The 101371-nt window shown below is 63.6% G+C and carries 79 protein-coding genes, 1 tRNA gene, 5 pseudogenes and 1 riboswitch (1 of these 86 running past the window's edge); of the genes and pseudogenes, 56 read left to right on the top strand and 29 right to left on the bottom strand.

The window, feature by feature from the left end:
• The 6 genes from NFJ07_RS13400 to NFJ07_RS13425 form a co-directional block, all read left to right on the top strand.
• Window positions 1-1219: the 3' portion of a dihydrolipoyl dehydrogenase family protein gene (locus NFJ07_RS13400; RefSeq protein WP_269995016.1), read on the top strand. 242 nt of this gene lie to the left of the window's left edge; only the last 1219 of its 1461 coding nucleotides appear in the window; its start codon lies off the left edge, out of view; its stop codon occupies window positions 1217-1219.
• A 6-nt stretch (window positions 1220-1225) separates the two neighbouring features.
• Window positions 1226-2860 carry a serine hydrolase gene (locus NFJ07_RS13405; protein ID WP_269995017.1) on the top strand — a complete coding sequence of 545 codons (1635 nt, stop codon included), beginning with the start codon at window positions 1226-1228 and terminating at the stop codon, window positions 2858-2860.
• 84 nt (window positions 2861-2944) lie between these two features.
• Entirely contained in the window at window positions 2945-3673 is a 729-nt protein-coding gene (locus tag NFJ07_RS13410; protein WP_269995018.1) for an ABC transporter ATP-binding protein, read from the top strand.
• Window positions 3670-5706 carry a YhgE/Pip domain-containing protein gene (locus NFJ07_RS13415; RefSeq protein WP_269995020.1) on the top strand — a complete coding sequence of 679 codons (2037 nt, stop codon included), beginning with the start codon at window positions 3670-3672 and terminating at the stop codon, window positions 5704-5706. The genes NFJ07_RS13410 and NFJ07_RS13415 overlap by 4 nt, the downstream gene beginning before the upstream one ends.
• Window positions 5703-6365 (top strand): TetR/AcrR family transcriptional regulator, encoded by a 663-nt coding sequence (locus NFJ07_RS13420; protein WP_269995021.1) that lies wholly within the window; start codon window positions 5703-5705, stop codon window positions 6363-6365. Before NFJ07_RS13415 ends, NFJ07_RS13420 begins: the two co-directional genes overlap by 4 nt.
• A gap of 71 nt (window positions 6366-6436) precedes the next feature.
• Window positions 6437-7030, top strand: a complete 594-nt coding sequence (locus tag NFJ07_RS13425; RefSeq protein WP_269995038.1) for a hypothetical protein — start codon at window positions 6437-6439, stop codon at window positions 7028-7030.
• On the opposite strand, the gene NFJ07_RS13430 is transcribed toward NFJ07_RS13425, so the two are convergent.
• On the bottom strand, window positions 7003-7959 hold the full coding sequence (locus tag NFJ07_RS13430; RefSeq protein ID WP_269995039.1) for an EamA family transporter: 957 nt from the start codon (window positions 7957-7959) through the stop codon (window positions 7003-7005). The two genes, NFJ07_RS13425 and NFJ07_RS13430, sit on opposite strands and share 28 nt — an antisense overlap.
• A gap of 72 nt (window positions 7960-8031) precedes the next feature.
• Here NFJ07_RS13430 and NFJ07_RS13435 point away from each other — a divergent pair, with 72 nt between their 5' ends.
• Complete coding sequence (locus NFJ07_RS13435; protein ID WP_269995040.1) at window positions 8032-8997, top strand: LysR family transcriptional regulator; 966 nt, start codon at window positions 8032-8034, stop codon at window positions 8995-8997.
• 119 nt (window positions 8998-9116) lie between these two features.
• Here NFJ07_RS13435 and NFJ07_RS13440 read toward each other — a convergent pair whose 3' ends face one another.
• On the bottom strand, window positions 9117-9644 hold the full coding sequence (locus NFJ07_RS13440; RefSeq protein ID WP_269995041.1) for a SixA phosphatase family protein: 528 nt from the start codon (window positions 9642-9644) through the stop codon (window positions 9117-9119).
• A gap of 202 nt (window positions 9645-9846) precedes the next feature.
• Between NFJ07_RS13440 and NFJ07_RS13445 the strand changes: the two genes are divergently transcribed.
• Window positions 9847-10845, top strand: a complete 999-nt coding sequence (locus NFJ07_RS13445) for an IS481 family transposase (RefSeq protein WP_269995043.1) — start codon at window positions 9847-9849, stop codon at window positions 10843-10845.
• 16 nt (window positions 10846-10861) lie between these two features.
• On the opposite strand, the gene NFJ07_RS13450 is transcribed toward NFJ07_RS13445, so the two are convergent.
• Together NFJ07_RS13450 and NFJ07_RS13455 are read right to left on the bottom strand one after the other, a co-directional pair.
• Window positions 10862-11731, bottom strand: coding sequence for a winged helix-turn-helix domain-containing protein (locus NFJ07_RS13450; protein ID WP_269995045.1), 870 nt, complete (start codon window positions 11729-11731; stop codon window positions 10862-10864).
• A 682-nt stretch (window positions 11732-12413) separates the two neighbouring features.
• Window positions 12414-13307, bottom strand: coding sequence for a hypothetical protein (locus NFJ07_RS13455; protein WP_269995047.1), 894 nt, complete (start codon window positions 13305-13307; stop codon window positions 12414-12416).
• Window positions 13308-13708: 401 nt separating this feature from the next.
• On the opposite strand from NFJ07_RS13455, the gene NFJ07_RS13460 reads away from it, so the two are divergent.
• From NFJ07_RS13460 to NFJ07_RS13520, 13 genes are all read left to right on the top strand, one after another.
• Complete coding sequence (locus NFJ07_RS13460; protein WP_078106594.1) at window positions 13709-14449, top strand: response regulator transcription factor; 741 nt, start codon at window positions 13709-13711, stop codon at window positions 14447-14449.
• Window positions 14450-14461: 12 nt separating this feature from the next.
• On the top strand, window positions 14462-15940 hold the full coding sequence (locus NFJ07_RS13465) for a sensor histidine kinase (protein ID WP_269995050.1): 1479 nt from the start codon (window positions 14462-14464) through the stop codon (window positions 15938-15940).
• 162 nt (window positions 15941-16102) lie between these two features.
• A riboswitch (cyclic di-AMP (ydaO/yuaA leader) is annotated at window positions 16103-16276 on the top strand.
• Window positions 16277-16278: 2 nt separating this feature from the next.
• Entirely contained in the window at window positions 16279-17016 is a 738-nt protein-coding gene (locus NFJ07_RS13470) for a hypothetical protein (RefSeq protein WP_269995052.1), read from the top strand.
• A gap of 159 nt (window positions 17017-17175) precedes the next feature.
• Entirely contained in the window at window positions 17176-18543 is a 1368-nt protein-coding gene (locus tag NFJ07_RS13475; RefSeq protein WP_269995054.1) for a glycosyltransferase, read from the top strand.
• Window positions 18540-20639, top strand: a complete 2100-nt coding sequence (locus tag NFJ07_RS13480; protein ID WP_269995055.1) for a glycosyltransferase family 39 protein — start codon at window positions 18540-18542, stop codon at window positions 20637-20639. The genes NFJ07_RS13475 and NFJ07_RS13480 overlap by 4 nt, the downstream gene beginning before the upstream one ends.
• A gap of 6 nt (window positions 20640-20645) precedes the next feature.
• On the top strand, window positions 20646-22724 hold the full coding sequence (locus NFJ07_RS13485; RefSeq protein ID WP_269995056.1) for an ArnT family glycosyltransferase: 2079 nt from the start codon (window positions 20646-20648) through the stop codon (window positions 22722-22724).
• Window positions 22725-22967: 243 nt separating this feature from the next.
• The gene (locus tag NFJ07_RS13490) at window positions 22968-24500 is read left to right on the top strand and encodes a sodium:solute symporter family protein (protein ID WP_269995057.1); all 1533 of its coding nucleotides are present in this window, start codon (window positions 22968-22970) and stop codon (window positions 24498-24500) included.
• On the top strand, window positions 24497-25762 hold the full coding sequence (locus NFJ07_RS13495; protein ID WP_269995059.1) for an AGE family epimerase/isomerase: 1266 nt from the start codon (window positions 24497-24499) through the stop codon (window positions 25760-25762). Before NFJ07_RS13490 ends, NFJ07_RS13495 begins: the two co-directional genes overlap by 4 nt.
• Window positions 25759-26508, top strand: a complete 750-nt coding sequence (locus NFJ07_RS13500; RefSeq protein WP_269995061.1) for a 6-phosphogluconolactonase — start codon at window positions 25759-25761, stop codon at window positions 26506-26508. The genes NFJ07_RS13495 and NFJ07_RS13500 overlap by 4 nt, the downstream gene beginning before the upstream one ends.
• Window positions 26505-27269, top strand: a complete 765-nt coding sequence (locus NFJ07_RS13505; protein ID WP_269995062.1) for a sugar isomerase domain-containing protein — start codon at window positions 26505-26507, stop codon at window positions 27267-27269. The genes NFJ07_RS13500 and NFJ07_RS13505 overlap by 4 nt, the downstream gene beginning before the upstream one ends.
• Window positions 27266-28429: an N-acetylglucosamine-6-phosphate deacetylase gene (locus NFJ07_RS13510; protein ID WP_269995065.1), complete on the top strand. Its 1164-nt coding sequence runs from the start codon at window positions 27266-27268 to the stop codon at window positions 28427-28429. The genes NFJ07_RS13505 and NFJ07_RS13510 overlap by 4 nt, the downstream gene beginning before the upstream one ends.
• The gene (locus tag NFJ07_RS13515) at window positions 28426-29703 is read left to right on the top strand and encodes a neutral/alkaline non-lysosomal ceramidase N-terminal domain-containing protein (protein WP_269995067.1); all 1278 of its coding nucleotides are present in this window, start codon (window positions 28426-28428) and stop codon (window positions 29701-29703) included. The genes NFJ07_RS13510 and NFJ07_RS13515 overlap by 4 nt, the downstream gene beginning before the upstream one ends.
• Window positions 29700-30767: a LacI family DNA-binding transcriptional regulator gene (locus NFJ07_RS13520; protein WP_269995069.1), complete on the top strand. Its 1068-nt coding sequence runs from the start codon at window positions 29700-29702 to the stop codon at window positions 30765-30767. Before NFJ07_RS13515 ends, NFJ07_RS13520 begins: the two co-directional genes overlap by 4 nt.
• Here the strand turns inward: NFJ07_RS13520 and NFJ07_RS13525 are convergent.
• The 3 genes from NFJ07_RS13525 to NFJ07_RS13535 all read right to left on the bottom strand — a co-directional run bounded on the left by NFJ07_RS13525 (window position 30702) and on the right by NFJ07_RS13535 (window position 33403).
• The gene (locus NFJ07_RS13525; RefSeq protein WP_269995071.1) at window positions 30702-31379 is read right to left on the bottom strand and encodes an HAD-IA family hydrolase; all 678 of its coding nucleotides are present in this window, start codon (window positions 31377-31379) and stop codon (window positions 30702-30704) included. The genes NFJ07_RS13520 and NFJ07_RS13525 overlap by 66 nt on opposite strands.
• A gap of 54 nt (window positions 31380-31433) precedes the next feature.
• A complete protein-coding gene (locus tag NFJ07_RS13530; RefSeq protein ID WP_236815036.1) occupies window positions 31434-31811 on the bottom strand; it encodes a VOC family protein in 378 nt (125 codons plus the stop codon).
• A 122-nt stretch (window positions 31812-31933) separates the two neighbouring features.
• The gene (locus NFJ07_RS13535; protein ID WP_269995075.1) at window positions 31934-33403 is read right to left on the bottom strand and encodes an MFS transporter; all 1470 of its coding nucleotides are present in this window, start codon (window positions 33401-33403) and stop codon (window positions 31934-31936) included.
• A gap of 102 nt (window positions 33404-33505) precedes the next feature.
• Here NFJ07_RS13535 and NFJ07_RS13540 point away from each other — a divergent pair, with 102 nt between their 5' ends.
• Complete coding sequence (locus tag NFJ07_RS13540; RefSeq protein WP_269995077.1) at window positions 33506-34213, top strand: TetR/AcrR family transcriptional regulator; 708 nt, start codon at window positions 33506-33508, stop codon at window positions 34211-34213.
• A gap of 97 nt (window positions 34214-34310) precedes the next feature.
• Here the strand turns inward: NFJ07_RS13540 and upp are convergent, their stop codons facing one another.
• Entirely contained in the window at window positions 34311-34946 is a 636-nt protein-coding gene (upp, locus tag NFJ07_RS13545) for a uracil phosphoribosyltransferase (protein ID WP_059388604.1), read from the bottom strand.
• A gap of 23 nt (window positions 34947-34969) precedes the next feature.
• Here upp and tadA point away from each other — a divergent pair, with 23 nt between their 5' ends.
• The 3 genes from tadA to NFJ07_RS13560 all read left to right on the top strand — a co-directional run bounded on the left by tadA (window position 34970) and on the right by NFJ07_RS13560 (window position 36223).
• Window positions 34970-35479 carry a tRNA adenosine(34) deaminase TadA gene (gene tadA / locus NFJ07_RS13550; RefSeq protein WP_241709670.1) on the top strand — a complete coding sequence of 170 codons (510 nt, stop codon included), beginning with the start codon at window positions 34970-34972 and terminating at the stop codon, window positions 35477-35479.
• Between the two features lie 82 nt (window positions 35480-35561).
• The gene (locus NFJ07_RS13555) at window positions 35562-35948 is read left to right on the top strand and encodes a VOC family protein (RefSeq protein ID WP_269995078.1); all 387 of its coding nucleotides are present in this window, start codon (window positions 35562-35564) and stop codon (window positions 35946-35948) included.
• A complete protein-coding gene (locus tag NFJ07_RS13560; protein ID WP_269995079.1) occupies window positions 35945-36223 on the top strand; it encodes an acylphosphatase in 279 nt (92 codons plus the stop codon). The genes NFJ07_RS13555 and NFJ07_RS13560 overlap by 4 nt, the downstream gene beginning before the upstream one ends.
• 45 nt (window positions 36224-36268) lie before the next feature.
• Here the strand turns inward: NFJ07_RS13560 and NFJ07_RS13565 are convergent, their stop codons facing one another.
• Genes NFJ07_RS13565 through NFJ07_RS13575 form a run of 3 tightly spaced genes read right to left on the bottom strand, consistent with a single transcriptional unit; the run spans window position 36269 to window position 38983 of the window.
• Complete coding sequence (locus NFJ07_RS13565) at window positions 36269-37480, bottom strand: DNA glycosylase AlkZ-like family protein (protein WP_269995080.1); 1212 nt, start codon at window positions 37478-37480, stop codon at window positions 36269-36271.
• Window positions 37481-37529: 49 nt separating this feature from the next.
• On the bottom strand, window positions 37530-37925 hold the full coding sequence (locus NFJ07_RS13570; protein ID WP_269995081.1) for a 6-pyruvoyl trahydropterin synthase family protein: 396 nt from the start codon (window positions 37923-37925) through the stop codon (window positions 37530-37532).
• Window positions 37926-37927: 2 nt separating this feature from the next.
• The gene (locus NFJ07_RS13575; RefSeq protein WP_269995082.1) at window positions 37928-38983 is read right to left on the bottom strand and encodes a zinc-dependent alcohol dehydrogenase; all 1056 of its coding nucleotides are present in this window, start codon (window positions 38981-38983) and stop codon (window positions 37928-37930) included.
• A 129-nt stretch (window positions 38984-39112) separates the two neighbouring features.
• Between NFJ07_RS13575 and NFJ07_RS13580 the strand changes: the two genes are divergently transcribed.
• Window positions 39113-39202, top strand: a tRNA-Ser gene (locus NFJ07_RS13580).
• Between the two features lie 61 nt (window positions 39203-39263).
• On the opposite strand, the gene NFJ07_RS13585 is transcribed toward NFJ07_RS13580, so the two are convergent.
• From NFJ07_RS13585 to NFJ07_RS13595, 3 genes and pseudogenes are all read right to left on the bottom strand, one after another.
• Window positions 39264-39968, bottom strand: coding sequence for a tyrosine-type recombinase/integrase (locus NFJ07_RS13585; protein WP_269995149.1), 705 nt, complete (start codon window positions 39966-39968; stop codon window positions 39264-39266).
• 300 nt (window positions 39969-40268) lie between these two features.
• Window positions 40269-40397: pseudogene (locus tag NFJ07_RS13590) on the bottom strand (Arm DNA-binding domain-containing protein); the annotation flags it as partial.
• Window positions 40375-40959, bottom strand: coding sequence for a helix-turn-helix domain-containing protein (locus tag NFJ07_RS13595; protein ID WP_269995083.1), 585 nt, complete (start codon window positions 40957-40959; stop codon window positions 40375-40377). The gene NFJ07_RS13595 and the pseudogene NFJ07_RS13590, both read right to left, overlap by 23 nt.
• 47 nt (window positions 40960-41006) lie before the next feature.
• On the opposite strand from NFJ07_RS13595, the gene NFJ07_RS13600 reads away from it, so the two are divergent.
• From NFJ07_RS13600 to NFJ07_RS13610, 3 genes are all read left to right on the top strand, one after another.
• Entirely contained in the window at window positions 41007-41210 is a 204-nt protein-coding gene (locus NFJ07_RS13600; RefSeq protein ID WP_269995084.1) for a helix-turn-helix transcriptional regulator, read from the top strand.
• 1794 nt (window positions 41211-43004) lie between these two features.
• Window positions 43005-43220, top strand: a complete 216-nt coding sequence (locus NFJ07_RS13605; RefSeq protein ID WP_269995085.1) for a helix-turn-helix domain-containing protein — start codon at window positions 43005-43007, stop codon at window positions 43218-43220.
• A gap of 720 nt (window positions 43221-43940) precedes the next feature.
• Window positions 43941-44165 (top strand): hypothetical protein, encoded by a 225-nt coding sequence (locus tag NFJ07_RS13610; RefSeq protein ID WP_269995086.1) that lies wholly within the window; start codon window positions 43941-43943, stop codon window positions 44163-44165.
• Between the two features lie 147 nt (window positions 44166-44312).
• Here NFJ07_RS13610 and NFJ07_RS13615 read toward each other — a convergent pair whose 3' ends face one another.
• Window positions 44313-44972, bottom strand: coding sequence for a response regulator transcription factor (locus NFJ07_RS13615; protein ID WP_269995087.1), 660 nt, complete (start codon window positions 44970-44972; stop codon window positions 44313-44315).
• Window positions 44969-46144, bottom strand: coding sequence for a sensor histidine kinase (locus tag NFJ07_RS13620; protein ID WP_269995088.1), 1176 nt, complete (start codon window positions 46142-46144; stop codon window positions 44969-44971). Before NFJ07_RS13620 ends, NFJ07_RS13615 begins: the two co-directional genes overlap by 4 nt.
• A 236-nt stretch (window positions 46145-46380) precedes the next feature.
• On the opposite strand from NFJ07_RS13620, the gene NFJ07_RS13625 reads away from it, so the two are divergent.
• Window positions 46381-48585, top strand: a complete 2205-nt coding sequence (locus NFJ07_RS13625; protein ID WP_269995090.1) for an MMPL family transporter — start codon at window positions 46381-46383, stop codon at window positions 48583-48585.
• Window positions 48586-48756: 171 nt separating this feature from the next.
• Complete coding sequence (locus tag NFJ07_RS13630; protein ID WP_269995092.1) at window positions 48757-49776, top strand: diacylglycerol/lipid kinase family protein; 1020 nt, start codon at window positions 48757-48759, stop codon at window positions 49774-49776.
• 127 nt (window positions 49777-49903) lie between these two features.
• Here the strand turns inward: NFJ07_RS13630 and NFJ07_RS13635 are convergent, their stop codons facing one another.
• Entirely contained in the window at window positions 49904-50989 is a 1086-nt protein-coding gene (locus NFJ07_RS13635) for a LacI family DNA-binding transcriptional regulator (protein WP_269995094.1), read from the bottom strand.
• A 303-nt stretch (window positions 50990-51292) separates the two neighbouring features.
• Between NFJ07_RS13635 and NFJ07_RS13640 the strand changes: the two genes are divergently transcribed.
• From NFJ07_RS13640 to NFJ07_RS13665, 6 genes are all read left to right on the top strand, one after another.
• Complete coding sequence (locus NFJ07_RS13640; RefSeq protein WP_269995096.1) at window positions 51293-52255, top strand: carbohydrate ABC transporter permease; 963 nt, start codon at window positions 51293-51295, stop codon at window positions 52253-52255.
• A complete protein-coding gene (locus NFJ07_RS13645) occupies window positions 52252-53070 on the top strand; it encodes a carbohydrate ABC transporter permease (protein WP_269995098.1) in 819 nt (272 codons plus the stop codon). The genes NFJ07_RS13640 and NFJ07_RS13645 overlap by 4 nt, the downstream gene beginning before the upstream one ends.
• A gap of 83 nt (window positions 53071-53153) precedes the next feature.
• Window positions 53154-54419 (top strand): ABC transporter substrate-binding protein, encoded by a 1266-nt coding sequence (locus tag NFJ07_RS13650; RefSeq protein WP_269995099.1) that lies wholly within the window; start codon window positions 53154-53156, stop codon window positions 54417-54419.
• 96 nt (window positions 54420-54515) lie between these two features.
• Window positions 54516-56888 carry an alpha-L-rhamnosidase-related protein gene (locus tag NFJ07_RS13655; RefSeq protein WP_269995100.1) on the top strand — a complete coding sequence of 791 codons (2373 nt, stop codon included), beginning with the start codon at window positions 54516-54518 and terminating at the stop codon, window positions 56886-56888.
• A 37-nt stretch (window positions 56889-56925) separates the two neighbouring features.
• Window positions 56926-59229, top strand: a complete 2304-nt coding sequence (locus tag NFJ07_RS13660) for a glycoside hydrolase family 3 N-terminal domain-containing protein (protein ID WP_269995102.1) — start codon at window positions 56926-56928, stop codon at window positions 59227-59229.
• A gap of 32 nt (window positions 59230-59261) precedes the next feature.
• On the top strand, window positions 59262-60254 hold the full coding sequence (locus tag NFJ07_RS13665; protein WP_269995103.1) for an acetylxylan esterase: 993 nt from the start codon (window positions 59262-59264) through the stop codon (window positions 60252-60254).
• A gap of 565 nt (window positions 60255-60819) precedes the next feature.
• Here NFJ07_RS13665 and NFJ07_RS13670 read toward each other — a convergent pair.
• Window positions 60820-61131 carry a LacI family DNA-binding transcriptional regulator gene (locus NFJ07_RS13670; protein ID WP_269995152.1) on the bottom strand — a complete coding sequence of 104 codons (312 nt, stop codon included), beginning with the start codon at window positions 61129-61131 and terminating at the stop codon, window positions 60820-60822.
• A gap of 60 nt (window positions 61132-61191) precedes the next feature.
• On the opposite strand from NFJ07_RS13670, the gene NFJ07_RS13675 reads away from it, so the two are divergent.
• Complete coding sequence (locus NFJ07_RS13675) at window positions 61192-61704, top strand: TetR/AcrR family transcriptional regulator (RefSeq protein WP_269995154.1); 513 nt, start codon at window positions 61192-61194, stop codon at window positions 61702-61704.
• Window positions 61705-61728: 24 nt separating this feature from the next.
• Here the strand turns inward: NFJ07_RS13675 and NFJ07_RS13680 are convergent, their stop codons facing one another.
• From NFJ07_RS13680 to NFJ07_RS13710, 7 genes are read right to left on the bottom strand one after another with little or no spacing between them, the layout of a single operon-like run.
• Window positions 61729-63813, bottom strand: a complete 2085-nt coding sequence (locus tag NFJ07_RS13680; protein ID WP_269995104.1) for a hypothetical protein — start codon at window positions 63811-63813, stop codon at window positions 61729-61731.
• Window positions 63806-64924: a family 43 glycosylhydrolase gene (locus tag NFJ07_RS13685; protein WP_269995106.1), complete on the bottom strand. Its 1119-nt coding sequence runs from the start codon at window positions 64922-64924 to the stop codon at window positions 63806-63808. Before NFJ07_RS13685 ends, NFJ07_RS13680 begins: the two co-directional genes overlap by 8 nt.
• Window positions 64921-65352, bottom strand: a complete 432-nt coding sequence (locus NFJ07_RS13690; RefSeq protein ID WP_269995108.1) for an RbsD/FucU family protein — start codon at window positions 65350-65352, stop codon at window positions 64921-64923. Before NFJ07_RS13690 ends, NFJ07_RS13685 begins: the two co-directional genes overlap by 4 nt.
• Window positions 65346-66257 (bottom strand): ribokinase, encoded by a 912-nt coding sequence (locus NFJ07_RS13695; RefSeq protein ID WP_269995110.1) that lies wholly within the window; start codon window positions 66255-66257, stop codon window positions 65346-65348. Before NFJ07_RS13695 ends, NFJ07_RS13690 begins: the two co-directional genes overlap by 7 nt.
• Window positions 66258-66282: 25 nt before the next feature.
• Window positions 66283-68778, bottom strand: a complete 2496-nt coding sequence (locus tag NFJ07_RS13700; RefSeq protein ID WP_269995111.1) for a glycoside hydrolase family 78 protein — start codon at window positions 68776-68778, stop codon at window positions 66283-66285.
• A 60-nt stretch (window positions 68779-68838) separates the two neighbouring features.
• A complete protein-coding gene (locus tag NFJ07_RS13705; protein WP_269995113.1) occupies window positions 68839-69864 on the bottom strand; it encodes a hydroxyacid dehydrogenase in 1026 nt (341 codons plus the stop codon).
• Between the two features lie 50 nt (window positions 69865-69914).
• On the bottom strand, window positions 69915-71276 hold the full coding sequence (locus NFJ07_RS13710; RefSeq protein ID WP_269995116.1) for an MFS transporter: 1362 nt from the start codon (window positions 71274-71276) through the stop codon (window positions 69915-69917).
• A gap of 379 nt (window positions 71277-71655) precedes the next feature.
• On the opposite strand from NFJ07_RS13710, the gene NFJ07_RS13715 reads away from it, so the two are divergent.
• The 10 genes and pseudogenes from NFJ07_RS13715 (at window position 71656) to NFJ07_RS13755 (ending at window position 85559) form a co-directional block, all read left to right on the top strand.
• Complete coding sequence (locus NFJ07_RS13715) at window positions 71656-73182, top strand: ABC transporter substrate-binding protein (RefSeq protein WP_269995118.1); 1527 nt, start codon at window positions 71656-71658, stop codon at window positions 73180-73182.
• A 74-nt stretch (window positions 73183-73256) separates the two neighbouring features.
• Window positions 73257-74198 (top strand): ABC transporter permease, encoded by a 942-nt coding sequence (locus NFJ07_RS13720; RefSeq protein WP_269995120.1) that lies wholly within the window; start codon window positions 73257-73259, stop codon window positions 74196-74198.
• The gene (locus NFJ07_RS13725) at window positions 74195-76006 is read left to right on the top strand and encodes a dipeptide/oligopeptide/nickel ABC transporter permease/ATP-binding protein (RefSeq protein WP_269995121.1); all 1812 of its coding nucleotides are present in this window, start codon (window positions 74195-74197) and stop codon (window positions 76004-76006) included. The genes NFJ07_RS13720 and NFJ07_RS13725 overlap by 4 nt, the downstream gene beginning before the upstream one ends.
• Window positions 76003-76839: an ATP-binding cassette domain-containing protein gene (locus tag NFJ07_RS13730; RefSeq protein ID WP_269995123.1), complete on the top strand. Its 837-nt coding sequence runs from the start codon at window positions 76003-76005 to the stop codon at window positions 76837-76839. Before NFJ07_RS13725 ends, NFJ07_RS13730 begins: the two co-directional genes overlap by 4 nt.
• Before the next feature lie 109 nt (window positions 76840-76948).
• Window positions 76949-77110 (top strand): annotated as a pseudogene (locus tag NFJ07_RS26040) (LacI family DNA-binding transcriptional regulator); the annotation flags it as partial.
• 63 nt (window positions 77111-77173) lie between these two features.
• Complete coding sequence (locus NFJ07_RS13735) at window positions 77174-77950, top strand: substrate-binding domain-containing protein (protein ID WP_269995125.1); 777 nt, start codon at window positions 77174-77176, stop codon at window positions 77948-77950.
• A 289-nt stretch (window positions 77951-78239) separates the two neighbouring features.
• Window positions 78240-80738 carry a glycoside hydrolase family 2 TIM barrel-domain containing protein gene (locus tag NFJ07_RS13740; RefSeq protein WP_269995127.1) on the top strand — a complete coding sequence of 833 codons (2499 nt, stop codon included), beginning with the start codon at window positions 78240-78242 and terminating at the stop codon, window positions 80736-80738.
• The gene (locus NFJ07_RS13745; RefSeq protein ID WP_269995129.1) at window positions 80735-82897 is read left to right on the top strand and encodes a hypothetical protein; all 2163 of its coding nucleotides are present in this window, start codon (window positions 80735-80737) and stop codon (window positions 82895-82897) included. Before NFJ07_RS13740 ends, NFJ07_RS13745 begins: the two co-directional genes overlap by 4 nt.
• A 43-nt stretch (window positions 82898-82940) precedes the next feature.
• Entirely contained in the window at window positions 82941-83486 is a 546-nt protein-coding gene (locus NFJ07_RS13750; RefSeq protein WP_269995131.1) for a LacI family DNA-binding transcriptional regulator, read from the top strand.
• Window positions 83487-84606: 1120 nt separating this feature from the next.
• A pseudogene (locus tag NFJ07_RS13755) lies at window positions 84607-85559 on the top strand (IS1595 family transposase).
• Window positions 85560-86190: 631 nt separating this feature from the next.
• Here NFJ07_RS13755 and NFJ07_RS13760 read toward each other — a convergent pair.
• Both NFJ07_RS13760 and NFJ07_RS13765 read right to left on the bottom strand, forming a co-directional pair.
• Entirely contained in the window at window positions 86191-86442 is a 252-nt protein-coding gene (locus NFJ07_RS13760; protein ID WP_442865353.1) for a hypothetical protein, read from the bottom strand.
• Between the two features lie 118 nt (window positions 86443-86560).
• On the bottom strand, window positions 86561-88045 hold the full coding sequence (locus tag NFJ07_RS13765; protein ID WP_269995133.1) for an MFS transporter: 1485 nt from the start codon (window positions 88043-88045) through the stop codon (window positions 86561-86563).
• A gap of 161 nt (window positions 88046-88206) precedes the next feature.
• On the opposite strand from NFJ07_RS13765, the gene NFJ07_RS13770 reads away from it, so the two are divergent.
• The 8 genes and pseudogenes from NFJ07_RS13770 (at window position 88207) to NFJ07_RS13805 (ending at window position 99577) form a co-directional block, all read left to right on the top strand.
• Window positions 88207-88950: a TetR/AcrR family transcriptional regulator gene (locus tag NFJ07_RS13770; protein WP_269995135.1), complete on the top strand. Its 744-nt coding sequence runs from the start codon at window positions 88207-88209 to the stop codon at window positions 88948-88950.
• Between the two features lie 36 nt (window positions 88951-88986).
• Window positions 88987-90237, top strand: coding sequence for an NAD(P)/FAD-dependent oxidoreductase (locus NFJ07_RS13775; RefSeq protein ID WP_269995137.1), 1251 nt, complete (start codon window positions 88987-88989; stop codon window positions 90235-90237).
• Between the two features lie 68 nt (window positions 90238-90305).
• Entirely contained in the window at window positions 90306-91538 is a 1233-nt protein-coding gene (locus NFJ07_RS13780; RefSeq protein WP_269995138.1) for a cytochrome P450, read from the top strand.
• A gap of 35 nt (window positions 91539-91573) precedes the next feature.
• The gene (locus tag NFJ07_RS13785; RefSeq protein ID WP_269995140.1) at window positions 91574-91768 is read left to right on the top strand and encodes a ferredoxin; all 195 of its coding nucleotides are present in this window, start codon (window positions 91574-91576) and stop codon (window positions 91766-91768) included.
• Between the two features lie 552 nt (window positions 91769-92320).
• Window positions 92321-95881 carry a MobF family relaxase gene (gene mobF, locus NFJ07_RS13790; protein WP_269995155.1) on the top strand — a complete coding sequence of 1187 codons (3561 nt, stop codon included), beginning with the start codon at window positions 92321-92323 and terminating at the stop codon, window positions 95879-95881.
• Between the two features lie 102 nt (window positions 95882-95983).
• Window positions 95984-97276, top strand: a pseudogene (locus NFJ07_RS13795) (IS256 family transposase).
• 214 nt (window positions 97277-97490) lie between these two features.
• A pseudogene (locus NFJ07_RS13800) lies at window positions 97491-97763 on the top strand (transposase); the annotation flags it as partial.
• Window positions 97764-98047: 284 nt separating this feature from the next.
• Window positions 98048-99577 (top strand): competence protein CoiA family protein, encoded by a 1530-nt coding sequence (locus tag NFJ07_RS13805; RefSeq protein WP_269995142.1) that lies wholly within the window; start codon window positions 98048-98050, stop codon window positions 99575-99577.
• Window positions 99578-99582: 5 nt separating this feature from the next.
• Here the strand turns inward: NFJ07_RS13805 and NFJ07_RS13810 are convergent, their stop codons facing one another.
• Together NFJ07_RS13810 and NFJ07_RS13815 are read right to left on the bottom strand one after the other, a co-directional pair.
• Window positions 99583-100716, bottom strand: coding sequence for a hypothetical protein (locus tag NFJ07_RS13810; protein WP_269995144.1), 1134 nt, complete (start codon window positions 100714-100716; stop codon window positions 99583-99585).
• On the bottom strand, window positions 100709-101371 hold a 663-nt coding region (locus tag NFJ07_RS13815; protein ID WP_269995146.1), incomplete at its 5' end, for a hypothetical protein. The genes NFJ07_RS13810 and NFJ07_RS13815, both read right to left, overlap by 8 nt.

Genomic DNA, 101371 nt, shown 5'->3' on the forward strand with positions numbered 1-101371 from the left:
GGATGCCGCGCCCGTCCTGAAGTATCGCGACTACTTCACCAACAAATGGCAGGACGACGGCGCGGTGAAGTGGCTCGTGGACACGGGCATCGAACTCATCAGGGGCAGAGCACGCATCACGGGCCCCCGCGAAGTCCAAGTGGATGGCAAGGACGGCAACAGCTACTCGCTCAAGGCCCATCACGCCGTCGTTGTGGCAACCGGATCCACACCACTCATCCCGAAAATCGACGGCTTGCGCAACGTCCCCTACTGGACAACCCGCGGCGCCACCTCTGCGCGGCACATCCCCGAACGGTTCACGGTGCTGGGCGGCGGAGTTGCCGGCGTCGAACTTGCCCAGGCTTTCGCCCGCCTGGGCTCGTCGGTTTCGCTGGTTGCGCGCGGCCGGCTGCTCAGCACGTTCCCCGAGGAAGCCGCCAAGCTAGTTGCGGCGGGGCTCCGGGCGGACGGCGTCGATCTCCACCTTGGGACAGACACCACGCGCGTCGAACACAACACGGACGATGCCTTCAGCGTCACCCTTGGCGACGGGACAGTCTTGAACTCTGACGAGTTGCTGGTGGCGACAGGTCGGCGGCCGGCCCTTGATAATTTGGGACTCGAGAACGTAGGGCTCGACGCCGAAGAGGGCAAGCCTTTGCGCCTCACCACGGACTCAAGCGGCTTGGTTGAGGGCGCCGCCAGCGACGGCACCAGCGGGCTGTGGCTCTACGCGGCCGGCGATGCAGCGGGAGCCGCCCTCCTCACGCACCAGGGCAAGTACGAGGCGCGGGCAACCGGCGATGCCATCGTTGCCCGCGCCAAGGGAACCCTCCACGGCGCCCCGAAGCCCTGGAGCGCCCTCGCAAAAACGGCCGACGAATATGCGATCCCCAGCGTGGTCTTCACGGATCCGGAAGTGGCATCCGTGGGCCCTAGCCTCAAGCAGGCGCTGCAAAAGGGCATCAACGCAAGCTCGGTGGAACTCCCCATCAACGTGTCTGGTTCCCAGCTGCACTCGGAAAATTACGAAGGCTGGGCACAACTGGTGGTGGACGAGGACCGGAAGGTGGTGGTGGGCGCGACGTTCGCCGGGCCTGGAGTAGCCGAGCTTTTGCATGGCGCGACCATCGCGATCGTGGGCGAAGTTCCCTTGGATCGGCTGTGGCATGCTGTGCCGTCGTTCCCGACCATCAGCGAGGTGTGGCTGCGCCTATTGGAGAAGTACGGATTGTGAGCATTCATGGATATTTCTCCGGATAGACGTGCGCTGCTAAAGACAATTGGGCTCGGAGCGGCCAGCGTAGCCAGCATTTCGGTACTTTCGGCTTGCACTGCCGAATCCGCAAAGCCCGCGTCGCAGGCGTCGGCCGCACTGCTCCCGGCCCCGCCGGGGCAGATCGAACCGCTGCTGGACCGGGCTAGGGTCAACAATGCTTTGAGCAAGCTCGACGGTCTGATCCAAGACGCCATGGATAAAACCGGGTTGCCGGGGATGGCGGTGGCCGTGGTGTACCGGGACGAGGTGGTGTACTCCAAGGGCTTCGGCGTCAGGGAGATCGGGAAGCCGGAGCGGATCGGTCCTGACACGGTGTTCAAGCTTGCTTCGGTATCCAAGCCCCTGGCGTCAACCGTGGTGGCCGGCATAGTGGGGAGGCAACTCCTCAAATGGACCGATCCCGTCATTGAATATGACAAGGGCTTTGCCCTCAAGGATGACTACGTCACGCGAAATGCCAGCTTTGCCGACCTCATGTCACACCAGAGCGGGCTGAAAACAGGGTCGGGTGATCTGCTGGAAGACCTCGGATTCGACCGCGCGTACATCCTCAGCCACCTCAATCAGGAGCCGCTTGATACCTTCCGGTCCAGCTACAACTACAGCAATTTCGGCTACACGGCAGGCGGCGAGGCAGCCGCCAAAGCGATGAAAATGTCCTGGGAGGATTTGGCCGACGAAATCCTGTTCCGGCCGCTGGGCATGTCAGCAAGCAGCTACCGCAACTCGGACTACGACAAAGCGTCGGACAAGGCAATCATTCACGTCCCGCTCGGGAACAAGCAATGGGCAGCGAAGTACCACCGCGACGCCGATTCCGAGGCTCCGGCTGGGGGTGCGAGTTCCTCTGTGCGGGATCTGGCGCAATGGCTCCGGCTGCAACTCGGCAACGGCAGTTATGGCGGCAAGCCCGTCATCGATCCAACCGCGCTCCAAACGACCCACGTTCCGCATGCGGTTTCCGGACCTGCGCCGGCTCCGGCCGTCCGTTCCCGCTTCTATGGGCTGGGCTGGAACGTCTCCTATGACGATCAGGCCCGTGTCCAGCTGGGACACTCCGGTGCGTTCAATCTTGGCACCGCCACCGCTGTTGCCATGCTCCCCGGCGAGCAGCTGGCCATTGTGGCCCTGACCAACGGGCGCCCGCAGGGCATTCCTGAAGCAATCACCGCAGGTTTCCTGGACGCAGCGCAGCACGGCGTACCCACAGTCGATTGGCTGGCATTCACCGCTGGCGTCTTCAAGCAGATCGATGCCTCCGAGAAACCAAAGGTCGACTACACCAAAGTTCCCACCAACCCTGCTCCGGCCAGGGCAAACGTTACGTACACGGGCACATATGCCAACCCCTACTACGGCCCGCTCGTGGTCCTCGACCAGGACGGAAAACTCGCGCTCAAGATGGGACCAGCCGGCAGCCCCACCACCTTCCCACTCACCCACTTTGACGGCGACACTTTCAGCTTTGAATCCATCGGAGAGAACGGCAACGGTCTGGCGGGGGCAATTTTTGCAGCTAGCAGCGGCGGTCCGTCGCCAAGCGTCACCCTAGACTTCTACGACAGCACCGGACTGGGGACATTCACGCGGGCCGAATAGTCGCGAAGTTTGAGCTCTATTTGAACTGACTAGTCAGTTCAGTTACGATTGGAGCAGATAACAAGTTCTGCGAAAGGTCCAATTGTGCTGTCTGCACAGCAACTCCAGATCGACGGCCGCCGGGACGATCTCCTGCCTCCCACTTCCCTCGAAGCGAGGCGCGGCGAGCTCCTCTTGGTCAGCGGCGACGGTCAGGACCAGCGCACGGCATTGGCACTTGCGCTGAGCGGCCGGATGAAACCCAGCAAAGGCCTCCTGACCTGGGACAACTCCGCGAAGACCAAGAATATCCGGGCCGCGAGCGCCCTGATTGACGCTCCCGGCGTCAACGAGCCCGAGCAGCACTTGAGCGTCCGCGACCTCGTTACCGAAGACCTCTCCCTCATCCCCCGCCGCTACCGTGGCGCCCTCCTGAGCAAGCCGTGGCTCAAGGTCAACCGCTTCGAGGACATCGCCGGGCTGTGGATTGAGCAGCTCCCCGCGGACCGCCGCCTCGAGCTCCTGATGGCCCTGTCCCTCGCGGATCCCGCCCTCGATCTCCTGGTGCTCGATTCCCCGGACCGGCACGGCGCGAACCCTGCGGACTGGCTCCCGCGGCTTGAGCGGTTGGCGTACGACGCCGGGCGGCCGCTCGCCGTCGTCGCAGTCGTCTCTGCCCTCCCGGACAGCTGGGACGGACCGGCCGCGGTGATTGGCAACTCGGTCAGCCACACCGCGGCGGCACCCGAGCCCGCGGCACCGGCCGAACCCCTCGAAACCGCGCAAGAAGATCCCGAAGAAGTACCCGAAACCCTGCAAAGGACCGCAAAGTGACTGTTCTGCGGCTGGCCCGCTCCGAACTCAAGCGCATGACCGGCGGGCTCCTGCCTAAGCTGACCATCCTCGCTCTGACCATGGTGCCCCTGCTCTACGGAGCCGTGTATCTGTACGCGAACTGGGATCCTTACGGCAACCTCAACCAGATCGACGCTGCCCTGGTCGTCGAGGACGCGGGAGCCCAGCCGGCCAACGGCCCCGAACTGCAGGCGGGCCAGAAGGTTGCCGACAGCCTCGTGGAGAGCCACGTCTTCAACTGGCAGCGGGTGACCACCACGGCAGAAGCCGACGCCGGCGTGGAATCCGGCAAGTACGCCTTCGCCCTGAAGATTCCGAAGGACTTTTCCAGCAACCTGGTCTCGCCCGGCAGCTTCGACGCCGCCAACCAGGCGATGCTCAACGTCACCACCAACGACGCGAACAACTACCTCCTGAGCACCATCGTGGACAAACTCACCACCGCAGTGCACTCCACCGTGGCCAAGGAAGTTGGCGAGGAAACCGCCAACCAACTCCTCACGGGCTTCGGCACCATCCACGCCTCCATCGTCAAAGCGTCCGACGGCGCCTCCCAGCTCGCCGACGGCGTCGGCAAGCTCAGTGACGGGGCGGCCACCCTCCACGACGGCACCAGCAAGCTCAGCAGCGGCGCGTCCGAGCTCCTGGCGGGCCAAAACAAGTTGCGCGACGGCGCGAATCAGTTGAACGACGGCGCCGGGCAGCTCAGCGCGGGGCTCACCGAACTGAAGAACAAGACCGCGTCCCTCCCGGCCGACTCCCAGAAGCTCGCCGACGGCGCCGCCCAAGTAGCCGCCGGAAACGCGCAGCTGAACGCGAAAGTCCAGGACGTCGTCGGGCAGCTTTCAGCGTTCGACGCCGGAGCGAGGGATCGCGTGGTGGCCTCCAACGCGAGGCTCGTGTCAGCCGGGGTCATCACCCAGGACCAGGCGAACAAAATCCTGGCCGACTTCGACACCGCCGCCGCATCCGCCCCGGTGACCGATGCCAAAGCCAAGATCTCGGCTGATGCAGCGCAGATCCAGCAGCTTTCAGACGGGTCGGCCGCGGTCAGTGCGGGCGCCGCCAAGCTTGCGGGTGCCACGCCAGCGCTGACGGGCGCCATCGGCCAGGCCTCGGCAGGCGCGGACCAGCTCAGCTCGGGCGCTTCCACCCTGGCCGCTGGCGAACAGTCTGCCGTCAACGGCACGGCGGCTCTCGCGGACGGTGCGGCAAAGCTCGACGACGGCGCGGCGCAGCTTGCCAGCGGTGCCGCGACGGCCGCGGACGGATCCCGCACCTTGGCGAGCGAGTTGGCGAAGGGCGCAGGCAAGGTCCCGAACCCGAACGACGCCCAAAAGAGCGAGGTGTCCAAGGTGATCGCGGATCCTGTGGCGGTCAACAATGTTTCCCAGGCCAAGGCAGGGTCTTACGGCGCGGGCCTCGCCCCGTTCTTCCTGACCCTGTCCCTCTGGATCGGCGTGTTCATGCTTGTCCAGGCGATGCGGCCCATCACGCAGCGGGCCTTGGCCTCGAACGCTCCGTCGTGGAAAATCGCCGTCGGCGGCTGGCTCCCGTTCTTCGTGGTGTCCGTGCTGCAGGCAAGCATCCTCACACTCGTGGTGGACCTGGGGCTGGGCCTCAACGCGGCGCACCCGGTGTGGATGTGGTTGTTCATGCTGGCTGCTGTCATGGCGTTTACGGCACTCATCCAGGGCATCGTGGCATTGCTGGGGACTCCTGGAAAGTTCGTGGTGCTGATCCTGCTGGTCCTGCAGTTGGTGTCTTCCGGCGGAACGTTCCCGTGGCAGACCACACCCATGCCGCTGCACGTGGTGCACGAGATCATGCCGATGGGCTACGTGGTGACCGGCATGCGGCACCTGATCTACGGCGGCGACTTGTCCATGATCTGGCCGATTGTCCTGGGCCTGCTTGGCTACACTGTGCTGGGAGCCGCGCTTTCCACGCTGGCCGTCCGTAAGCACAAGTTCTGGACCCTCAAGACCCTGAAGCCGGAGATCGCGGTATGAGCATGCAAGAGCCGGACGTCCCAGGGCTTCCGGAGACGGGCAGCCCGGGTCCCGGGCTCCCGGAAAAGAAGCTCCGCCCCGCTCGCACCAACGCGACCAAGCAGCGCCTCTTCGACGCTTCCATGGAGCTGATCGGCGAGCGCGGCGCAGCAGGGGTCACGGTGGACGAGATCGCGGCCGCAGCCGGGGTGTCCAAGGGAACGGTCTATTACAACTTCGGCAGCAAGTCCGATCTGATCGCCCAGTTGCTGCGCCACGGCGTCGACATCATGCTCGGCCGGCTCCAGACCATCGAGGGCTTGCACGCCGATCCGCTCGAGGCCATGGAAGCAATGCTCGGCAAAGCCATGGACTTCATGGACGACTACCCGTCCTTCGCGCGGCTCTGGATCAGCGAGAACTGGCGGACGCCCAGCGAGTGGGGCAAGCTCTTCGTCGAACTCCGCAGCGAGCTGCTGGGTGTGATTGGTGCGGCCATCGAAAAGGTCGCCGCCACGTACACCGTGGATACCGGCATTGCCCGGGGCAGTCTCGAGGCCGCAATGTTCGGAGCGATCTTCGTGGTGGGCCTTGACCGGCAGACGTACAACCCCGAGCGCACCCGCGAGCAGAGCATAGCGGCCATCATGACCATCATGCGCGGCTACGTACTGCGGTAACGGTATGGCAACTGCTGCATATTCAGTCGTGGCTTGCCAGCCAGTCAGGGATGATTAATCCCATGCGTCACATGGGGAACAGTGGAAAGCTTGCGATCATCTCTGCTGTGGTGTCCGCTGGTTTGCTGGTGCTGCTCGCCATCACTCTTGAGGAAACCGTGATGTACACCTTCCTCGGGGTCTTGGCGCTCGGCTACCTGGCGTGCGTCGCCGAAGTTTTCGCCCGTCGCAGGTACTTCATGCTGGTTCTTGGAACCATCTCCTCGATCCTTTTCATCGCGTTCGGAATCGCGTTCCTGCGCATGTGGGGCCTCGCCTTCAACCAGGACGAAAATGCCCTGGGCAGCGCCGTGAGCACCAAGGACTCGGACATCTACTTCTACCTAGCCGCACTTACCGGCTGCAGCTCCCTGCTGGTCTTGTTTGTGGGAGCGGTCTGGCCATCCCGCAGGAACCGTGCGACGGCGGCATCCCGCCCCACTGGCCGGCCAGCGGCGCGGCCTGCTTCGCGCCCTTCCTCGATACCTGCCAGGCCCGCCCAGCGGCAGGCGGCCCGTCCGGCGTCGGGGGCCGTGAAGCGCCCGGCGCCCCGTACGCCCGCAACGCCACCCAAGCGCCCGACGTCGGGATCGCCGGCTCAGCGCAAGCCGGCACCCAAGCGCTGACGTACTTCGGGCGCCCCCAGATCCCCAGGCTTAGCGCGCCGCTGCAGCACGGCGGTCGCCACGCCGCCCAGCAGGAGGAGGCCGCCGGCCAGTTCCGCCGTCGTCGGGACCTCTGAGATGAGCAGCCACGCCGCGGTCATTCCCACCACCGGGACCAACAAAGTGAACGGCACCACGGCCGAGCTCGGGTAGAGGCTGAGCAATCGGTTCCAGATGCCATAGCCCACCAGTGAGGCGAACACTGCGGTGTACAGGGCGCTCAGGATGGTCGCTGGCTGAAGGTTGGTGAGCGTCCCGACGACGGCGGCCGGGCCGTCCACGATCAGCGACAAGCCCGCGAGCGGCAGCGGGACCACGGCCCCGGACCACACAACCAGCCCCAGGCCCGAAGCAGCCTTGGCCTTGCGGGCGATGATGTTTCCCGCAGCCCAGGACAACGCCGCGGCGAGCACGATCATGAGCGGCACCACAGGGGCCACCAGGCTTCGACCCACCGCCACCAGGGCGAGTCCGGCGACACCCAGGACAACGCCCGTCAGTTGGCGCTTGCTCGGCCGCTCCCCCAGGAACCGGGCCGCCAACAGCACCGTCAGGAGCACTTGCGCCTGCAGCACCAGGGAGGCGAGCCCGGCCGGCATGCCGAGGGCCATGCCCAGGTAGAGGAGGCCAAACTGCCCGGCGCTCATGAACAGCCCGACGCCGATGATCGCCTTCCAGCTGACGTCCGGTTTGCGGACGAAGAAGATGCAGGGGAACACCACCAGCGCGAAGCGGATGGCCACGAACAGCAGCGGCGGCACGTCGGCCGCGCCACCGCTCCCGTGACTGCCATTCCCGCTTGCGGGGTGTAGGCCAAAGTCGATCGCGACGAAATTCAGGCCCCAAAGGACAGCGACAAGGACGGCGAGTGCTGAGTGTCGGATATTCACGATTCAACTCTGACAGCCAAGCGGATGAAGCACCAGCGTTGAATTCTGCATCAAATCATGTACGTTTGCTTCATGATTGAGATTGCGGCGCTACGGGCCCTCGTAGCAGTGGAACAGCAAGGCTCGGTGGTGGCTGCCTCAGAGGCTATGGGCTTCAGCCCCTCGGCAGTTTCCCAACAGATCAAGAAGCTCGAGAAGCAGAGTGGCGTGACGGTCTTGGAGCGCCATGGCCGCGGCGTTCTGCTGACGGACCGGGGCATGGCGTTGGCTGAGTACGGACGCCGCATCCTGGGCGAGTTGGAGGAGCTGCAGGCCACCCTGCTTGCCGACCCCGCGAAGCCAAGCGGCGTGCTGCGGCTCGTGGCATTTTCCACGGCCTGCCGCGGGCTGGTGGGGCCGATGCTGGGGAAACTGGGTACGGCTCAAGCTGTTGCCGTCGGATCTTCGGCCGCGGCGGGCTCCGGACATGGTGGATCCAGCTCCGGGCTTGAAATCCGCGTGGTGGCCGAGGACCCACGCGAGGCCGTCCAGAGGGTCGCAACCGGTGAAGCCGATCTCGGCGTCGTGCACAACTGGCACTCAGTGCCCTTGGTCATTCCCGAGAACATGGTCCACGAGAATCTCTGCCTGGACACCGCCGACGTCTTGCTGAACTCAGCGCACCCGCTGGCCGGCCGGACCGCCGTCGAGCCTTCCGACCTGGTGGACGAAAGCTGGATCAGCACGCCGGCCGGTGCCATCTGCAATGAGGCGTTGCTGGCGATCCTCGCAGGCCTGGGGCGGGTGCCGGACATCCGCGTCTACGACCCCGACTTTTCCACCCATATCGCCATGGTCCAGCAGGGTGTTGCGGTGGCGCTGGTGCCGCGGCTCGGCAGGCCCGAGCTCCCCGCCGGAGTGGTGGCGGTGCCCGTGGTCAACCCGATGCAGCAACGCCAAGTGGGAATCGTGTACCGGAAGACCATGACGGCAAGCCCCAGCATCCGCCACGTGGTGCGCTTGCTGCAGGATGTGGCCGCCGGCCTTGAGGTTGGCTAACTCGGACCATCCCCGCGCGAGCTGGCAGCAGATGCCCTCTGCCGCCTCGAAAGGGGCATTAGCTGCCAGTTCGCGCCGAGCGCGGGTTTACTTTGGGTGGGGCTTTACTTTGGGCGAGGCTATTTTGGGCGAGGCACTGCGAAGTGGGTCAGGCGAGCGTCCTGCCCATCGAGTTCAGCCCACGGTTTCTCCAGTTCCATCACGGTCATGGCACTGGTGGGGTAACGCGTTGCGGCATCCATGTAGGCGTCATGGTCCGAGTCGCGGGAAGCCAGGTGCATCGCGAGGTCCTGCACACCGGGCATGTGGGAGAAGATCATGAGAGTGGTGACGGTTTCCGGCACATGGTTGATGACGGTCAACATGCGCTGCGCGGAGGCGGCGTACAGACCGTCCTCGAGTTTCGGCGTCGGCGCCTTGTCCCCCAGCTCGCTGCACACCCAAGTGCAGGTCTGGCGGGTCCGCAGCGCGGACGAACACAGGATAAAGTCCGGAATCACGTGGTGCTTGAGGAGCCATTTCCCGGCAAGGGGCGCTTCCCGGTGGCCACGCTCGGCAAGGGGTCGTTCATGATCCGGCACCCCGAGGGGCCAATCCGACTTCGCATGCCGCATGATCACCAGCCGCTTAATGTGATGCTCACTCATCCCCCCACCCTACTATCCCAACTAGCTCGCATTTGTTGTCGTTTTGACGCCCGTAAACGACAACAAATGCGAGCTAGTTGTACTGCCCAGGGAGATTGGTTGAGGCCGTGTGAGGACACGGCTTGAAATTTCCGGGATGACGAAGGCCTCCCGGTGTGGAGTGGAGCTGTCTAAGAAACCGCTGCACACCTAGGAGGCCTTCGTGTCCCACGCTAACGCAATGTTGACCCCAAAAGCCCGTTTGAAGCTCGCCCAGCTGGTCGTCGATCAGCACTGGACGATCACTGAAGCAGCGAAGCTGTTCATGGTTTCCTGGCCCACCGCTAAGCGTTGGGTCACCCGGTACCTTGAGCACGGTCGCGACGGGATGGGCGACAGGTCATCCCGGCCCCATCACAGCCCCACCAAGACGCCCCAAAAGCTCGTCAGACGGATCGTTGCCATGCGGTGGCGTAAACGGCTGGGCCCGGTGCAGATCGCCGGGCAGCTGGGCATTCCGGCCTCGACCGTGCACGCCGTTCTGGTTCGCTGCCGGATCAGCAGGCTCCGTTACATCGACCGGGTCACGGGTGAACCGATCCGCCGGTACGAGCACACAGCCCCCGGTGAGATGCTGCACGTCGATGTCACCAAGTTCGGGAACATCCCCGAGGGCGGCGGCCACCGCTATCTTGGCCGGGTCGAAGGCGGGAAGAACTCCAGGGCTTCGGCCGCTCGCAGCGGTTACACCCGCTCCAGCAAACACCCCAGGAATGGCACGGCCTACGTGCACACAGTCCTGGATGACTACTCCCGCGTGGCGTATGCCGAAATCCACCAGGACGAGAAGGCCATCACCGCCATCGCCGTCCTCGAACGTGCGGTGGCATGGTTCGCCGCGCAAGGCATCACCACCAAGCGAGTGCTCTCGGACAACGGATCCGCTTACGTCTCCAATGCGTGGAAAGCGGCCTGCGCTGAGCTGGGCATCACCGCGAAACGCACACGGCCCTACAGGCCCCAGACCAACGGCAAGATTGAACGGTTCCACCGAACCCTCAACGATGGCTGGGCCTACGCGAAGTTCTACGGGACCGAAACGACCCGCCGAGAGGCCCTGCCCGGCTGGATTCACTACTACAATCACCACAGGCCCCACACCGCAACCGGGAACAAACCACCCGTCAGCCGGCTAACCAACCTCCCTGGGCAGTACAGCTAGTTGGGCCAGCGGGAGACTAGATCGAGTATTCCGGAGCGGCCCAGACGATGACCTCGGGGTGCTCGTAAAAGCGGTAGCCCTGGCCGCGTACGGTGCGGACCGTGTTCGCGAGGCGTCCGAGCTTGGAACGGAGGCGCCGGATGTGGACGTCGATGGTGCGCTCGTTGGGGACCTCTTCGGCGTTGCGCCACAGACCCTCGAGGAGCTCATCGCGGCCCACGGTCCGGGTGCCGTTCTCGACGAGGTAGTTGAGGAGCTCGAATTCCTTGAACGTGAGGTTCAGGGATTCGCCGTCGAGGTGCACCTCACGGCGGGCGAGGTCGATCAAGACACCGGACGGGCGCGCTTCCTGTGCCGGCTGCGGGCGGAGCGCCTCGGAGCGCTGGCGGCTGCCAACGGTGGGGTCACCGAAAGTCGAGCGGACGACGTCGAGCGCGGAACCGGGCGCCCCGGCTGGAGCTACCGCGACGGCGGCATAGCTCTCGGCGCCGGAAACGAGGGACTGCGCGTAAGCACGGATTTCCTGGGCAAGCTTGGCGATGGACGTTCCGGCCGCTGCAGCGGTGTCTTCGTCGATGCCCATGTAGAGTACGAAGCCGCGGGCCACATTGTCGTTGGCAACGGGGCGGATGGAGCGGTCTGCTGGAGCCAGGACGGGCGTGGGTGCAGTCATCGGCGAGGCCTCGTTGGCGGGAACGGCGCGGAGCTGGCCGTAGGAGTTGGGGTTGTAGCCCTGGGGAACGTAACCGGGGGCCTGGCCGCCACCCTGTGGTGCGGGCTGCGCGTAGGCCGGGCGGTTGCCGAAGCCGGGACGCAAGCCGGCGTTCGACGCGGCCTTATTGGCGTTACGGACGGAGATGTGGACGTATCCGGATGCAACTGACATGGATTGCTTACCTCAAAGTGAATAGCCGTCATCGCGGCTTCGAATGCTGGTCTGGTCCCCGCAATGAGATGGGGAGGGGCGCCCGACGCTGGGCAGGGGGCGAATGCCTGAAACTTCTTGGGGTCTTAAGTTAGGCATGCATTCGACAACAGCTCATCGAAAAACCAGCGGGTGTGCTGGGCTCGATCGCTGCGGCTGCAGATGCTGTTGAGTTCTTGTTCACATTTGAAGTGTGCAACGTAACAAAGGGAACTTGCAAGTAACAAAGCACCGAACCGTCCACATTTTGAGACGAATCGGACTATTGTGCCGCACATCACAATTCTCACATGTCCAAATGTGACCCATTCTCGTTCGTCACACTGGCCGCTTTGAGCGCAATATTCGAATAAAATTTGATGGAATGACCATTCTTTGAATCTTAAGTCACGTCACGCGCTTGCCTTTGAATCTCGAGATATGAAACAACCCTTGTCCAATCCTGGATCTGCGTCTCGTGAAAATTCTTTGGCAAATCGTCTGCTACAACCCCACCGGAAGGCTGGTGAGGCGCGGTTTGCAGGTTGACGGGACCCGCCGTCGTGACCTTCTTTGCCTTCGGAAAGCGCTTGCGACACGGTCAGAGCGTCGTTCTGAGGAAGCGCGGCAAAGAGGGTCACGACGGAAGCAAGAGGCACCCGCCCTAGTTGGTGGTGCCGGTTCCTTGGGTACTTGATGTAGTGGCAGTGACGATCTGGATGGACTGTGCCGTGTACTTGTCGGATTCCTTGAGCGCAGTGACCCTCACGCTGGATCCGGATTTCACATCGGCGAGGGTCAAGGTGGTGCCGCTGGTCGTGCTCCCCCGTTGCCGCATGCCCTCCGCCACCACAACGTCCGATCCGAGGGCGTAGGTACGGGTGAATCCGTCTTCGCTCTTGACCGTCATGGAGCTAGCCGAGACGTCGGTGACCGTACCCAGCTGGCCCGCCATGGTGACGTAGCTGCCGTTCTGGAGGACCACATATTCCGAGTGGATCGCAGCATTCAGGCCGCCCATGCCCACCCCGAGCCCGCCCGGACCTGCGTTCGTCCCACCGGGGCCACCGAATCCGCCCTGGCCGTTCTGCCCGGCACCCGGCCCCTGCGCGTTGGTGGTATCAGCCGCCGCGGACCCGTTTCCGGCGGCATATGCACCGGCTCCCGCCGCCGCAGCGACCACGACCGCGACGCCGCCAACAATGAGCCCCTTCTTCAGGCTCCAATTCTTGAAAAACGAAGGTCGGGGCTGTCCGGGGGTGTATTGCTGCGGAGCACCCCACCCGGCGGTGGGTTGGCCTGGCTGCTGGGTTTGCTGGGGCGCACCCCAACCAGCGGCTTGGCCCTGCTGGACCGGCGGGGGCGCACCCCAACCAGCGGCAGGCTGGCCGGGCTGGGTGACCTGGCTCTGCTGGGGCGCACCCCAACCAGCGGCTTGATCCACGGGAGGCTCCCCGGCAATCGGCTGCGCGGACTCGTCCAAGGGCCGGATCACCGGCTGGGGCTGCTCGCTTTCAGGTGTGGATCCGGGGAGGGAGGGGTTGTTGTGCGGTTCCATGGTTTTCTCCATTGAAGTCAAGACTGTTGCGGTTGTTGTCCTTGTCCCAAACAGCGTCGGTCGCTTTGCTGTGTGCGGGCTGTGTCGAACTGGAGGGCTGCCTGTGACCTTCCGCGGTGTTGTGTTGGATTCTGCTGGATCATTCGCCGCGAGCGAGCACCGTGCCCCGCGATCACGCGGATCGTCCGGCTGGCTTGAGGAATGATCCAGCAGAATGTGACGGCACACGCTCGCCCGAACCGCATGAACCGCCCGCTCGAAACCAGCCTTGCCCGCCCCGCAAAAGCCTCCTCAGCGCGTTGGGCGTACCGTGCCTTTGGACAGGTGGCTAGGCTGGGACTCACAGGGTGCTCACAGCATTGGCAAAGCACTGGCAAACCGGCAGATTGGAGAGTTGTCTCATGGCATCCTCGCACTCCATGACCAACAACCTTCCGCAGCTCAGCCACCCGGATGGTTCTCCAATCCGTGCCCTTGTGGTGGACGACGAACCCAGCCTCGCCGAGCTCATGAGCATGGGCCTACGCATGGCGGGTTGGTCGGTGGCGGTGGCCGGCGATGGTCCCGCTGCGGTAAAGCTCGCCAAGGACTTCCGTCCGGATGTCCTGGTGCTGGATGTGATGCTTCCAGGGTTCGACGGCGTTGAGCTGCTGGGCAGGATCCGCGCCTTTGCGCCTGAGGTGCCCGCGCTCTTCCTCACCGCTAAGGACGATGTGCAGGACCGCATCGTCGGGTTGGCCGCCGGCGGCGACGATTATGTCACCAAGCCATTCAGCATGGAGGAAGTCCTGCTGCGCCTGCACCGCCTGGTCCAGCGCTCGGGGGTGGCCGCGATGGACACGGCCGAGCTGGTTGTGGGTGACTTGACGCTGAACGTGGACACCCGAGAAGTTACCCGCGGCGGCGAAGACATCCCGCTCACGGCAACCCAGTTCGAGCTCCTGCGCTACCTCATGGAAAATCCCAAGCGCGTGGTCAGCAAGGCCCAGATCCTGGACCGCGTGTGGGACTACGATTTCGGCGGGCAAGCCAACATCGTGGAGCTTTACATCTCATACCTGCGCAAGAAGATCGAGGCCAACCACCCGCCCATGATCCACACGGTGCGCGGAGCCGGTTACGTCATCAAGCCTGCCGAATAGCCGGGGCGCCGAATGTCCGCACTCTCGGGTATCCCCCGCCAGACCGACCATAGCTGGTTCAATCCTTCAACCTGGCACTTGCGCACGCGCTTGATCCTTCTCTCCATGGCACTCCTCGTGGCTATCTGCGGTGCCGTCGGGGTGGTCAGCTACGCCTCCATGGACGTGTTCCTCACGAAGCAGCTGGACCAGCAATTGATGCAGGCCTCCCATGGCCGCCCGCCGCAAGGCAACCCGGGCGGCCGTCCGGACCCCCTGGATCCCCGGGGGCAGAGCATCGGCACGCTGAATGCGCGCATTCTCGATGGGCAAGTGAGCGCTGACGCAGGATTCCTGTCCTCCGACGCCACCCGTACGCCATTTTCGCCAAGTGACGCCGGAATACTGTTGGCACTACCCTATGATGGCCGTCCGGTTGATCGCACCCTGTCCAATGGCGGCTACCGGCTGGTGGCCGCCCAAACTCCCTACGGCGATGTTGTCATCACGGGGCTGCCGCTCGCCTCGAAAGAGGACACCGAGGCCTCGCTCGTGTGGACCATGGTGCTGGTGTCCTTGGGCGGACTGGTCCTGATTGGGCTGGCCGGTACCGTGCTGATCCGCCGCACCATGCGCCCCTTGGAGCAGCTCTCCGACGTCGCCACGAAGGTATCGAAACTTCCGCTCGACGCCGGTGAGGTGGCACTCGCGGTGCGCGTTCCGGCGTCGGCCGCCCACCCGAGCACGGAAGTGGGAAGCGTCGGCCATGCTTTGAACCTGATGCTGGACAACGTCTCCAGCGCCCTCGAGGCGCGCCAGCAAAGCGAAACAAAGGTGCGCCAGTTCGTGGCCGACGCGTCACACGAACTACGCACTCCGCTGACCGCCATCCGCGGCTACACCGAGCTCTTGCGCATGACGGAGACGTTCACCGAGGACGGACGCAAGTCACTGGGCCGGGTGCAGAGCCAGTCCGAACGCATGACCACCCTCGTGGAGGACCTCCTTCTGCTGGCCCGGCTGGACGAAGGAAAGGCCCCCGAGTTCACCGATGTGGACCTCACGCAGTTGGTGATCGAGACCGTCAGCGACGAGAAAGTCATGGCGCCCGAGCACATCTGGCAGCTCAAACTCCCGGATGATCCCCTCACGATCCGCGGCGACACCACCCAACTCCACCAGGTTTTAGCGAATCTGCTCTCCAATGCCCGCAAACACACGGAGGCGGGAACCACCGTGGTCACGGGCGTCATGCGCTCCGCCGACGGCAGCGCCGTGGTTACCGTGACTGACAACGGGCCAGGCATCCCGCCTGAGTTCCAGGGCAGGATCTTCTCGCGCTTTGCCCGTGCCGACGCCGCCCGCTCCGGTTCCGAGGGCACGTCCGGGCTCGGCTTGTCGATTGTGGAATCCATTGTTCAGGCGCATGGCGGTACCGTCGAAGTGGCGTCGCGGCCCGGCCGGACGGAGTTCGCGGTGCGGCTTCCGGCGCTCAGGAGCGCCACGGCCTGAAGGCCGACAGAAGGGTGCGACTCCGGTGCGCAGCGAGCGCAAGTCGACGCACCGGCGTCGTGATCTCCGTTACCTAAATGTGACTTAAGCTCGATCCTCCTGTAGCGTCGAATGGGTGCGCCGGATCTTTCCGGCCACCTCCGGGTAGGCGCCGAGCTCTGCCACTCCCCGGTGCCCAACAGTCCAGGCAGAGACGGGGGACCCAGGTCTCCGGGCAAGCGCTCATGTTGAGCGAGCCCTAGGGGTGAAGCCGCACCGCCACGATTCCCTGTGGCCACGGCCGGATGACCTCATCCGAATCCGACAGCTAACTCCGCAGGCGTCGAGAGGCAATCACCATGTCTGGTTCCAAGAATCAGTCGCGCCCTGTTGCGCGCCACCGCGGCGAACCTGCCCGGAGAAACAAGTCACGTTCCACGTTGAGGCGAGCTGCCTCGAACTTCGGCACCGGCCAGCGCATGGCAGTTGTTGCCGGCGTCGTTGCCGTGTTCCTTGGCGCAGGTGCCGCCACCCAGGCCGCCGGACAAGCCCTCAACGCCCAGGACATGAGCCGCACATCCGAATCCCGCGCGGCGGATCACTCAGCCACGCCATCGGCCACCGCGACGCCGTCGGCGAGCGCAAGCGCGAGCCCCAAGCCGAGCGCCACGGCGACGCCGAGCCAGGCACCCGCCCCGGCTCCGGCCGCCGTCGCGCCCCAGGCCGCCGCACCGGCCGCGCCCGCGGCACCCCCTGCTCCAGCAGCCCCGGCCGCACCCGTCGCCCTCGATGATCCCTCCGGCGCCCAGGCCTACGCCGCAAGCATCCTTCCCTCCTACGGTTGGGGTCAGGGCGAAATGTCAGCCCTGGTCACCTTGTGGAACAAGGAATCGGATTGGCGCACCACTGCCACCAACGCCTCCAGTGGCGCTTACGGCATTGGGCAGTCGCTGCCGGGCGACAAGATGGCATCAGAAGGTGCCGACTGGCAGACCAACTACCAGACGCAGATCCGCTGGGGCCTGAACTACATCAAGCAACGCTACGGATCACCGTCCGCGGCGTGGTCCTTCCACTTGGCTCACAACTGGTACTAACCCAAGAGACACGCACAAAGTACGTCGAGGTCCGTCCCTTCAGGGGGCGGGCCTCTGCCACTTGGCCAGGCAGGTGATTGGCCACGCCGGCTACACATCCACAGCCACGTCACAGGTTCCGCCTAAAGCCCTCATAATCGGCAAGGCCACTCTGGATACATGACGCTCATCGAATCCACCGGAACCTTGAAGGACCCCGCGGTGGTGCCGCCGGGCCTTCCCATCCAACCCACCACCCCCATCCCACGCAGCACGGTGCGGCGCGCCCCCGTGGACACCCACACCAGCATCCCCGTCCTCGATGTCACGATCCCCGTCTTCAATGAGGAACGCGATCTCGAAGAGTGCCTGCGCAGGCTTCACGGCCACTTGCGCGAATCCTTCCCGCACGGCTTCCGCATCACCGTGGCCGACAACGCGAGCACGGACAGCACCTTGAAAATCGCCGAACGTGTGGCCAGGGAACTGCCTGAACTCGCAGTTGTCCATCTCGAGGAGAAGGGACGCGGCAACGCCCTGCGCACGGTGTGGCTCGCTTCGCCGTCCCCGGTTCTGGCTTACATGGACGTGGATCTGTCCACGGATCTCGCCGCACTGGCACCCCTTTTAGCGCCGCTGATCTCCGGCCATTCAGACCTCGCCATTGGCACGCGGCTGACGCGCAACTCGCGGGTTGTCCGCGGGCCCAAGCGCGAGTTCATTTCGCGTAGCTACAACCTGATGCTGCACTCGTTCATGGGCGCCCGCTTCAGCGATGCCCAGTGCGGCTTCAAAGCGATCCGGGCAGATGTCGCGCAGCAGATCCTCCCCCACACCATGGACAACTCGTGGTTCTTCGACACTGAACTCCTGGTGGTCGCCGAACGCTGCGGCCTCCGGGTCCACGAAGTTCCCGTTGACTGGATCGACGATCCCAATTCCAGCGTCGACGTGGTGCGCACCGCCCTGGCCGACATCCGGGGCATGGTCCGGCTCACCCGGGATCTCGTCTCGGGCCGCATCCCCATCCCGGAACTGCGCGCAGCACTTGCACGCGGGCCGCTTCCGGCGTCGTCGCGTACTGCCGAGCAGAGCCCGCGCAGCAGCCTTTTCGGGCAGCTGGTCCGGTTCGCCGCGATCGGCGCTGCTTCCACCCTCGCCTATGTGCTCATCTTCCTGTTCTGCCGCGGCTTCCTGGATCCCCAGTTGGCCAACTTCCTGGCTCTGCTCGTCACGGCCATCGCAAACACCGGTGCCAACCGGCGCTTCACCTTCGGCATCCAGGGCGGCAATCCCGTTCGGCACCACTTCGAGGGTTTGATCGTCTTCGGGATCGGCCTCGCACTCACTTCGGGGGCACTCGCCTTGGTGCACAGTACGACGACGACGGACCGCTGGGGCGAGCTCCTCACCGTGGTCGCAGCGAACCTCGCCGCCACCGCAGTCCGCTTCCTCTTGTTCCGCCTCTGGGTCTTCCGGCAGCCTGCAGCGCAGGCGACTGCACCCACCACCCAAGCCAAAACGCGCACAGAAACGGCAGCATCATGACCTCCACGATTACTCCCGCAAGCACGGGTCCCGCCGCCGGAAGTACTGACGCCGTCGGGACTGGCATTCCTGGTTCTGCCGACGCACCGCAGGGCCGCCACCCGGCCGGCCCGTCAACCCCCGGCGCCACGCCCCGCTGGACCCGATACACTTTTGGCCGGCAGCCCCGCTGGGTCCGGCCGTCCGCCGCCGGACTTCTCGTTGCCACCGCCTTCCTGTATCTCTGGAACCTCGCGGCCACCGGCTACGGAAACTCCTTCTACGCCGCGGCCATCCAGGCCGGCACCAAGGACTGGGCGGCGTTTCTGTTCGGTTCTCTCGACGCCGGCAATGCCATCACCGTGGACAAGCCCCCGGCCTCTCTGTGGATCCCCGCTTTGGTGGGCCGGATCTTCGGCTTCTCGCCCCTGAGCATGCTGGTTCCCGAGGCGCTGATGGGCGTGGCCGCCGTCGGTTTCCTCTATTTGACGGTCAAGCGGGTGTCCGGACCAGGCGCGGGCTTGTTGGCCGGTGGCGCTTTGGCACTGACGCCGGTGGCGGCGCTCATGTTCCGCTTCAACAATCCCGACGCCATGCTGACCCTCTGCTTGGTCCTCGCGGCGTACTTCACTACCCGCGCCATCGAACGCGCAGGGTGGAAGTGGCTCGCCGCAGCCGGAGCCATAGTGGGCCTCGCGTTCCTGAGCAAAATGCTGCAGGGGTTCCTGATTGTTCCGGGACTGGGACTCGCGTACCTCTGGGCCGCCCCCACCCCGTTGCGGCGGCGGCTGCTGCACCTGCTCGGCGCATTGGCCGGTATCGCGGTAGTGGCTGGCAGTTATGTCGCCCTCTTCCAGCTGACTCCAGCTTCGGCACGGCCTTACATGGCAGGTTCGCAAACCAACAGCTTCCTTGAACTGACCTTCGGCTACAACGGGCTGTCCCGCATCACCGGCTCGGGCGAAGGCACGCCCGGCGGAGGCGGCGCGGCTGGCGCACCAACTGGAGGCAATCTCGGCGGCCTCGGCCTCGGCGCCTTCGGCGGAGGTGGCGGCGGCAACACCGGTTTCGGTGGAGCAGCCGGGATCACCCGCATGTTTGGCACGAGCTTCGGCGCTGAGGTCTCCTGGCTTCTCCCTGCTGCACTGATTTTGCTGGCAGCTGGCCTGTGGTTCACCCGCCGGGAAGCACGAGCCTCCCGTACCCGTGCCGCGCTCATCCTGTGGGGTGGCTGGCTTCTGGTCACGGCGGGCGTCTTCAGCTTCATGAGCGGCATCGTCCACCCCTACTACGCGGTAGCTCTCGCACCGGCAATCGCTGCGCTGGTGGGCATCGGCAGCGTTGAGTTGTGGCGTGGCCGCGGGTATTGGCCGGCCAGGATCATCCTGGCCGTAGTAGTGCTCGGTAGTTCAGCGTGGTCCGCGGTTCTCCTGGGCCGCGACGCCTCATGGCTCCCCTGGTTGCGCATCGTGATCGTCGTCCTGGGTGTGGTGGCGGCCGCAGCAATCCTGCTTCGCCTCGACTCATGGCGTCCCGCAGGCCAAAATGCCGCAGGCCGGTTCCGGAACGCGGCGGCCGCGGCCGTCGTCGTCGTTTCCCTCCTGGCCGGCGGCCTCGGAACCACAGCGTGGACGCTCGCGACGGCGGCAACCGCGCACTCCGGTTCCATCCCAACGTCGGGACCCACCAGTTCCGCCATGGGCGGCTTCGGAAACCGCGCTGGAGGGTTCGGCGCAGCCGGTGGCGCGGGTCAGGCGGGAGGGCCCGGTTCCGAGGGAACCGCCGACGCCGGACTGACCGCGCTGCTGTCGTCCACCACCACGAAGTGGTCGGCGATCGTCTCCGGTGCCACCCAGGCCGCAAGCCTTGAGCTCGCCACGAACACCGACGTGATCGCACTCGGTGGCTGGAACGGCGGCGATCCGTACCCCACGCTGGCACAGTTCCAGGACATGGTGGCCAAGGGACAAATCGGCTACTACATCGAAGGTGGCGGCATGGGTGGCGGCGGTGGATTCGGAGGCCAAGGCGGCAACTCCGAGGTAGCCTCTTGGGTGCAGGCCAACTTCCAAGCCCAGACGGTGGGCAGCTCCACCGTCTACAAGCTGACAAAGTAGATTCCGATGACCACTTCCTATTCCACAGATACAGGCTCCAAGCCGGGGCAGCAGGTTCCGCCATCGCGTTCGGCAGAGCCGCCGGAAGCGGCCGCGACCCAAGGAGGGGGCGGCCGCGCCCGGCCCGGCCTGACCCGAAAAACCCACCGCAACCATGGGCCCCACGCCCTGCGGCACCGCGTGGAGCTCGGCATCGTGCTCCTCGTAACGGCGGTCCTGTACCTCTGGAACCTCGGCGCTTCCGGCTGGGCCAACCCGTTCTACTCCGCCGCGGCCCAGGCCGGTTCGCAGAATTGGGCCGCGTGGTTCTTCGGATCGTCCGACGCCGCCAACTCGATCACGGTGGACAAGCCGCCCGCGTCGCTCTGGATCATGGACCTCTCGGTGCGGATCTTCGGGCTGAGCTCCTGGAGCATCCTGGTTCCCGAGGCGCTCATGGGCGTTGCCACGGCTTGGCTGCTGTATCTGGCGGTCCGGCGGGCTGCGGCCCCCGCCACCGGCGATCCACGGCTCGCCCACCGGGCAGGGCTGCTGGCCGCCGTCGTCATGGCCATCACCCCGGTAGCCACCCTCATTTTCCGGTTCAACAACCCGGACGCCTTGCTGGTGCTGCTCATGACGGCAGCCGGCTACGCCACGCTGCGGTCCATCCAGGACAACAAGCTGCGTTGGCTCCTGCTGGCAGGAGTGTTCCTGGGCTTCGGCTTCCTGACCAAGCAACTCCAGGTCCTGCTGGTGGTTCCTGGATTTGCCGTGGCGTACGTGGTTGCCGCGCAAGGTGGAGTGGGGCGTCGCCTGCTTCGGCTGCTAGGCGCGGGGGCAGCCATGGTGGTCTCGGCCGGCTGGTGGCTCGCCGTCGTCGAACTCATTCCGGCGAACATGAGGCCATACATCGGCGGCTCCCAGAATAATTCCATCCTGGAACTGACCCTCGGTTACAACGGCCTGGGCAGGCTCAGTGGCCAGGAGACCGGCAGCGTCGGGGGCGGCAATGGCTGGGGAGTTCCCGGGCTGTTCCGGATGTTCAACAGCGAGTTCGGCGGCCAGATTGCGTGGTTGCTCCCCTCGGTGCTGGTCCTCGGGGGCGGGCTGCTGTGGCTGGGCCGCCGTGCATCGCGCACGGATTCCGTGCGCGCCTCGGTGATCGTGTGGGGCTCGTGGGTGCTTGTCACCGGGCTGGTGTTCAGCTTCATGGCGGGCATCATCCATCCCTACTACGCGGTAGCGCTGGCCCCGGGCATCGCCGGTCTCGCTGGCCTGGGCGGGGTGCTTTTGTGGCAGCACCGCGCGCAGCTCGTCGCGGCCGTCATGCTCGCCGTAGCAGTGGCCGCAGCGGGATTCACGGCCTTCAACCTCCTGGGCAGCACCACGGCCTATGGTCCGTTGCTGCGCTGGGCGGTGCTGTTCGGCGCCCTCGCAGCCGCAGCCGGGTTGGTGCTTTCGGGACGCTTCACCTCCCGCATTCTTCAGCGCACGACGGCGGCGCTCGCCCTCGCGGCTTCCCTCGCCGGCCCCCTGGCGTACTCCATCTCCACCGCCTCCGTGACGCACAGTGGTGCAATCCCCAGTGCCGGTCCAACGACTGCATTCGGTGGCTTCGGCGGCCGGGGCGGCTTCGGACAAAATGGTTTCGGGCAAAACGCCGGCCAGAACACACCGCCGCAAGCCCTCCAGCAGCCCGGCACGCAGGGCGGCGGTTTTGGCGGGAACCGACAAGGTGGCGGTATGGGCGGCTTGCTCGGCGCCACCACGCCGTCGTCGGAAATGGTTGCCGCGCTGGAATCCGGCGCCTCGAACTACACTTGGGCGGCCGCCGTCGTGGGTTCCAACAACGCCGCCGGCTACCAGCTGGCCACCGAACTGCCCGTCATGGCGGTGGGTGGCTTCAACGGCACGGACCCGTCCCCCACGCTCGAACAGTTCCAGCAGCTCGTGGCACAAGGCAAGATTCACTACTTCATCGCAGGCGGGACCATGCAGGCGGATAGTGGATCGGCCGCTCCGGCCCAGATCGCGCAATGGGTGGCTGCGAACTTCCAGGCACAGACCATCGGCGGGACCACGGTGTACGCACTCGCTAAGTGAGTGGGGCTGGCTGAAGCGTCCGGACGGGCTGTGGCAGTGACGGCGGAGTAATCCGCGATCTGCCACAGCCCGTCTTGCTGTCTCCCTGGTCGGCTTTGTTGACGTAGACGTCCTCGGCGCGGCCGGCTGAGGAGACCCCGGAAGAAAAGTTTCAAAAAGACTCTTGTTTTGCAAACGTTTGCAGAGAAAAGTGGACGCCACTGCAGATCCCGTTTCCAAGCTTCATCGCATCAAGGAGGATGTATGTATTTCGCTGACTGGCTCGTTCTAGGGGCCTATTTCGTCGTCATGATAGGGATCGGCTGGTGGGCCAAGAGTCGAGTGAAAAACGCCGCGGACTTCTTCACAGCCGGTGGGAAGATGCCGTGGTGGTTGGCGGGGATTTCCCACCACATGTCCGGCTATTCGGCTGCTGTCTTCGTGGCCTACGCCGCCATCGCCTACACCACCGGTTTCGCACTGTATGTCTGGTGGGCCCTCTCGATCACCATCGCCTGCCTCGTGGGCTCTATCTTCTTCGCCCCTCGCTGGCCGCGCCTGAGGCAGCGTTTGGGAATCATCTCCCCACTCGAATACCTGGCCACGCGCTACAACCTGCCCGCACAGCAAGTACTGGCTTGGTCCGGTGCCGCATTGAAAGTCTTCGATGTAGCGGCCAAGTGGGCGGCCAGCGCGATACTCCTGAACGTGTTCGCCGGGGTTCCGATTGCAGTTGGCATCCTGATCGTCGGCGGGGTCACGCTCATCTATTCGACCGTTGGCGGCTTGTGGGCAGATGCATTGACGGATATGGGCCAATTCATCATCCAGTCCGTAGCGGGCATTGCGATGCTCATCGTCGCCATGGCCAAGCTTGGGGGCGTCTCCTCAATCGCGGGGATCTGGTCCCGGCTGCCGGCCTCCCACTCGCAGCCATTTGCCGGCGATTACACCATCGGATTCTTCCTTGCATACTGCCTGATCAGCACGATTTCCTACAACGGAGGAACCTGGAATCTGGCTCAACGCTTCATTGCCGCCCCCTCCGGCACAGCGGCCCGCAAATCAGTCCTGCTTTCAGGCGCGCTCTATCTCGTGTGGCCACTGGTCCTCTTCTTCCCGATGTGGGCCGCACCGCTGATCTTGCCCAACCTGGCACACCCCGATCAGGCTTACGCACTCCTGACCCAGCATCTGCTGCCGGCCGGCCTGGTTGGCTTGGTCGTCGCCGGAATGTTCTCGCACACCATGGCCATGACCTCTTCGGACGCCAACGCGATTTCCGCCGTCGTCATCCGGGACATCATCCCCGCGTTGCGCGGTTCCCGGCAGCCCCTGACTTCGCGTGCGGAACTACTGGGTGGCCGGATTTCCACGTTCCTGTTTATCGGATTGTCGATGGTCATTGCCCTGAGCGCAGATTCATTCGGCGGCGTCTTGGGCCTGATAATCCTCTGGTTCGGGGCCTTGGTGGGGCCGATTGCCGTCCCCATGCTGCTGGGGATGTTGCGACCATTCCGGCGCTGCGGCCCCTCGGCGGCCTTGTTCTCCTGGGCCACCGGTTTGCTCGTATTCGCGCTCGCCAAGTATGCCTTCGCCGCGCCTATCGCGAGCCTGGGCACGGCCAGCGCGCAGACCATCAACGTGGCCGCACCGGTGCTGGCCTCCGCTATCGTCTATTGCGTCTTCGGTTGGTTGCGCCCTTGGCACAATGAGGCTTCCGACGCTTTGGTCGATTCCCTTGACCGTGACCTCGAGCCAGCTACATCGCTTCCAGTTGAAAGCACCGTGGCATGAGCGCAACCGCGTCAGAAATACGGGATCAGCTGCTCAAAAGCGTCCTCCCTTGGTGGCTCGAGAACGGAGTCGACAGGAAAAGCGGCGGGGTCTTCACCTGCTTTTCCAACTCAGGGCGTTTGCTTTCGAACGAAAAATATACGTGGTCCCAAGGCCGCTGGGCCTGGCTCTGCTCAAGGATTGCGCTGGACAGCGAGGCCGGAATCATCGGGGAGAATCCCCAATTGTGGGCGAATCTGTCGATTGAAACCGCCAGGTTCATCCAAGCACGCGCCATCCTGGACGGCAGTGTGACGGCATACCGCACATCGGCTGAGGGGCAGGCGCTACCGAGTGGGCCGCAAGGGGAGATCGCCGTCAGTGTACTGGCTGATCTCTTTGCGGCCCTGGGCCTGGCGGGTGCAGCCCGGCTTCCCCAAGCCGCAGGCTGGGAACGTACCGAATGGCTGCAATCAGCCCATGCACTTCTCGCCCACGCCGAAGAAAGGATCGAGGCACGGAGCGCTCCCTCCGAGCCATACCCCGTCCGGGCCGGATTCAAGGACGCGGCCGGGCTGATGCTGCTGCTGAACGTGGGCGCACAGCTGCATTTGGCCAGCGGCTCTGTTGAAAGCGCCGAAACAGCTGGGGCCGCACTGTCCCAGCTACTCGGCGACGGAACCTCTGAAAGCATGTGGAAGGCCGACTCCTGGTGGGAATACCGGCCGGACAGCTCCAATGACCTGGACACGCTCTTGGCCCGCCACCGAACCCCCGGTCACCTGCTCGAGATGCTCTGGATGGTCATGGAGGCCGTCGAGGTGATGCCTGACCTGGCACCTCGTATTCCGGACTGGCTACCGGACCTTGCCGTCCGTGCCCTGGAAGTCGGCTGGGACGACCAGCACGGCGGCATCTTGCGGTATGTCGATGGCGATGGCGGCGAACCGCGGGGCAGGCTCCTCGGCAACGACACCTACGAAGCCTTGGTAACCCAAACGTGGGACACCAAGCTGTGGTGGGTCCAGGTTGAGGCCCTCTACGCGACCAAGCTGCTCGCCGAACGTTTCGAGCGTCCCGACCTCCTGGACTGGCATGAGCGAATTTGGTCCTACACCCTCGACACATTTCCGGACCCCTCCGGCCAGGAATGGCTGCAAATACGCGACCGCGAAGGGAAGCCCCTCGACAAGGTGGTGGCCCTGCCGGTCAAGGACCCCTTCCACATAGCCCGATCACTCCTCCTGACCACTGAACTAGAAACCCGAAGGACACACACGTGACAGCACTGACCACTTACAGCCCCGCCGTTTCCACACACCCGGACCGGGCCGCACTGGGGAAACACGCCGGCGCGCATGCAGCGGAAACGCTCCGCAGGGCGCTCCGGAACAAGCAGGAGGTCCGGCTAATGCTCGCAGCTGCCCCCAGCCAGGAGGCAACGCTTCAAGCGCTCGTCCAGGAACCCGGCATCGATTGGAGCCGCATAACGTGTTTCCACATGGACGACTACCTCGCGCTCGAGGCGGACGCACCCCAAGGATTCGGAAACTGGCTTCAAAGCAAGTTCTTCAGCCACCTTCCGCCCACCACCTTTCACCGCATCAACCCGGAGAACCCCGCCGAAGAGGAGGCACAGCGCTACGGCACGCTGATGGGCCAGGATCCCTTTGACCTCGTCCTGCTCGGATTGGGCGTCAACGGCCATCTTGCCTTCAACGATCCCCCGGCCGACCTCGCTGACCCGCTGCCCGCCCGCGTCATCACCCTTGATCAGGTAAGTCGCCAGCAGCAGAAGGACGAAGGGCACTTCGCGAGTTTCGACGACGTTCCGCAGCGTGCGATCACCGTCTCCATCCCGCGGTTGCTGCACGCGTCCGAAATCATCGCTTCCGTGCCCGGCCGCGCCAAAAGGATGGCCGTCCACAACACGCTGAGCCAGCCGATCAGTGGAGACCACCCCGGCACTGCACTGCGCACGCACCCCAACGTCACTATCTACCTCGACGCCGAATCCGATCCCCGATGAACACCAGTGAGCAACTCTCGGGCGACTACCTTGGAAAAATCACCGAGCTCCTCGGGCGGATCCGCTTGGAAGAAGCCGAAAACATCAGCGTCGCCGCTGGCATTCTCGCGGCCCAGGTAGCCAAGGACGAACTGGTACACATCTACGGCCCAGGCGGTCATTCGAACCTGGCAAGCCAGGAAGTGTTCTTCCGGGCAGGTGGGCTGATGCACGTCTCCGCCATTTTGGACGAAGGCACCCTGCTCTCCAGCGGCGCCCTCCGTTCAATGGCCATGGAACGGACTCCGGGTTACGGCCGGATCGTCATCGAGGACGCCGGCCTCGGACCAGGGGACGTCCTCATCCTGGTCAACGCGTACGGCATCAACAGTGCCCTCATCGACGCGGCCCTGACGGCACGCGAACTATCGGTCAAGACCATCGGTGTTTCCTCGCGGGAGCACGCCGAGGAAACAGCCCGTGACCACCCCGCACGGCATCCGCAAAAACTGAACCTGCACGACGTCGTCGACCACCACATCGACACAAAGGTTCCGGTCGGAGACGCCGTCATGACGGTTCCCGGGTCGGTCGAGAAAACGGCCGCCGTGTCGACGTTCGCCAACGCCTTCACCCTGAACTGGCTCATGATGTCCACCATCAGCAAGCTGAACGAAATCGGCATTGAGCCGCCATTGTGGAGATCAGGAAATGCTCCCGGCGGGGACGCAGCCAACCAGCAATTCATTTCGCGTTTCAAAGGACGGGTACACAAGCTGTGACACACCCCAAAACGATTGTGGGCAAAGATCCCCACCGGGGGGTCAACATAGAAATCGCCTACGACACGACCATCCTGTCGGTGCGGGAGATCGACGATGGCCAGGAGCTGCCCGTCATCGCACCGGGGTTTATCGATGGCCAGGTCAACGGTTACCGCGGACTGGACGTCAACGCCGCTGACGTCTCGCCGCAAACTGTCATCAACATGACCGTAGAGCTGGCGAAGCTGGGCGTCACCACGTGGGTGCCAACCATCGTGACAGCGTCGGAAGAGGCAATCACCGGCGCGCTCGAACAGATCAACCGGGCCTGCGAAATTGATCCAACCACCCGGGCGGCCATCCCCTGCGTCCATATCGAGGGCCCCTTCATCTCGGACCAGGACGGTCCCCGGGGCGTCCACGACGGCGACTTCGTGCGCCCCTTGGACGTCCAGGAGGTACGGCGTTGGCTTCGTGCAAGCGGAATGGTCGGCATCGTCACCGTCTCTCCGCATACGCCCGACGCGCCGGCCCAGATCGCCCAAATCCGGGAACTCGGCGTCGAAGTGGCCATCGGACACACGCATGCGAGTCCCGAACAAATCACGGCTGCCATCACCGCGGGAGCCCGCCTGGCCACCCATCTGGGCAACGGCATCGCCACTACCCTGCCCAGGCACCCCAATGCCCTGTGGACTCAACTGGCCGACGACCGTCTCACTGCGGGACTCATAGCGGACGGCCACCACTTACCAAGCGATACGCTGAAAGTCATGATCAGGGCAAAGACCCCCGAACGCGCCTACCTGGTCTCGGACAGCACTGCGCTGGCCGGTAGCGAACCTGGCCGCCACCTTACTGCCGTGGGCGGCCTGGTGGACCTTGCCCCCGGCGGGAGGCTCTCCCACGTGGGCACGGACCTGCTCGCAGGGGCCGCGGCCACCCTGCCGGACGGTTTCCGCAACGTGATCCAAAACGTCGGCCTCGATCTACCGGAAGCCCTCAAAATGGTGACGTCCACTCCCGCCCGGGTGATCCCGGGCACCCGTCCGGGGCTCGGCCACCTTCGGGTCGGCTCTCCAGCAGATTTTGTCCTGATCACCGGGGAAGGACCCGAAGCAGGGACCATTACCACGGTTATCCAGTCCGGTCGAAGAGTCTCGGACGGATCGGAATGAGTACCAGCCATGCCGGGCAGGGCGTCATGCGGGTGGGCGCCGCCGTCGTCGAAATCTCGCCGCCCGCAGGTACGCCGATGGCCGGATTCGCAGCAAGGACCGAACCGAGCACCGGCGTCCACGACCCCCTGACCGTTCGGGCGTTGGCTGTCGATGACACGTGCTGGATCACCGTGGATGTGTGCGGCCTTCATGAAGACACCTGCACCCGCATCGCACACGGTTTGCCACTTATGCCGGAACGCGTCGCAATCACCGCCACCCATACGCACGCAGGTCCGTGCGTCATGCCGGGCCGGCTCGGAGGACATGACCCTCTGCTCTTGGAGGAGATCGTCTCGGCTTGCCGCGAGGCCACGGAGGCCGCCGTGGCCTCCCAGCGGCCTGCGACCCTGCAATACGGCCAATCGCGCGGAGTGGACGTTGCCAGGAACCGGCGCCACCCCGAACGTGAGGTGGATCCGCCCGTCCAAGTTGCCACGTTCAGCGACGCACGCGGACAAGTGCTTGCCTGGATCGTTCTCTATCCCTGCCACCCGGTGGTCCTGGGTCCGGAAAACCGACTCATCAGCGGCGATTATCCTGCGTTCACCAGGAGCGTCCTGGAGGAACATTCCCCGGGCTCGGTGGCCCTTTTCCTGCCCGGGACCGCCGGGGACATCAACTCGGGCCATCCCGCCGACGCGTCGTACACTCTTTCCGGCTCCGCCGGCAGGACGATGGAGCAGGCGCGCAAGATCGGAGAACATGTGGCCGCATCCGTATTGGGGACCCCCCTCCTGCCTATCTCGGATTCCGGGATGACTTCCGCCGCTCGGAGGACCATCAGCGTCGCAATGAATTCGCGCGATGCGGTTTCGCCCGCGGAGTTGAGCCGGCAGTGGGAGGCCGAAGCGGTTTCAGCCGATCCGGGCCGGCGATCCCTTCTCAACGCGTGGAAGCAATGGGCCATGGACCGCAGCCCCGGAGAGGAAATGTCCTGGCGAGCACCGGTGAGTGCCTTCAACTGGCAGGGCCTGACCCTCGTAGGATTGCCCGGAGAACCATTCCTGGCGACAACGGAAGCCATCACCTCCGAGGTCGAGGGGCCCGTCCTTGTCACTGGCTACACCAACGGGTGCCCCGGATACTTTCCGACCGCCGATGAATATGGTTTCGGAGGATACGAGGTGGAGGACGCGCACCGCTACTACGGCATGCCGGCCCCCTTTGCGCCGGGCAGTGCCGAAACCCTGGTCCAGGCCGCATTGGAACTCATGGGTGAGCTCCAATGACAGGCCGTCCAACCATCACGCAGTTGGCGGCCGAACTCGGCATCGCCCCCTCAACCGTGTCCAGGGCCTTTACCCGGCCAAACCTCCTCAAACCGGAGACGGTGGCACTGGTTCAAAAAGCTGCGGAAGCTGCCGGCTATGTCCCGAACCATCACGCACGCGCCCTCTCAACAGGACGCGCCGGCGCGATCGGACTCATCGTGCCGGACATCGCCAACCCGTTTTTCCCTCCGCTGGTCCGCGCGGCTCAAAACTACGCGAGCGACCTCGGACTCTCCGTATTTTTAGCGGACACGGATGAAGACCCCAATCGGGAAGACCGTCTCATCTCACGGATGGCGCCCCAGGTTGAAGGGTTGATCGTCGTTTCATCCCGGCTCGCTTCGGCCCGCATCCGGCAAATCGCCGATTCCCAGCGCGTGGCCTTCATCAACCGCGATGTTCCGGAGACCTACCGGGTGCTGCTGGACACCTCTGCGGCAATCCGCTCTGCGCTGACGCACTTGTCGGAGCTCGGCCATCGTCGCATCGCCTACGTCGGCGGTCCACCGCAATCATGGGCAAACAAGCAGCGTCACTCGGCTGTGGACAACTTCTCGAAGGCCCACGCCCTCGAGGTCACGCACTTCAGTGCGGATCCGGGCACCTACGAAGCCGCGAAGGCGCTCGGTGATTCGGTGGCAGCATCCGGGGTCACCGCAGTCATCGCTTTTGACGACGTCATCGCGCACGGCCTCATGGGCGGATTCGCTGCCGCGGGCGTGGACGTACCGAAGGACTTGAGCGTCATCGGATGCGACGACACGCTCGCGACCACAACGTTTCCTGCCCTTTCCACGATCGCGGTCAATGTCGGTGCCGCAGCCCGGCGCGCCGTCGCCGCCCTATCTGAGAACCCAGGCTCAACCAGCCTGACCGGAGCGAGGATCATCTTCGAGGGAACCCTCGTCCTCAGGGGAACAACAGGAGCGGTCCGGCCTACATCCAGCCCGCTAACGCTAGAACCGGAGCTCGATCACCCGGCGACCCGACGCGTCCAGACTGGCCGCGGCAGTGACAGCTGAGTAATCCGCGATCTGCCACAGCCCATCCGCCGCCTCGCCGCCGACGTCGCCCACCACCACGGTCCGCATGCCGGCCGCACGGGCGGCAGCGATGCCCGCCGGGGCATCTTCGAAGACGACGACGTCGGCCGGCTCGGCACCCAGCAGCGCGGCTGCCCTGAGGTAGCCTTCAGGGTCGGGCTTGCCGCGGGTCACGGCCTCGGAGGTAACAGTGGTCGCAGGCATCTCGAGTCCGGCCGCCTGCATGCGCACCCCGGCGAGGATCCCATCAGCCGAGGTGACCATGGCGACGGCGTCGGCAGGCAATGACCGCAGCAGGTCCGCGGCTCCGGGCAACGCCACGATCCCGTCCGTCCGGGTCCGCTCCATCTCGCCGAGTTCCTCCGCGAGCGCGTCGATGTCAGCTCCAGCCGGGGCGAAGCGGCGCACCGTGTCCTTGGCCTGGACCCCGTGTGAAGTCCGCAGGATCTCGTCGATATCCAGTCCATACCGGCCGGCGAATTCGCTCCACACTTCCTCCACGATCGCGGTGGAATCCACCAAGGTGCCGTCCATATCGAAGAGGACAGCCCGGACGGTCAGGGTTTTCACGGCTTCAGCAGGCAGGTTCATGCATCCATCCTGCCGTTGAAGCTGGTCCGCGGCCCAACTTTTACAGTGTGAGTCCTAGCCGTTGGGCCTGTTGGGTATGTACTGGACGGCCCATTTGTTGCCGTCCGGATCGGCGAAGTACACAAAGTGGCCCCAATCCTGGACGTCGATGTCGCTGACTTCGACGCCGTTGGCCTTGAGCTGGCTGTGGGCCTCCTGGATGTCGCCCACCACCATCTGCAGGCTGGGGGCGGTGCCGGGAGGCGCGTCGTTCAGGCCCTCGCCGATGCAGATGGAGCAGGCCGAGCCAGGCGGCGTCAGTTGGACGAAGCGGATGCCGTCCATGGGCCGCTCGTCGTAGTCGGCGTTGAAGCCCACTTTGTTGACGTAGAAATCCTTGGCGCGGTCCACATCGGACACAGGGACAAACACAAGTTCAAGTTTCCAGTCCATGCGCCAAAGGCTATCGGCGGAGCCGGAAAACCGGTAGGGGGGCAGCACAACGCGGGGTCACTTACGGCCCATGTTGCTGCTCGAATTGGGCCGTAAGTGACCCCGCGTTGACGAGGCCGTGGCTAGACCGCTTGAAGGGAAGGCTCGACGGCGGTGCTCACCTGGGTGCCTACTTCTGCTTCGGTTTCGGCCTGGCTTGCGGCGAGTTGAGCCGCCAGGCTGCGTGCACGGGCTCGGGACGGAAGGAGCCACGCCACCAAAGTGGCAAGGACAAGCACGGACGCACCAACGTAGATGGCGGGAATGGCCGCGTCCACATAGCCCGTGGGAGTGAGTTTGCCCCCGGCTCCGGTGAAGACCGCCGTCAGGACCGCTACGCCCAGGGCTACTCCGATCTCCCGGAGCGTGGAGTTGGTGCCGCTCGCCTTCGCATGGTCCTCGGCGCGCATGTTGGCGAGCACCGACGTCGACATCGGGGCGAAAACCAGGCCCATGCCGATTCCCGCCGCAATGAAGCCTGGCACCAGCGTTTCGTAGGGGACGCTCGCGGAAAGGACTCCGGCCAGCCAGAACATGCCCGCTGTGAGCAATGCGAGGCCTGTAATCATCAGGGTCCTGGTGCCAAGCCGCGGTGCCAGCAGGCCGGCCAGCGGCGCCACGAACATGGGGGCCAACGTCCAAGGCATTGTCATGGCGCCGGCCGCGAGGGGCCCGTGGCCCTGCACCACCTGCAGGAACTGGATGAGGATGAAGACGGACCCGAAGATCCCGAAGCTGAAGGTCAAGCCGATCAGGTTGGCCACGGTGAAGCTGCGGTCGCGGAAGAGCCGGAGCGGAAGCAGCGGCGCGGCGACGCGGGATTCCCACAGAACGAAGGCCACCAGCAGTACGCCACCACCGATCAAGGCGCCGAGCACTTCGGCACTGGACCAGCCGGCGTCGTTCCCTCGGACAATGCCGAAGACGAGCGCCAGGAGGCCCACCCCGGAGAGAAGAAGGCCTACGACGTCGGCGCGGACGCGTGCGCCGAAGCTATTCGGCAGCGCGAAGAGCGCCAGCGGAATCGACAGGATTCCGCTGGGCACGTTGAGCCAGAAGATCGCTTCCCAGCTCCAGCCTTCCACGACTGCGCCGCCGATCAGCGGCCCCAGGGCAACACCCAGGCCGGAGACTCCGCCCCAGATGCCGATCGCGAGCGGGCGCAGCTTATCGCTGACCGAGCCCACCAGCAGCGTGAGCGACAGCGGCATGAGGGCCGCAGAACCAACGCCCTGGACTGCGCGGGCGGCTATGAGCTGCAACGGATCCGTGCTGACGGCTGCCGCTGCGGAAGCGAGGGTGAAGATGGCAAGGCCCGCGATGAACACATGGCGGCGGCCGAAGCGGTCCCCCAGGCCGACGGCCAGCAGCATGAACGCCGCGAAGCTCAGGGAGTAGGCGTTGACGATCCACTGCAGTTCCTCGACGCTCGCGCCGAGGGCCTTGTGCATCACGGGCAGTGCGTTGGTGACCACCAGGTTGTCCAAGGTGGCCATGAAGACAGGTAGGGAGGCCGCCACAATGGCCAGCCAGACGGGAATGGTGCGTTTCATGATGACTCCACGAGGTCGCTGAAGGTGTCGCTTTACCAGGATGTTGTAATCGAATGATTACTTAAAACCCAAAGTTAGTTATCGACTGATAACATGTCAAGTGTGGCGAAGAAAACAGTGGGCACAGGCGCCCCGGAAACAGGCTCAACCAGCCAGGCAACTGCCGAACGCATACCTGCCGCGCAACGGCGCGAACTGATCCTGGAAGCTGCCACGGGCGTCTTCGCCGAGCGTGGCTACGCTGGTTCCACCACAGACCAGGTGGCCAAGGCAGCGGGCATCAGCCAGCCATACGTGGTGCGGATGTTCGGCACCAAGGAAACCCTGTTCCTTGAAGCCCTGGACCGAGCCCAAGGCAAGTTGCTGCGGGCGTTCCGCGAAGTCATCGCGGCCTACGACGCCGGAGAGCTCACCGAAGAACTGCAGCACCTTGATCCTGCCGTCGGGAACGGCCGACCGGAACAGCTCAAACAGCTCATGGCCATCGCCTACGCGGATCTGGTGGAGGACCGCGGGATCCTCATGATGCTGATGCAGGCTTTCGTGGCAGGTCATGAACCCGCCATCGGGGCACGGGCCAGGGAGGGATTCCTGGATATTTACCGCCTGGTGCGGGATGAAGCCGGCCTGTCCCCCGAAACCTCCCGCGACTTCCTTGCCCAGGGCATGCTCATGAACACCCTGATCGGCATTCGCCTGCCGGAAGTCTACGAACAGGACGAGACGGCCGAGGAGTTGCTTGAGTGCACCCTGCGGTCCAAGCTGCCGATGGTGCTCAAGGCAAGCAAGGCGCAGCGCCGGGCGGGTTAGGCTGGGCTGCGCCGCAGGGCTGTGTGCCGCTGAGACCGTGGGCTGCGTTCCGGAACGCAGCGCCCTGCCCGCACCCACGAATTCGTGGGCGGGCTCGCTAGCCAGCTACGCCGTAGAGCCGGTCTCCGGCGTCGCCCAGGCCCGGAACGATGTAGGCCTTTTCGTTGAGCCTCTCGTCGATCGAGGCGAGGACGATCTTGACGTTGGCCTCGGAAAGCTCTTCTTCCAGCTTGGCCAGGCCCTCCGGGGCCGCGAGCAGGCAGATGCACGTGACGTCCGAAGCACCGCGCTTGAACAGGAACTTGATGGCTTCGCGCAGGGTGCCGCCGGTCGCGAGCATGGGGTCCAGCACGAAGATCTGGCGGCCGGTGAGGTCCTCGGGGAGGCGCTCGGCGTAGGTGATGATGTCCAGGGTCTCTTCGTCGCGGGCCATGCCCAGGAAGCCCACTTCGGCGGTGGGGACCAGCTTGGTCATGCCCTCGAGCATGCCAAGGCCCGCTCGCAGGATGGGGACCACCAGCGGCGTCGGCTTGGTGAAGGCAGTGCCGATCGCCTTGGTGACAGGGGTTTCGATCTCTACCGCTTCAGTCCTGACCTCGCGGGTGGCCTCGTAGGCCAGCAGGGTGACGAGTTCTTCGGTGAGTTGCCGGAAGACCGGTGAAGGAGTGTTCTTATCCCGCAGAACGGTGAGCTTGTGAGCGACCAGCGGGTGGTCCACGACGAGTGTGCGCATGACTCCAAAACTATCATTGAGGCATGAGCACCAACGAGCCTTATCACGCGGAGCACGCGGCCTGGATGGGTCTGGCCCTGGACGAGGCCCGGCGGGCGCTGGATACGGAGGATGTGCCGATCGGCGCTGTCGTTTTAGGGCCCGACGGCGGTGTGCTGGGTGCTGGGCGGAACGAACGGGAAGCGCATGGCGATCCAACGGCCCACGCCGAGATCGTCGCCATTCGTGAGGCGGCCGCCGCCCTGCAGCGCCATGCCCTTGAGCTCGGTGAGGGCGGAGACGGCTGGCGGCTCGAGGACTGCACCCTCGTGGTGACGCTGGAGCCGTGTGCGATGTGCGCCGGGGCCATTGTGCTGGCCCGGATTCCGCGGGTGGTCTTCGGCGCGTGGGATGAGAAGGCCGGTGCCGCCGGATCCGTGTTCGATATCTTGCGGGAACGCCGGCTCAACCACTGGGTGGAGGTCTACGCGGGCGTGCGCGAAGAGGAATGTTCAGCGTTGCTGCGGGATTTCTTCGCAACTCACCGGAAATAGCAGCTGCCCTCCTGATCGCCCTTGAAATTTGCGGGGTATTGGACGTCAGATGGTCTCAGGCAGCACACCTGAGGAGGACCTCATGACCGTCTCTTTCAACCACACCATCGTCTATGCAACGGACAAACGCCGTTCCGCGGAGTTCCTCGCCAGGGTATTTGGACTGCCGGAGCCACAACCTGTGTGGTCCTTCATGACCGTGTCCTTTGACCATGGAGTAGCCCTCGATTTCGCCGCGGCGGACCGGCCCATCTCGCCCCAGCACTATGCCTTCCTGGTCAGTGAGGACGACTTCGACGGGATCTTCGCCCGGATCCAGGCCGAGGAAATCCCCTATTGGGCGGACCCTGCACGGTCCCGCCCCCAGCAGATCAACCACAACGACGGCGGACGCGGCGTTTACTTCGCGGATCCGGACGGGCATTTCCTCGAGGCGATCACGCGGCCGTATGGATCAGGTGCCGCATGAGTTCCCAAGTACGCGTCATTGCGATGGTGACCGGCCGTGTCCAAGGCGTCGGTTTCCGCTATTCCACAATGCACCAAGCCCGATCGTTGGGACTGACCGGAGAAGCGGCCAACCAGATGGACGGCTCGGTGCAGGTGATCGCTGAAGGTGATCGCGAAGCCGTCGACTCCCTGCTGGAATGGCTGCAATCCCGGGATGCCCCCGGCCGCGTAAAACACGTGGATGCCACGTTCACGCAAGCCACCGGCGAGTTCTCCGGATTCTGGGTGGACTGAAGCCGCCCAGACTGAGCCCGGGCTTAGGCGTTCGCGGCGTTCGCCTTATGAATTGGCGCCGTCCAGGGCGTCGATGCGTTTCTGCCGCGATGCCGGCGAGTCCAGGCTGAACGAGCGGAAATCCCCGAGGTCCTCGCGGATCCAGCTCTCCACCTCACTGATCCGCTGGGTGACGGCCGCTGTCGGGTTGTCGAAGGTCCAGGCCGCGATCCGTTCCTTGCCCGGATCGTACTGCCACAGCCCGATGATCCGTCCCCGGTCCAGGATCGGGTGGTCGGACAGGTCCGCCTGCAGCGCCAGCGTGGTGTCGAGAACCTTCCGGCCCCGATCACCTTCAGCCAGCATGTCCGCCGAGTTCCTGCGCAACAGCACCAACGAGTCCGTCCCGGCCAAAAGCTGGATCTGTTCCTCCTGCGGTGCCTTGAACGCGGAAAGGTGCTCGACGTCGTCGGGCAGCATCCAGAGCGGCTCGCTTGCCACCGTGGCCACTTCGACGGCCCCGACGGCGGCCAGCGCCGCCTTGCTCTGCGCGACGGTGAAACCCGTTAGCCATTGGCTCTGCTTGAACGTCGCTCCGCCGGTCCAGCGCAGGTACCGTTCGATCAAGAGCGCGCGGGCGGCGTCGTCGTCGAGGGAGCTGGGCGGCAGCGCCCACGAGGTGTAGGCGTAGCGCTGCTGGTCGAGGCGGCCGTTGACGGGCACGCGGCGGATGCGGCCATCGGCTTGGAGGAGGCCCAAGGCCGTGGGGAGGGTGGTGGACGCACCCTTCTTCTTGCCTTCTTCGCCGAGGCTGCGGACCGATTCGCCGAGCTCGTCCCTGAGCTGCTTCGGATCCATGGGGTCGCTGGATTCCATAAGGGTGTGCAGCACTTGCTCTTCGAGCAGGGTGATCTCACCGCGTTCGACGCCGAGCCGGGCCAGGACCTTGAAGGGCGCCGCCGCAGCGTCCCGGCCAACTTGGAGGCCCCAGGCAAAGTCGTTCCGGCCGAGGACGTAGGTGCATCCGCGGGCTGTGGGGAGCTCGTGGATTCTCAGCTCGGCGACGTCCCGATCGACCTGTCCGCGCCTGATCCCGGCCCGGGCGAAGAGCGTCAGGTACGGGTTGGCGCCGCCCACGGAACGGGCCCAGCCGGCGCGGTCCAGAACTTCTTCGGAGGTCTTGCCGGCGAGCGAGCCGTCCAGGCCCTGCCGATGCCACGCCCAGGCGCGGAGGAGTTCCGGGGTGAGCGTTTGGGTGGAAAGCACAGCGGACGTCATGGCCCCATTCTGCACCGTTTGCCCGCCATCCGGGGCGGTCCCGCGCGAGCTATCGTTCGAAATCCAACGAGAAGCCCGCCCAGGCGTCGGGATGTTCCCGGAGGAGGACGTCGACGCCGGCGAGCGCACCGCCGTCGACGTTCTCGCGGACTTTCGCCGAGACCGCCTCAGCGATGAAGCGGGCCAGCACCTCCGTCGTCGTGAGCTGTCCGGCGAAGTCCGCGTGCTCGTCGAGGTTCGTGTAGTTGAGGCCGGCCAGCACCTCGTCCAGGATGGTTCCTGCCGCGCCGATGTCCAGGACGATCGCGTCGTCGTTCAGTTCTGCCCGGCGGAACGTCACCTCGGCCACGAAAGTGGCTCCGTGGAGTCCCTGGGCCGGGCCGAACGACTCCCGCGGAAGGCTGTGGGCGACCATGAAGTGCCGGCGGACGGTGAGGCTGAACATCGTTAGGCCTCGTTTCCTTCCCGCTGCGGGGGCCCGGGGTAGGCAATGACGTGGCAAAGATCATCCAGCTCGCCGTTTTCCAGGCCATCGAAGACCCCTGGGAGCTCCACGAACTGGGACTCTCCCGTGAGGAACGCGTCGAACACCGGATCCCGCAGCAAGGACACGGCGAGCTGCAGCCGCTCACTTGAGGTCCGGCGGTGCCGGCGCGAACGTGCCACGACTCCAACCTGGCTGGAGCGGATGGAGAGGCGTCGGGCATGAAAGTCCTCCCCCAGCGGCACGGAAACAGCCCGGTTCCCGTACCAGGAGAGCTCGATGATCTCACCCTCGTCACCCACGAGCTGCAGGCTACGGGCCAGTCCTTCATCCGTGGCCGAGCAGTGGAAGACGATGTCGCAGTCCTGCTGCGCGTCGTCCGGAAGCACGAACTCCACGCCCAGGGATTCCACGAACCCGTGCTTCCCCGGATCCGTCTCCACCAGTTGCAAGCGTTCCAGCGGGAAGCCGCGCAGGAGCGCCGCGGTCATACCGCCCACGAGTCCGGCGCCGACGACGGCGATCCTGTCACCGAGGCGGGGGCCGGCTTCCCACAGGGCGTTGAGGGCGATCTCCGCGATGCCGGTGAGCACAGCGCGGCGGGCCGGCACGCCGTCGGGAATTCGCGTGAGTGAGGTGAGCGGCACGACGTAGCGGTCCTGATGCGGGTGGAGGCAGAAGACGTTCTGGCCGATCCAGTCTTCGGGGCCTTCTTCAACGATGCCAACCGACAGATAGCCGAACTTGACCGGCGCGGGAAAATCCCCGGTTTGATGGGGTGTGCGCATCTTCTTCGCAATCCGCGGAGGGACGTGGGCTTCGTGGACCACGAGCTCTGTTCCCCTGCTGATTCCGGAGTACAAGGCGCGGATCAAGGCTTCGCCTTGGGCTGGAGCGGGAAGTTCCTCGCTCCGTAATTCACCTTGGCAGGGGCCTACGGTCCAGTAGGCCAGGGCGGTTTGTGTGTGCGTGTGTGCCTGCCGGGGTGCGGGCTGCGGGGCATGCTGCGGGCGAGTCATCGTGCTTGCGAATCTAGCCCTGCGGCTGGGTTTGGGGAAGGGATACACCTCAGGAGGGCTGCCGTCTTCGGTGGGCCCGGCGGGGCCGTTTTGGGGAACAGGCCTCCACTCCGGTACCCTATTTCAGTTGGTGACGTGTCCGAGCGGCCGAAGGTGCAACACTCGAAATGTTGTTTGGTGTAAAAGCCAACGTGGGTTCAAATCCCACCGTCACCGCCACTTGAAAGGCCCCTGATTCCCTTTGTTTACAAGGGATCGGGGGCCTTTTGCTTTGCCGCAATCAGGGTTTTGGGCACATTTTGGGCACATTTGCCTGAGACACTGCAAGGTCCAGGGCGTCCGAGACGCTGTCCAGGTCCCCGTCAAACAGGTCCGCATAGATGTCTAGGGTCATGGCTGCCGAGCTGTGACCCAGCATTCTCTGAACCGCTTTGACGTTCGCGCCGGCTGATACAGCAAAGCTCGCGGCGGAATGCCTGAGATCGTGAGGCGTGATTCGTGGCACTCCTGCTCTCTTCACGGCCCCCGCGAACCAGCTCATGTTGTCGTCGTGCACGCGTGCGAGGCGGAGGTGATGGCCATTCTCGCCGGGAAACACGAGATCATTTCTGTCCTTGTTCTCACACTGCTGTGCCAGCGGCTCAGCGAGGAATCGCGGGAACGGCACGGTTCGTTTCTTGTGGTTCTTTGGCGTACCTACTTCGATCACCGAACCGACCTGAACCGCGTTTTCCTCAATCACGAATCGCCGCCGCAACATGTCCAAATGCTTGACTCGCAGTCCAGTCGCCTCTCCCCACCGCAACCCGCAGTAGGCAAGCACGAGAACCAGTGTCGGATATTTACTGGCTGCGGCGAGTGCATGCACTTGCTCGTGACTCAGGTAGACGTGCGGCTTCTTGATCTTGCGCGGCAAGGTTACGCCCCGTGCTGGATTACTCAATGTTCGACGGTCGCTCACGGCGTCATCCAGAATGGCCGCCAAGACTCCGTAAGCGCGGATTACAAGCGTTGCCCCCTTCGGTTTCCGCGGCGGGACCGCGCTCTGATCCCCCTTCGTCAAAGCTGAGATCCATTGCTGCACATCTGTCTTTCGGATATCAGAGACTGCCGCACCGCCCCACACCGGCAGCACATGATTACACCAAGCCGACTCCACGGGGCGCAATGAAGATGGCTTCAAATGGGTCTGCCGCGACAACCACGCTTCCCCAAGCGGACCGATCAGGGCCTTTGCGGCTGCCGCATCTATGAACTCCCCGCGGGCCTTGGATACCTCAACGCTGGCGAGGAATAGCTCGGCGTCCCTCTTTGTCCTGAATCCACGTTTCTTGGTCTGTACCCGGTCAGGTTTCCGGTAGCGAACCTGATACCGGCGCCCGGCCCGCGTCTCATAGGGTTCGATTGTTGCCATCGCCGGATTGTTCTTTCGCTGCGCTCTGATCAACCAGAGACTTGATAATTGCGCTGAGCTCGTCCACTCGTAAATTGAGGTCTTCGAATGTCACGGGACCAGCTTTCGTATTCCCTGCCGGGATGAAGTCGGGGCGTAGCCCCCGTACGTAGTCATCACTGCCCAAGTCGCCTTCGATCGGTGTTATGCCATCCGCCCATTCCCAAACCCGTACCAGGTCAGCCGGGTCAGCTCCGGTGACGGCCACCGGCTCGTCGAGCGAGTTGGGAAACAACAGTGCATTTGGGTTCACGCCGAGGACTACCGCCAGGGCCACGAGATCATCAACATCAACCCGCCTAACGCCGGCCTCGATCTTCTGTATTCCGCTCGCGGAAATTTCGTGCCCGACGCCCCTAAGCCTTTGCTGAAGCTCCCGCAGGGTGACATTCCCCCGCAAACGCTTCAGGTTCCGAGCGACGGTCTTGCCGGTTGGGCCAATGTCATGTCCTCGCAGCCGCTCTCCGCTATGTACCATATAAGAAACGATACACGCTATATAGATAACAAGCGTAATTAGCAACTTTGCATCTAATATGACGAGGCGTTCACGGAAGGGAATGAGGCTTCATGGAATCGGAACTGCTGACCCCGGCAGAGCTGGCAGCCAAGCTTCACAAGACGGCGCCCGCATTGGCGCAATGGCGCTACCGAGGGATGGGCCCTAAATTCGTGAAATTAGGCAGCGGCGTCCGCTATCGCGCCAGCGATGTAGAGGCATGGCTTGACGCACAGACACGCTCTCAGACGGGCCAGATGCTGCCGAGCGTCTAACGAGCCGGAATTCCTGGAGTGCTCTGCGAAAGCCGGACCCTCAGACTGAGATCACTCGGATCCGAGGCGAGGGAGCCCACGTGAACCTTGGCCACGCCAACTGGAGGTCACGAAGAGCCGGGAAGCCCAAGAGTGTGCAAAGGAGAAGGAAGCGTGACGCACTGGGGCCACGCCACCGATGGATGGTCGCCACGCTGGCAACCTACTCGGATCGCGAAGGCGACCGAGAATCGTACGAGTGGCTGACCGCGATCTGGCAACGAGTATCTTGTCTTCGGTCGTTCCCAGTGGACCACCGCAAACGACCCTACGCTTTGACACCCGCTGGCCCCGATCGTCCGCCGTCTCCCTTTGACTCGCGGGAGCCGGCGCCCCTCGGTCGCCTTGCGCCTTTTGCCCGGATCCGCCCTGTGACGAAAGCCGCGCGACCTATCTTGTCTACCGCGTGCCCCCAGGAATGGCGTCACGCGGAACGAAACCTTCCACGAGTTCACGGCGAACCTGCCCAGATACCTTGGCTTGGACGTCAAAGAACCGGCGATCGTCTACGACGAACTCCTCCAATCGCTGACAGCCATCCAACGAGAGCGGGAGACACCCGCTAAGAGAGAACAACGCCCCGCCCGCGACGACCGCCCCGCCTTCTGCGCCTGTTCCCGTTCCGCAGGATGGAGAGACAGTCCGTTCCCGTTCCAAGCTGCCGGAGAAACGTCTCGATAGAACGCGAAGCCCTGATGTCGTTCGTGAGCCCACGACACTGTTTCCCGGCCCGGAACCGCGCAGCATAAATACCTGAATACCTGAATTCGTGGCCGAACGGCCCCGCTAGCACAAGCGGGGCCGTTCAATGATCGGTGTCAATCGAAGCGCCGCGTTGTAACACTCTGTCTGTCAAAGGAGCTCATCAGGATCCTCAGCGTTGGGGGTTGCAGCTTGAGGATGCCGGTGGGCCTCGTCTTCTTCCTGCGTAGTGGTCAAGACACCGCCATTTCAGCTCTGTGCGCTCGAAGCCGCTGAATAGTGTCAGCATCGTTACGGAGACGATTCGGGATACCTGGAATCCGATCCGAAAAGGTCAGGCTGCTCGACCGGCGGAGGACCGGGAACACACGGCGTGTTCCACAGCCAGGCGCCTTGCAGCTCGTTTATCCAGTCAAGTTCAACGATCTTGAAGTGCAGAAGGAAGGATTATGATTTGCCGCCTTTCATCAGTATTCGGTGGATGTCAAAAATGCCTAGATTCCGGGGGACACGGCCCAATCGGGCGCTGTGCGTGCTCATCATTTTTCGTTACTCTGCGTTGTTTCCGGCGGGTAAACGGTGGGCGGATCGCCGCGGCCACGGGCCGACCGAAAGCCACATCAGACTCGGCGGTCAGGGATCCCCAGACTCAACAGACGGCTCGGCACGGCCGGTCTTCTTGGCGATCGCGAGGCCGAGACGCCAATGACCTGTATCAAGACCCGGTCGGCCTGTTCGGGTTTCCGGTGTGCGAACTCGGGTTGAGCACCCCGAGGCCCTGAACCAGCCACCTGACAGCCGAAATTTCAACCGCGTTCCGGGCATCGTCGTCGACCATTCGCCGACATCTCAATTTCCTGCGTCGGGCCGATCGGGGATCAGTGCTCATTCGGAGGTTTCGGGCACCCCCCGACCAAGTGCTAGGTCGCGTCGATGACCTGGCGGCGAGCTTCCGCCCCACCGTCATGCCGCCCGGTTCTTCCGCTCCCATGAACTAGGAACACGGCTGGCGCTTCCGCCAGCGATCAAACCGCGGACACGACGGAGATTCGGATGACCATGACGTCAGAACGCAGCAGCACGGTCGAAGCTGCCGAAGAACAATGGCTGACCCCGAAAGACAGCTGCACCCAGTTGCAGATTCCTGCGCAGAAGTTCTACCAGTGGCGGGACAAGCACGTCGGCCCCCGCGCCTACCGAATCGGGCGACATCTGCGGATCAGCCGAAGCGACTTCAACTCGTGGTTGTCCTCGCGGCTGAAACCTTAGATGTCATCCAGACCGCCGCTTCCTCTCTAGACTTAGGGCAAAATCCGCCGCCAGAAAGTCCCAAGTGGTCGATGGTGGGGCACCGCTAGGTACCGGCGCCGCAGTAGAACGGCGCCGACATCGGCGGACGATGGCTGAAAATCGGCCACAAATGATCTCATCGTGCCCGCGACGGCACATTCGGGGCTGTAAATCCTGACATTCCTGGGGTTTGCTACCAATAGGTGGCCCTTCCAATCCCGTCTTCTGCCCTTCTCCCTCTCGCTCTTTGGCAAGACCCACCAAAAGCGGAAGCAACGGTGCCGACATCAACCCCCAGGAATGGGCACGACTCGAACGTTCGAAGAAACTGCTGAGTCGAGAGACTCAGGGCCTTCTCCTCGACGTCGGCCGCTTCGTCGCCAAAATCCATCGAACGGATGCGGGTCATGCAGGGCTGCACCCGAATGCCCATGAATGACCAGAAGAATCTTCGCTGTTTGTCATTCTGATGCTCGATCATCGCTGGGCGGGTCCTCCGCGCAACCAGGGCGCTTTGCGCCGGTCCCAATCCAAAACTTCCATCGGCGCTCCTGCGTCGCTTATTTCCTCGCGAACTTTTGGACTGCTCCCGGTTCCCCAAGTTGCACTCCGCCCCTCATGCCCAGCAGCGGTCCCCCTATCAGAACGACGCGGAAACGTAACGGCCACGGCTGGAGCCGCCACTGAAGCAGAAGGATCATGGAAACGCTCACCGTCAAGACCCCCGCCGGTGTCCTCAGTTTCATCGGCCAAACCCTGGGTCTCCGGTCGCAGGAAAGCCTTGTGGATGCGGCCGTCGAAGCCTTTCCGGCGGAGGGCCTCGGCCGCGCCGAGTCCGGCGGCGGAGGAACCAAGATGGCGACGGAGCTGACGCAGCTCACCCGCCGGCTCAATCATGCGGATAAGGGGGTCGGATCGCTGTGACATAGTCATCCTGGAGACGATGGGAGTCCCTCCGCTGCTGCGGCCGGAAAGGTACCCTCTTATCCTCCAATCAATGGGATCTGCCTGCGTCGTCCAGCCGGACTGGCCCATTTACTGCCGCAATGGATCGGCCAGAGAGCAGTTGGGTCAGGAGCCAAGACCCGCACGGTATGCGTAGGCGACCAGCTGGGCGCGGTCTCTGGCCCCCACCTTCGCCATGGCCCGGTTGGCGTGGGTCTTGACGGTATAGGGCGAGATAAACATGGTTTCGGCGATCTGTTGATTGCTCAGCCCTGTGGCAATAGCGATGACGACGTCGTGCTCTTTGGGCGTGAGGGTGGAGAACAGGTCCGCCAGTGCCGGGTCGACGTCGGCCTGCCGCTCTTCGGCGACCCGGTCGATCAGCGCTGCGGCGGCAGTGGCAGAGAGAGCGCCGCCTCCGGCCGCGACCTCCTCGATGCCGGCCGCGAGTTCGGCAGGTCCTACCCCCTTGCTGAGGAAGCCGTTAGCTCCGGCCCGCAGCGCGGCAAAGACGGTTTCGTCGTGATCGAAGGTTGTCAGGATGATGATGCGGACACGTTCGGCCGGGATGGTTTGCCGGATCCGGCGGGTCGCCTCCACGCCGTCGACACCGGGCATGCGGATGTCCATCAAGACCACGTCCGCGGCCAGACCCCTGAGAAGCCGGACGGCCTCTAGTCCATCCCCGGCCTCGCCCACCACGGTGATGTTGGCCTGGGTCTCCAAAATCGCACGCAGGCCAACCCGGATCATTTCCTGGTCATCGACGATCAGTACACGGATCATTGAATCATCCCTCCGTCGGTCCGCAAAATGGCCGCGACGCGGAACCTGCGGCCATCATCGTCGACCTCTACACGGCCGCCGGCCGAGCGCGCGCGCTCACGGATGCCTATCAGACCATATCCGCCGCCTTCACCGCTGCTTTTCCTGATCCCCGCATAATCGTTGGCCGCCACAATGCTCAGGTGACCGTCGGCGCAGCCGATCGCCAGTTCCACCTGTCCCCGGCCGTGCCGCTGCGCGTTTGTCAGCGCCTCCTGCACGATCCGGAAGGCAGCCAGGCCCACGGTGGGATCCAGCCCGTCGGTGTCTCCGTCGATGACGAAATTCACGGAAACCCCTGCTGCTCGGAATGTTTCGATAAGTGCCGGGATCTGCGCAATATCAGGAGTCGGGCGGACCGGATCGTCGTCATCGACACCGCGGCGCAGCACGGCGAGGATCAGCTGCGTCTCGTGCAGCACCCTGCGCACACTGGCACGGGCAGATTCCAGCGCCGTGCGGGCAGCCGAGTCTCCGGCGGGAAGGCTTACTTCCGCGACGCCAAGATTCATCCCGAGCACGGCGACCTCATGGCCCACGACGTCATGGAGGTCACGGGCAATACGTACCCGCTCCTGCGTGATTCCGCGTTCAACTGCAAGGTCAGCTGCGGCTTCGGCGTCGAGCGCGCGTTGTTTCATGGATTCAAGGTAATCCTGTTGCGCGCGCACAGCGTTTCCGACGGCCGCACCTACGGCGCAGCATGCCGAAGCCACCAGGGCCACAGATGCCTGGAAATTCCAATGCTCCCGTATCACGAGCGAGAAGTAGACAGGGACACCGGCCATCAGCAGCGCGAGAATGGCGCGGGCACCGCGAACGGTCACCGAGAACAACGTAAAGACGACGACCGACCACATCGCCACGAACTCGGTCGCGAGGAGCGCTGCCGCAACCGAGCCGAACGTAACGACGAGCAATCCGAGCACGCGCTGGAATCGGCCCAGGATGAGGCCTGCCGCCACCAGAAACACTCCGGTGTAACCGAGCAGCGGTTCACCGGAGAGCCCCAACACGAAGAACTCCGTTACAACAGCCGCCCAGCTCAGAATCAGAACCACTCGGTTGAGGAATTGGCCGCGGAGAAACCACGCCAATCTCGGCGATGCCAACGGGGCGCTGCTTGATGTCATCTCACGATTATCATTCACTCCCTGACTCTTCCTGCGCCGCAACGGACCACATCACGTCGGTCCACCGGGCGGCCTTCATGATAGGCGCCCGGCGGCGGCGACCCGGTCCGGCGTGAGACTGCCCCCGTGGCCTACTGCATACGCAGTAGGCAAGGCGATCCCGTTAGATGATTCGCACAGCTCCCGTGGCAGGAAACATCGGAAGTGAACATTTTCCGTATATCTGAGGAGTCTTCATGTCCGCGTTTCTTGCACACGTCGGTCGGTTCAGCGCCCGACATCGATTGGTGGTGATCGGGGCATGGCTGGTGATTTTCGCCGTCCTCGTTGCCACCCTGGTCGTCGGCAGCGCCAACGGCCCGTCCGGTTCAGCGTCCAGCTCCGTCCCTGATTCTCCGGCTTCGCGAGCGCTCGATCGGATGAAGACAGAGTTCCCCTCCGCGGGGGCGGCCTCCGGCGGAACGCTCCAACTGGTCTTCCAGCCCGAAGGCGGCAACGTCTCCGACCCCGCCGTCGCGGGACAGATCGCCGCCGTGCTCAACGACGCCAAATCCCTTCCCGGTGTCGAGAGGGTGAGTGACCCGTTCGACCCGGCACGGCCCTACATCTCCAAAGATCACAGTGTCGCTGTCGCGACCTTGTCCTTCGGGGAACTGTCGAAAGACCAGAAGGTTTCCTCCTATGACGCGGCCATGAAGGTGCGCACCGGGGCCCCGTCAAATCTCGGCGTCGAGCTCGGGGGCAACCTCGTTCCCCTGGGCGCCCCGGCTCCCGGCATCGGCGAGGGGGCCGGCGTGGTCATCGCTTTCCTCGTGTTGGTGCTCACCTTCGGGTCTCTGCTGGCAGCCGGGGTCAACCTGCTCATCGCGGTGTTCGGGGTTGGAGTGGGCCTTGTCGGCATCCTCGCCTATGGGTCCCTCACGCCCATCGGAGAGAACTCCATCATTCTCGCCTCGATGCTCGGACTGGCGGTCGGCATCGACTACAGCCTGTTCATCCTTTCCCGCTTCCGAACAGAGCTTCGCGGGGGCAAGCGTGTCGAAGATGCCGTAGCCCGGGCCACTGGCACGGCCGGCACCGCCGTCGTCTTTGCCGGCCTCACCGTGATCATCGCCCTGGTCGCCCTTCTGGTCGCGAACCTCAGCTTCATCACCGAGATGGGAATCGCGGCTGCGTTCGGCGTGTTCGTGTCCGTGCTCCTGGCCCTGACGCTCCTGCCCGCGCTAATGCGCACCCTTGGCACCAGGGCACTGTCCAAGAAGCACCGGAAGGAACTCGCCTCCGGGAAGCTCTGGACGGAGGGCGCCGCTCAAAAGCGCGGGATCCTCCGCGGATGGGGAAGCTTCGTTGTCAACCGGCCGATTGTGTCGATTCTTGCCGGAGTCGTCATCCTGGTCGTTGTCGCGCTGCCGATGTTGAGCATGAAGACGGCGTTCAACGTTCCCGGCGGCGCGGATCCCGGATCCACTGAACGCACCGCCTACAACCTCATCGTCGACAAGTTCGGTGGCATTCAAAGCCCCCTCATGGTTCTCGCTAACGGTACTGGCAGTGCCCCCACGACGGCGGCCATCGAGAAGGACATTGCCGGCATGGACGGGGTTCAGCAGGTCGTGCCCGCTGAAGTCTCCACGGACGGGACCATGGCCCGCATCATCGTGATACCCCACGACGGCCCCATCGACCAGCAGACCAAGGACCTGGTCCACCGCATCCGGGCTGAGGCTGATTCCACGGCAGGCGTCCACCTCGAGGTGACCGGCGAGACGGCAATCGGCATCGACCAAGATACGGCGCTCATGAACGCGCTGATCAAATACATCATCGTGATCGTCGTGATCTCAATGGTGCTGATGGTGCTGATGTTCCGTTCCCTCCTCATTCCCGTCATAGCAACCCTCGGCTACCTCCTCTCCGTCGGAGCGTCGTTCGGCGCAAGCACTGCCGTGTTCCAGTGGGGTTGGCTCGATCCCCTCATTGCCGCCCCGCAGGGCGACCCTATGCTCAGCCTGCTTCCCCTCCTGCTGGTCGGTGTGCTGTTCGGACTCGCCATGGACTACCAGGTATTCCTGGTGTCCCGGATCAAGGAAATGCATGACAAGGGCATGTCACCCAAACAGGCGATCAGGGACGGATTCGCCCGATCCGGACCCGTGCTCGTGGCCGCCGCCGCGATCATGACCGTCGTTTTCGCGGGATTCGCCACGGGCACCTTCGCCGTCGGCGCGTCCATCGCGTTCGGTCTCATGGTCGGCGTAATGGCTGACGCCTTCATCGTCCGTCTCGTCCTCATGCCGGCGCTGCTGAGCCTGCTAGGCAAGTCCGCCTGGTGGCTTCCGAAATGGCTCGACCGCATCGTCCCGAACATCGACACTGAGGGACACGCCCTCGATGCCGGGCCACAAAAGGAAAACGAGGAAGTCCCCGTCGCCGTCGGCTAGGTCGATACATGTAGGAAAAACCTGAAGCGGGCCGTTGCCGGCAGGCGGCGGCCCGCTTCCATGCCCGCGAACAGCGTGCCCAGCAAACTGGGACACTCTACTGCATCCGCAGTAGAGTGATCGATCCACCTGCACGATGGCACAGGACTGCCCGTCCGCGAGGCTTGAATCATGACAGACCTCCTCCACGCATCCGTCCCCCGGCAGGGCCTCCTTGCGGCGGAGCCACCGCAAAGCCTCCTGGTCAGCCAGGCCGCCATCGTTGTGAACACGTCGAAATTCTCCACACCGCGGGCCATGGAGAGGTTCCAGACAGAGGTTGAGAGCACTTTTGTCTCGCACGGGTGGACGGCCCCTTTTTGGCTGCAGACGACGGCGGAGTCCCGCGGGGCGAAAGAGGCGCGCTGGGCAGTGCGAGCCGGCGTCGACGTAGTGCTCGTTGCCGGCGGTGACGGCACCATACGTACTGTCGCGCAGGAACTCGCCGGATCGGACATTCCCATCGCCCTGCTGCCGATCGGTACGGGCAACCTGCTCGCCCGAAACCTCGGCATTCCCCGGAAGAACATCACGGCCGCAGTGCAGATCGCCTGCAACAGCAAGGACCACCCGATGGACGTGGGCCGGCTCGAGCTGGACCGCACCGGAAACGGCAACGAAGTCCAAGGCTTCGTCTTCCTTGTGATGGCCGGAGCCGGATTCGACGCAGCCACAGTGGGCGGAGCCGACGACACCATGAAGTCCGGGCTGGGACCGGCCGCGTATCTGCTCTCCGGGGCACGCGCGACCCAGGAGAAGATGGCATTCACCACGATCTGCGTCGACGGCTCGACCCGGCGCAGGAGGGAATCGCATGGCGTGATCGTTGGCAATTGCGGGTCGCTGACGATGGGACTGAGGCTGATGCCCGGGGCCATACCCGACGACGGCCTCCTCGACGGCGTAGCCCTCCTACAGCGGAACGTCACCGACTGGGCGCGCGCCGCCTGGTCCGTCGTCACGCGCAGCCGCGGCCGCCACCGGTCCATGCCGCGGTTCCAGGGACGGGTCATCGAGGTCCTCACCGACGCACCCCAACCGGTGCAAGTGGACGGCGACGTCGTTGGCGCAGGCCGCATGGTCCGGTTCCACGTCCAGGCTGAAGGGCTCCTCGTGCGCCGCCCCGACGGACGCACCGCCCAACATCACTAACGCGGAGCGCCCAGGCACTGTTGAGGGGCACGACGACGTGAATGAAGACCGCTGCCCGTGCCCCAATCCCCCTCCACCATCAGGTCATCCTCAAGGCCGCCGGCTCGCAGGGCAGCGCTCCATCCGGCTACATCTCCGTAGAGACAGTCGTGGCTCCGTGAGCGGGCGGGAATTCGTTCGACGACTGCATGGGCGCGGCGGTTGTTTTTCGTGCCACAAGGGTTGGCCGCACCACGCTGCTTACTGCCTCGGTACGGCCGCCGATGCGTTCCAAGAGAAGGCGTCCTGCGGCTGCGCCCATGTCGAGGCCTGACTGGTCGATTGTGGTGATCGAGATTGGCGCGAGCGAAGTGGTGAAGATGTTGTCGAAGCCGGCCACCGAGAGTTCCTCGGGAACACGGATGCCTGCGTTCCACATGGTTGTCAGGACTCCGAAGGCGGCTACGTCGCAGCCGGCGAAGACCGCCGTGGGCCTTTTTGCTCGGGACAGGATCAACCGTCCCGATTGTTCGCCGCCCTCCTGGCTCCATTGCGACTGAATGATGTCGATCGCGTCGCCGAGTCCGTGACGGATCATCGCGTCAACATACCCGCGCACGCGCACTTCCTCAGGGAGCCGTGCGTCATTCGTTCCTTCCGTCGTGTGATTGACATAGGTGATCTGCCGGTGCCCGAGCGATACGAGATGATCCACAACAAGGTTCGCACCGGCAAAGTCGTCTGCGGCAACCGAGTCAAAGTCCGGGCTGGCCCCGTGGCGGCCGAGCACGACAACCGGGATGTTCCTGGCCATCGTCTCCAGCTCGGAGTCCGTTCCAAGTGGGGAAATCAGAACGATCCCGTCCATTCCCCGGTCGATCAGGTCTTCGACCATCCGGTCCTGGGCATTCTTGCCCGAGCCTGCGGGGGCGACCAGCAGCCGGTATTTCTGCCGTTCGCACTCTCTCCTGATGCCTTCGACCAGAAGCGATGAAAACTCGTTGTGCAGATCCGCGACGACCACGGCCACGGTGTGGGTTCGTCCACGCATGCCCCGGGCGGAGGCCAGAGGCCGATACCCGAGGGCCTGCATGGAAGCCTGCACCTTCGCTTTCATCTCGGAGCTGACACCGTAGGCATTACGGAGCACCTTGGATGCAGCAGCGGTGGAAACGCCTGCGTGGGTCGCGACGTCGACAATCGTGGGTCGCTTGTTGACGGATCCCTTGTTCATCGCGCCTCCTTCGGCTGCATTCATGCTGGACATCCCTTCTTACCGCATCTGAAGCCTGGACCTCTTGGCAGATCAGCACTTTGTGATCTACGCTATAGAAAGTGTATAACGTACTACACGATTTGAGATCATTTCTCTGCCAATCAAAGTAGAACGTACTACTTCAATTTTACAGAACCGGACAACCCTCTGGACAGCGAAAAGCCTCCCCAGTAGTCCATCTCTTCGATGAAACGATTCAGATGGATAGGGTTTCACCTCCGCAAAAGCGGAGTCGTCCCCGACGAAGAGAATGGAAATGCGATGACGCAACGTGAACTCGCAGACCCCCGCACAGGGGTGCCTGGACGTTCCACGACACCGAGGGCGCGGCCAGCGCAAACGCGCAGGCGGCGGGCGGGCGCCGGCGCGAGGGCGCCGTGGTGGTTCCTTCTGCCCGCGCTGGCGGTCTTCACCCTGATCGTCGTGATCCCTAGCTGGCGGGGAGCCTTCTATGCCCTGACCAACTGGGACGGCTTGTCGCCGCAGTTCGACTTCGTCGGGTTCGACAACTTCGTCCGGGTGTTCAAGGATTCCGCGGCCGGTGCGTCGATCCTGAACACGACACTGTATGCCATCGGCGTCATGGTGGTCCAGAACTTCATCGGCCTGCTTCTGGCGTTGGGAGTGAACTCCGCAATCCGGAGCCGCAACTGGCTGCGCGTGCTGTTTTTCGCCCCGGCCGTCGTGACGCCGCTGGTTGTGGCCAACTTGTGGCAATACATCCTCGCCCCGGACGGTGCATTGAACACGGCACTGCGGGCTGTCGGCCTGGATTTCCTGGCCCAGGACTGGCTGGGCAACGCCCAGCTGGCGTTGCCGGCGATCATCTCAGTGGTGGTGTGGCAGTTCGCCGGCTATTCGATGGTGATTTTCCTGGCGGGCCTGCAGAGCATTCCCGAGGACGTTTACGAGGCGGCAAGCCTGGACGGCGCCGGGTCCTTCAAGACCTTCTGGAACATCACCCGGCCGTTGCTGGCGCCTTCGATGACCATCAACCTGATGCTGTCCCTCATCGGCGGCCTGAAGCTTTTCGATCAGGTGTTGATCATGACCCAGGGCGGGCCCGGCAGCGCGACCGAGAGCCTCAGCACGATCGCTTACAAGGACGCTTTCCAGTTCCAGCTCTTCGGGTACAGCACCGCCCTGACCCTCGTTCTGACCGCCTTCGTCGCGGTTGCCTCCCTCATCCAGTTCACCCTGCTCCGCCGAGGAGAAGACAAATGAAGCGCTACACCCTCAAAACGGGCGCCCTTGAGGTAGTCATGATCCTCGTCGCCCTCCTCTTCGCCGCCCCCGTCTACGTGCTGATCAACACAGCACTCAATTCCGGTGGTGTCACGGCGTCCCTCGCCCCTGTCGCCACCCCCTCCTTCGACAACTTCGCCACCGCATGGGTCAGCGGAGGCCTCGGTCCGGCGATGATCAACAACATCGTCATCACTGTCGTATCCGTCTTCCTGATCGTAGTGATCAGCGCCTCCGCAGCCTACCCCCTGGCACGGATCACCCGGAGGTGGTCCAAGCTTGCATTCGCGTTCTTCCTCGGCGGGCTGCTGATCCCGGGACTGCTGGCACTGATCCCGCTCTACACCACCTTCCGTGACCTCCACCTCATCGGGTCGATCTGGGGCCTTGTCATCATCTATGTCGGCGCCCAGATGCCTTTCTCGATCTTTCTCTACACGCAGTTCCTGCGGTCCCTGCCGCTTGACTTCGAGGAAGCGGCCACCCTCGACGGCGGCAGTCCGTTCCGGGTGTTCTGGCAGGTCGTGTTCCCGCTGATGCGGCCCATCACCGGCACCGTCGTCATCCTCAACACGATCACGGTGTGGAACGACTTCTTCACCCCGCTGCTGTACCTGTCAGGCAGCGGAACCAACACCATCCCGATCGCCATTTACTCGTTCACAGGACAGTACGTGAACCAATGGGGCACCATCTTCGCCGCGCTCATCATCGGCGTGACCCCACTCCTGATCTTCTACTTCCTCCTGCAGCGAAGCATCATCAAGGGCTTCGCAGGAGGGCTGAAGGGTTGAGCGGACGACGCACCCTACGTCCCCGCCCGGCCGGCTCCACCCATCCCCCAGTCACTTCAACCCACGCGCTTCAAGGGAGAACCATGCGTCACAAGAAAGTCATCACAGCCATCGGCGCGATAGCCGCCGTCGGCATCGCCCTCACAGGATGTTCCTCGAACGCTCCGGCGGCATCCAGCCCCGGGACGGTCACGGTCGCCCGGCTGTCCGGCTCGGACGACAAGTGGAAGGCAATCGCCGACAAGTTCCACGAACTCAACCCGAGCCTGACCGTCGAATACACGATCATCCCGACGGATAGCTACAACCAGCAGATGGGCACACGCCTCGCCGCAGGTACCGCCACGGACGTCCTGAACGTCTTCCCCGGCAGCGGCAACGCCACCGCGGTGCGGACCCTGGCCAAGAACGGCTATCTCGCGGACCTGTCCGGCGAAAGCTGGGCAGCCACCCAACCCGACTCCACCACCTCCGCAACCGCCTACCAGGGCAAGAGGTACATGTTCACGGACGTGGCCACCGCCAACACCCTGGGCGGCGTCTACAACACCAAAGCCCTGCAGGACGCGGGCCTGAAGATCCCCACGACCTACTCCGAAGTCCTGGGGTTCTGCACCGCCGCGCAGAAGGCAGGCAAGGTCGCCTACGCTCTGGGCGCACAGACGCAGTGGGTCACTCAGCTGGTCACCTATGCGCTGGTCTCCACGGATGTCTACGCCAAGGACCCGGACTTCAACCAGAAGCAGCTCAACAAACAAACGACCTTCCAGGACAGCAACTGGCTCGACGCCATGACCAAGTACAAGGAAATGTTCGACAAGGGCTGCTTCAACAAGGACGCCCTGGGGACCTCGGTGGACAACCAGACCGCCATGGTCGCTGACGGCCGGGCACTCGGAGCCATCCAGATCTCGACCATGGCCAACTCCATGAAGAAGGCCAACCCGGCGCTGAACATCGAGCTCGCACCGATCCCGGCCACCGACAACACAGCCGACACCCGCCTTGCCTTCGGACTGGGCGTGGGCTGGGGCGTCAATGCCAAGGCCAAGAACGCCGACGGAGCGAAAAAGTTCGTCGCATTCCTCGCGAGCAAGGACGGAAGCGCCATGAACGCCGACAAGTACGGTGTAGCCCCCAACGGCACGGTCGAGGCCAACGATATAAACAAGCTCGAGATCCCCTTCGTCAAGGACGGAAAGACGGCGTCGTTCCCGGACGTTGACTGGCCCTCACCCCAGGTCCAGAACCTGCACCTGACCGGCATTCAGGAAATGCTTGGCGGCAAGAAGACCCCAACGGAAGTCCTGACCTCGATGCAGGACGCCTTCACCGCAGCACTGAAGTAGAGCCAAAACGCGGGGGCGGCGTTCATCGTCGATGAACGCCGCCCCCGCGTTTCAACTGCTCCCTCCACCGACAACACCGTGATGAGTCTGTAGGCAATGAAGAGTTTCGAATTGGTTCAAGTAGAGCACGGCATGGCAAGCCCGGATCTGGATGGTCCCTGGTTCGGGCTTCCCGCGGAAGCCGCTGCACCCTGTGACGGTGTGGCCTCTTCCATGCGGTTTCGTGCCAAAATCCGCATCGACTCGGTCACTGAAGCCCCGGCCCTGCTGCGGATCACCGCAGACTCCCGCTACCGGCTGACCGTCAACGGCGATTTGATCGCCGCCGGGCCCGCAAAACCCTCCGGGGCAACGTGGTTCGTCGACACGGTTGATGTCACCCCCAACCTTTCGCCTGGGGAGAACGTCATTGGAATCGACGTGTTGTCCTACTCGACCTCTGCTCTCGGGAACGCCTCCATTCCACGCACGGGCAGGCCAGGCCTTCTGGTCAGGGGAACGATCGCGGATGTCGATCTGTCCACCCCAACGGCATGGAAGTGCGTGCCCTTAGCCGGACGTCATTTTCATCAGGGCCGCAACACGGTCTTCCTCGGTATTCAGGAAACTGTTGACGGCGAGGCGAGCGAGCATGACTGGACGGACCCCGAATTCGACGATTCGACTTGGCACACTCCACTCCTAGACAGCCAGGAACCGTTCAGTACTGTTCCCCGGCCGACTCTCGCGAATCGGTCGATCCCGAATCTGACGCTCGACCCTGTGCCAATCGCAGCCATCGCCACAACCTCGAACCCGGCAATCGATTGGGCCGCTCTCCTACGCGCGGAAGCCGTCGAGATTCCACCCGGCACTGACGTCAGTGTCGATCTCGATGCCGGATCCCTGGTGACCGCATTCTTGGCAATAGCAGTCGAGGCCGGCCGCGGTGCACGTCTCGAAATCACTGCAGCCGAGTGCTATGAGCAACCCCCAACAGAGGTTCCTTGGCTGCGGCTCAAAGGTGACCGCTCGGATCACATTAACGGCGACTTGTACGGCGACCCGGACAGCTACACCCTCTCCGGCACCGGGACCCCGGAACGCCCCGAACGGTACTCCCCCTACTGGTTCAGAACCTTCCGATACCTTCGGCTCCGCATCACTACCACCGAGGCGGCCGTACGGGTCCATCCGCTGACCCTCACCCAAACCCACTACCCCCTGGAAATCAGCGGCTCCTTTTCCTCTTCATCCGATCGCGACCGGAGACTTTGGGATGTCAGTGTCCGTACGCTGCTCAACTGCATGCATGAGACGTTCGAGGACTGTCCCTTCTACGAACAGCTCCAGTACGCCATGGACACCCGCTCGGAAGCGCTCTTCTCCCTGCACCTGTCCTCCGACGACCGCCTGATCAGACGGGCCATCGAAGACTTCGCCGCCTCAGGAGACCCCATGGGTCTGACTGAAAGCCGCTCGCCAAGCGTCGAACCGCAATTCATCCCCGGCTTCTCGCTCTACTGGATCAGGATGATTTCCGACCACGTCGACCATGTCGGCGATCCATCCTTCACCGAACGGTTTATTGGCAGGATAGACGCGGTGCTGGGGTACTTCGCTGACCGGCTCTCTCCCGACGGCTTCGTCATCTCTCCGGAAGATGACGGAGCGGTATGGAACTTTGTCGACTGGACAGATGCATGGCGCCAGTCCAGGGGCGTTCCGGAGCTCGGACCTCGCCGGGCCAACACCATCCTCACCTTCATGTACATCGCCGCCCTAAGGGTGGCAGGGTCCATCGCGCGATTCTGCGACAGGAAGGGGCTGTCCCAGGAATACCTCTCCCGGGCAGACGTCATCGCAGACCGCATCATCTCCGGTCCGGCCTGGGACGAGGCGACGGGCTACTTCCGCGACACCGATCGTGGACGTCCCCAGAGCGTTCACGCCCAGGTATGGGCCGTGCTCTCGGGCGCGGTGGACGGCGCCGACGCTGCCGACCTTCTCCGCCGCGCGACGACCGACGCGGGCCTCGCCCCCTGCTCATACGCGACGACACTCGATCTCTTCGACGCGCTGCGCCGTGCAGGAGCCGACGACCGCATCGACTGGAAGCCATGGGAAGACATGCTGGAGATGAACCTCACCACCTGGGCCGAAGACAACGTCAGCCTCCGCAGCGACTGCCACGCGTGGGGAAGCGTGCCCCTACAGCATTTCCCCCGCTACATCCTCGGCGTCGGCCCTACATCGCCGGGATTCACAACCGCCACCATTGACCCTGCGCCAAGCAACCTCGACTGGGCCGAGGGCACCGTCCCCACCCCCTACGGGCCCATCACCGTGCATTGGACGCGCAAAAGCGGCAACCAACGCACCGTGACGGCGACTGCCCCAAGTGCCGTGCGATTGAAGCCCGCCGATAAAGCCTTCGACATCGCCGAACATGTCGAAAGCCACCAACGGACACTCACCTTCACGCTCTGACAACCTGCCGCGCAGCCCTCAAGAAACGAGAACCCACATGAACGCCCCGCAGAGCGAACTCCGCACCGCCCCGTACACCAACCCGGCACTGCCCATCCCCGAACGAGTCGAAGACCTCCTGAGCAGCATGACACTCGAGGAAAAAGTGGGACAGATGCTTCAGCTCGACGCCCGCGGCGACCTCGAGGACCTGGTGCTCGGAAAACTTGCAGGATCGCTCCTTCACGCCTCACCCGAACGCATCGTCGAAGCGCGCAAGCTCGTGCTGACCACCCGTTTGCAGATCCCCCTGCTCATGGCCGATGACTGTATCCACGGACACTCGTTCTGGCCCGGAGCTACCATCTTTCCCACGCAGCTGGGCATGGCAAGCACCTGGGATCCGGCCCTGGTGGAACAAGGTGCCCGTGCCACCGCCGTCGAGGTCGCCTCCACCGGACTGCACTGGACGTTCTCGCCCGTGCTCTGCATCAGCCGTGACCTGCGGTGGGGCCGCGTCAATGAGACGTTCGGCGAAGACCCGCACCTCATCGGAGCCCTCGGAAAAGCGATGATCCGCGGATACCAAGGAGACGGACTCACGGACCCCACCGCCATCCTCGCCACCGCGAAGCACTTCGCCGGCTACTCCGAAACCCAAGGCGGCCGCGACGCCAGTGAAGCCGACATCAGCCGCCGGAAACTACGCTCGTGGTTCCTTCCCCCGTTCCAGGAAGCAGTCGAAGCAGGGTGCCGCACGTTCATGCTCGGCTACCAGGCCATCGACGGCATTCCCGTGACGGCCAACAAGTGGCTGCTCAACGACGTCCTGAAAGAGGAGTGGGGATTCACCGGCACCCTGGTCACCGACTGGGACAACGTCGGCCGCATGGTCTGGGAACAGAAAGTCTGCGAAGACCACGTCCACGCCGCAACCGTCGCCGTCGAAGCGGGCAACGACCTGGTCATGACAACGCCACAGTTCTTCGAAGGAGCCCAGGAAGCCGTCAAGCGGGGTGATCTCGACGAGAGCCTCATCGACGACGCCGTCCGGCGTCTGCTCACCCTGAAATTCGAGCTCGGACTCTTCGAGGATCCGCGCATCCCGGACGCGACCCAGCAGGCCAAAGTCATCGGCTCCGCAGAGCACGCCACCATCAACCTGGAAATGGCCCGCCGGTCCCTCGTCTTGCTCAGCAACGACGGCACCCTCCCTCTCGACGGTGGCCTGAACGCTTCGGACACAGGCAGAGCCGAAGCAACCGGCGCCCCAATGACCATTGCGGTGATCGGCCCCAACGCAAACGACCCCCATGCACAACTCGGCGACTGGGCCGGCGCTTCCGGACAAATAAATTGGCTTCCCGACGGTCACCCACGGCACCTGACTTCAACCGTCCTCGATGGATTCCGTGCCGTCGCACCGGCGAACTGGACGGTCACCCACGCCAGAGGAGCCAACATCGGGCACCTGGTGCCGGACCCCGCCGGAGCCACGTACGCCGACGGGCAGCCACGGCCACCAATGTTCCTCGCGGCAGGCACGGACGAGGCCATGCTCCAGGACGCCGTCAACACCGCCCGGAACGCCGACTACGTCGTCGCCGTCATCGGTGACACCGTAGCCCTGGCCGGCGAAACCAAATCAACAGCGACACTCGAACTCCAAGGCGGCCAGATCGAACTAGTCGAACGCCTCCTCGAAACCGGAGTCCCCGTCATCGTCGTCCTCATCCAGTCCAAACCCTCGGTCCTGCCCCAGGCCGTCCTGAACGCCGCCGCCATCATCGAAGCCTTCAACCCCGGCATGAAAGGCGGGCAAGCGGTCGCGGAACTCATCCTGGGACTGATCGAACCGACCGGTAGGCTGCCCATCTCCTTCGCACGCCACGCCGGCCAACTCCCGATCTACTACAACCAGATCCGCGGCCAACACGGAGACCGCTACGCAGACCTCTCACAGGACCCGCTCTTCGCATTCGGCGAAGGACTCAGCTACACGACGGTCGATTACACCAACCTCCGCATCCTTTCGGAAAACATCACAGCGGACGGGCAAGTGCAGGCCACGGTCACGCTCACCAACACCGGAATCCGACCTGCCCTCGAGACAGTCCAGGTCTACGTTGCCGACATCGTGACAAGCGTGACCTGGGCAGAACGCGAACTGAAATCCTTCACCCAAGTCCAGATAATGCCCGGACAGTCGGTGGAAGTGGACCTGTCCGTTCCCGCGCGGTCATGCTCCCTCGTGGATCAGCACGGCCACCGCATCGTCGAACCAGGAGCTTTCGACCTGCTCGTCGGCCGACACTCCCGCGACCCGCTGATACTCTCGGCACAATTCCGAATCACGGCCTAGCCGCCGACCCATTCTTCAGAAGGAGCACGCCAATGGCCTTGTTCGACCTGCCCGAGACTGAACTACGCAGGTACATGGGTTCCGGGACAGAACCTCCGGATTTCGACGCGTTCTGGCACCGGACCATCACGGAAGCCCGACAGTTCGACTGGACCCCCCAAATCACGCCCGTGGACACAAACCTCACCACGGTGGACGTCTTCGACATACGGTTCCCGGGTTTCGGAGGCCAATCGATAGCCGCCTGGCTCAGGGTTCCACACGGAGCCACCGAGCCCCTGCCCACGGTCGTGGAATTCGTCGGGTACGGCGGAGGCCGGGGATACCCCGAGGAGTCATTACTCTGGGCATCCAGCGGATTCGCGCACTTCCAAATGGACACGCGAGGACAGGGATCCGTGTGGTCAGTCGGCAACACCGGCGACGAGGGAACCACCGGCCCCGCACACCCAGGTGTCATGACACGAGGCATTCTCGATCGCGAGGACTACTACTACCGGCGCCTCATAACTGACGCCGTACGCGCCGTCGACGCAGCGCGGACACTTCCTCAGGTCGATCCTGCCCGCGTCAGCATCGCTGGCCATAGCCAGGGAGGTGGTCTCGCTCTGGCTGTGGCGGGACTCGTTCCCGATGTCGCCGCAACCGCAGCACTAGTGCCCTTCCTCTGCGATTTCTCCCGTGCAATTCATATCACCGACCAACAGCCATACTCCGAAGTTGCTAGCTTCCTCAAGGTTCACCGCGATTCCGTTATGACAGTAATGAACACCTTGGCCAACTTCGACGCCGTGTTCTTCGTGCGCCGGGCCAGCGCCCCGCTTTACGTCTCGACCGCGTTGATGGACATCACGTGTCCCCCCTCCACCGTGTACGCGGCATTCAACAACTACGCAACCCTGGACAAGCGGATTCAAGTGTGGCCCTTTAACGGCCACGAAGGCGGAGGAATCATCGACTGGCGGAACGCGGTATCCCACGTCCGTGTGCATGCTCGATTGGACCCGCGCGTAATCACCCATTAAGCGGAAGCGTTCCGGGGGCTTCCGCCTTATATGTCCTGCGTGCTGGTCATAGACGCGTTCACAATTCATTTCCTGCGGTTCTGCAACCGGACCGACATTGACCCCAGCCGTGGACCGCTCAAGTCACCTAGTTGGCAGGGAGCAAAGGCTGGTCCAGACGTGGGCGGGTTGACGGAAGATCGATTATCTGGCGATTTTCAATTAGTGAGGGAAGCGGGGTCTAACGCCACCAGCTGCGGGGACATGGGGCGAACCTGTTGGCAAATGTGCGCCGCGGAAGACCGGTGACAGATTGCCCCGGAAGACGCATTCATGGGTCAGTTTCCGCTCCTGTGCTTGCGAGTTCACCTAGTCTGGGCTCGGACGAGGGACGGATCCCGGGAATCGATCATGCGTCGTCCCATGCCGCCGTCAACCCAGATCCAGAAGCAGAATTTGTCGGGCATGACCGCGTCCACGATGCCACTCAGGGCTTCTGGGCCCACGCGGAGGCTAAGGCGGATCCCTCGCTGCATTATCTCCGAGTCTAGGCCCGAATTTTCCGGATCTGAGTAAGTGTGAGCGCCTACATCGTTGGCGCCGTCCAACGTGCCCTTCTTGGTGCCCGGGACAGGATTCGACACAGTTTCTCGCTTCGGATCAGGAACGCTCGACCTGGCCTCCGTAGTGCCCGGGGAGACGGACCGGGCTGAAAAGCCAGTTCTTGGATGACCCTCTGGACCCGCTTTTGGGTTCCCGCTGCGACTAAGTCCGGATAGTGGATGACATTAGAGACGGTAGCGACGGATACACCTGCCGCAAGCGCAACATCGCGCCTTCTCCGGCCCGGCACAGGAACCTGCCTCGGCTCAGCCTCAGGGCCACTGACGTTGTCCATCTGCTTCACGGCTGGTTTTTCTCTTCTCGTTCAACCGATTGATTCCCTGACGTGCCCTCGATGGAGGACATTGCGGGCGAGGCGAGGGTCGGACGCAAAAGCCTGTACCGCCATTTCGCGAACAAAGCCGACTTGGTATGGGGCGGAATGGGGCCGGTCATAGCGGCCTCAGGTACCGCGTTCGAGTCAGCCCCGGCCCCGCCCATGTCCCGTCGCGAGACTTTGGACGGACTCCGCGAAGCTGTGCTTGCCGGCGTTGCCGCTCTCCCGGACCTCGGCGTCACCCGGGGCAGGCTTCGTCTGATCGCTGAGCACCCGGAGTTGATGAGCCGAAGCCAGGATTTTTTGGGAACCCGTCGTGAGCAGACCCGCGCCTACCTCACAGCCCGGGGCATTCCCGAAGACACCGCACAGTACCTGTGCGCTGCCCTCATCGGAGCGACCTTCGAAGCCTGGCTGCGGTGGGCAACCAGCGAAGACTCCGATCCCACCCCCTACATTTGGGCAGCACTGGCAGTGCTGACCCTGGGTGACCTAGACCTAGCCTTGCCAGTGTGGCGGGGCGCGGGCTGACTCGTTAGCCATTCCGGGGTGGTGTCAGCTGACGACCACCCGGACCCGGGCAACGTTCTGGACGCGCCCGAATGGCGTGCCAGCGTTTGCGTCGCGTTGTGAAGTGACCCGAACGGCAGGGAAATAAGTGCCTGGCCTTGCAAACGAACACGTCCGGTACGTGTCCACCCCCGAAGCGGGCGCAAGAGCTTCCGTATGAGGAAAGTGCCCATTTCCGTCCATATCCCACTCGATGGCGGTGATGCTGCCGGACTGTGCCGGCAGCTCAACGGCAACAATGAGGGTGACCTCTTCGCCGATGGCTACGTCAGCGCGCGTCTGGCCGTCAATGAGAAGGGAGAGCACGGGCTGCGGGCCGCCCCGTTGTGCCGCCGTCGGGGGGACAACCACTTGGCCGTCGATGACCTCGTAGCTCGTGGACGCCAGCGGTTCCACCCCCTGCTCAACCCAGGCACTGAGATCGAGCAGTGCCTGCTCAAGGACACCGAGGTAGCTGACGGTATGGGTGGGTCTCTCCTGCGCCTCGCTGTCGCCGTGCAGGGCATTGTCCACGTACCACAGGCGGAACCTGTCTGCCGCTTGCTCCCCGAACTGCTCTTGCACTTTGGTCCGGTACCAATCGGCCTGCCAAGGAAATGACTCGCGGTCCAGCAGGCACTCGACAACGATCATCTTCCCGCCGAAACAGCCGTTCTGCACCGTCCCGGCGGTTGCAGCTGCGAAGAGCGGCCCCAGAAGCATGGGCCGCTGCGGGTATCTGGGCGATCCATCGGGGTTCCGGAACTGGTCCCAAACCGGATAGTCCGCGCCAGGCATCTGGTGCCGGTGGTAGGTCTGGGAAGCCAGGAACCCGCTGTTGTCCACCTGCACCAAATCGCCGGCCCGGAGCTGCCGGAGGACCGCGGTGTCGACTGGTCCGAAGACGGCGAGATCATCCGCCACGGTCAGCAATGCAATCCGGGCGCCCTTCGCCGCGCCTGACGCGACCAGTAACTCCGCGCCGAGGAGTTCCTTCCCGGGACCGCCCTCCAGCCGGACTGCGACAGGAACCTCATTGCCGCCCGCTGATCCAACCCAGGCATCATCCACACCGCCCTGGGACTGCCCCGCCAGAGGCTGAACCACCTGACCCTGCGCCGCCAGATCTGCTGCGGTTAGCAGGGCACCGATCCTGCACCGGTGCTGTACCCGGTCACGAATCAGTGAAGGGGGCGGTTCGAATCCGAGATAACCAGGTTGTGTCCAGAAATCCTCGAAGTAGCCCGGGTCCGCCATGGCCACCCCGGCGTATAGGGCTGAAAAGCCGTGCATTCCCATGGTGCGGTGACCAAACCAGGAACGGGGCGGGAATCCCATCCGGGTGACCTCAAGAAGCGCTTCCCGCTCCTCCGGATCCAGTCCATCGAACATGTCGCCGCTGCCGCCCGGCTCCGCGGCATCCACTACCTGGTCCAGAACGTCCCGAAGGATACGCTGGGCGTGCATGCGGATCGTGAAAACATTGGGAATGGCCATCGGGGAGCCGATCACGTACGGCACGACGCCGTCCCAGACCCCGGCGGTGTTCTCTGCACCGCCGATCGTGCGGAACCCGCCGCCGCTTCCCCCGAAGGCGTAGCCGTAGGGACGGTGGTCCCCGAAAGCCTGTGCTGCCAGAACCCTTGAATGCTGGGCGGCGGCCGCGTTGGCGCGGTAGGCAGCGATGGTGGGATCAACCCCGGTCCCTGGTTTGCCGGCAGTTCCACCGCCGTTGGTTTCGAGGAAGTAGGCGCCGCTGGCGATGGCGAAGGCAATCTTGTTGTGTGGTCCGGCGTCCAGCTGCGCCAGGTTCTCGCTGTCGGGCACTGGTGTGACGTGTTGGAAGAACCGCCCCTGGTACTGGTCCGCCGGGGGCAGGTAGACGGAGAACCGGGTGTCGGTGCCACCAAATCCCCCGTGCAGGTAGCGGTGGCGAACGGGGGTGTCGCGCCATTCGTCGACGTCGACGTAGGGATCATTGAAGAACCAGTCAATGTCGTGGTTGTTCCCGCCCGGACCAGGGTGGGTGTGAGTATCGGTTGCGCTGGCCGGAGCTGTTATGTGGATGGGGTTGTTAGCAGCCTCAGTCATAGTCCTCAACCCGCCATTCGTCGTGCCAATCGATAACGGGGTGCTCATCGGCAAAGCGGATAGGGAGCCACACGTAGTCGGCGATCGCGGTGTTCTCGCCCAGTCCTGCGGCCATCGCCGCCCGGCCATCGCCGGCATCCGACAGCGAGCCACCGCTGGAGCTGCCGCCGTTTGCTTTCGTTGGTGACGCGTCCGGAATCCTGCGATCCTGCGTCATTGACGCCACGACGTCGTAGACGTTTGGCATGTTCTCCGGCAGCTGGGGCAGCCATCGGTCGGCGAGGGCAATGTAGAGGTCCTTTTTGTGTGGATGCTTGAACACACAGCTGATCTGCGACCGGAACGACGTCCGGGAGGGGTCGTCAGGATGTGGGTCGCCGAGAACGGTCCAGGGACCGTGATAGGCAGGCGCCGATGCCACTTCGGAGAAGTTCGGGAAGTACCCGGTGGAGCCGGAAGTGACAAGGTAGTGCACCCCGTGCCGTTCGAAATGGGCGGGTGCCTCCCTGGTAAATGGCGGGCCGGGGTGCGGGAAGTGGGTGGAGAATTCCCCCGTAACGTCGGTGTAGTCGTCCGTCAGCTCTGCGCAGATCAGCTCGGTGTGGACCTTCTCGAAGTAGTAGTACGCCTTCTTGGTGACGGGGTCGATGACGAGATCGAAGTCGCCGGCGCTCATGCCGAGCGGTTCGAGGCCGGCCCGCACGATCTCGTAGGGCCCCAGGACCGAATCGGCGGTGAGCACCGTGGAGCGCTGCGCGCCGTGGCTCCCCTCCCCCATCAACTTGAGCCAGCAGACATACTTGCCGGTGGCCTCATTGAAAAGGATGTGCGGACGGTCCATCTTCTGTGCCGGATGCAGCGGCGACGACGGGTCATCGAGTACCGGCGGGATGATCAACCCGCGGTCATCCCAGTTATAAAGGTCGGTTGAGGAGTAGGCGCGGACACCCCAGTGCCGGTTGCCGCTGCCAGGAGTGGTCTTCTCCTTGTTCTCGCCATACCAGTAGAAGACTCCGTCTTCGTAGTGGATGGAGCCGCCGTGGGCCTGGATGCGGTTGCCGGAGGTGTCCAGCCAGGTTTGGCCGGGACGGTTGGATAAGCGCGCTGTCATGAGCGAACGACTCCTTTGACCAGGATGAAGCACGAGTATGGGCGGGCGTCGCTCGTGATGACGGTAGCGAAGGAGGAACGGGCGAGATCGTAAAATTTGGTTCGCGGGACACGGGCGAGCTCCACCGGCCTGTTCTCGGCCCTGCTGATCAATTGCGTGGCGGACCGGTGTGATTCATACGCCTCTTCAGCCCCTTCGTCGGGGACCATGGCGAACGCCTCGGGAGAAACAAAATCGTCCACGGGAAACAACTGAAGAAGGCTTTCGATGAAGGTCGTGGTGTCGACGCCGAGGGCTTCGAGGGTTCGGGACGGGCCTGAGTGGGCGGGGTAGTTGCGGTCCGCGATGACCAACTGGTCTCCGTGGCCCATGGCTGCGATGGCCCAGAGAAGGTCGGGACCAATTACCGGGGGGATAGTTTTCAGCACGTTGATCCTCGGGATGTGGCGTGGGCGGGGATGACTTCGCGGGCTCCCTGCCAAGTAACGGCGCGGGCACCAGCGGCATTGGCGCTCGTTGCTGCCCTTTCCAGCTGGTCCCCCAGAGCCAGGCGTGCCGCGAGGGTACCCACGAAGACATCACCTGCCCCGGTGGTGTCCACAACGCGTGCTGACTCACCCGGGACAAGGTATTGCTTGTTGGCATCGAAGACGATGCACCCTTTCGCGCCGAGTGTCACAACCACCGACCGCGCCCCTGAAACTCTCCTGACAGCCTCAGCAAGGATTGTTGGGTCCTGAACAAAGGGGTCAATACCAGCGATGTCCCGGGCCTCGTGTTCGTTCACCACCAAAGGGTCACAGGCGCTGTAGGTCTCCCTGGTCAGCGGGATGACCGGTGCTGCATTCAACACCAGCCGGGCACCGTTGCCGGACGCCAGCTCCGCCGCCGCGTCAGCGCCCGCAGAACCTATTTCCGTCTGCACAATGACAACATCGGATGCGGACAGTGCGGGTTGCAGCTGCCCAAGCAGCGTCCCGTCCACTGCATGGTTGGCGCCCGGAACGACGACAATCGAGTTTTCTCCGTCCGGAGTGACGTGCACGTACGCCGTGCCTGTGCGTGCGTCCTCCAGCGTGGCGACCAAATCTGTCTCTACACCAGCGACTGTTAGCGCCTGAAGGGCCCGGTTGCCTGCTCCATCGGCACCCACGGCACCCACCATCCGGACTTCAACGCCGGCGGCGGCCGCTGCTGCTGCTGCTTGGTTTGCACCTTTACCACCCTGGCCCAAAGTCACCTCTGAGCCGAGCACGGTTTCCCCAGCCGCGGGACGCCGCTCCAACGGAATGATCACGTCTTCGTTTATCGAGCCAAATACTAAAATCGCCATGAAACTTTTTCTCCCTGCCGTTGAATCATGAATTGGCGCGGCTGAGGACATCCCGCAGGTCGCGTTCCAATTCCTTGGTGTCGGGTGCCCGCTCCACGACTGCACTGAGCGGCATGGCGGCCAGGTGCGTGGCGGCAGCGTCGAGCGGCACTCCTGGAAGGTGCTCCCGGAAGACATCCAGAACCGCTGCCCATACCTCTGCGTTGGCGAAGATCTCGCCCAGGACAGTGTCCATGGTGTATTCGATGGGTGCACCGTACTTTTCCGAAAGCGTGTAGCGCCAGGAGTGCGGCCCGGGGCCCACTTCGAGCTCGGCGTTGTCAGGGTGCAGGGGAAGGATGACGGCCGCTGAAGTGCCGGGTGGGACGGTAAGGTCGAGGCTCATCTCGTTGTCCTCGACATGCCAGGAGACTTCGACCCTCCCGCTTGGAGTCTCATGCGCGGCTTTGGCGGACGTGATGCCGCCCCCTGGCTTGGGCGCGATTTGAATTCGTGTCCATCCGGCTTCGATCCGGTTGAGCCCTCCGACAACGCGCTGCAGCCACTCACCAATGGCGCCAAGCGCGTAGTGGTTCAGTGAGGTCATTCCTGTTGCGTGCACCGTGCCGTCGGGGAGCAGAGAGTCCCAGCGCTCCCACATCGTAGTTGCACCCATCGTGACCGGATAAAGGAAAGATGGAGGGGCGGTGTTGAGCAGGAGCTTGTAGGCCTGCTCAAGATGCCCTGTGCTGCTGAGCGCGTGAGTCACGACGTGGGTTCCGGCAAAACCTGTCGAGATCGTGAAATCAGCCTTCTCGATGATCTGCGCGAGCCGATCACCGGCCTTGCACCTTTGGTCCTCATCCAGGATGCCGAACATGATGACCAGGGCATAGGCGGTCGCCGATTCATTGGTGACCCGACCGTTCCGCGACACGTACTCGTCGCGGAATGCGCCACGCACCTTCTCGTGCAAGGCGCGGAACCGGGCGGCATCGTCTTTTTCGCCAAGCAGACGTGAAGTCTCGGCCATCTCGCGGGTTGTCTTGCACAGGTAGGCTGCGGCGATGAGGTGATTATCAGTCTTTCCGTCCCATGGGCGGTCGGCGGGGGCATCCGGATCGAGCCAGTCACCGAACTGGAATCCTGTGTCCCATAGGCCTTTCACATTGAGCAGCGGCTCTACTTGCCGGACGAACGCTGTCATGGAGTCGTAGCTGCGGCGAAGTATGTCCAGGTCGCCGTACTCCTGGTACAGGGCCCAGGGGAGACTGACCGCGACGTCGCTCCACACCGCTGTGGGGCTTGACGGAACGGGGACCATATTGGCGTCCACGTACGGGACAACCCATGGAACACTGCCGGTCTCCTCCTGCTCCGCGGCCAGGTCCTGCAGCCAGGACCCAAGTACGCCACGCACGTCATAGAGGTAGGTTGCCGTTGGCGTAAAGACGTTGAGGTCCCCTGCCCAACCGAGCCTCTCGTCGCGTTGCGGGCAGTCGGTGGGCACTCCAACAAAGTTGCCGCGCATCGACCAGACAACATTCTTGTGCAGCTGGTTAACAAGCTCGTTCGAGGTCTCGAACCAGCCGGTGCGGGGCATGTCGCTATGGACCACGACTGCCGTAAAGGCGTCCTTTTCCGGTGCACCCGGCCACCCGGACACTTCGACGAAGCGGAACCCGTGGAACGTGAAGCCGGGTTCCCAGGTTTCCAGCCCGCCTCCGCCGAGCGTGTACCGGTCCGTGGTCTCGGCACCGCGGTTGGTTTCTGTCTCCAGCTCACCGTCCGGGGTAAGCACCTCGGCGTAGCGAAGCGTTACAGTGCGGCCGGCTTCGCCGGCAACGGCTAACCGGACCCAGCCGGAGACAATCTGTCCGAAGTCGACAATCGTTTTGCCTTGCGGGCTGGTCAGGATGTCGATCGGGGCGATGTCTTCAATCCGTCGGATGGGCGGCGCGGTGGGAAGTTCCAGAGTCTCCAGGTTCCAGTCAAACAGCTGCGCTGAAGCCCATCCGCCGTCGTCGAACCCTGCCTGGTGCCAGCCGTCCGGCTCCAGCCGGGCGTCGTAGGTCTCGCCTGCGTAGATGCCGTTCTTGCGGACTGCCCCCTCGCCTACCCGGAACTGCTCATCGGTGGCGATGATTTCTGTGCGGTCCCCGTATTCCAGCTCCAGCTGGGCGAAAAGTGCCGGCCTGTCGGCGTAGTTGTGGCGCTTCTTTTCCCAAGTCAGGTCTCCGACGGCCCAGCCCTCTCCCACGATGGCGCCCAAGGCATTTTGCCCTGCCACCAGCTGGTCCGTTACGTCGTAGCTGCTGACCATCACCCGGTGCCGGTATGAGGTCCAGCCTGGTGCCAGCACCTCATCGCCCACGCGGCCGCCATTTAGGTATGGCTCCACGATGCCGAGCGCAGTGATCCGCAGCGTTGCCCGCTGCAGCCGATCGTCGACGTCGAACTCCCTGCGGAAGTAGACCGCTGGGTCTCCTGCGTTGGAGGCGCTGCTGCTGCTAATGAATGAGCTTTGGGGTTCAAAAGTCATGGTGGATGTCCTTCCGACCAGAGTGGTGTTGCGTGGAGGAGTGTTCAGGGACGGTGTTCGTCAGCTGACAGGCTTGTTGCGGTATCGGGTCACCAGTTCGGGCGCGGCAATTTGCAGCCTCGAGGGCGGCAGGCCGGCTTTGAGAAGTTCCAGGTCGTCGCAGACCATGTCGCCGATGCTGTAGAAGGCCTCCGGAATTCCTCCCGCCCGGTGCGCGGAGAGGACGGTGTTTTCCTGGTTTCGGAAGGGGCTGTCTGCTGGCAACGGTTCAGTCGGCCACACGTCGACGGCGGCGAAGATCTTTCCCTGTGCGAGACGTTCCAGTAAGGCGTCATAGTCAACGACGTTGGCACGGCTGACAAGAATCAGGCGCGCGCCCGGGGGCAGGAGATCAAGGGCTTCAGCGTTCACGAAATGCAGGTTTTCAGCCGTTGCCGTAGCGAAAACGAAGACGAACTGGCTTTGGGCGAGCGTTTCCTTCAGCGAGCCGGGAATCAGGTCAGCATCCTCGAGAACTGAGGTAGGCAGCCAGGGGTCGTAGACTCGGATGGTGTTGTTGAAGGGCTTCAAGAGGCGATGCAGCGCACGGCCGAGGTTGCCGTAGCCGACAAAGCCAACATTCGCTTTGCGGAGAAGAACGGAATCGTGGTTGCTTCCGGCCACCCACCGCTCCGTACCCTCTCGCATTGCGCGGTCTTCGCGGCTGATGCCCCGAGCGAGGTCCAGGGCCAGGCCCAGAGTGTATTCGGCTACGGCCTGGGAATAGGCCGGTCCGCAGCCAAGCACGCGGATTCCCTGCCGGAACGCTGCAGCATAATCGACGTTGGGGAAGAAGTTCCCTTCCACGTTGATGATGGCCTTGAGGTTTTCCGCTACCTTTATGGTGTCTGCCGGCAGTTCGGGATGTCCCACAATGGCGAAGACGTCCGGCAGGGCTGCCCGGAATGATCCCCCGGACGGTGTGGCCTCGAGGTCCAGAACATCGAATTCCTCGTTGAGGCGAGCCAGTGTTTCTTCCCGGAAAATCCGATCGCGCAACTGGGGGGCGGGTTGGAGGATTACTAGCGGTTTGGGTGTTTGAGGCATTGCTTTCCCTTGTTGCGGTTACTGTCGGAGGGTCGGCGGGCGGTAGGGGGTTAGCGGACGGCCTTCACCCGCAGGATGACGAGTCCGCCAAGAATGGTGAAAACGGCGCCGGCGATGTAGAGAAGGGGGTAATTCTTCTCCATCGCTGCCGAGGTACCAAGGGCCAGTATCAGCGATGCAACGATAGGGGCCAGGGCCTGCGGAATGGTCGTTGCGAACTGAGTGATGCTGACGAACCGGCCTGCATCTGTTTCACGCTCGGGCAGTACATCCAGCAGCAGGGCCTGATCCACCGCGGAGAAGATACCGATACCCAGGTTGGTGAGAAAGGATCCCGCGATCAGGAAGGGCATGTCGGGAGCGAAGGCCATGATGACGGCGCCGAGGGCGAACAGTGCGCCGCCGGCGAGCACGAACGGCTTCCGCCGCTGCAACTTGTCTGAGACGAAACCACTGGCGAGAGCGCCGCCCATGGTGCCGACAATACCTACCAGCCCGACGATGGCCACGATGCCGCCGACCTCAGTGACAGGCAGGCCCAGCCGGGAAGCAAAAAAGAACGCGGTGTAGGTGGTGTTGAGCGTGAGGCCAAAGTAGAACAGGAACCGTCCCAGCCAGTTCCAGGAGAAATCCGGGTGGCGGCGCGGGTTGAATAGGTATTTCGATACAACGGTCTTGACCGTGAGGGGCTGGTCGAAGGTATTGTGGCGGCTGTCGTCCTCATGTACGAGGATCACAAACAGCAGCACCAATACCAGTGCGACGGCGCCCGGAATCAGGAACAGCAGCAAGGACTGGGACGCCAGCGTTCCGCCGATGATGGCGCCAAAGACAGGTGCGGCCATGGAGGCGAAACCTGTCAAGCCTGCGACCTTGCCGCGCTGGAACTCAGGGAGCTGGTCAGCCTGAATGGTGGTGAGGTTGTTCAGGACCTGGCTGAAGCCGATCTGGGCGATGATCCAGCCGATGCCGAGGACCAGGATCGATGGGGCTGTTCCCATGGTAGCCAGTGCCACCAGCCCTAGGAGGGTCCCACCGATCAGCCAGGGACGGCGACGGCCCCACCGGGTGCGGGTGCGGTCGCTGAGTTGACCGCCGAGGGGGCCAAAGATCAGTGCTGCCACCGAACCTGCACCAAGGATGAAGCCGAGGTACTCCTCGTTGTCAGGAGCCAGGTCTTTGACCCGGATGGCCAGAGAGATGGCGATGGGTGTAACAAAGGCGATGTATGCGCCGAATACGGCCAGGACCAGCAGCAGAATCCACCGGCCACTGACCCGGGGAAGACCCCTGCCGTCGTTGTCCGAGCCAAGGGCTGCCGTCAGTTCCTCTGCTTCTACTTCACTCACTGCCCCGGCAAGCGGGAACGCCGTACTGAGGGGAAGTGAATTGTGAGTGTTGGGCTCACTCATTAGGGGGACTCCTTTGTCGTGCCGGGGGGTATTCAGGGTCAGCGCCTCTCAGCAAAGCTGGGATGCAGTCGTGATCTTCCACGACCGGGAACTGCCTTTGAAACGTTTCGGCAAAATGTCTTCCCTAAAAGATAGAACCGCAAGTATCACGTGTCAATAGAAGTGGGGGTTTCGTTGCAGCCATCAGAGGAGAGCCCCGCTGCCCCCTATTTACATTGATCAATTTTGCCACTAGCTTAGTGACGCGTGATACCGTACGCTCCATATCACGTGATACTAGATGTGATGTGGCTCATGCTCGAGTTGTGGTTGTTGGCGCTCGAGTCATAGACCCACTCCAACGCCCACACGTTCCCGCCCCAAGACAAGGAAGTCATCAGTGCAAAAAATTCTTAGAAAACTCGCAGCGGTAGCCACCGTTGCGACGACCGTGCTGGCTCTGGCCAGTTGCAGCCCTGGCTCCCAGGCCGGCGGTGAAGAACCCCAGAACCTGACCCTTCATTTGGCTGCTGCTTCCCCGCCCGGAAACTTCACGATCGGCAACTGGACCGGCGGGGACGCAACACTTTTCCTGTCCGTGTATGACACTGTGATTCACCAGACTTTGGACGGGAAGCTTGAAGGTGGAGTCGCCAAGAAGTGGGAGTACTCGGATGACAAGAAGACCCTAACGTTGTCAATCAGGGATGGCATGAAGTTCACCGACCGCACCCCGGTTAATGCCGAGGCTGTTGTTGCGTCGCTCAGGGCGGCCATGGCAGGGGCCTCAACGAAGGCTAACCTGACCTCGATCGCATCAGTGGAAGCTACGGACAGTTCCACGGTGAAGGTCAGCTTGTCTCGGCCCGACGCTTCTCTAGTCCCGGTGCTAGCAAGTGTCGCCGGTGCCGTCGGAGCCCCCGCAGTACTCACCGCTGAGAGTTCAAAGCTGGAGCCCGTAGGTTCCGGTGCCTACGTCCTCGACAAGGCAAAGACGACAGCTGGTTCGGTCTACACGCTGACCAAGAACCCGGACTACTGGGACGCAGGGGCGTACCCCTATGGGACTGTTGAAACCAAGATTATCGCCGATGCAACGGCCGTGCAGAATGCGATGCTGAGCGGCCAGCTCGACGCAACTTCTGTCTCAAGCGCAGAAGAAGCAAAACAATACCCCGAAAGCCAGTTCTCCAGCGGCCCCACTCCCCCCGCTGCCGTCGGTGGGTTGTTCATCGTCGACCGTGCGGGAAGCGTCGTGCCGGCTCTGGCCGATGTCCGCGTGCGTAAGGCCATTAACCTTGCTATCGATCGCGAGTCGATTCAGAAGAAGCTCATTGGCGCCGAACGGGGCGCGACGAATCAGATGGTCAGCCCCAGTGGAGAGACTTTCGACAAGGACCTCCTGAGCGCGTACCCGTTTGACGTAGATAAGGCCAAGTCCCTCATGGCGGAGGCAGGATACGCCAACGGATTTGCAGTGACGATGCCGAGCACCCCTATCTCTCTGCGTTTCGAATCCGTGCTATCCCAGCAGCTCGGTGCCATCGGCATTAAGGTGAAGTGGGAATCGGTACCGTTCCAGGACTTCTACGCCAAGGTCCTTGGCCGGTCGTATGGCATGTTCTTCATGTTCAACGGTCTGAGTGGGTCCGACGCGCTGGATCTGAACAATAACCTCACAGGTGTCTTCAATCCGTTCAATGCGACAACACCGGAGCTTGACGCTCTTCGTGCAGCGGCGGACGCCGCCCCTGACGCGAAGCAGGTCAGCGCATTCAAGGCGATCAACAAGTACCTCGTTGAGCAGGCATTTTACGCGCCGATCATCGCAGGTGAGGGTGTCTACGTGGTCAAGAAGGGCATCGAATTCACGCCGCCGGTCGCACGAGGACAGAACGTCCTCCCTTTCAAGCCTGTTTCCAAATAGTCCGCACCGCTATTAGTTAGAGACTACTGATGCTGTGCGGGCGAGGCCCCGCACAGCATCACAAGGAGTATCCTGTGATCCCATTTCTTCTCCGCCGCGTCGGCGCCGGACTTGTCCTCATCACCGTCGTTACCGCCATCACGTTTTTCCTGACCTACGGCGCAAACATTCCGGTTGCCCGCAATATCCTCGGCCCTGCAGCGTCCCAGGAACAAATTGACATCCTCAACGGGCAGCTGGGCTTGAACCGTCCCATCCTGGAACAGTATTTCGCCTGGATTGCAGGCGTTTTGCAGGGAGATCTGGGCAGGTCATACTACACCAGCGAGCCCGTTGTGCACGCGTTGGCCAGCCGTCTCCCCGTTACTCTTTCCGTTGTGCTTCTCTCGGCTGCCATTACGTTGACTGTCAGTATCTGGCTGGGCGTTGTCGGCGCCGCTCGGGGCGGCGTTGTTGACGCTATCTTGCAGGGAATCTCGACCATCACTTTCGTCTTCCCCGCGATCATTCTGGCCATTGCCATGGTCTACGTTTTCGCCATCTCGCTGAAACTGGTTCCGGCGGTAGGTTATACGTCGTTTGATCATTCACCCGGGCAGTGGTTCGCATCAGTGATTCTGCCCGCGATCATCCTCTCCATCGGAGGCATCGCGGCTCTCGCAGCCCAGATCCGGGGCTCGCTGGTCGACGAACTGAGCAAGGATTACGTCCGGACACTGCGCAGCCGCGGAGTATCGGAAAGGTCCATTCTCCTCAAGCACGCTCTGCGCAATGCGTCCGGGCCAGGATTCACAACGTTTTCGCTTCAGTTCATCTCACTGTTTGGAGCCTCCCTGTTCATCGAGAAAATCTTTGCCCTGCCCGGCTACGGCACCTACGGCTTCAACGCGACCATGCAGTTCGACCTGCCCGCCATGCTCGGTGTAACGCTTTTTGGCGTCGGCCTCGTTGTCGTCATGAATCTCGTCATCGATATAGCCAGCGGGTGGCTCAACCCGAAAGTCAGGATGTCATGACCACACCCTCCATCGGCCAGACCACAGACGTAGGTGCCGCCAACGCCCCCAAACGGATAGGTGCCTTCCGTCGCATTATCAGCACCCCGCTCGGGCTATTCTCAGTCATCATTCTCCTCAGCATCGTCATGCTGGGCATACTGGAACCGGTGCTGCGAGGCCATGATCCGAACACCGCCGAACTTTCAGCCATTAACGCGCCCCCGGGAACTCCGGGTTATTTCCTTGGCGCGGACCAGAACGGCCGCGACATCTGGTCCCGCGTTCTTGCCTCCATCAACGTTTCTGTAATCTCCGCACTGATCGGCTCCGGCGTCGCAGTGGCCATCGGCAGCATATTTGGCCTGATTTCCGGCTATATCGGAAAGCGTCTGGACGGCGTGCTGGCCTGGCTATTCAGCCTCCTCATGACATTTCCCGCCATGATCCTGATCATGGTGCTGCAGCCCATCACGGGCGGGACGTATCAGACCATGATGGCGCTCTTTGGCATCTTCATATCGCCGGGCATCTTCTGGCTGGTAAGAAACCTCGTCATCGGAGTCAAGAATGAGCTGTACGTCGACGCCGCCAAAGTCTCTGGACTATCGAATCGGCGGATCCTGTCCCGGCACGTGCTGTACGTGGTACGAGGCCCGATCATCATTTCAGCGGCATTCATGGCCACCGCCGCCATCGGCATTCAGGCCGGTCTCGCTTTCCTTGGCTTCGGCTCAGGTCAGGACGCGAACTTCGGGACAATGACCGGCGACGCGTTCCTGAACATCTATAGGGCACCCCTTCAGCTCCTCTGGCCTTCCCTGTTCCTTGCCCTGATGAACGCAGCGCTTGTCCTGCTCGGCAATGCATACCGGGACGCACTCGCTGGGCCGCAGGCGGTGGCGCCCCGCCAAAAGAAGAAGCAATCCGCGGCCAAACTTGAAGTCACTAAGCCTCTGGAGGCGCACCCGCAGTCAGCGGAGGTTTCGGCTTCGGCTCGTGCGGAGTTGCTTTCGGTGCGCAATCTTCGCGTCTCCTACCCGAATTTGGATGGGACCCGCAAGGAGGTTGTAAAGGGAACGTCCCTGTTCATCCGTCCCGGCGAGATCGTGGGTCTTGTCGGGGAATCGGGGTCCGGCAAATCGCAGACCGCTTTCTCAATTTTGGGGCTCCTTCCCAAACAAGCCGAAGTTTCCGCCGATGTGATGAACCTCGCCGGCGATTCACTCCTCCAGCAGGATGGGAAGCTGTTGCGGCGCATGCGTGGCAGCGTCATCTCCTACATTCCACAGGAACCGATGTCGAACCTGGACCCGTCCTTCACCATCGGCAGCCAACTGGTCGAAGGGCTCAGAGCATCGATGTCCAAGAAGGAAGCCAAGGAAACAGCACTGGCCCTGCTGGCCCGTGTCGGAATCACGGACCCGGAGCGCACCTTCAAGTCCTACCCGCACCAAATATCCGGAGGGATGGCTCAGCGGGTACTCATCGCCGGTGCAGTTGCGCCGAGGCCTAAACTGCTGATTGCCGACGAACCCACCACCGCTCTCGATGTGACCGTGCAGGCGGAAATCCTCGACCTGCTCCGCGATCTCCAGGGTGAGCTTGGCATGGGGGTCCTCCTTGTCACACACAACTTCGGGGTGGTCGCCGACCTTTGCGACAGGGTCCTCGTAATGCGTGACGGTGAGATTGTCGAGGGAGGGCATGTCAGGACCATCTTCCGTAACCCCTCCCACCCCTACACACAGGAACTGATCTCTTCGATCCTGGACGAGGCTACTGTCCGGACCGATCCTGAACTGGTCGGCGTTAAGGAACATAAGTGAACCCTTTATTACAAGTATCGAAGCTGCGGCTGAGCTATCCGGGACGAGGGTTCAGGTCTGCTGCCCCGGAAGTGCTCCGAGGCGTCTCCCTGGACATAGCCCCTGGAGAGACAGTCGGGCTAGTGGGAGAGTCCGGGTCTGGCAAGACCACCCTTGGGCGAGCTGTGCTCGGCCTGGCCGCCCCCACTTCAGGGTCAATCACCTTTGACGGAAACGACATCACAGCAGCCAGCCAGCGAGAGCGCCGGAAACTCGCCCGCGATATCCAGGTTGTGTTCCAGGACCCCTACACCTCACTGAACCCTGCACTCCAAATAGCGGACATCCTCTCCGAACCCCTGATCGCTCAGGGGCAGAAGCCGGCCGATGCTCGACGATCAGTAACGGCCCTCCTCGACAAGGTGGGACTACCGGCCGATTCAGCTGCCCGCTATCCACGAGAATTCAGCGGGGGGCAACGGCAGCGCATAGCCATTGCGCGTGCGCTAGCGTTGCAGCCCCGGCTGATCGTCTGCGACGAGCCCGTTTCAGCACTGGACCTTACTACCCAGGCCCGGATTCTAGACCTCCTCATCGATCTGCAGCGCGAAACCGGGGTTGCCTACCTGTTCATCACCCACGACCTCTCCGTCGTGCGCCATATCAGCCACCGTATAGCCGTAATGTTCCGCGGTGAGCTGGTCGAAACAGGTCCGACAGCGCAGGTTACCGAGGAGCCGGAGAGCAACTACACTCGCAGACTTGTGCTGGCCTCGCCCACCGCCGACCCCGATCGGCAGCGTCAACGCCGGGAGGCCAGACGAATGCTCAGCCACAGCGCTTCCACCACGTGACGGCCGGCATCAGCGGGCGGAGCCGCGGGCCTCAGGCGAACTGGACGGGGCTGCGGGGCGGGGATATCCGAGTATCACGTGTCAAAGGCTTCTATGAGATGATCAAGCTGTGGTAGCGGAAACAGCACAGACGCGGCGGCCAACGAGCTTTGATGTCGCCAAGAGAGCCGGCGTGTCCCGGGCCACTGTCAGTCACATTTTGAACGGGCAGGGTTCACGTTTTCCCGAAGAAACCCGCAACCGCGTCCTAAATGCAGCCACCGAGCTGAAGTACCGGCCATCGCCGGCCGGGAGGGCGCTTGTCACAGGCCGAAGTGACGTTATCGTGGTCGTCATGCCGAACACAACGTTCGGGAGTAACCTTCAGGACCTGGTTGATGAAATCACCAGACTCGCAGACATTCACGGGCTGAGCGTTGTAGTTCGTTTTGCTGGCCGGGATTTTGCCGAGACCCTGACCGCAGTAATGAACTTCCGGCCCGTCGCGGTTGTGAATCTCGGTGGCCTGAACACTGAAGACCAGGCAACTCTGGCAGCGTCAGGCGTGGTGACCAGCCCCAGCGTTGGCTGGACCGCCGGATCTGGAGCAGACCCGAACTATCTGATCGGCCAGAAAATGGCCGAAGAACTACTTCGCGGCGGTCCACGGCCTCTCGTCTACGCTGCCCTGCTTGACGAAAGGACAGACCCTTACGGTCCTGGCCGTTTCGCCGGACTGAAAGCTGTGGCAGATGCCTCCGGGTTGCCACGGCCGGCACGAATTGAAGTTCCCCTCGACATCGTTGGCGCAACCCTGGCCCTTGCTACCGTCTCCGCGGAGGGATCATCCCTTGGAGTGGCCTGCTACAACGACGATGTCGCCATTGCTGTGCTGGCTGCAGGCCGCACACTGGGTCTGGAAACACCAAGGGACCTGGCTGTGATGGGCATGGATGCAACGGAAGTCGGTCAGCTCGTATCGCCCCGGCTGACCACGATGGAAGTTGACACCACCGCGCTGATGAGACAGATCGCTGCGGACCTTGAAGCAGTGAGCAAAAAGTCTGCCCCCACGCGCATATCTGATGGCGACCAGGATTTCCTGACCGTCATACAGGGAGAAACCACCTGATCCCGATTCCAGGACGACGGAAAGTCCTCGGGGCAAAAGCCAGCCATCCGGTCAGGCTCGATCGGAAGCCTAAAGCAATCTAGGTCGAGACCAACAGCCGATTCGGTATCACGTGTCAGTTCAGTGGCCCAGCAACGCGCGACGCTGCGGCCCCACCTGTTGACACAGGCAGGGCCGCAATGATTATCTGTTTGTGACACGTGATACCTTCCGGTTACCACGTAATAGTTTTGGCTGCCGCCGACCATCGCGATGCGCAGTCCGCCCATCGCTTACAAGGGAGAAATCGATGACCCGCACCTCGTTCAATGAAGGCTGGGCAGTCCGTCCCAAGAAAAGTCTCTTCGCTGAACTGTCCGCCCCGGCATCGCCCTCGCAACCCGTCACCCTGCCGCACGATGCACTGATCGCGCTGGAAAGGTCGGCGGACGCGGTACAAGGCTCACATACCGGCTACTTCCCGGACGGCGCTTTTGAGTACAGCAAGACCTTTGAGGTTTCCGAGGAGTACCGCGGCAAGCGCGTATCGCTGGAGTTCCAGGGCGTTTACCGGGATGCCATGGTTTACGTCAACGGCGATTTCGCCGCCCAGCGCCCGTTCGGCTATTCCACTTTCACCATCCGGTTGGACCCGTTCCTGAAATACGGGCAGCCGAACACCATCAAAGTGGATGCCCGCGTCCATGAGGATTCCCGCTGGTACACCGGCGCCGGAATCTACCGCGACACCATCCTCTCCGTCACCGAACTGGTCCACGTCGCCGCCAACGGCGTCCGGGTCACAACTCCTGACATCGACGACCGCCGCGCCGTGATCGATGTCGCCACCACGGTTGAGAACGAGGGCCTGGAGACAGCCACGGTGACCGTTACCACTGAGTTGCGCGACGCTGTCGGCAAGGTTGTGGCCCGGGGCGCGGCACCGGCGACGCTTAGGGCGGGGTCCAACGCGGTGGTCCGCCAGCGTCTCTACGTCACCGACCCTCAGGTGTGGGGCGTGGACAGGCCCTACCTCTATACGGCGAAGACTGAACTGACCGACCTTACGGAGGTCCTGCAGGAGCACGAGACCACTTTCGGCATCCGATCCCTGCAGCTTGACCCCTACCGCGGTCTGCAAATCAACGGGGAGACCGTGAAACTGCGCGGCGCCTGTATCCACCACGACAACGGCATTCTGGGCGCGGCCACCATCGGCAGGGCCGAAGAACGACGCATCGAGCTGCTCAAGGAAGCCGGCTTTAACTCCATCCGCAGCTCCCACAATCCCATCAGCCAGGCAATGCTCGACGCCTGCGATAAGCACGGCATGCTGGTCATGGACGAAACCTTCGACGTCTGGACGGACGCGAAATCCTCCTTCGACTACTCCCTGTCCTTCCCGGAATGGTGGGAACGCGACGTCGAAGCCATGGTGGCCAAGGATTTCAATCACCCCAGCGTCATCCTGTACTCCATCGGCAATGAGATCCCCGAAACCGGTAGCGGCCTCGGCTCGGACTGGGGTCGGAAGATTGCCGAGAAGATCCGCTCCATGGATGGCACCCGCTACATCACCAACGGCATTAACGGCTTCGTCTCCGCCATCACCGAGGTCTCCGAAATGATGCGCCAGCGCGCCTCAGCAGCTGACTCCGATGGGGAGGGCGAGGGCGTCAACGCCATGATGAGCCAGGCCGGCGAATTTATGAACCGCATTAGTGCCTCACCCCTGGTCACCGAGAAAACAGCCGAATCGCACGCCGTGGTGGACGTCGCCGGGATCAACTACGGAGACGGTCGCTACGTCCAGGACAAGGAACTGTTCCCCAACCGCATCATCGTGGGCACCGAAACGTTCCCCACCCACATCGACGTGAGCTGGAAGCTCGTCGAAGAGAACCCGCACGTCATCGGCGACTACACGTGGACAGGCTGGGACTACCTAGGCGAGGCGGGCATCGGCCGCGTGCACTACGCGGACGAAACCGGCGGCAAACCCAGCTTCGGCGCACCCTACCCCTGGCTACTGGCTTGGTGCGGCGACATCGACATCACCGGCTACCGCCGCCCTGCCTCCTACTACCGCGAAACCGTGTTCGGGCTCCGCCACGAGCCTTACATCGCCGTGCAGCGGCCCGAAAACCATAACCGCGAATGCAGCACCGGCCAATGGAGCTGGAGTGATTCGATCTCCAGCTGGAGCTGGGATGTTCCAGCCGGTTCTCCTGTCAGAGTGGAGGTTTACAGCGATGCCGATGAAGTGGAGCTACAGCATAACGGTCAAACCATCGGGCGCCAGCCGGCGGGCCGGGAACATAAGTTCCGTGCGGTCTTCGATCTCACGTACCATCCCGGCGAGCTCGTCGCCATCGGTTACGCCGGAGGCGTGGAGCAGGCCCGGACCGTGCTTCGTTCTGCCAATGGGCCGATCAGGCTGGTGGCGGAAGCAGACCGCGCGGAAATCAGCGCCGACCACACCGACCTCAGTCATGTCACCATCGAGTTCCGCGACACCGAAGGCAACCTGGCAACGAACGTGGAACGAACGGTCACCGTGACCGTGGAAGGAGCTGGCGTCCTTCAAGGCCTGGGCAGTGCACGTCCCGCGACGGAGGAAAGCTACCATTCACGGGGCCATACCTCTTTCGACGGCCGGCTGCTCGCCGTCGTCCGCCCCTCCGGCGCCGGAGAAATCACTGTGACCGCGACCGCCGAAGGATATGCCCCGGCCACAGTCATTCTCGAGTCCCTGCCAGCGGGCTCCCCCGTCCTGCTGCCAGCCAATACCGAAGGGGTTTTCGCATGACTCAGGCAACAGCACCCATCGACCGTCAGGCCGTCGTCGCCCGGCACGCTGTGACCCTTACGGCTGCGGACCCACAGCATGTCCTCACGGTGGGTAACGGCGACTTTGCCTACACGGCCGACATCACCGGCATGCAGACCTTCACGGACTACCATGATGCCAAGGCTGCCATGATGCGCGGCCAGGTCGCAGTGAACACTGCCACCATGAGTTCCTGGGGATGGCATGAGATGCCCAACCCGGAAGGCTACGTCCTCGACGACGCCATGTCCCGATACGACACCGCCCGAGGTCCGGTCTCCTACCCTGACCGGTACGACATGGAACAGGCCATGCGAGGTAACGTGACGGACGAAAACAAGCCAGGGGCCTGGCTTCACGCCAACCCCCAACGCATTGACCTGGGCCGGATAGGACTGCAACTGCGCAGCACCCCGGGCGGAGACATCGAAACCGATCCGGCGGCGCTCACAGGCATCCACCAAACGCTCGACTTGTGGACCGGGATCATCGAGACCTCGTTCCGGTATGCCGGGGAATTGGTCCGCGTCCAGACCGCGGCGGCGCCCGACAGCGCGCGCGTGGGCTTCCGGATCAGCTCACACCTCCTCCTTGACGGCCGGCTCACAGTATCGGTGCGGTTTCCCTACGCCTCTGAAGGGTTCTTCCAGACTTCCGACTGGGACTCCCCCGCGCGGCACACCTCCGTTTTGACCTCTGGCGGCTCCGGTAGTGCCAGCGTCCTGCGCCAACTCGACGGAACCAGCTACCGGGTAGATCTGGACACCGATGGCGCCGACATCGCGGCTTCCGCTGAGCCGCACCACTTCACCGTCACCGCCGCCCAGCCGACCCTGGAACTCGTCGCCGAGTTCCTCCCCGATCCAGCCGTTCCCCGCGAACAAGGCGCCGCCACTATGGGGTTCCCGATGGTCCGGGACGCCTCCACCCGGTCCTGGAAAGCCTTTTGGTGCTCCGGGGCCGCGCTCGACTTCCAAGGCAGCAGCGACCCCCGTGCATACGAACTCGAACGCCGCACCGTGCTCTCCCAATACCTTACGGCGGTGAATTCCGCCGGAGTAACGCCCCCGCAGGAAACCGGTCTGATCACTAACTCCTGGCAGGGAAAGTTCCACCTGGAGATGCACCTTTGGCATGCCGCGCATTTCGCTACCTGGGGCAGACCCGCACTCTTGGAACGCAGCATGCCGTGGTACCTGTCCATCCTCGACCAGGCCCGGGCGACCGCGGCGCGCCAGGGCTACCCGGGGGCGCGCTGGCCCAAGCACGTCGGTCCCGACGGCAGGGAAAGCCCGAGCCCTATCGGTTCCCTGCTGATCTGGCAACAGCCCCATCCGCTGTACCTGCTCGAACTGCTCTGGCGCGCCTCCGATGCGGACAAACAGTCCACCCTCGTCAACGACTACGCCGAACTGGTCCACGAGACCGCGACATTCATGGCTGCCTTCACTGAGGAACGAAACGGCGTCTTCCACCTTCCAGCCCCGGTTATGCCGGCCCAGGAATTTTATGACGCGGCCACCACCGAAGACCCGACCTTTGAACTCGCCTACTGGTGGTGGGGCCTGGAGATAGCCCAACTATGGCGCGAACGTGCGGGACATGCCCGCAGGGAGGACTGGACCCAGATCCAGGACAACCTCATCCGGCCCCACAGCGACGGCGGCCGCTACACAGCCGTGGCCACAGAACCGTATCTGCGGTGCGATGACCACCCCTCGCTTCTCGCCGCGTTCGGGCTGGTCCCGCCTACGCCGCTCATCGACCCGGACCAGATGGAAAAAACACTTCTGGACGTCCTCGAAACCTGGGACTGGCCTACCGCTTGGGGCTGGGACTTCCCCGTCATGGCGATGACAGCAGCACGCCTCGGTAACCCTGACCTGGCTATCGACTGCCTTCTCAAAGACGAAGCCAAAAACCAACTCTCTCCCGTGGGCCACAACCCCCAAATGCGGGGGATTTTGCCCCTGTACCTGCCGGGCAACGGCTCCCTACTCGCCGCTGTTTCCCTCATCGCCGCCGGCTCTGACACATCCCCGGGCGGTTTCCCAGAAACCGGCTGGACAGTCAAAGCAGAAGGCTTTATCCCATGGCCTTCCACCGAGCAAGCAGTGCGGCGTTCATCAGCGCGGTAGGCAGTCCCCAATTTCTGGGTTTACGAAGCAGAGAGAGCAGTCAGTGAATGTGATCAAGGAGTTCGGTGACACAGGAAAAAGGCCAAAGAACCCAGCCGGTTCGGTGGTGAAAATGCGCGGTATCGCTATTACGGCAGGTGTATCTATCAGTACCGTCTCAAAGGTCAACAACCGTCGACACTTGGCGGCGGGAACGAGGAACCGGGTTCCGGGAGTCGTCGGGGAACCGGATTGTCCTTCCGATCCAGATGCTGAAGCTCCCTGTGGGCAGGGGCCCAGCGCGTCGGAAGCCGGACCAGACGCTCCCCGCCAATTCGGCATGGAAATCCAGGAGGAACCGCTGGAAACTCCCGATGGCGTCCTTGCCTCTCCGTCCTCCCCCAAAGGATTGGATCCCGAGATTCTGGAATCCGGAAGGCATGTGAGTTTCCGGATTGGCCCAGAAACTCTGAGCGGAACCGTCGACGCCGTGATGCGAGATAAATCCTGTTTTTGGATCTGGACGGATGGCGGAATGGGGCGACGCATGATCGATACAAAGGAGGCAGCGGCCGTCGAGTGCGAAACCAATGCCTGGAACCTACCCTGAACCCTTGCGTGCTTGCCTCAGCGCGGCATCGACCCAAAGCCCTCCGTCCACACGGAAGGCCTGGGAAGGTAAGAAGCTCGGCCCAGCTGCATCCGAGCATCAGTGCCGCCTCGAGAAATCCGACACACTTCTCCCGAAAATACTTGGCTCTTTGGCCAGCCGCATCTTGCTTGCTGTGCATCTTCTGGCACATTGCCCCTCTCCCGGGAACGTAACGACGTTTCCTCGCATCAAACGAAAGCTCCTGCTCATGCCCACCGACAAACTCGTTGCAGATTTTATAGCCGACACCCCGGCGGAGCGCGATGATGAACTGACAAAGGCCCTTTCTGTGGCCACGCTTAAAGCGGAAGCGGAGGGGAATGTTGGCATACTCGTTACCAGACACAACTTTCGCCGGTTCTCAGTTTCCCTGAGCCCGGCAGTCCCGCACGGTTTCATTCACGAGCGGGACCACGTACAACGCTGCTTCCAAGAGTCCTAGTTGGTTGAAAAGCAAAGTGGTCCCCAACCGTATGAAACGCGACCCGTACCTATGGTTTTCCAAATCGGACCTTCCGGTCAAGGGTGACAGGGAGGTGGAGGCGACGAGGCGGATAACGGATCGCTACGTGCCGTAGGCACGATGACAGAAGGGGAAGCGGCAGCTCGGTGAGTCAAGGGGCAAAGTTGTGCTTGGTGCTCGCTGGCGGGTCTCACGCATTGACAATCACGGGCTCTCCGGAAAGGGGACTCCCGGCAAGGTGGACGCTCTCGCATCAGGTTGACGCCGGAGAAACGGCGCCTTTCCCAGGCAGCGACGCCTCGACAATGGCCGACGAGACAGCGCTCCCGAGAGGTACATCCTGGTCCTGCTGTCATGCCACAAGCAAAAGCGGCCACGGCAGTGATGTTCCCAACCCGCGCTACACCCCACCGAGCAACTTGAAAACTTTCGCCGAACTCGTTTCGTCAGGAAAGGTTACCCAGCTGGCAGATTTCAAATCTAATGTGGTACAGGTTGCACTCAACCAAGGGGTTCAATCGATGCTTCTCGGAAAGCTCACACACCCAAGCAAGTTGCTGAAAATATGCAAAAAGGATCAAGTGGATATCCGGTTAGCTCAGGTATTCTGGGTAAATGTCTGGACCGGATTTTCCGCGGACGATTCTGGAGTTCCAGGCGCGGTTTGGCGACGAGAAGGCGTGCCTGGACTATCTGCTTAAGTGCCGCTGGCCGGACGGCTACGTGTGTCCGCGGTGTCAAGGCCGGTCTGCCTGGCCCGTGGCGGCGCGGGGACTTTGGGAATGCTCCGCCTGCCGTTACCAAGTCTCGCTGACGGCCGGTACGGTGCTCCACAAGACCCACACAGCGCTGCATTTATGGTTCTGGGCGGCCTACCTGATGACGACCGGCACCCCGGGGATCTCCGCCCGGCAGCTGCAGCGACAGCCTCGGATTGTCCCAGTACGAGACGGCGTGGACCATGCTGCACAAGCTGCGCCGGGCTATGGTCAACCCGGAACGCACCTTGCTCACCGGTGAGGTCGAGGTGGACGAGTGCGAAGTCGGCGGTCCTGAGACCGGCCGGCGCGGCGGCAGGAGCCTCACAGCCCGGGCCACGCAGGTCGTCGTCGCGGTGGAGGTCCGCGGCCAGGGCTCGGGACGGGTGCGGATGAAAGTGATCCGCGATGCCTCCGGTGACACATTGACCGGCTTCGTGATGGACACCGTGGCTCCGGGGGCCATCGTGCATACTGACGGCTGGATGGGCTACGCGCCCTTGGCCAAAAAAGGCTACACCCACCGCCCCCGCTCCCAGCGGGCTGCCAAAAAGGCCGGCGACACCGACCCGGTCCTTCCCCGCGTGCACCGTGCCATCAGCAACCTCAAGACCTGGCTGCGCGGCACCCACCGCTCCGTATGCAATGAACACCTACAGGTGTACCTCGATGAATTCACGTTCCGCTAACAACCGGCGCGGCACGCCCATGGCGGCCTTCCAGTCCCTGCTCGGCCTCGGCACTACCCAAGCACCGACCACCTACCGCCAAATCACTGCCCACGATCCGGGACCGGACCCCGCCACCTGAGCTAACCGGAAACTCACTAAGCATCAAATGGGTGACCCCGGGCAGAAGCAACGGGCATAGTCGCCGACGAAAAGCTGCCTGCCGTTAGGCAATCGCATGGGAGGAGCCAATGTCCCAGTCCCACTCCGTGAAGTGCGCCGTTAGTCGTGGCGTTCAGCCCCCCAAAAATGCGGACTGCGGCCGCATCTGAAGGAATGGGACGCCCCACGACATGGGTCGCAGGTTTGATGACGCCGGCGCCAAAAACTCTTCGGCGTTGAAGTGAGGGAAGCTGGAATCACAGGGAACGCTCCGGAGGTACGCCCTCGCCTTGAAAAGTTATTGGAAAGTAGTGGATATCAACATGGCCTCATGGACCGGGAAGATGATCACGGAAAAGTTTCGTCTACCCATCTGCTGGCTAGTACATTGGGAATCTGTGCAGTTACCCTCAATGGCGTGCCCGAATGGCCTTGACCGATGTGAATGCCCGCCGGCAGACAGAATGGATGCCCTTTCATTTTGGTGACTCAGTTTTTCGACGGAGTTGATACGGCGTGCTGACTCGCTTCGGGACAGTGCCGCTGACGGCCGGCGGCCGGGCTAACGCGGGGCTTCGACGCAAGAGGACCAGATTCCGGTACTGGCACTGTCAGGAGGCAAAGATGAGCCATGATGCTTCGTGCGACGCTCCTGGTTCAAGCTGGACGAGGTCCTGGCCGCTGTTGAAGGCGTCGGGTGGGCAGGTCATGGGTTCAACGGCGAGTCCGAGCCGGTTCGGCAAGGGTGCGGGTTTGTCCGCGGCGTGGACCTGCAGCCAGGGGCTGTTCCGGTCCCACGTCATGCCGACCCCGGTTCCGGAGGGGTCCCGGACCATGACGCGGGCGATCCCGTCGTCGTACATAATGTCTGTGAAGGCGTCACCCGCAAAATCGTCATGAAGCCTTGAGATCGTCCTGACATCACGGCGGCAAGGTCTCCGCATTCGCGGCCGTAATGTGGTCTAAATCGGTCGTCTCGAACTATTCCGCTGACGCTCGGCTCAGTGCGGCTGCACGATACCTCGGGAGGAAGGCCGCGACTGCGAAGGCTCCGAGAGCCGCGGCTGCTCCGACACCCATGACGAGCTGAAACGCCCCCTGGGAGGGCATCGATACTCCGCCTAGGGTGGTGGTCAGCTGGGCGAGGACCACTCCGGCGACGGCGCTCGAAAGGGACGTGCCGATCGAGCGCATCAGCGTGTTGAGGCTGTTGGCGGACGCCGTTTCCGACGCCGGGACGGCACCCATGACGAGCGAGGGCATGGCTCCGTAGGCCAGGCCGATTCCGGCGCCGATGACGATTGAGACAACCACCAACTGCCAGACGGCGCCCATTGCAACAACGCCGAAGCCATAGCCTGCCGCGACGACCAAGGCGCCCAGCATGAGCGACCATTTCGGCCCCCACGTCGCGGAGATTCTGGCCGAGACCGGGGCGACGGCCATCATGACGAAACCTGACGGTGCCATGACGAGCCCGACGACGAGCATTGACTGACCGAGGCCGTATCCGGTCTGCCTGGGCAGCTGCAGCAGTTGGGGCAGCACCAGGGACATCGAGAACATGGCGAAACCGAAGATAGCGGAACCAATGTTGGTCAGCAGCACCTGGCGACGTACCAAGGTCCGCAGATCCACGAGCGGCCCGTTGGTGCGCAGCTCATAGCGTCCCCACGCAATGAAGAGCACGAGCGCCGCGGCGCCGAGGCCGAGCGTGGGCGCAGAGGTCCAGCCCCAATTGGCGCCCTTGGAAACGGAGAGCAGCAGGCTGACGAGGGCGGCGGAAAGGCCCGTCGCGCCGATGGCGTCGAAGCGGCCGCCGGTTCGTACCCGCGAGGCAGGCACCATGGTTGCGACCAACACGAGTGAGGCTGCGCCGAGGCCGGCGGCGACCCAGAAGAGCACGTGCCAGTCGGCGCTATCGGCGATGAGCGCGGCGACCGGCAGGCCGAGCGCGCCGCCTACGCCGAGCGAGGCGCTCATCAGGGCGGTCGCGCCTCCGAGGCGTTCGGCGGGAAGTTCATCGCGCATGATGCTGATGCCAAGGGGCACGACGCCGGCCGCGAGCCCTTGCAGGGTGCGCGCTACGATCATCGGCACGAGGCTGTCACTGAACGCTCCGACCACGGATCCCAGGACCAGCAGCACGATGCTGAACAACAGCATCCGGCGCTTGCCGTACATGTCGCCAAGGCGCCCGATCGTGGGTACCGAGACGGCGCCGGCCAGCAGAGTGGCCGTGATCGCCCACGTCGCGTCACCGGGCGCCGCGTGCAGCAGGGCAGGCAGCTTCGGGACCAGCGGGATCACCAGGCTCTGCATCAGCGATACGACGATGCCGGCAAAGGCAAGCACAAGGACGATGCGTGTGGGCGAACCGGCGCGAGGGGCGGAACTAGACGTGGGCACGCCATCCGACGGCACAGTGGCCGTACCGGGATTCGGGTCTTCAAGGCGCATGACCATGGGATTTCCTCTCGAGGAATGAAGGAATAAGGAGGGGGTCGGGCGGCCCGCCGCAGCGACAGACTCAATCTAAGTCAGTCGCTTGACTTAATGCAAGTGACTTACTTTAATGAAATGAGATCAACCACAGACCAGACCACCAGCAGCCCGGGAGGCGCAAGATGACTACCTCTATCGAGCGGTCCGACAGCACGGGAGCCTCGCCAGCCGGGGAAACCGTCCGGCAGCGGCGCGGAAGTCGGGTCAACGCGACGCGGGAACGCATACTCTCCACAGCCGAGCGCCTGTTCGCCGAGTACGGCATCGGCGCGGTATCCAACCGCCTGGTGAGCGACGAGGCCGGCCAGGGCAACAACGCCGCGGTCGGTTACCACTTCGGCACGAAAGTCGACCTGGTCCGGGCGATCGCCCGGAGACACAACGTGGAAATCGAAGAACGCCGCAAGCAATTGATCGCCGGCACGCGGGACTCGTCAGAGATCCTCGACTGGGTCGCTTGCCTTGTCCGGCCGGTCACCGACCATCTCGACTCGCTCCCGGCACCCACTTGGTTCGCCCGATTCGGAGCCCAGCTCATGACCGACCCGGGCTACCGGCAGGTGATGGAGCAAGACGCCATGGAGACACCGGCACTCCGGGAATTACTTGCTGGTCTGGACCGTTGCCTCCCCGATCTTCCGGCAGAAGTACGGGCCGAGCGCGATGACATGGCCCGCCAGCTGCTCGTGCACACCCTGTCCGAGCGGGAGCGCGCCCTGGCAGAGGGAAGGCCGACCACCCGCAGCTCCTGGCACGACGCCGGAACCGGCGTGATCGACGCAATCACGGGGCTCTGGCTCGCGCCCTACACCCCGGCCGGGCCGGACCGGCCGGCTGATCCCGGCGAGACCATGAATAACGACTGACTCACCCGACCACACCTCGACCGGAAAAGACGCCCGATGGACACCACCGCAGCACCCACGAACACCCACGCCCCGCGGGACCCGCGGGACCAGCACGTCCTCGTCGTCGGCGCATCCGCCGCCGGGCTGGCAACAGCCGAGGCCCTGCGGCGCAACGGACACCGCGGACGGTTGACGCTCCTCGACGCCGAACCGCACCTGCCCTACGACCGGCCACCGCTCTCAAAGCAGCTCCTCTCGGGTGAATGGACCGCCGACAGGGTCATCCTCCGCGACCAGAAGATGCTCGACTCCCTCGACGCCGAGTTCCTGCTCGGCGAGTCCGCAACCAGCCTCCACGTCTCCACACGCACCGTCACCACCGGGAGCGGCCAGGAAGTTAGCGCAGACGCCATCGTCCTCGCTACCGGACTGCGGGCGCGCCACCTGCCGACCGCACTAGGGACCGGGGATCGCGGGGCGCCGGCCGGGATTCACGTCCTCCGCACCCTCGACGACGCCCACCGACTCAAGGAAGCACTCGCGTCGACCGCGAGGCTCGTCGTCGTCGGCAACGGAGTCCTCGGGTGCGAGATCGCGGCCACCGCGCGCCAACTGGGCGTCAAGGTCACCCTTGTCGGCGCGGCGGAAGCGCCGATGGCACCGCAGCTTGGCGCGCTCGGCTCGCGGCTGCTCGCCGGCCTGCACAGCACACACGGCGTCCAGCTGCTCGGTGAGCGGCGTGTAGCCGCAGTGCAGCACTCCGGTGGCCGGGTGAGCGGGGTCGAACTCACCTCGGGCGAGGTACTCCCCGCGGACACCGTCGTCGTCGCGATAGGCTCCGAACCGGTGACCGGATGGCTCGCCGGCAGCGGCCTCGAACTCGACGACGGGATCGTCTGCGATACGTTCTGCCGGGCCGCCGACGGCGTCTGGGCCGTAGGTGACGTCGCCCGCTGGCACCACGCCGGCCTCGGGGAACCGGTGCGCCTGGAGAACCGCACCAACGCGACCGAGCAGGCAATCGCCGTGGCCCGCGACATTCTTGGCAAAGGGGAACCGTATGCCCCCGTACCGTACTTCTGGACCGACCAGTACGGGGTCCGGATCCAAGTGCACGGACTGATTCCCGGCTCGGCGCAGCTTGAGGTGACCGATGGCGACCCAGCCGACGGCCGCTTCGTGGCCGTCGCCATCGACGACGGGCGGATGGTCGGCGTGCTCGGCTGGGCCATGCCCAAACAAACCCGGCAGCGACGGCAGGAACTCATGGCGGAAGCGGGCGTCGACGTGCCGGCGCTGAATTGACAGGTCTCAAACTCCTTGACCCACCGAGCCCGTTGGCTCCACCGACCGATACAGCCTGGAGGAAAAGCATGACCACCACCACCACTGACACGACCACCCCGAGCCCACATGAGCCGGCGTTCCCGATGTCACGGGACGGCAAGTGCCCGTTCGACCCGCCGCCCCGCGGTCTGGCAGCCCAGAAGGAAGCCCCTCTGACACGGGTCACCATGTGGGACGGCAGCCGCCCCTGGTTTGTCACTCGCTACGCGGAACAGCGCGCGCTGCTGAGCGACCCGCGGATCAGCGCCGACATCAGCAACCCCGGCTACCCCAGCCCGGCCCCGCGCCCGAAGGGGAGCGGATCCCCGTTGAGCTTCATCCTGATGGACGACCCCGAGCACGCCCGGCTCAGGCGCATGGTGACCGCGCCGTTCATGGTCAAACGCATCGAAGCCATGCGACCGGGTGTCCAGAAAATCATCGACGACCTGCTTGACGAGATGCTCGCGGGCCCAAAACCGGCTGACCTGGTCGAGGCCTTTGCCCTGCCCATGCCGTCATTGGTGATCTGCCGATTGCTTGGAGTCCCCTACTCCGACCACGACTTCTTCCAGAAAAACAGCAACCTGATCATCAAGCGCGGCGTCAGTCCCGAGGACCAGGGCGCCGCGATGGGCGCGCTCATCGGCTACCTGCACCGGCTGCTGGCGCTCAAACTCGAACAACCCGGCGAAGACATCTTCACCGACCTCGCCCGCCGCGTCGACGCCGGCGACCTCAGTGCCGCGGACGCCGCCCAGATGGGCGTGCTGCTACTCATCGCCGGCCACGAGACCACGGCAAACATGATCGCGCTCGGCACGCTCGCACTGCTCGAACACCCGGAGCAGCTCGCCCGCCTCCGCGACAGCGGCGATCCCGCCCTCGTCACCTCCGCGGTCGAAGAGCTTCTCCGCTACCTGACCATCACCCACGACGGCCGCAAACGCATCGCGATCGCCGACATCGAGATCGCAGGGCAGACCATCAAAGCCGGGGAAGGCGTGATCATTGCCACCGACCTCGGTAACCGCGACCCGGAAGCCTTCGAGGACCCCGACACCCTCGACCTCGAACGCGACGCCCGCCACCACGTCGCCTTCGGATTCGGCGTGCACCAGTGCCTCGGCCAGCCCCTGGCACGCATGGAACTACAGCTCGCCTACACCACCCTGCTCCGCCGCATCCCCACCCTGGCCCTCGCCACTCCGATTGACCAGGTGCCGTTCAAGAACGACGCCTCCGTCTACGGCGTCTACGAATTGCCCGTCACCTGGTAACTAACCGCTCCCAACCTGCGAAGAAGGAAAAGAACATGAAAGTAATCCTCGACCAGGACAAATGCGTCGCCTCAGGGCAGTGCGTTACGGCTGCTGACACCATCTTCGACCAGCGCGACGAAGACGGCATCGCCATACTCCTCGACGCCGAACCAAGCCCGGAACGCGAGGCCGAGGTACGCCAGGCCGCCGCCGTCTGCCCCGTCCTCGCGATCCGTTTGGAGAGCTGATATACCAACGAGCGTCTCGATGACCGGCGATCTAGGAACGACGGCCGTCGTCGATGCGCCCTGTCCGGGCGTGCGAACGCACACGGTCACCGATTTCTTGCCGATGACCAACCCGGCGACGCGCTCGATCATCACGCCCATCAGAATCACCAATCCCTCCAAGTGCGACAAATATCGGCCGCCGCCTGGAGGATCCTCTGATCAGGACACAGAGCCACGTGCCTTACCGCGACCATCCGGTACACCCATGGACCCCGCGTCATGCACCTCTACGGGCTAACCCCGCACCAATGTGAATAGACGTCGCCAAGCGGCACAACAATTCTCACCCCTCGGCACGCGGAAGATACTTCCCCATCCGTTTACACGTCTGGCATCCAAGCGGGGAGCGGGGATTATCGACGGAAAGGTGACAGGCCGCCGGTAGTCATGTGCCTGATCCCGTTGCGGACGATGAAGGGGCGTGAAGCAACGGCGAAACAGCATCAGCCTGGACCTGGGGTGCGGTGCCTGCCCGCATTCCGTGGGTGTTTATGGGGCGTTGCGGTGACGATGTCCATTGCCCGGCTGTCTGCGGATGCCGGGGTGAAGTACCTGTTGAAGACCACAGCCCATGGCGATGTGACCGTGCGCAATCTGACTGACTACTACACGACTTCCGGTAACCCGCCCGGGACCTGGCTGGGCAGCGGCATGGACGGCATCGGCCTGGCCCCCGGCACCGTCCTGACGGATGATTCAGCGAAGGCAGTCTTCGAAGGAGCACTGCATCCGATCACACGTGAGCCGCTGGGCCGCCGGCACGGGCAGCGGGCCACCGCCCCAGCAGGGCCGGACCGGAAACCCGGAACATCCACGCGTTGCCCCGTTGCCGGGTTCGACTTGACGTTCAGCGTTCCGAAGTCGGTCTCGGTCTTGTGGGCGCTCAGCCCGCAAGACGTCCGGGATCAGGTGTTGGCTGCGCATCACCGTGCCGTGCAGGACACCTTGGTCTGGCTCGAGTGCCGGGCCATCGGAACCCGGACGGGCCGCAACGGCGTGGCCCACGTCCCGGTCCGCGGAGCCATCGGCGCCGCGTTTGATCATTGGGAATCCCGGGCCGGTGATCCGCAACTGCACACCCACCTGGTCATCGCCAACCGCGTCCAACGGACGAGCGATGGGGCGTGGGCTACTCTCGATTCCCGGACCCTGTACAAGGCGGCGGTCGCGGCCAGTGAGCACTACAACGGCCTGCTCTTCGACGAGCTGCGGCGCAGCCTGGGAACCGAGACCGAGCTGCGGGCACCGGTCTCGGTCGACCGCAACCCCAGCCGCGAGCTGTCCGGGGTCGATGCCGGGCTGATCACGGAGTTCTCCGCCCGGGCACGGATCATCGAGCTGGAGAAGGACCGGCTGGTCCGGCTCTGGAATCTCGAACACGGGACCAATCCCTCCGACGCCACTGTCCTGAAGCTGCGGCAGCAGGCCACCCTGTCGACCCGGACGGCTAAGGACGCCCAACCCGTATCGCTGGCGGAACGGCTTACGTCCTGGCGCCGCCGGGCCGAAGGCCTTGGCTACGGGCCGGAACGCTTGATTACCGGCACTGTCCACCAGTCCCGCACCCGGCCCCTCACGGGTGCGGACCTGTCCCCGGAATGGCGGAAGGTCACCGGGCAGCTGGTGATGGACCTGGTCGCCCAAAAACGCGCCACCTGGAACCGGTGGAATCTGCTCGCCGAGGCCGAACGCGTCTGCGCCGGCATCCGGATGGCCAGCCCCGCCGAACGCACAGCGATGATCGAGGCCCTTGCCGACGATGCCCAGACGTTCTCCGTCCCGCTCAACGAGCACCGGTACACCACCCCTGACGACGCCCGGGCCGATCTCGCCGCCGACGGGCACACGGTTTTCGACCCGGTCACCGGGACGGTGTTCACCAACGCCCGTATCCTTGCCGATGAGGGAGCCATCATGGCCGCCAGCAACGCCACCGACGCGCCCGGGCTGGAGCCCTGGGACGCCGTCGACGCCGTCACCGCCACGCCCGGAAGTGCGGGGCCCGTTCTGTTCGCGGACCAGCAGGACGCCGCCATCCAGGTCCTGAGCAGCCGGCGTCGTCTGGACGCGCTCACCGGCCCGGCCGGGGCAGGGAAGACCGCCACCATGAAAGCCGTCAGCGACGCCTGGCAACAGGTCCACGGCCCCGGCAGCGTGGTCGCCCTCGCCCCGGCCGCCGTGTCCGCCGACGTCCTCGGCGACGCGTTGGGACTCGGAGCGGAGAACGTGACGAAATGGCTCTACGAATCCAACGGCCCCGGAGCAGCCAACCGCGCCCGACGCTACCTCCTCGCCGAACACGCCCTGGAACACCCCCTGGCTACCGGTCCGACTCAGAAGCGGTGGCGGCAGCAGGCGGCACAGGTCCTCGCCGCCGTCACCGCCGAACAGTCCCGCTGGCAGCTCCGCCCGGGCCAGCTCGTCATCATTGACGAAGCGTCCATGGTCCCCACCTACCAGCTCGCCGCCCTCACCGGAATGGCGGCCGCGGCCGGGGCGAAACTGGTATTGGTGGGCGACCCTGCCCAGCTGGACTCCATCGACGCCGGCGGGATGCTCGGCTGGCTCGACCGCACCGGCCGGGCAGTGCGGCTGACCTCCCTGCACCGCTTCACCCACGCCTGGGAAGGCGCTGCCTCGCTCCACCTGCGGGCCGGGAACTGGGACGGGGTCCTGGAGTACCAGCGACACGGCCGGATCCAGGCCGGAAACGACGACCGGATGATCGAGGCTGCGTACGCGGGATGGGCCGCGGACGAGAAGGCAGGGCTGGCCTCCATCCTCATCGCCGCGGACAATGACACCGTGACCGTCCTCAACCGGCGCGCCCAGCACGACCGGGCCGCCACGGGAGCCGTTGACACCCGGCACACCGTGCCCTTGGCCGACGGCCTCACGGCCGGTTGTGGGGATGTGATCCTGGCCCGGCGCAATGACCGAAGGATCAGGGATAGCCTGGGCGGGTTTATCCGCAACGGCACCCTGCTGACCATCACTGCACAGCCCGGCCAAGCCGGCACCGTTCCCTGCGTCAGAAAAGACACCGGCGCCACCATCAACCTTGACCGGAACTACCTCTCGGGGTTTACGGAATTGGGGTACGCGACCACAGCGCACCGCTCGCAGGGAATCACCGTGGACACCGGGCACATCGTCGTCACCGAAGGCAGGCTCACCCGCGAACTGTTCTACGTCGGCATGACCCGTGGCCGGACCACGAACACCGCCTACATCGTCGAACCCGACACTGACGCGGACGAACGGATTGATCCGACAGGTCTGCCTGGCTGGCCGGAGATCCTCGGCCAGGTCCTGGCCGCCGAAGGCGCCGAACACACCGCACACGAAACCCGGCAGGAACTCCAGGACAGCACAGATACCCTCCACCAGCTCGCCGCCGAGCACGACTACCTCACCCAACTCGCCGCCGACGAGGACCTCGCGGATTTCCTCACCACCAACTCCCCAGGTTCGACCGAGGATCTGCAGCGCTCCCCGGCCTGGGGGCCCGCCGTCGCCGCCTGGAAGCGGCTGGCAGCACATGACCGGAACCTTGCCGAGCACGAAGTGCTCAACGCAATGACGCCCCGCGGCGAAGTCCGCGACCTGACCGCCATCATCCACAACCGGCTACGCACCGCCGCAAACCTCCACGAAGCACCCGAAGGGCTCGTCCGGTACCCCGGCAACCGTCCCGACCTGAGCAACCTCGTTACCCAGGTCGAACAGCGCATCCGCAACCGCGCCAAACTCGTGGCAGCACGCAACCCCGCCAGCCAGGAACCATGGGTGCAGGACCTCGCCTCGCAACTCCAGAACATCCCGGACCCGGACCGGCGACGGCGAACGCTGCAGGAAATCCTCATCTACCGGGACCGCTGGGCCATCAACGACAACACCACCCCGCTCGGAACCCCTGTGGCCTGGGAGGAACCTGACAGGCAAAGCCAACGCCAACGGCTCCAGACGAAGCTCTCCCCTGTTGCCCAGACCCGCACCAGCCCCGCCACGCCAACAGTGCACTCCTACGAGCCGTCCTCTTCGACACGGGACATTGGGCTGCGGATCTAAAGTTAGAAGTCGCACTTCCCATCGCTGGCCGAGGGACTGTGGAAATAAGGGTGTATCTGGCTCGACACGCCGGGCGTTTAGCCTGGCGGGGAGGAGCCCGATATGGCCGCGACACTTGAGGCTGTGCCGAGTACAAAAACTGTTGAAAATCTGACCGAGAAATCCGAGGCTGAGGCTGCCCGCGAGCTGGTGAGGATGGCCAAGGAGCAGGGCCTTTCCCTGACCGGTCCGGACGGGCTGCTCAAGCAGCTGACCAAGACGGTTATCGAGACCGCTCTCGATGAGGAATTGACCGAGCACCTCGGGTATGAAAGGCACGATGCTTCGGCCAAGGACACCGCCAACTCGCGCAACGGCACCCGGTCCAAGACTGTGCTGACGGAGACGACGGGCCCGGTGCAAATCGACGTTCCGCGGGACCGGGAAGGCACGTTCGAACCGAAGATCGTCGCCAAGCGCCAGCGGCGGCTGACCGGGGTCGATGATATGGTCCTTTCGCTCTACGCCAAGGGGCTGACGACCGGGGAGATCAGCGCACATTTCGCCGAGATCTACGGCGCCTCGGTCTCGAAGGAGACGGTCTCGCGGATCACGGACAGGGTGCTTGAAGAGATGGCGGCATGGCAGAACCGGCCGTTGGATGAGGTCTACGCGGCGATCTTCATCGACGCCATCGTGGTCAAGGTCCGGGACGGGCAGGTCGCCAACCGGCCCATCTACGCCGCCATCGGGGTCACCCTCGCGGGCGAGAAGGACATCCTGGGCCTCTGGGCCGGGACCGGCGGAGAAGGCGCCAAATTCTGGATGAGCGTGCTCACAGACATCAAGAACCGCGGCGTGAAGGACAGCTTCTTCCTTGTCTGCGACGGGCTCAAGGGCCTGCCCGAGGTCGTGGCGAACGTGTGGCCTCTGACCACCGTGCAGACATGTATTATTCACCTGATCCGGAACACCTTCCGCCTGGCCTCGAAGCAGGACTGGGATGCCCTCAAACGCGACGTGAAGCCGATCTACACCGCCGTGAACGCCGCGGCCGCCCGGGTGGCATTCGAGGAGCTCACGGAGCGTTAGGGCAGGAAATACGGGGCGATCGTGCGGCTCTGGGAGAACGCGTGGGAAGAGTTCATTCCCTTCCTGGATTACGACGTGGAAATCCGGCGCGTCATCTGCTCGACCAACGCGATCGAGTCGCTGAACGCCAGGTACCGGCGCGCCGTGAAGGCGCGCGGTCATTTCCCGACCGAGCAGGCTGCGCTAAAGTGCCTGTATCTGGTCACCCGATCCCTCGATCCGACCGGTGCCGGCAGGACCCGATGGACAATGCGCTGGAAGCCCGCTTTGAACGCCTTCGCCATCACTTTCAGCGACCGATTCCCGGCAGCTGAAAACTACTAAAACAAACCGCCGGATACACCGTTAATGAGACAGTCCCCTGGCCGAAGATGCCGACCGCTCAGAAAGTAGAGTGGGACCGTCTGAATGACGGTGTGTGGTGTCCGGCCTGATCCGAAAGGAGACGGTCGTGTCAGAGTCCACGACCGAGATGGAAGGGGTGATGATCGATCCTGTGACGGGAGAGATCATCGATCAGTAGGAGCTTGCGTAGCGGTTGCTCGCGCAGGCCGAGGAGCAGGGCGTGAGCCTGGTGGGCCCGGGCGGGCTGCTGAACCAGCTCACGAGGAACGTGCTGGAGACCGCGCTGGAAGCGGAACTGACCGAGCACCTCGGGCACGAGCATGGCCAGAGGCCGATCGCGGCGAACATGCGTAACGGCACCAGGTCCAAGGCCGTGCTGACCGAGATCGGCCCGGTCGAGATTGAGGTGCCCCGGGATCGGGATGGCTCGTTCGAGCCGGTGATCGTGCCCAAGCGGAAAGGGCGCGCCTGGACGGGATCGACCGGGCCTCACGCACCTGAGTCTTTGGCGACGATGCGGCTGGATCTAACGTGGCGCGTTTTCCCGGTCGCCGCACACATGTTTGGCATGACTAGGTATTCCGCACTATGACAAGGACTAGGTCACCAAGATCACTGCGGTCCTGCTTGAGGCGCAGATCAGGCTGACCGAAGTTCTCCAGGTGTTTGTTGATAGCGGCGGCGGGGGTCGAACGGTAGATTGACGGCCACGGCTGTGCAGTAGGGGATGGGGGATGCTTGGTGCAGTTGGTGGCGTACCTGAACGGTGATCGGGTCGACGCGACACAGATGGCCCACGATCCGTGGCGGGCGCTGGTCAATCACCCTCTCTACATGGACCTGGTGCTGCTGGAGTGCGGGCTGCGGGCGAGCCGGGTCACGCGCAGGGGCCGGCAGTTCTTCAAGCATTATCCCGGCGTCGAATGCTCCGTCGAGCACAAGTCTGAGTCGGATCAGCACTTGGCGATGAAGCGGGCGCTGCAGGACAGAATCAACGCCGTGCCTGGCTGGCGTGCGGAGGTTGAGCACGCGCATCCGCAACGGGCTTGGATCGCTGATGTCATGGCCATTCACACAACCGGCAGGCGGCTCGCATTCGAGGTCCAGCTGTCGCCGCAGAGCGAGGACGAGTATGTCTACCGGTCCCAGCGTTACGTGCATGATGGCGTCGGCCCGGTGTGGGTGGTCCCCTACGACCACGACGAGTTCCGGGTGAAACTGCTGATGATCGTCACGGGCTTCGGCAAAACCAGCGACCTGCCCGAGGCCCCGGCGAAGCTCATGGATCGGGCTCAGTACCAGCCGGTATTAGGTAAATCGGGCCATGTCGGGCGCGCGGTGGATGCGGTTCTGCATCCGTCCTTTCGGTGGTCGTACGGAACCCCGCAGCACCAACTGGAGGAGATCGCGCGACGGGCGGAGATCCGGGCCAAAGCTGCGGCAGAACATCTGGAGAGGATCGAGCAGGCTGAGGAGGCGAAACGCATTGCCGCGGAGAATGCCGCCGCGGTTGCTGCTGAAGTGACGGCGAGGTTTGTCGACGCTGCCGCCGCACCAGGAATCACCGACGTGCCACCTGTCCTCTCAAGCCGGCGCATTTGGGCCAGTGACGTTCGCTGCATGAAGTCCGGTCACCCGGTGCTGATCTGGCTGCTCACCGAACCGACCGGACAGAAGTCCGGGAACTGGATGCCAAGGGCTGAGAACTTTGAAAACGTCCGGGCACACGTAGACAGCTGGCTGTCCGCAGCTGGACGCGGGTTGGCCCGGGCAGGCATATACCGGCTTCAAGGCCCTGGCAACCGCAGCGCATTTGCCTGCCCTATCTGCGAAGACGTCATCAAAGGCCGCTGGATAACCGCGCTCCCCCCTGCCAAGTGGTCCGTCATTGCCGAAGGCGGTGCAACCAACCCCGAGGCAGGCGAAGTGCTGCACCGGCGCCAGCCGGCCCAACCGCCGAAAACCCCGACAAAGCCGCCAACTGCCGTCCAACCTTCCAACGTTTCCGAGGGTGACTACCTGTTCATCGGACCAAAACGCACGCCGTTCTGGATATCCGAAACCACCAACGGCCAGGAAATAGCAGAACGCCAAGCAGCCAAGGCCGCAAGAGCGGCTCGCATGCATGAGATCACGAACAACCCCCGATACCGGGCCAGCCCGAATGGATTCCGTTTCGAGTGCACAGACTGTGGCGGAATGTTCGAGGACGACAACGAAGGCATCCATGCCAACGCACGCTGCCTCATCCACGGTACGAGGAGCTCAGGCTGGCAGTAGCCCCACTAGGCCATTCGAGGAGTCCATTTGGACAGGAGAGCTTTGTTGGCTTCCCGTCGAAGGTACAGATCTTCTGGAGGAGTTTGATTTGGGTCTGCCCACCAGTCGCTGAGGTTGTCGACGGCGACCATTTTTCGGCCTGCGTCGAGGGGAGTGACGCGCCAGCGGTCCGACGGCTGCAGGTCCGGGTGGCCTGGTCCGAGGACCTGCACGGCGAAGATCCCGGGAAGGGAGCTCCTCACGAATCCGTGGTCGGCGCTCAAATCGAGGTCGCGGGGGTTGGGGATGTCCGGGCGTCCGGGGCGCGCAACTTGGGTCATCATGCTCCCGGCGGTGACAAGCCCGAAGAGGACGCGGGTCATCTGGGCGTAGTCATAGAGCGGCGCCAAATCCGCGAGGAGCCTCATGACACCTTCCCCGGCATCGTCCTTGCCGTTCTTGATCTCGGTGCCGGCGAGGATCCATCCCTCGCCGGTGAACTTCACGTACCAGTCTCCGTTGGCTGTGGGGAACAGCAGGTCGGCCCATCCGATGTCTTCGCACAAGCGCGTCAGCAGTCCGGCGACCTGGTGTGGTTCGCATTGGGTCATTGTGAAATGGATGCCGGCGAGGATCGGGCCGGTCGCGTTGGCCGCGGCCCAGCCGGTGATCCGGTCCACGATTTCCTTGAACGCTGGGCTGTCCACAGCCCACCGGTCCAGGTTCTTCTTCACAGACCGGAAGGCGAGGGGCGTCTCGTTGTTGTCCAGAGCCGCGTCGACGGAGCAGATCGCGGCGCAATAGGCGTACCGATTCGTGCGGGGTCTGGGGCCGGGGCGGTCGGCGCATGCGGTGATGGTGCCGGCGAAGCCGAGGGGCGCGATCGCGTCGGCGATCATCTGCGCAATCTCCACGGCATGCCGTGGAGCCAGGACGGGGTGGAAGTAGATTGCTGTTCCCTTGTTCACCTCGACCGCGTGAAACCGCTGGTCGGGGTGCCCGGGCATTCTGATGCCGGCAATGGCGTTGTCGATGTCGTCAGCTGAGGGTGGGTTCGCTCCTTCATTCGGGGCGCAGAGGAATCCCTGGGTGAATAACGCGGCCGTGTTGACCCTGCGGATCTTGTCCTCGTCGACGGTGATGCCGGCATGTTCACCCATTGAGTGCCCCGCTGAAGCTGTACGTACCGTAGGAGTTGCGGGTTATGTCGCTGGCCATCTCGAGCCGGTAATCACCAGCCGGGAGAGCCGTGGTCTTATTCCCCGAGGCGCAGTAGTCCCCGGCGACTTTCGCCCCACTGGCCACGGAAGTCACCTGCCAGGTGAGCCCGTTCGCGTACGGATTTGCGGGGTTGCTCAGACACGTCACCCAACTGATACTAAAGGTTTTGCCCCCGGTGGGGACGGTGAAGGTGTAAAAGTCCTTGGATCCTTTCGTTTCCAGGTTCCCGGCACCCGCGGCGGGAACCCCACCGCTCACCGTGCTGCCGTCCAGCGGCAGGGTGAAGGTCTGCGGGTCGGGTACGAAGAACGCCGACAGACTGTACGTGCCGTAGGACTTGCGGGTTATGTCGGTGCCCATTTCGAGCCGGTAATCACCGGCCGGAAGGGTGACGGTCTTGTTCCCGCTGCCGCAGTAGTCCCCCGCGACCTTCGCCCCGCTGGCGATCGAGGTGACCTGCCAGGTGAGACCGTTCGCGAAGATGTTATCGGGGTGGCTCACGCAATCCCGGTTGAAGTCCAGGAACAGGGTCTTGCCCCCGGCAGGTACCGTGAAGGTGTAGAAGTCCTTGGACCCCTTCGTTTCCAGGTTCCC

The sequence above is a fragment of the Arthrobacter sp. B2a2-09 genome (genome assembly GCF_027587375.1).
GTDB lineage: Bacteria > Actinomycetota > Actinomycetes > Actinomycetales > Micrococcaceae > Arthrobacter.

What these genes read in the sequence shown, in the direction of transcription:
- NFJ07_RS13630 (WP_269995092.1), top strand. Translation starts at nt 48,757, where the DNA reads ATGACAGACCTCCTCCACGCATCCGTCCCCCGGCAGGGCCTCCTTGCG.
- NFJ07_RS13625 (WP_269995090.1), top strand. Translation starts at nt 46,381, where the DNA reads ATGTCCGCGTTTCTTGCACACGTCGGTCGGTTCAGCGCCCGACATCGA.
- NFJ07_RS13600 (WP_269995084.1), top strand. Translation starts at nt 41,007, where the DNA reads ATGGAATCGGAACTGCTGACCCCGGCAGAGCTGGCAGCCAAGCTTCAC.
- NFJ07_RS13710 (WP_269995116.1), bottom strand. Translation starts at nt 71,276, where the DNA reads ATGAGTGAGCCCAACACTCACAATTCACTTCCCCTCAGTACGGCGTTC.
- NFJ07_RS13610 (WP_269995086.1), top strand. Translation starts at nt 43,941, where the DNA reads ATGGAAACGCTCACCGTCAAGACCCCCGCCGGTGTCCTCAGTTTCATC.
- NFJ07_RS13455 (WP_269995047.1), bottom strand. Translation starts at nt 13,307, where the DNA reads ATGGAACCGCACAACAACCCCTCCCTCCCCGGATCCACACCTGAAAGC.
- NFJ07_RS13705 (WP_269995113.1), bottom strand. Translation starts at nt 69,864, where the DNA reads ATGCCTCAAACACCCAAACCGCTAGTAATCCTCCAACCCGCCCCCCAG.
- NFJ07_RS13435 (WP_269995040.1), top strand. Translation starts at nt 8,032, where the DNA reads ATGATTGAGATTGCGGCGCTACGGGCCCTCGTAGCAGTGGAACAGCAA.
- NFJ07_RS13520 (WP_269995069.1), top strand. Translation starts at nt 29,700, where the DNA reads ATGACAGGCCGTCCAACCATCACGCAGTTGGCGGCCGAACTCGGCATC.
- NFJ07_RS13420 (WP_269995021.1), top strand. Translation starts at nt 5,703, where the DNA reads ATGAGCATGCAAGAGCCGGACGTCCCAGGGCTTCCGGAGACGGGCAGC.
- NFJ07_RS13570 (WP_269995081.1), bottom strand. Translation starts at nt 37,925, where the DNA reads ATGTTCAGCCTCACCGTCCGCCGGCACTTCATGGTCGCCCACAGCCTT.
- NFJ07_RS13760 (WP_442865353.1), bottom strand. Translation starts at nt 86,442, where the DNA reads ATGTACGACGACGGGATCGCCCGCGTCATGGTCCGGGACCCCTCCGGA.
- NFJ07_RS13515 (WP_269995067.1), top strand. Translation starts at nt 28,426, where the DNA reads ATGAGTACCAGCCATGCCGGGCAGGGCGTCATGCGGGTGGGCGCCGCC.
- NFJ07_RS13655 (WP_269995100.1), top strand. Translation starts at nt 54,516, where the DNA reads ATGAAGAGTTTCGAATTGGTTCAAGTAGAGCACGGCATGGCAAGCCCG.
- NFJ07_RS13490 (WP_269995057.1), top strand. Translation starts at nt 22,968, where the DNA reads ATGTATTTCGCTGACTGGCTCGTTCTAGGGGCCTATTTCGTCGTCATG.
- NFJ07_RS13425 (WP_269995038.1), top strand. Translation starts at nt 6,437, where the DNA reads ATGGGGAACAGTGGAAAGCTTGCGATCATCTCTGCTGTGGTGTCCGCT.
- NFJ07_RS13475 (WP_269995054.1), top strand. Translation starts at nt 17,176, where the DNA reads ATGACGCTCATCGAATCCACCGGAACCTTGAAGGACCCCGCGGTGGTG.
- NFJ07_RS13735 (WP_269995125.1), top strand. Translation starts at nt 77,174, where the DNA reads ATGCCGAACACAACGTTCGGGAGTAACCTTCAGGACCTGGTTGATGAA.
- NFJ07_RS13785 (WP_269995140.1), top strand. Translation starts at nt 91,574, where the DNA reads ATGAAAGTAATCCTCGACCAGGACAAATGCGTCGCCTCAGGGCAGTGC.
- NFJ07_RS13670 (WP_269995152.1), bottom strand. Translation starts at nt 61,131, where the DNA reads ATGGACAACGTCAGTGGCCCTGAGGCTGAGCCGAGGCAGGTTCCTGTG.
- NFJ07_RS13480 (WP_269995055.1), top strand. Translation starts at nt 18,540, where the DNA reads ATGACCTCCACGATTACTCCCGCAAGCACGGGTCCCGCCGCCGGAAGT.
- NFJ07_RS13560 (WP_269995079.1), top strand. Translation starts at nt 35,945, where the DNA reads ATGAGTTCCCAAGTACGCGTCATTGCGATGGTGACCGGCCGTGTCCAA.
- NFJ07_RS13650 (WP_269995099.1), top strand. Translation starts at nt 53,154, where the DNA reads ATGCGTCACAAGAAAGTCATCACAGCCATCGGCGCGATAGCCGCCGTC.
- NFJ07_RS13660 (WP_269995102.1), top strand. Translation starts at nt 56,926, where the DNA reads ATGAACGCCCCGCAGAGCGAACTCCGCACCGCCCCGTACACCAACCCG.
- mobF (WP_269995155.1), top strand. Translation starts at nt 92,321, where the DNA reads ATGTCCATTGCCCGGCTGTCTGCGGATGCCGGGGTGAAGTACCTGTTG.
- NFJ07_RS13745 (WP_269995129.1), top strand. Translation starts at nt 80,735, where the DNA reads ATGACTCAGGCAACAGCACCCATCGACCGTCAGGCCGTCGTCGCCCGG.
- NFJ07_RS13460 (WP_078106594.1), top strand. Translation starts at nt 13,709, where the DNA reads ATGGCATCCTCGCACTCCATGACCAACAACCTTCCGCAGCTCAGCCAC.
- NFJ07_RS13725 (WP_269995121.1), top strand. Translation starts at nt 74,195, where the DNA reads ATGACCACACCCTCCATCGGCCAGACCACAGACGTAGGTGCCGCCAAC.
- NFJ07_RS13645 (WP_269995098.1), top strand. Translation starts at nt 52,252, where the DNA reads ATGAAGCGCTACACCCTCAAAACGGGCGCCCTTGAGGTAGTCATGATC.
- NFJ07_RS13535 (WP_269995075.1), bottom strand. Translation starts at nt 33,403, where the DNA reads ATGAAACGCACCATTCCCGTCTGGCTGGCCATTGTGGCGGCCTCCCTA.
- NFJ07_RS13525 (WP_269995071.1), bottom strand. Translation starts at nt 31,379, where the DNA reads ATGAACCTGCCTGCTGAAGCCGTGAAAACCCTGACCGTCCGGGCTGTC.
- NFJ07_RS13695 (WP_269995110.1), bottom strand. Translation starts at nt 66,257, where the DNA reads ATGGCGATTTTAGTATTTGGCTCGATAAACGAAGACGTGATCATTCCG.
- NFJ07_RS13685 (WP_269995106.1), bottom strand. Translation starts at nt 64,924, where the DNA reads ATGACAGCGCGCTTATCCAACCGTCCCGGCCAAACCTGGCTGGACACC.
- NFJ07_RS13485 (WP_269995056.1), top strand. Translation starts at nt 20,646, where the DNA reads ATGACCACTTCCTATTCCACAGATACAGGCTCCAAGCCGGGGCAGCAG.
- NFJ07_RS13700 (WP_269995111.1), bottom strand. Translation starts at nt 68,778, where the DNA reads ATGACTTTTGAACCCCAAAGCTCATTCATTAGCAGCAGCAGCGCCTCC.
- upp (WP_059388604.1), bottom strand. Translation starts at nt 34,946, where the DNA reads ATGCGCACACTCGTCGTGGACCACCCGCTGGTCGCTCACAAGCTCACC.
- NFJ07_RS13620 (WP_269995088.1), bottom strand. Translation starts at nt 46,144, where the DNA reads ATGACATCAAGCAGCGCCCCGTTGGCATCGCCGAGATTGGCGTGGTTT.
- NFJ07_RS13465 (WP_269995050.1), top strand. Translation starts at nt 14,462, where the DNA reads ATGTCCGCACTCTCGGGTATCCCCCGCCAGACCGACCATAGCTGGTTC.
- NFJ07_RS13440 (WP_269995041.1), bottom strand. Translation starts at nt 9,644, where the DNA reads ATGAGTGAGCATCACATTAAGCGGCTGGTGATCATGCGGCATGCGAAG.
- tadA (WP_241709670.1), top strand. Translation starts at nt 34,970, where the DNA reads ATGAGCACCAACGAGCCTTATCACGCGGAGCACGCGGCCTGGATGGGT.
- NFJ07_RS13640 (WP_269995096.1), top strand. Translation starts at nt 51,293, where the DNA reads ATGACGCAACGTGAACTCGCAGACCCCCGCACAGGGGTGCCTGGACGT.
- NFJ07_RS13635 (WP_269995094.1), bottom strand. Translation starts at nt 50,989, where the DNA reads ATGAACAAGGGATCCGTCAACAAGCGACCCACGATTGTCGACGTCGCG.
- NFJ07_RS13780 (WP_269995138.1), top strand. Translation starts at nt 90,306, where the DNA reads ATGACCACCACCACCACTGACACGACCACCCCGAGCCCACATGAGCCG.
- NFJ07_RS13530 (WP_236815036.1), bottom strand. Translation starts at nt 31,811, where the DNA reads ATGGACTGGAAACTTGAACTTGTGTTTGTCCCTGTGTCCGATGTGGAC.
- NFJ07_RS13765 (WP_269995133.1), bottom strand. Translation starts at nt 88,045, where the DNA reads ATGGTCATGCGCCTTGAAGACCCGAATCCCGGTACGGCCACTGTGCCG.
- NFJ07_RS13495 (WP_269995059.1), top strand. Translation starts at nt 24,497, where the DNA reads ATGAGCGCAACCGCGTCAGAAATACGGGATCAGCTGCTCAAAAGCGTC.
- NFJ07_RS13810 (WP_269995144.1), bottom strand. Translation starts at nt 100,716, where the DNA reads ATGGGTGAACATGCCGGCATCACCGTCGACGAGGACAAGATCCGCAGG.
- NFJ07_RS13405 (WP_269995017.1), top strand. Translation starts at nt 1,226, where the DNA reads ATGGATATTTCTCCGGATAGACGTGCGCTGCTAAAGACAATTGGGCTC.
- NFJ07_RS13505 (WP_269995062.1), top strand. Translation starts at nt 26,505, where the DNA reads ATGAACACCAGTGAGCAACTCTCGGGCGACTACCTTGGAAAAATCACC.
- NFJ07_RS13770 (WP_269995135.1), top strand. Translation starts at nt 88,207, where the DNA reads ATGACTACCTCTATCGAGCGGTCCGACAGCACGGGAGCCTCGCCAGCC.
- NFJ07_RS13680 (WP_269995104.1), bottom strand. Translation starts at nt 63,813, where the DNA reads ATGACTGAGGCTGCTAACAACCCCATCCACATAACAGCTCCGGCCAGC.
- NFJ07_RS13605 (WP_269995085.1), top strand. Translation starts at nt 43,005, where the DNA reads ATGACCATGACGTCAGAACGCAGCAGCACGGTCGAAGCTGCCGAAGAA.
- NFJ07_RS13740 (WP_269995127.1), top strand. Translation starts at nt 78,240, where the DNA reads ATGACCCGCACCTCGTTCAATGAAGGCTGGGCAGTCCGTCCCAAGAAA.
- NFJ07_RS13565 (WP_269995080.1), bottom strand. Translation starts at nt 37,480, where the DNA reads ATGACGTCCGCTGTGCTTTCCACCCAAACGCTCACCCCGGAACTCCTC.
- NFJ07_RS13775 (WP_269995137.1), top strand. Translation starts at nt 88,987, where the DNA reads ATGGACACCACCGCAGCACCCACGAACACCCACGCCCCGCGGGACCCG.
- NFJ07_RS13675 (WP_269995154.1), top strand. Translation starts at nt 61,192, where the DNA reads ATGGAGGACATTGCGGGCGAGGCGAGGGTCGGACGCAAAAGCCTGTAC.
- NFJ07_RS13450 (WP_269995045.1), bottom strand. Translation starts at nt 11,731, where the DNA reads ATGTCAGTTGCATCCGGATACGTCCACATCTCCGTCCGTAACGCCAAT.
- NFJ07_RS13470 (WP_269995052.1), top strand. Translation starts at nt 16,279, where the DNA reads ATGTCTGGTTCCAAGAATCAGTCGCGCCCTGTTGCGCGCCACCGCGGC.
- NFJ07_RS13665 (WP_269995103.1), top strand. Translation starts at nt 59,262, where the DNA reads ATGGCCTTGTTCGACCTGCCCGAGACTGAACTACGCAGGTACATGGGT.
- NFJ07_RS13555 (WP_269995078.1), top strand. Translation starts at nt 35,562, where the DNA reads ATGACCGTCTCTTTCAACCACACCATCGTCTATGCAACGGACAAACGC.
- NFJ07_RS13575 (WP_269995082.1), bottom strand. Translation starts at nt 38,983, where the DNA reads ATGACTCGCCCGCAGCATGCCCCGCAGCCCGCACCCCGGCAGGCACAC.
- NFJ07_RS13615 (WP_269995087.1), bottom strand. Translation starts at nt 44,972, where the DNA reads ATGATCCGTGTACTGATCGTCGATGACCAGGAAATGATCCGGGTTGGC.